At 48.6% G+C, this 112,410-nt stretch carries 117 protein-coding genes and 1 tRNA gene (2 of these 118 cut by a window edge); 57 read left to right on the forward strand and 61 right to left on the reverse strand.

Going from position 1 to position 112,410, the window contains the following annotated elements:
- The 8 genes from F569_RS0112085 to F569_RS0112120 form a co-directional block, all read right to left on the reverse strand.
- Window positions 1-19, reverse strand: partial view of a pyrimidine 5'-nucleotidase gene (locus F569_RS0112085; RefSeq protein ID WP_026942407.1) — the 5' end (the start) only. The gene continues 674 nt to the left of window position 1, outside the view; only the first 19 of its 693 coding nucleotides appear in the window; its start codon is at window positions 17-19; the stop codon falls past the left edge of the window.
- 1 nt (window position 20) lies between these two features.
- Window positions 21-1,082 (reverse strand): DUF1036 domain-containing protein, encoded by a 1,062-nt coding sequence (locus F569_RS0112090; RefSeq protein ID WP_026942408.1) that lies wholly within the window; start codon window positions 1,080-1,082, stop codon window positions 21-23.
- Window positions 1,079-1,942 (reverse strand): acetylglutamate kinase, encoded by an 864-nt coding sequence (gene argB, locus F569_RS0112095; RefSeq protein WP_026942409.1) that lies wholly within the window; start codon window positions 1,940-1,942, stop codon window positions 1,079-1,081. Before argB ends, F569_RS0112090 begins: the two co-directional genes overlap by 4 nt.
- A 104-nt stretch (window positions 1,943-2,046) precedes the next feature.
- The gene (yihA, locus tag F569_RS0112100; RefSeq protein WP_026942410.1) at window positions 2,047-2,682 is read right to left on the reverse strand and encodes a ribosome biogenesis GTP-binding protein YihA/YsxC; all 636 of its coding nucleotides are present in this window, start codon (window positions 2,680-2,682) and stop codon (window positions 2,047-2,049) included.
- 2 nt (window positions 2,683-2,684) lie between these two features.
- The gene (gene yidC / locus F569_RS0112105; protein ID WP_026942411.1) at window positions 2,685-4,442 is read right to left on the reverse strand and encodes a membrane protein insertase YidC; all 1,758 of its coding nucleotides are present in this window, start codon (window positions 4,440-4,442) and stop codon (window positions 2,685-2,687) included.
- Between the two features lie 3 nt (window positions 4,443-4,445).
- Entirely contained in the window at window positions 4,446-4,823 is a 378-nt protein-coding gene (rnpA, locus tag F569_RS17905) for a ribonuclease P protein component (RefSeq protein WP_051279848.1), read from the reverse strand.
- 25 nt (window positions 4,824-4,848) lie between these two features.
- Window positions 4,849-4,983 (reverse strand): 50S ribosomal protein L34, encoded by a 135-nt coding sequence (gene rpmH, locus F569_RS0112115; protein WP_026942412.1) that lies wholly within the window; start codon window positions 4,981-4,983, stop codon window positions 4,849-4,851.
- Between the two features lie 111 nt (window positions 4,984-5,094).
- Window positions 5,095-5,829, reverse strand: coding sequence for a pirin family protein (locus tag F569_RS0112120; protein WP_051279849.1), 735 nt, complete (start codon window positions 5,827-5,829; stop codon window positions 5,095-5,097).
- Between the two features lie 188 nt (window positions 5,830-6,017).
- Between F569_RS0112120 and F569_RS19090 the strand changes: the two genes are divergently transcribed.
- From F569_RS19090 to F569_RS0112140, 4 genes are read left to right on the forward strand one after another with little or no spacing between them, the layout of a single operon-like run.
- The gene (locus F569_RS19090; protein ID WP_051279850.1) at window positions 6,018-7,070 is read left to right on the forward strand and encodes a DUF547 domain-containing protein; all 1,053 of its coding nucleotides are present in this window, start codon (window positions 6,018-6,020) and stop codon (window positions 7,068-7,070) included.
- A 17-nt stretch (window positions 7,071-7,087) separates the two neighbouring features.
- The gene (locus F569_RS0112130; RefSeq protein WP_034388803.1) at window positions 7,088-7,837 is read left to right on the forward strand and encodes a TVP38/TMEM64 family protein; all 750 of its coding nucleotides are present in this window, start codon (window positions 7,088-7,090) and stop codon (window positions 7,835-7,837) included.
- Between the two features lie 24 nt (window positions 7,838-7,861).
- Window positions 7,862-9,301, forward strand: a complete 1,440-nt coding sequence (locus F569_RS0112135; RefSeq protein WP_026942415.1) for a dihydrolipoyl dehydrogenase family protein — start codon at window positions 7,862-7,864, stop codon at window positions 9,299-9,301.
- A 31-nt stretch (window positions 9,302-9,332) separates the two neighbouring features.
- Complete coding sequence (locus tag F569_RS0112140; protein WP_026942416.1) at window positions 9,333-10,742, forward strand: sensor histidine kinase; 1,410 nt, start codon at window positions 9,333-9,335, stop codon at window positions 10,740-10,742.
- On the opposite strand, the gene folD is transcribed toward F569_RS0112140, so the two are convergent.
- Window positions 10,739-11,626 (reverse strand): bifunctional methylenetetrahydrofolate dehydrogenase/methenyltetrahydrofolate cyclohydrolase FolD, encoded by an 888-nt coding sequence (gene folD / locus F569_RS0112145; RefSeq protein ID WP_026942417.1) that lies wholly within the window; start codon window positions 11,624-11,626, stop codon window positions 10,739-10,741. The genes F569_RS0112140 and folD overlap by 4 nt on opposite strands.
- Window positions 11,627-12,032: 406 nt before the next feature.
- Between folD and F569_RS0112150 the strand changes: the two genes are divergently transcribed.
- The 7 genes from F569_RS0112150 to F569_RS0112180 all read left to right on the forward strand — a co-directional run bounded on the left by F569_RS0112150 (window position 12,033) and on the right by F569_RS0112180 (window position 20,765).
- Window positions 12,033-13,613: a DUF1800 domain-containing protein gene (locus F569_RS0112150; RefSeq protein ID WP_162143780.1), complete on the forward strand. Its 1,581-nt coding sequence runs from the start codon at window positions 12,033-12,035 to the stop codon at window positions 13,611-13,613.
- Window positions 13,614-13,622: 9 nt separating this feature from the next.
- Window positions 13,623-15,056 (forward strand): DUF1501 domain-containing protein, encoded by a 1,434-nt coding sequence (locus tag F569_RS0112155; RefSeq protein WP_034388805.1) that lies wholly within the window; start codon window positions 13,623-13,625, stop codon window positions 15,054-15,056.
- An 86-nt stretch (window positions 15,057-15,142) separates the two neighbouring features.
- Window positions 15,143-16,738, forward strand: coding sequence for an amidase (locus tag F569_RS0112160; RefSeq protein ID WP_233353663.1), 1,596 nt, complete (start codon window positions 15,143-15,145; stop codon window positions 16,736-16,738).
- A 77-nt stretch (window positions 16,739-16,815) separates the two neighbouring features.
- Window positions 16,816-17,697 (forward strand): type II secretion system protein N, encoded by an 882-nt coding sequence (locus F569_RS0112165; protein WP_026942421.1) that lies wholly within the window; start codon window positions 16,816-16,818, stop codon window positions 17,695-17,697.
- A complete protein-coding gene (locus tag F569_RS17915; protein ID WP_034388807.1) occupies window positions 17,697-19,619 on the forward strand; it encodes a secretin N-terminal domain-containing protein in 1,923 nt (640 codons plus the stop codon). The genes F569_RS0112165 and F569_RS17915 overlap by 1 nt, the downstream gene beginning before the upstream one ends.
- Window positions 19,620-19,623: 4 nt before the next feature.
- Entirely contained in the window at window positions 19,624-20,331 is a 708-nt protein-coding gene (gene gspN / locus F569_RS0112175; RefSeq protein ID WP_026942422.1) for a type II secretion system protein N, read from the forward strand.
- Window positions 20,332-20,339: 8 nt separating this feature from the next.
- The gene (locus F569_RS0112180; protein WP_026942423.1) at window positions 20,340-20,765 is read left to right on the forward strand and encodes a hypothetical protein; all 426 of its coding nucleotides are present in this window, start codon (window positions 20,340-20,342) and stop codon (window positions 20,763-20,765) included.
- Here F569_RS0112180 and F569_RS17920 read toward each other — a convergent pair.
- Window positions 20,750-21,268: a prepilin peptidase gene (locus F569_RS17920; RefSeq protein ID WP_051279851.1), complete on the reverse strand. Its 519-nt coding sequence runs from the start codon at window positions 21,266-21,268 to the stop codon at window positions 20,750-20,752. The two genes, F569_RS0112180 and F569_RS17920, sit on opposite strands and share 16 nt — an antisense overlap.
- Before the next feature lie 41 nt (window positions 21,269-21,309).
- Between F569_RS17920 and mgtE the strand changes: the two genes are divergently transcribed.
- The 5 genes from mgtE (at window position 21,310) to F569_RS0112210 (ending at window position 26,979) form a co-directional block, all read left to right on the forward strand.
- Window positions 21,310-22,674 (forward strand): magnesium transporter, encoded by a 1,365-nt coding sequence (mgtE, locus tag F569_RS0112190; protein ID WP_026942424.1) that lies wholly within the window; start codon window positions 21,310-21,312, stop codon window positions 22,672-22,674.
- Between the two features lie 25 nt (window positions 22,675-22,699).
- On the forward strand, window positions 22,700-24,013 hold the full coding sequence (locus F569_RS0112195) for a hypothetical protein (RefSeq protein ID WP_026942425.1): 1,314 nt from the start codon (window positions 22,700-22,702) through the stop codon (window positions 24,011-24,013).
- 140 nt (window positions 24,014-24,153) lie between these two features.
- Window positions 24,154-25,473: a lysozyme gene (locus tag F569_RS19095; protein ID WP_051279852.1), complete on the forward strand. Its 1,320-nt coding sequence runs from the start codon at window positions 24,154-24,156 to the stop codon at window positions 25,471-25,473.
- An 87-nt stretch (window positions 25,474-25,560) separates the two neighbouring features.
- Complete coding sequence (locus F569_RS0112205; protein ID WP_026942426.1) at window positions 25,561-26,499, forward strand: hypothetical protein; 939 nt, start codon at window positions 25,561-25,563, stop codon at window positions 26,497-26,499.
- A 57-nt stretch (window positions 26,500-26,556) separates the two neighbouring features.
- Window positions 26,557-26,979, forward strand: coding sequence for a DUF1489 family protein (locus F569_RS0112210; RefSeq protein WP_233353664.1), 423 nt, complete (start codon window positions 26,557-26,559; stop codon window positions 26,977-26,979).
- Between the two features lie 67 nt (window positions 26,980-27,046).
- Here F569_RS0112210 and F569_RS19895 read toward each other — a convergent pair whose 3' ends face one another.
- Complete coding sequence (locus F569_RS19895) at window positions 27,047-29,896, reverse strand: TonB-dependent receptor plug domain-containing protein (protein ID WP_026942428.1); 2,850 nt, start codon at window positions 29,894-29,896, stop codon at window positions 27,047-27,049.
- Between the two features lie 216 nt (window positions 29,897-30,112).
- On the opposite strand from F569_RS19895, the gene F569_RS0112220 reads away from it, so the two are divergent.
- The gene (locus tag F569_RS0112220) at window positions 30,113-30,643 is read left to right on the forward strand and encodes a GNAT family N-acetyltransferase (RefSeq protein WP_026942429.1); all 531 of its coding nucleotides are present in this window, start codon (window positions 30,113-30,115) and stop codon (window positions 30,641-30,643) included.
- A 35-nt stretch (window positions 30,644-30,678) separates the two neighbouring features.
- On the opposite strand, the gene panC is transcribed toward F569_RS0112220, so the two are convergent.
- The 3 genes from panC to F569_RS17935 all read right to left on the reverse strand — a co-directional run bounded on the left by panC (window position 30,679) and on the right by F569_RS17935 (window position 33,473).
- Entirely contained in the window at window positions 30,679-31,548 is an 870-nt protein-coding gene (panC, locus tag F569_RS0112225; RefSeq protein ID WP_026942430.1) for a pantoate--beta-alanine ligase, read from the reverse strand.
- 11 nt (window positions 31,549-31,559) lie between these two features.
- Window positions 31,560-32,780: a D-alanyl-D-alanine carboxypeptidase gene (locus F569_RS17930; protein ID WP_051279853.1), complete on the reverse strand. Its 1,221-nt coding sequence runs from the start codon at window positions 32,778-32,780 to the stop codon at window positions 31,560-31,562.
- A gap of 105 nt (window positions 32,781-32,885) precedes the next feature.
- Window positions 32,886-33,473 (reverse strand): SH3 domain-containing protein, encoded by a 588-nt coding sequence (locus tag F569_RS17935; RefSeq protein ID WP_051279854.1) that lies wholly within the window; start codon window positions 33,471-33,473, stop codon window positions 32,886-32,888.
- 102 nt (window positions 33,474-33,575) lie between these two features.
- Between F569_RS17935 and F569_RS0112240 the strand changes: the two genes are divergently transcribed.
- From F569_RS0112240 to F569_RS0112250, 3 genes are all read left to right on the forward strand, one after another.
- A complete protein-coding gene (locus F569_RS0112240) occupies window positions 33,576-34,565 on the forward strand; it encodes a 2-hydroxyacid dehydrogenase (protein WP_034388811.1) in 990 nt (329 codons plus the stop codon).
- Between the two features lie 39 nt (window positions 34,566-34,604).
- Window positions 34,605-35,537 (forward strand): MBL fold metallo-hydrolase, encoded by a 933-nt coding sequence (locus F569_RS17940; protein WP_051279855.1) that lies wholly within the window; start codon window positions 34,605-34,607, stop codon window positions 35,535-35,537.
- A gap of 264 nt (window positions 35,538-35,801) precedes the next feature.
- The gene (locus tag F569_RS0112250; protein ID WP_051279857.1) at window positions 35,802-36,542 is read left to right on the forward strand and encodes a thermonuclease family protein; all 741 of its coding nucleotides are present in this window, start codon (window positions 35,802-35,804) and stop codon (window positions 36,540-36,542) included.
- On the opposite strand, the gene F569_RS0112255 is transcribed toward F569_RS0112250, so the two are convergent.
- The 7 genes from F569_RS0112255 to F569_RS0112285 form a co-directional block, all read right to left on the reverse strand.
- Window positions 36,525-36,920 (reverse strand): hypothetical protein, encoded by a 396-nt coding sequence (locus F569_RS0112255; RefSeq protein WP_026942433.1) that lies wholly within the window; start codon window positions 36,918-36,920, stop codon window positions 36,525-36,527. The two genes, F569_RS0112250 and F569_RS0112255, sit on opposite strands and share 18 nt — an antisense overlap.
- On the reverse strand, window positions 36,920-38,560 hold the full coding sequence (locus tag F569_RS0112260) for a S41 family peptidase (protein WP_026942434.1): 1,641 nt from the start codon (window positions 38,558-38,560) through the stop codon (window positions 36,920-36,922). The genes F569_RS0112255 and F569_RS0112260 overlap by 1 nt, the downstream gene beginning before the upstream one ends.
- A 128-nt stretch (window positions 38,561-38,688) precedes the next feature.
- Window positions 38,689-39,303 (reverse strand): CarD family transcriptional regulator, encoded by a 615-nt coding sequence (locus tag F569_RS0112265; protein WP_026942435.1) that lies wholly within the window; start codon window positions 39,301-39,303, stop codon window positions 38,689-38,691.
- A gap of 173 nt (window positions 39,304-39,476) precedes the next feature.
- On the reverse strand, window positions 39,477-39,821 hold the full coding sequence (gene fdxA, locus F569_RS0112270; protein WP_026942436.1) for a ferredoxin FdxA: 345 nt from the start codon (window positions 39,819-39,821) through the stop codon (window positions 39,477-39,479).
- 66 nt (window positions 39,822-39,887) lie between these two features.
- Window positions 39,888-40,208 (reverse strand): S4 domain-containing protein, encoded by a 321-nt coding sequence (locus F569_RS19980; RefSeq protein WP_051279858.1) that lies wholly within the window; start codon window positions 40,206-40,208, stop codon window positions 39,888-39,890.
- 1 nt (window position 40,209) lies between these two features.
- Window positions 40,210-43,098, reverse strand: coding sequence for a helicase-related protein (locus tag F569_RS0112280; RefSeq protein WP_026942438.1), 2,889 nt, complete (start codon window positions 43,096-43,098; stop codon window positions 40,210-40,212).
- 23 nt (window positions 43,099-43,121) lie between these two features.
- Window positions 43,122-44,018 carry a DUF3108 domain-containing protein gene (locus F569_RS0112285; RefSeq protein ID WP_026942439.1) on the reverse strand — a complete coding sequence of 299 codons (897 nt, stop codon included), beginning with the start codon at window positions 44,016-44,018 and terminating at the stop codon, window positions 43,122-43,124.
- Window positions 44,019-44,268: 250 nt separating this feature from the next.
- On the opposite strand from F569_RS0112285, the gene rpmB reads away from it, so the two are divergent.
- Together rpmB and F569_RS0112295 are read left to right on the forward strand one after the other, a co-directional pair.
- Window positions 44,269-44,571: a 50S ribosomal protein L28 gene (gene rpmB, locus F569_RS0112290; protein ID WP_026942440.1), complete on the forward strand. Its 303-nt coding sequence runs from the start codon at window positions 44,269-44,271 to the stop codon at window positions 44,569-44,571.
- A gap of 329 nt (window positions 44,572-44,900) precedes the next feature.
- A complete protein-coding gene (locus tag F569_RS0112295; RefSeq protein ID WP_051279859.1) occupies window positions 44,901-45,863 on the forward strand; it encodes a glycerophosphodiester phosphodiesterase family protein in 963 nt (320 codons plus the stop codon).
- Window positions 45,864-46,104: 241 nt separating this feature from the next.
- On the opposite strand, the gene folE is transcribed toward F569_RS0112295, so the two are convergent.
- Together folE and F569_RS0112305 are read right to left on the reverse strand one after the other, a co-directional pair.
- The gene (folE, locus tag F569_RS0112300) at window positions 46,105-46,725 is read right to left on the reverse strand and encodes a GTP cyclohydrolase I FolE (RefSeq protein ID WP_026942442.1); all 621 of its coding nucleotides are present in this window, start codon (window positions 46,723-46,725) and stop codon (window positions 46,105-46,107) included.
- A 70-nt stretch (window positions 46,726-46,795) separates the two neighbouring features.
- Entirely contained in the window at window positions 46,796-47,404 is a 609-nt protein-coding gene (locus F569_RS0112305; RefSeq protein ID WP_026942443.1) for a hypothetical protein, read from the reverse strand.
- A 24-nt stretch (window positions 47,405-47,428) separates the two neighbouring features.
- Here F569_RS0112305 and cysS point away from each other — a divergent pair, with 24 nt between their 5' ends.
- From cysS to F569_RS19585, 3 genes are all read left to right on the forward strand, one after another.
- Window positions 47,429-48,931 (forward strand): cysteine--tRNA ligase, encoded by a 1,503-nt coding sequence (gene cysS / locus F569_RS0112310; protein ID WP_026942444.1) that lies wholly within the window; start codon window positions 47,429-47,431, stop codon window positions 48,929-48,931.
- A gap of 161 nt (window positions 48,932-49,092) precedes the next feature.
- The gene (locus F569_RS0112315; RefSeq protein WP_026942445.1) at window positions 49,093-49,389 is read left to right on the forward strand and encodes a GIY-YIG nuclease family protein; all 297 of its coding nucleotides are present in this window, start codon (window positions 49,093-49,095) and stop codon (window positions 49,387-49,389) included.
- A 90-nt stretch (window positions 49,390-49,479) separates the two neighbouring features.
- A complete protein-coding gene (locus tag F569_RS19585) occupies window positions 49,480-49,644 on the forward strand; it encodes a hypothetical protein (protein ID WP_154813742.1) in 165 nt (54 codons plus the stop codon).
- 54 nt (window positions 49,645-49,698) lie between these two features.
- Here the strand turns inward: F569_RS19585 and F569_RS0112325 are convergent, their stop codons facing one another.
- Window positions 49,699-50,301 carry a hypothetical protein gene (locus tag F569_RS0112325; RefSeq protein ID WP_026942446.1) on the reverse strand — a complete coding sequence of 201 codons (603 nt, stop codon included), beginning with the start codon at window positions 50,299-50,301 and terminating at the stop codon, window positions 49,699-49,701.
- 232 nt (window positions 50,302-50,533) lie between these two features.
- Here F569_RS0112325 and F569_RS0112330 point away from each other — a divergent pair, with 232 nt between their 5' ends.
- The 5 genes from F569_RS0112330 to F569_RS0112350 all read left to right on the forward strand — a co-directional run bounded on the left by F569_RS0112330 (window position 50,534) and on the right by F569_RS0112350 (window position 56,322).
- Window positions 50,534-51,142 (forward strand): glutathione S-transferase family protein, encoded by a 609-nt coding sequence (locus F569_RS0112330; protein WP_026942447.1) that lies wholly within the window; start codon window positions 50,534-50,536, stop codon window positions 51,140-51,142.
- Window positions 51,143-51,197: 55 nt separating this feature from the next.
- Window positions 51,198-51,575 carry a hypothetical protein gene (locus F569_RS0112335; RefSeq protein WP_026942448.1) on the forward strand — a complete coding sequence of 126 codons (378 nt, stop codon included), beginning with the start codon at window positions 51,198-51,200 and terminating at the stop codon, window positions 51,573-51,575.
- 59 nt (window positions 51,576-51,634) lie between these two features.
- Complete coding sequence (locus F569_RS0112340) at window positions 51,635-52,231, forward strand: hypothetical protein (protein WP_026942449.1); 597 nt, start codon at window positions 51,635-51,637, stop codon at window positions 52,229-52,231.
- Window positions 52,232-52,385: 154 nt separating this feature from the next.
- Window positions 52,386-55,370 (forward strand): isoleucine--tRNA ligase, encoded by a 2,985-nt coding sequence (gene ileS, locus F569_RS0112345; RefSeq protein ID WP_026942450.1) that lies wholly within the window; start codon window positions 52,386-52,388, stop codon window positions 55,368-55,370.
- Between the two features lie 235 nt (window positions 55,371-55,605).
- On the forward strand, window positions 55,606-56,322 hold the full coding sequence (locus tag F569_RS0112350) for a thioredoxin domain-containing protein (RefSeq protein ID WP_026942451.1): 717 nt from the start codon (window positions 55,606-55,608) through the stop codon (window positions 56,320-56,322).
- A gap of 54 nt (window positions 56,323-56,376) precedes the next feature.
- Here F569_RS0112350 and F569_RS0112355 read toward each other — a convergent pair whose 3' ends face one another.
- The 4 genes from F569_RS0112355 to F569_RS17945 form a co-directional block, all read right to left on the reverse strand.
- Window positions 56,377-56,682, reverse strand: a complete 306-nt coding sequence (locus tag F569_RS0112355) for a GIY-YIG nuclease family protein (protein WP_026942452.1) — start codon at window positions 56,680-56,682, stop codon at window positions 56,377-56,379.
- A gap of 133 nt (window positions 56,683-56,815) precedes the next feature.
- Window positions 56,816-58,621 (reverse strand): translation elongation factor 4, encoded by a 1,806-nt coding sequence (lepA, locus tag F569_RS0112360; RefSeq protein WP_026942453.1) that lies wholly within the window; start codon window positions 58,619-58,621, stop codon window positions 56,816-56,818.
- 52 nt (window positions 58,622-58,673) lie between these two features.
- Window positions 58,674-59,579 carry a hydrogen peroxide-inducible genes activator gene (locus tag F569_RS0112365; RefSeq protein ID WP_026942454.1) on the reverse strand — a complete coding sequence of 302 codons (906 nt, stop codon included), beginning with the start codon at window positions 59,577-59,579 and terminating at the stop codon, window positions 58,674-58,676.
- Window positions 59,580-59,647: 68 nt separating this feature from the next.
- The gene (locus tag F569_RS17945) at window positions 59,648-60,511 is read right to left on the reverse strand and encodes a hypothetical protein (protein ID WP_051279860.1); all 864 of its coding nucleotides are present in this window, start codon (window positions 60,509-60,511) and stop codon (window positions 59,648-59,650) included.
- 34 nt (window positions 60,512-60,545) lie between these two features.
- Here F569_RS17945 and F569_RS0112375 point away from each other — a divergent pair, with 34 nt between their 5' ends.
- Together F569_RS0112375 and F569_RS0112380 are read left to right on the forward strand one after the other, a co-directional pair.
- Entirely contained in the window at window positions 60,546-61,106 is a 561-nt protein-coding gene (locus F569_RS0112375; protein ID WP_026942455.1) for a hypothetical protein, read from the forward strand.
- Window positions 61,107-61,186: 80 nt separating this feature from the next.
- Window positions 61,187-61,825: a DUF1134 domain-containing protein gene (locus tag F569_RS0112380; protein WP_051279861.1), complete on the forward strand. Its 639-nt coding sequence runs from the start codon at window positions 61,187-61,189 to the stop codon at window positions 61,823-61,825.
- Here F569_RS0112380 and F569_RS0112385 read toward each other — a convergent pair.
- The 11 genes from F569_RS0112385 to apaG form a co-directional block, all read right to left on the reverse strand.
- Complete coding sequence (locus tag F569_RS0112385) at window positions 61,812-63,485, reverse strand: SDR family oxidoreductase (RefSeq protein WP_026942457.1); 1,674 nt, start codon at window positions 63,483-63,485, stop codon at window positions 61,812-61,814. The genes F569_RS0112380 and F569_RS0112385 overlap by 14 nt on opposite strands.
- A 53-nt stretch (window positions 63,486-63,538) precedes the next feature.
- Window positions 63,539-65,926, reverse strand: coding sequence for a phenylalanine--tRNA ligase subunit beta (gene pheT, locus F569_RS0112390; protein ID WP_026942458.1), 2,388 nt, complete (start codon window positions 65,924-65,926; stop codon window positions 63,539-63,541).
- An 8-nt stretch (window positions 65,927-65,934) separates the two neighbouring features.
- Window positions 65,935-66,627 carry a hypothetical protein gene (locus tag F569_RS0112395; RefSeq protein WP_026942459.1) on the reverse strand — a complete coding sequence of 231 codons (693 nt, stop codon included), beginning with the start codon at window positions 66,625-66,627 and terminating at the stop codon, window positions 65,935-65,937.
- Window positions 66,627-67,694 carry a phenylalanine--tRNA ligase subunit alpha gene (gene pheS, locus F569_RS0112400; protein WP_026942460.1) on the reverse strand — a complete coding sequence of 356 codons (1,068 nt, stop codon included), beginning with the start codon at window positions 67,692-67,694 and terminating at the stop codon, window positions 66,627-66,629. Before pheS ends, F569_RS0112395 begins: the two co-directional genes overlap by 1 nt.
- Before the next feature lie 109 nt (window positions 67,695-67,803).
- A complete protein-coding gene (locus F569_RS0112405) occupies window positions 67,804-68,736 on the reverse strand; it encodes a CheR family methyltransferase (protein WP_026942461.1) in 933 nt (310 codons plus the stop codon).
- A complete protein-coding gene (locus tag F569_RS0112410) occupies window positions 68,736-69,107 on the reverse strand; it encodes a response regulator (protein ID WP_026942462.1) in 372 nt (123 codons plus the stop codon). The genes F569_RS0112405 and F569_RS0112410 overlap by 1 nt, the downstream gene beginning before the upstream one ends.
- Window positions 69,104-69,979, reverse strand: a complete 876-nt coding sequence (locus F569_RS0112415; RefSeq protein WP_026942463.1) for an ATP-binding protein — start codon at window positions 69,977-69,979, stop codon at window positions 69,104-69,106. The genes F569_RS0112410 and F569_RS0112415 overlap by 4 nt, the downstream gene beginning before the upstream one ends.
- Window positions 69,980-70,075: 96 nt before the next feature.
- Window positions 70,076-70,738, reverse strand: coding sequence for a histidine phosphotransferase ChpT (chpT, locus tag F569_RS0112420; protein WP_026942464.1), 663 nt, complete (start codon window positions 70,736-70,738; stop codon window positions 70,076-70,078).
- A gap of 136 nt (window positions 70,739-70,874) precedes the next feature.
- Window positions 70,875-71,264: a DUF1318 domain-containing protein gene (locus tag F569_RS17950; RefSeq protein ID WP_051279862.1), complete on the reverse strand. Its 390-nt coding sequence runs from the start codon at window positions 71,262-71,264 to the stop codon at window positions 70,875-70,877.
- A 43-nt stretch (window positions 71,265-71,307) separates the two neighbouring features.
- Complete coding sequence (locus F569_RS17955; RefSeq protein ID WP_034388818.1) at window positions 71,308-71,496, reverse strand: YnbE family lipoprotein; 189 nt, start codon at window positions 71,494-71,496, stop codon at window positions 71,308-71,310.
- A gap of 81 nt (window positions 71,497-71,577) precedes the next feature.
- Complete coding sequence (apaG, locus tag F569_RS0112435; RefSeq protein ID WP_026942465.1) at window positions 71,578-71,994, reverse strand: Co2+/Mg2+ efflux protein ApaG; 417 nt, start codon at window positions 71,992-71,994, stop codon at window positions 71,578-71,580.
- Between the two features lie 157 nt (window positions 71,995-72,151).
- On the opposite strand from apaG, the gene F569_RS0112440 reads away from it, so the two are divergent.
- Both F569_RS0112440 and F569_RS0112445 read left to right on the forward strand, forming a co-directional pair.
- Window positions 72,152-73,177, forward strand: a complete 1,026-nt coding sequence (locus F569_RS0112440; protein ID WP_026942466.1) for a 2'-deoxycytidine 5'-triphosphate deaminase — start codon at window positions 72,152-72,154, stop codon at window positions 73,175-73,177.
- A 32-nt stretch (window positions 73,178-73,209) separates the two neighbouring features.
- Entirely contained in the window at window positions 73,210-75,150 is a 1,941-nt protein-coding gene (locus tag F569_RS0112445) for an alpha/beta hydrolase family protein (RefSeq protein ID WP_026942467.1), read from the forward strand.
- A gap of 1 nt (window position 75,151) precedes the next feature.
- On the opposite strand, the gene F569_RS0112450 is transcribed toward F569_RS0112445, so the two are convergent.
- From F569_RS0112450 to purE, 3 genes are all read right to left on the reverse strand, one after another.
- Complete coding sequence (locus F569_RS0112450; RefSeq protein ID WP_026942468.1) at window positions 75,152-76,093, reverse strand: radical SAM protein; 942 nt, start codon at window positions 76,091-76,093, stop codon at window positions 75,152-75,154.
- A gap of 251 nt (window positions 76,094-76,344) precedes the next feature.
- Window positions 76,345-77,475 carry a 5-(carboxyamino)imidazole ribonucleotide synthase gene (locus F569_RS0112455; protein WP_233353666.1) on the reverse strand — a complete coding sequence of 377 codons (1,131 nt, stop codon included), beginning with the start codon at window positions 77,473-77,475 and terminating at the stop codon, window positions 76,345-76,347.
- Window positions 77,459-77,941 (reverse strand): 5-(carboxyamino)imidazole ribonucleotide mutase, encoded by a 483-nt coding sequence (gene purE / locus F569_RS0112460; RefSeq protein WP_026942470.1) that lies wholly within the window; start codon window positions 77,939-77,941, stop codon window positions 77,459-77,461. Before purE ends, F569_RS0112455 begins: the two co-directional genes overlap by 17 nt.
- A gap of 224 nt (window positions 77,942-78,165) precedes the next feature.
- Here purE and F569_RS0112465 point away from each other — a divergent pair, with 224 nt between their 5' ends.
- Window positions 78,166-78,789 (forward strand): GGDEF domain-containing protein, encoded by a 624-nt coding sequence (locus tag F569_RS0112465; protein WP_026942471.1) that lies wholly within the window; start codon window positions 78,166-78,168, stop codon window positions 78,787-78,789.
- A gap of 19 nt (window positions 78,790-78,808) precedes the next feature.
- On the opposite strand, the gene F569_RS17960 is transcribed toward F569_RS0112465, so the two are convergent.
- Window positions 78,809-79,048, reverse strand: a complete 240-nt coding sequence (locus tag F569_RS17960) for a YdcH family protein (RefSeq protein WP_051279863.1) — start codon at window positions 79,046-79,048, stop codon at window positions 78,809-78,811.
- Window positions 79,049-79,149: 101 nt separating this feature from the next.
- Here F569_RS17960 and F569_RS19420 point away from each other — a divergent pair, with 101 nt between their 5' ends.
- Together F569_RS19420 and F569_RS0112480 are read left to right on the forward strand one after the other, a co-directional pair.
- The gene (locus F569_RS19420; protein ID WP_084169012.1) at window positions 79,150-79,314 is read left to right on the forward strand and encodes a YdcH family protein; all 165 of its coding nucleotides are present in this window, start codon (window positions 79,150-79,152) and stop codon (window positions 79,312-79,314) included.
- A 73-nt stretch (window positions 79,315-79,387) separates the two neighbouring features.
- Complete coding sequence (locus tag F569_RS0112480) at window positions 79,388-80,200, forward strand: SDR family NAD(P)-dependent oxidoreductase (RefSeq protein ID WP_034388820.1); 813 nt, start codon at window positions 79,388-79,390, stop codon at window positions 80,198-80,200.
- An 11-nt stretch (window positions 80,201-80,211) separates the two neighbouring features.
- On the opposite strand, the gene F569_RS0112485 is transcribed toward F569_RS0112480, so the two are convergent.
- Window positions 80,212-80,880: a cell cycle transcriptional regulator TrcR gene (locus F569_RS0112485; RefSeq protein WP_026942473.1), complete on the reverse strand. Its 669-nt coding sequence runs from the start codon at window positions 80,878-80,880 to the stop codon at window positions 80,212-80,214.
- A gap of 128 nt (window positions 80,881-81,008) precedes the next feature.
- Between F569_RS0112485 and F569_RS0112490 the strand changes: the two genes are divergently transcribed.
- Together F569_RS0112490 and rcdA are read left to right on the forward strand one after the other, a co-directional pair.
- A complete protein-coding gene (locus F569_RS0112490) occupies window positions 81,009-81,197 on the forward strand; it encodes a DUF1192 domain-containing protein (RefSeq protein ID WP_026942474.1) in 189 nt (62 codons plus the stop codon).
- Window positions 81,198-81,298: 101 nt separating this feature from the next.
- On the forward strand, window positions 81,299-81,868 hold the full coding sequence (gene rcdA, locus F569_RS17965) for a protease adaptor protein RcdA (protein ID WP_084169013.1): 570 nt from the start codon (window positions 81,299-81,301) through the stop codon (window positions 81,866-81,868).
- A 73-nt stretch (window positions 81,869-81,941) separates the two neighbouring features.
- Here rcdA and rpmE read toward each other — a convergent pair whose 3' ends face one another.
- Window positions 81,942-82,163 carry a 50S ribosomal protein L31 gene (rpmE, locus tag F569_RS0112500; RefSeq protein WP_026942475.1) on the reverse strand — a complete coding sequence of 74 codons (222 nt, stop codon included), beginning with the start codon at window positions 82,161-82,163 and terminating at the stop codon, window positions 81,942-81,944.
- Between the two features lie 180 nt (window positions 82,164-82,343).
- Between rpmE and F569_RS0112505 the strand changes: the two genes are divergently transcribed.
- A complete protein-coding gene (locus F569_RS0112505) occupies window positions 82,344-83,603 on the forward strand; it encodes a hypothetical protein (protein WP_026942476.1) in 1,260 nt (419 codons plus the stop codon).
- On the opposite strand, the gene F569_RS0112510 is transcribed toward F569_RS0112505, so the two are convergent.
- The 4 genes from F569_RS0112510 to F569_RS0112525 form a co-directional block, all read right to left on the reverse strand.
- A complete protein-coding gene (locus tag F569_RS0112510) occupies window positions 83,600-84,439 on the reverse strand; it encodes an inositol monophosphatase family protein (protein ID WP_034388823.1) in 840 nt (279 codons plus the stop codon). The genes F569_RS0112505 and F569_RS0112510 overlap by 4 nt on opposite strands.
- Entirely contained in the window at window positions 84,436-85,002 is a 567-nt protein-coding gene (gene efp, locus F569_RS0112515; RefSeq protein ID WP_026942478.1) for an elongation factor P, read from the reverse strand. Before efp ends, F569_RS0112510 begins: the two co-directional genes overlap by 4 nt.
- Before the next feature lie 126 nt (window positions 85,003-85,128).
- Window positions 85,129-88,788 (reverse strand): hypothetical protein, encoded by a 3,660-nt coding sequence (locus F569_RS0112520; protein ID WP_034388825.1) that lies wholly within the window; start codon window positions 88,786-88,788, stop codon window positions 85,129-85,131.
- A complete protein-coding gene (locus F569_RS0112525) occupies window positions 88,778-89,674 on the reverse strand; it encodes an ABC transporter ATP-binding protein (protein WP_026942480.1) in 897 nt (298 codons plus the stop codon). The genes F569_RS0112520 and F569_RS0112525 overlap by 11 nt, the downstream gene beginning before the upstream one ends.
- A gap of 216 nt (window positions 89,675-89,890) precedes the next feature.
- Between F569_RS0112525 and gspE the strand changes: the two genes are divergently transcribed.
- Genes gspE through F569_RS0112575 form a run of 10 tightly spaced genes read left to right on the forward strand, consistent with a single transcriptional unit; the run spans window position 89,891 to window position 98,197 of the window.
- Entirely contained in the window at window positions 89,891-91,387 is a 1,497-nt protein-coding gene (gene gspE, locus F569_RS0112530) for a type II secretion system ATPase GspE (RefSeq protein WP_026942481.1), read from the forward strand.
- 6 nt (window positions 91,388-91,393) lie between these two features.
- Window positions 91,394-92,602 carry a type II secretion system inner membrane protein GspF gene (gene gspF / locus F569_RS0112535; protein WP_026942482.1) on the forward strand — a complete coding sequence of 403 codons (1,209 nt, stop codon included), beginning with the start codon at window positions 91,394-91,396 and terminating at the stop codon, window positions 92,600-92,602.
- Window positions 92,603-92,613: 11 nt separating this feature from the next.
- Complete coding sequence (gene gspG, locus F569_RS0112540; RefSeq protein ID WP_162143782.1) at window positions 92,614-93,042, forward strand: type II secretion system major pseudopilin GspG; 429 nt, start codon at window positions 92,614-92,616, stop codon at window positions 93,040-93,042.
- A 5-nt stretch (window positions 93,043-93,047) separates the two neighbouring features.
- Window positions 93,048-93,521, forward strand: a complete 474-nt coding sequence (locus F569_RS17970; RefSeq protein ID WP_034388828.1) for a prepilin-type N-terminal cleavage/methylation domain-containing protein — start codon at window positions 93,048-93,050, stop codon at window positions 93,519-93,521.
- On the forward strand, window positions 93,518-93,907 hold the full coding sequence (gene gspI, locus F569_RS17975; RefSeq protein ID WP_051279864.1) for a type II secretion system minor pseudopilin GspI: 390 nt from the start codon (window positions 93,518-93,520) through the stop codon (window positions 93,905-93,907). Before F569_RS17970 ends, gspI begins: the two co-directional genes overlap by 4 nt.
- Complete coding sequence (gene gspJ, locus F569_RS19105; RefSeq protein WP_051279865.1) at window positions 93,904-94,521, forward strand: type II secretion system minor pseudopilin GspJ; 618 nt, start codon at window positions 93,904-93,906, stop codon at window positions 94,519-94,521. The genes gspI and gspJ overlap by 4 nt, the downstream gene beginning before the upstream one ends.
- Window positions 94,518-95,528, forward strand: coding sequence for a type II secretion system minor pseudopilin GspK (gene gspK, locus F569_RS17985; RefSeq protein WP_051279866.1), 1,011 nt, complete (start codon window positions 94,518-94,520; stop codon window positions 95,526-95,528). The genes gspJ and gspK overlap by 4 nt, the downstream gene beginning before the upstream one ends.
- Complete coding sequence (gspL, locus tag F569_RS0112565) at window positions 95,525-96,577, forward strand: type II secretion system protein GspL (RefSeq protein WP_026942484.1); 1,053 nt, start codon at window positions 95,525-95,527, stop codon at window positions 96,575-96,577. The genes gspK and gspL overlap by 4 nt, the downstream gene beginning before the upstream one ends.
- Window positions 96,574-97,032 (forward strand): type II secretion system protein GspM, encoded by a 459-nt coding sequence (gene gspM, locus F569_RS0112570; RefSeq protein ID WP_026942485.1) that lies wholly within the window; start codon window positions 96,574-96,576, stop codon window positions 97,030-97,032. Before gspL ends, gspM begins: the two co-directional genes overlap by 4 nt.
- Window positions 97,033-97,090: 58 nt before the next feature.
- Window positions 97,091-98,197, forward strand: coding sequence for a DegT/DnrJ/EryC1/StrS family aminotransferase (locus F569_RS0112575; RefSeq protein ID WP_026942486.1), 1,107 nt, complete (start codon window positions 97,091-97,093; stop codon window positions 98,195-98,197).
- Here the strand turns inward: F569_RS0112575 and F569_RS17990 are convergent.
- Window positions 98,183-99,226 (reverse strand): bifunctional transcriptional activator/DNA repair enzyme AdaA, encoded by a 1,044-nt coding sequence (locus F569_RS17990; protein WP_051279867.1) that lies wholly within the window; start codon window positions 99,224-99,226, stop codon window positions 98,183-98,185. The two genes, F569_RS0112575 and F569_RS17990, sit on opposite strands and share 15 nt — an antisense overlap.
- A gap of 96 nt (window positions 99,227-99,322) precedes the next feature.
- On the opposite strand from F569_RS17990, the gene F569_RS0112585 reads away from it, so the two are divergent.
- From F569_RS0112585 to lptB, 5 genes are all read left to right on the forward strand, one after another.
- The gene (locus tag F569_RS0112585; protein WP_026942487.1) at window positions 99,323-99,952 is read left to right on the forward strand and encodes a ribonuclease D; all 630 of its coding nucleotides are present in this window, start codon (window positions 99,323-99,325) and stop codon (window positions 99,950-99,952) included.
- 91 nt (window positions 99,953-100,043) lie between these two features.
- Window positions 100,044-100,724 carry an LPS export ABC transporter periplasmic protein LptC gene (gene lptC, locus F569_RS0112590; protein ID WP_026942488.1) on the forward strand — a complete coding sequence of 227 codons (681 nt, stop codon included), beginning with the start codon at window positions 100,044-100,046 and terminating at the stop codon, window positions 100,722-100,724.
- Complete coding sequence (locus F569_RS0112595; protein ID WP_026942489.1) at window positions 100,724-101,233, forward strand: LptA/OstA family protein; 510 nt, start codon at window positions 100,724-100,726, stop codon at window positions 101,231-101,233. The genes lptC and F569_RS0112595 overlap by 1 nt, the downstream gene beginning before the upstream one ends.
- A gap of 9 nt (window positions 101,234-101,242) precedes the next feature.
- The gene (locus F569_RS0112600) at window positions 101,243-101,770 is read left to right on the forward strand and encodes an LptA/OstA family protein (protein ID WP_026942490.1); all 528 of its coding nucleotides are present in this window, start codon (window positions 101,243-101,245) and stop codon (window positions 101,768-101,770) included.
- 29 nt (window positions 101,771-101,799) lie between these two features.
- On the forward strand, window positions 101,800-102,579 hold the full coding sequence (lptB, locus tag F569_RS0112605; RefSeq protein WP_084169015.1) for an LPS export ABC transporter ATP-binding protein: 780 nt from the start codon (window positions 101,800-101,802) through the stop codon (window positions 102,577-102,579).
- Between the two features lie 181 nt (window positions 102,580-102,760).
- Here lptB and mscL read toward each other — a convergent pair whose 3' ends face one another.
- From mscL to aroA, 6 genes are all read right to left on the reverse strand, one after another.
- On the reverse strand, window positions 102,761-103,174 hold the full coding sequence (gene mscL / locus F569_RS0112610) for a large conductance mechanosensitive channel protein MscL (RefSeq protein ID WP_026942492.1): 414 nt from the start codon (window positions 103,172-103,174) through the stop codon (window positions 102,761-102,763).
- 108 nt (window positions 103,175-103,282) lie between these two features.
- Window positions 103,283-103,570, reverse strand: coding sequence for an integration host factor subunit beta (locus F569_RS0112615; RefSeq protein WP_026942493.1), 288 nt, complete (start codon window positions 103,568-103,570; stop codon window positions 103,283-103,285).
- Between the two features lie 138 nt (window positions 103,571-103,708).
- Window positions 103,709-105,415, reverse strand: a complete 1,707-nt coding sequence (gene rpsA / locus F569_RS0112620; protein ID WP_026942494.1) for a 30S ribosomal protein S1 — start codon at window positions 105,413-105,415, stop codon at window positions 103,709-103,711.
- Window positions 105,416-106,406: 991 nt separating this feature from the next.
- Window positions 106,407-107,027: a tetratricopeptide repeat protein gene (locus F569_RS0112625; protein WP_026942495.1), complete on the reverse strand. Its 621-nt coding sequence runs from the start codon at window positions 107,025-107,027 to the stop codon at window positions 106,407-106,409.
- 136 nt (window positions 107,028-107,163) lie between these two features.
- Window positions 107,164-107,796, reverse strand: coding sequence for a (d)CMP kinase (cmk, locus tag F569_RS0112630; protein WP_026942496.1), 633 nt, complete (start codon window positions 107,794-107,796; stop codon window positions 107,164-107,166).
- Window positions 107,793-109,142 carry a 3-phosphoshikimate 1-carboxyvinyltransferase gene (aroA, locus tag F569_RS17995; RefSeq protein WP_051279868.1) on the reverse strand — a complete coding sequence of 450 codons (1,350 nt, stop codon included), beginning with the start codon at window positions 109,140-109,142 and terminating at the stop codon, window positions 107,793-107,795. Before aroA ends, cmk begins: the two co-directional genes overlap by 4 nt.
- A 126-nt stretch (window positions 109,143-109,268) precedes the next feature.
- Here aroA and F569_RS0112640 point away from each other — a divergent pair, with 126 nt between their 5' ends.
- Together F569_RS0112640 and F569_RS0112645 are read left to right on the forward strand one after the other, a co-directional pair.
- Window positions 109,269-109,718: an FYDLN acid domain-containing protein gene (locus tag F569_RS0112640; protein ID WP_026942497.1), complete on the forward strand. Its 450-nt coding sequence runs from the start codon at window positions 109,269-109,271 to the stop codon at window positions 109,716-109,718.
- 56 nt (window positions 109,719-109,774) lie between these two features.
- A tRNA-Ala gene (locus F569_RS0112645) sits at window positions 109,775-109,850 on the forward strand.
- A 274-nt stretch (window positions 109,851-110,124) separates the two neighbouring features.
- Here F569_RS0112645 and F569_RS0112650 read toward each other — a convergent pair.
- From F569_RS0112650 to F569_RS0112675, 5 genes are all read right to left on the reverse strand, one after another.
- Window positions 110,125-110,439, reverse strand: coding sequence for a hypothetical protein (locus F569_RS0112650; protein ID WP_034388831.1), 315 nt, complete (start codon window positions 110,437-110,439; stop codon window positions 110,125-110,127).
- 340 nt (window positions 110,440-110,779) lie between these two features.
- Window positions 110,780-111,118: a hypothetical protein gene (locus F569_RS0112655; RefSeq protein ID WP_026942499.1), complete on the reverse strand. Its 339-nt coding sequence runs from the start codon at window positions 111,116-111,118 to the stop codon at window positions 110,780-110,782.
- 142 nt (window positions 111,119-111,260) lie between these two features.
- Window positions 111,261-111,773 carry a hypothetical protein gene (locus F569_RS0112660; protein WP_026942500.1) on the reverse strand — a complete coding sequence of 171 codons (513 nt, stop codon included), beginning with the start codon at window positions 111,771-111,773 and terminating at the stop codon, window positions 111,261-111,263.
- Window positions 111,774-112,109: 336 nt separating this feature from the next.
- The gene (locus F569_RS0112670; RefSeq protein ID WP_034388835.1) at window positions 112,110-112,292 is read right to left on the reverse strand and encodes a helix-turn-helix domain-containing protein; all 183 of its coding nucleotides are present in this window, start codon (window positions 112,290-112,292) and stop codon (window positions 112,110-112,112) included.
- Window positions 112,293-112,376: 84 nt separating this feature from the next.
- On the reverse strand, window positions 112,377-112,410 hold the final stretch of the coding sequence (locus F569_RS0112675; protein ID WP_026942502.1) for a hypothetical protein. 575 nt of this gene lie beyond the right edge of the window; the window shows 34 of its 609 coding nt (coding positions 576-609); its start codon lies off the right edge, out of view; it ends in the stop codon at window positions 112,377-112,379.

Genomic DNA, 112,410 nt, shown 5'->3' on the forward strand with positions numbered 1-112,410 from the left:
AGTCAGAATTGCGGGTCATATCATTGACGCAATCCCACGGCATTTGGCACAGCAAAATCCTGATCCGTCAGCGTGACGCGAATACCGTCCGTATCAGTTGGGAGGGGCCGGAAGTTTGCAACTGCGTAACCTGCCTCAGTGCAATAATCGCGTCCTAAAGCTGAAAACTTAGCTTCGGCGACACAAAATTGCGCCGGTGTTGTCGCGACAGATCTCAGGCGTTTATCTGGGCCGGCCTCGCGCCCGTCTACAGTTGTGATAATATTTTCGGCCAAGGCATAGTAATGTGCATCCGTGCCCTGAAGCGTTTTCGTGAGAGGCCGCAAGCACTCGCCTCGCGCAATGCTCCACCAGCCGCGAGATTTCCAATCACCGTCATCCCGCGTAGCGACAGCTGTCCATATTTTCCCGGAGCTGTTATTGCAGACCTCAAGTCCGATTTCATCTTGCCGGGCTTTAGCCGTTTTTGCCATTGTATCAATCAAGGCATTATTTTCAATATTTTTATCGAGTTTGTTGTCTTTTTTAAAATCGGCAATCGTTCTCATTGTCCGTCGTCCTGGGACACCATCAATACGGGTTATTTTATAGCCACTATCTTTGAGTAAGCGCTGCATTCCCGCTGTTGCGGCATTTTTCCCAAAATTATCGGGTTCGATAAATGTAGTTTGTGGATCGGAAGGATCAACGGCCAGATAGTTTTGGGTTTTTAGGTTCTGTAGTTGGCAGCTTTGGCTTGCATCAGCGGTAAAGCTTTTTTCGGAAATACATAGCGGCACATTCCCAGCCCATTCGCGTATTCCGCCTTGGTGGACAGAGTCGCTTTCGGCAAAAATATATCGCGGAGAATTCAATGGAACCGATTGCGCAATGCATTCACCGGGGCGTGATTTTTCCCAGCCTTTGGGGCTGATTTTTCCGCCGCGCATATAAGCTGTGGCTAAGCGGAGGATATAGCTGGTTTCATTACAGATTTCCCATTCGGATACTGCAGCCGCGGAGCTTGAACGAAGCTGAGTGTCTTGTGCCAATGCGCTAAACGGAAACGCCCAAGCGGCGGCTATAAGCAAGACGGCTCTCATCCGATAAGAGTTCCTGCGCCTTGGTCAGTGAAAAGCTCAACGAGTAAGCCGTGTGCACGGCGGCCATCCAATATAACAACGGCGCCAACCCCTGCTTCAACGGCCTCAATAGCTGTTGTGAGTTTAGGTATCATGCCGCCTTGAGCTGTGCCGTCATGGATAAGTCCTTTTGCGTCATCTGCGGACAGGTTTGTCAGAAGGTTCTTATCTTTATCCATCACACCTTCAATATCGGTCAAAAGCATAAGTCTTGAAGCTTTCAGCGCACCCGCTAATACTCCTGCCGCCGTGTCTGCATTGACGTTAAATGAGGCGCCATCGGCACCTCCGCTTATAGGTGAGACAACTGGAATGAAACCAGGATCCGCCGCCGCCAAGACATCAAGAACGGATGTGTCGGTGGATTGAGGAACTCCAGTGAAGCCAAGTTTTTTATCTTTTGCCTTGGCGGTGATCAAATTAGCGTCCCGTCCTGAAAGCCCGACGGCTCGCCCCCCCGCCTCATTGATGGCTTGGACGATGGATTTGTTAATAGCGCCAGAGAGAACCATTTCGGCAACGCCCACCGTTTCTATGTCCGACACACGCAGCCCATCGACAAATTCTGATTTGATGTTGAGTTTCTGAAGCATAGAGCCAATTTGCGGTCCGCCGCCATGCACAATGACAGGGCGCACGCCAAATTGCTTTAGCAGGACAACATCTCTGGCAAATTGAGTTGTAAGCTGAGGATCGCCCATCGCGTGGCCCCCGAACTTTATGACAATTGTTTGCCCCGCATAACGCTGAATGAAGGGCAAGGCTTCGGAGAGTGTTTGCGCACTTGTCCAACCTGTTTCATTTTTACGCCGTTTGAGCATTGTGTGTCCGTATTGTGTTTCGCGTCTTATAAGAAATAAACTGCCAAAGATAAGTTAAATTATCATAGTAAACCTATGATTATTTCTCGGAGTTTATCCTAAACCTAGGGCAAAGCCAGTGTCGCAATTTCGGCGCGTAAGTCATCCAAGCCATGCTTCTTCTCAGAGGATGTGCAGATAATCTTTGGGAAGGCGGCGGGGCGTTTCGCAATGGCCTTGAGAGTCTTAGTCAGCACTTTATCAAGTTCGCCTTTTTTCAGCTTATCAACTTTGGTCATGATAATTTGATATGTCACAGCTGTTTCGTCGAGCATACCCATCAGCTCAAGATCGCTGTCTTTGATGCCGTGGCGGCTATCAATGAGGAGGAAGACCCTCCGCAATGAGGCACGTCCAAAGAGAAATTCCCGTGTTAGCTTTGTCCAGCGGGCAATATCAGATTTCGAGGCTTTGGCGTAGCCATAACCTGGCAAATCCACGACAAATAAGCGCTCATCCACGTTAAAATAGTTCAGCTCTCTCGTGCGGCCCGGCGTATTGGAGGCGCGCGCTAAACCTTTGCGGTTTGTGAGTGCGTTAATCAGGCTCGATTTGCCCACATTGGATCGCCCTGCGAAACAAATCTCAGGTAAGCGGGCAGGAGGGAGCGTGTCCAAACTCACCGCGCTCAGCATAAATGTCACTTCGCGCGCAAATAAAAGCCGTCCGGCCTCTATCTCTTTTTTGGAAAAATCGTCCATGCTTATTCGGAGGCAGGCTCTTCCTTGCCTGTAATTTTGCGCCAGAATTTATCGACGGGCGTGTCCACTTTGAACTTACGCGTGATGTAATATTGCTGTCCAAAGGAAAGGATATTGTTCCAGACCCAGTAAAGCAGAAGGCCTGTCGCAAATGGCGCTAGAATAAACATAAAGACCCAAGGCATAAATTTGAATATTTTAGCTTGCATCGGATCTCCGGCAGGCGGTGTTAGCGTGTACATCAAGCTCATAGTGATGCCGTAGAGGATGGCCAACGGACCGATCGCCAAAAATCCTAATATAGGGATCGGGACACCATCCCACGGCAGGAGGCCGAATCCGTTTAAAATAGAGAGAGGGTCTTTTGCGGAAAGGTCGCGGATCCAGCCAAAAAACGGCTCATGGCGCAGGTCAATATTGATAAACACCGCTTTATAAAGCGAGAAGAAAACAAAAATGGTTGGAATAATCGGAAGGCAACCCGCAGCAGGATTGACGCCTTCTTTTTTATAAAGCCCCATCATCTCTTGTTGCATTTTCATGCGGTCATCTTTGTAAAGGGCTTGCAGCTTTTTGACCTTGGGCTGCACTTTTTTCATCTTGGCCTGGCTCTCATATTGTTTGTTAAAGAGCGGGAACATCAGAACTTTGATGATGAAGGTCAGAGCCAATATTCCGAGACCAAAGTTGCCCAAGAGACTACCTAATTTTGAAAGAGCCCAGTTGATAGGCTTTACAAGGATTTTAAACTTGCCCCAACCAATCGCGCTGGTCATTTGCACAATTCCAAGACCTTCTTCATATTCTGTCAACACGCCCCAATCCTTTGCGCCGACATAAATATGGCCCACTGACTCTACTGTCACGCCAGGGGTTAGGGTCACAGGGGAGAGCGCATAACTTGTTTCATAGACGCTTTTTGTATCGACAGAGCGGTAATCATATGAGGCTGTAATGTTTTGACCTTGCGGGGCAATAGCGGCGGCGAGCCAATATTTATCTGTCAGGCCGACCCACCCAGCGGGTCCGGTTTCCGTCCAGCTTTCTTTTTTGGAGAGTTTTTTATATTTCCATTCGTGATATTTATTATCGACAACTGAAATGGGGCCTTCTTGTAGGATAAAGAAATTTGTCAGATCATCAGGCAGTTGGTGTTGGCGCGATACACCTTTGCGGGTGAGGGTGCGTTCGCCGCCAGCCGTGTTAGTCAATTTATCTGTTAGGGTGATGAGATAGCGATCATCAACAGATACAGTGCGTTCAATTACAACGCCATTCACCTCAGTTTGCAGGACGACAGGGCTAGTTTCTGTAAGTGTAGTACCGGAGACTATTGACCACGCTGTGTCAAAGCCGAAATTGTCATTCATGCCGACCCAGTTATCTGTAATGTAGGCTGCGAAATCTGCGCCTTGCGGTGTTAATAAGACAACTTTGCCGTCTTCAGCATCCAAACTTTTATCGTAATTCTTCAGCAAGACATCATCGAAGCGTGTGCCAGTTGTCAAGAAAGACCCTTTTAAAGAGGCCGTCTCTATGTTGATGCGTGTTCCCTCACTGACCAAGACTTCACGCGGTTGTATAGGGGCAGGAGGATTGGCTTCAATCTCCGCGATAAGAGCATTTTCTTTTAGTGCATCAGCACGGGCTTTTTCTGCTAAAGGTTTTCCGAAAAAAAACCAATATCCCAGCAAAACAATGCCGGATAGCACCATGGCTACAATGAAGTTTTTCTGATCGTTGCTTTGGTGGTCTTGCATGGCTCAGCCGTTCTGTTTCTTATTTTTACGTGTTTTAGTCATTTGCGCGAGGCTTGAAAGCGCTTTTTGTGCATCTGCGACTAATGTTTCATATGGGGTGGAGACCGTCGAATTGCGAGCAATAAAAACGTAATCCGTTCCTTTTCGGCCTAATTCAGGGAGTGTTTCCAAAGCAATGCTTCGCATACGCCGTTTTGCGCGATTGCGAATAACGGCATTTCCGATTTTTTTGGTGGCCGTGAAGCCTACGCGAATATTCTGGCTTTCAGGATTTTCACGAGCTTGGATAACAATGCCGCCTCTGGCCTGATAACGGCCTTCCCGAACAAACAAAAACTCGGACCGCTTTTTCAGCACTCCGAGTTTTCCAAGTTTATTCATGACGCTCTACGCGCTAAGATGCTGTCTAGGCTGACAGAACCTTACGTCCTTTTGCACGGCGGCGAGCCAAGATGGCACGGCCATTCTTAGTGGCCATGCGTGAGCGGAAGCCGTGACGGCGTTTGCGAACCAATACAGAAGGTTGAAAAGTACGTTTCATTTTAGTCTCCAAAACCACTTTTTAGCGGCTGATATCTCAAGACGCGGCTATTAAGGGCGAGTCTGTGGGAAGTCAAGCGGTGCGTGGAAGGAATTTCACTCCCTTTTGAGCCTAAGCGGCGGCCTCCAAGTCAAAGAGCAGGAACTCAGCGTCGATGGCTTTTGTAAACGCCAAGCGTCCGCTTTGGCTAACAGCTAGCCCGTCACCACGGCGCAAGCTCTCGCCATTTACAAAGATACTCCCTCTCGCGACTTGCACCCAGGCTTTGTTGCCTTCGGGCATATCGAAAGTAATGCTTTGCTTGCCGTCAAGTGTTGCGGCATAGATATCGGCATCGGCGCGAATATGCATTGAGCCTTCACGTCCATCTTTTGAGAGAAAGAGCTTCAGCTTTCCGTCTTTATCTTTGGGCGCAATATCCATGGTCTCATATCGGGGGGCTTCATTTTCAATATTTGGTAAAAGCCAGATCTGCAGAAACGCCATTTCCTCAGTTTCGGATGGATTATACTCCGAATGCCGCACGCCAGACCCTGCGCTCATGTATTGAACCCCGCCTGCTTTCACGGTTGAGCCATTGCCGAGTGTGTCTTTATGAGAGAGCGCACCATCCAGCACATAGGAAAAAATTTCTGCATTTTGGTGAGGGTGCATCGGAAAGCCTTTTCCGCCCGCGACGCGGTCGTCATTAATGACTCGCAGGCTCTCAAACTGCAGATGCTCCGGGTCAAAGTAATTTCCAAAACTGAAACTATGCGCTGATTTTAACCAGCCATGATCTGCCAGGCCGCGCTCTTCTGCGGCGCGTAGACGAAAGCCTGATGCATATTTTATATTTTGGGCCATAAGGGCCTCCTTGAGCAACTACATTAGTTACGCAGGGATATGGGAATGATGTAATTTTTTAAAAGGGGAGTAGTAAACGGTGAGCAAGCTCAAGGCTTTGCTCACAGCACAGCACAGATTTGTGAGGCATTGTGTGAAGCTTTTTCAGATGTCCTGCGTTAGGTAAGCTTCAACTAAAGGAATTAAATATGTTACGTTCAGTTTTATATCTTACAATTGGCTTTACAGTTCTGCCGTCAACGGTATTTGCTCAAGGTTCAGATTGCCCTATGCATAAGCAGATGGACGCGCAGAAAGCAGCTCAAACAGCTCAAGTCACAGAAGCGGTCCTTCCCGTAAAGGTCGCCGCGGCCCCTCAAATTTCAACACCGCGTTCATTAACGGCTATCGCAGCGGCCCCCTCCCAGGCGATAGCGCTTGAGCGTGGTGTTGAAGCGCCTTACCTTGTAACAACTAATAAAGCGCCGAAGCCTTCTTCGGCCATAGTGAAAACAGCAGAAGCTCCGGCGCAGATGGCGGATAAAAATGAAGAGACAAAGACTATGACATCTTCACTGCACAGCCCATGGAATGATATTTTGCAATCCTATGTCAGCGCCCCTGATGCTGCGGGTCTTACCCATTTCGATTATGCGCGTCTTAAGGCGACGGCATCAGATATGGCAAAACTGGACGCTTATATTGAGAGCCTAGAGGATACAAATCCGGGCAACCTTTCCGATAATGAAGCCATCGCGTTTTGGGCAAACTTGTATAACGCGGTTACAATACAGGTCGTTACGGATAATTACCCGATTAAATCCATCCGCAAATTAGGGTCGTTTAATTCAGGCCCGTGGAAGAAAGATTTAGTCACAATCAACGGAACCGCTATGTCGCTTGACGATATTGAGCATGGAACTTTGCGCGAAAAATATCCCTCGCCTTATATTCACTATATGGTCAATTGCGCGTCGGTCGGCTGCCCTAATCTACTGAATGAGGCTTGGGAAGCTGACACACTAATGGCTAAACGCAAAACAGCAGCGGCGGATTATATTAATTCGCCTCGAGGCGCCGTTATAAAAGGTGACAGATTAACGGTCTCTGCCATTTATGATTGGTTTGAAGAAGACTTTGGCGGTAGCAAAGAGGGCGTACTCAAACACCTAAGCAAATATGCAGCAGGTGATCTGGCGGCTGCGATCAAAGGCGGCGCCACCATTAAAAAATATGACTATGATTGGTCGCTCAATAAATAAAATAAAAAGAGAATATTATGTCAGATGCACTTGATGTTGGGGCTGAAGTTTCGGCTCCGAAAAGTTTATTTAAGCGTTTTGCGCCAATTATTATTATCGCCTTAGCCTTGGCTGCATTTTTTGTTTTGGGAGGACCAAAATATGTGAGCCTAGAAAGCCTGAAATCTAACCGCGCCGCCTTGGCTGCATTTGTTGATAACAATTTTCTAATGGCTATAATTGGGTTCATTGCGCTTTATGCCACTCTCACTGCGATATCCTTTCCGGGCGCAAGCTTTCTGTCTATTTTTGGTGGATTTCTCTTTGGAACTTTTGTTGGCGGTAGCGCTATCACAATCGGCGCCACAATTGGCGCTGTGGGCATATTCTTGGCCGCGCGTTATGCTTTGGGAGATAGCCTAACAAAAAAAGCTGGGCCCTATATGCAAAAATTTGAGGCCGGGCTTAAAGAAAACGAAATTTCATATCTCTTTATCCTCAGGCTCATTCCAGCCTTTCCATTTTTCATCGTGAACATCGTGCCGGCTTTATTCGATGTGAAGCTCAGAAATTATGCCCTAACAACATTTCTTGGCATCATTCCAGGTTGTTTTGTCTATGCCAGTGTTGGCGCAGGCGCAGGCGCAATCTTAGATCAGGGCGGCGAGTTACGGCTTGGCGGCTTGATGACACAGCCAAAGGTTTTGCTACCTGTTTTGGGGCTCATAACCTTGGCTCTTCTTCCAGTTATTTATAAGAAGTTTTTTAAAAAATCAGCGGCTGCCTAAAGCCCGTCCTAAGAGAGAAATTCTATGTCCAAAACACATTACGATGTCGATATCTGTATTATCGGCGCAGGATCCGCGGGCTTGTCCGTCGCCTCAGGAGCCGCGCAACTCGGCCGTTCTGTTGTCCTTTTCGAAGCAGACGAAATGGGCGGGGATTGCTTAAATTATGGCTGCGTCCCGTCAAAGGCCCTTATCGCGGCGGGTAAGCATGCACATGCTTTTTCAAGTGGAGAGATATTTGGCGTCAAAGTCGAAAAGCCCACTGTGAATTTTGAAACGGTCAAAGCCCACATACAAGGTGTTATTGACCACATAGCCCCAGTGGACAGCCAAGAGCGCTTCGAAGGCTTGGGCTGTACCGTCATACGTGAGCGGGCACGTTTCAAAGGTGCCGATACGGTCGAGTCAGACACAACTGAAATTAAAGCTAAGCGCTTTGTGATTGCGGTCGGCTCACGTGCTTCTGCGCCACCTATCCCTGGACTATCTGAGACGCCTTATTTGACCAATGAGACGATATTTTCGGTTAAGACTCAGCCCAAAAAACTCTTAGTGATTGGAGCCGGGCCTATTGGTCTGGAACTGGGACAAGCCTTTAAGCGCTTGGGGTCTGAAGTAGAAATCGTTGATGTTGCCGCGCCTCTCGGACGCTCCGAGCCGGAGCATGCAAAGGTGCTGGTAAAGGCCTTAGAAGAAGAAGGCGTTGTTTTTCATACGCCTGCTAGAACGAAACTGATTCGAAAAACCAAAACAGGTGTTGCTATTGATTTTGAGGATGGCACGACCTTAACAGGGTCTCACTTGCTTGTAGCAGCAGGCCGCGCGCCTAATGTTGATGGGCTCGAGCTTGAAAATGCGGGAATTAAATATGACCGCCGCGGCATTGACGTTTCCGAGAGTCTTCGCACCTCAAATAAACGCGTTTACGCAGCGGGTGACGTGGCGAAGGGCATGGGCGGCTTGACCCATGCTGCGGGCTATCATGCCGGGCAGCTTATTCGCAATTTCTATTTCTCGCCGCCATTCATGGGGGATATGCTAGGCAAGGCTAATACAACGCGTATGCCAGCCGCCATTTATTCAGAACCTGAATTGGCGAGCATCGGGATCACTGAAGCGGAAGCCAAAGATGCGGGTCATGATGTGCGGTGTGTGTCATGGGATTTTGACGAGAATGATCGGGCCATTGCAGAACGCTATGATCATGGCGGCGTTAAGATTGTGGCGACGAAAAAAGGTAAAATTTTAGGCGCGTCTGTCGTCGGCGAAAGCGCTGGAGAAATTATTCATATGATTTCTGTGGCGATGACAAATAAAGTCAAAATATCGGGCTTAGCTCAAATTATTTCGCCTTATCCAACACGGTCTGAAGCCGTCAAACGTGCGGCCTCCAGTTGGTACACGGATGCGCTCTTCAGTGATCGAACCCGCAAAATCGCAGGATTCTTGACAAAATTCCAATAGTCATTGGGGTCGTTAAGCGGTAATTTAACTTATGATTGAGGGTTTCATCTCGCGGCGACTTTCCGGCAAATTATTGCTCATGACGATTGGGTTTGTCATGTTGGCCGAATTGGTCATTTTCGTGCCCTCGGCAGCCACTTTCCGACAAGACTGGTTAAATGACCGGGCTCAACAAGCTGGATTATTGGCGCAAGCTCTAACTGGCGTGCCGGATTATGAAGCCAGTCAAATCCTGACGGATCAATTTATGCGGGATACTGATGTCATCATGATGTCGGCGAAGCGAGACGGTATGAGCGAGTTCATGCTTGGCAGTCCGCCCGAAAGCGCAAAGCTTGAAATGATTGATCTGCGCGAGACAAGACGCCTGCCACGTTACCGGGATGCTTTTCGTACTTTTTTCGGAAGCGCTGAAGGGTGTTTAAGGGTTATGGCAGCTTCGCCTGTGGCCGGGCAAGATGCACTCGAACTACTTATACCAAAAAGCAAATTACAATGGGCTATGCGGGATTATGCAAAGCGTATTGCTGTGCTCTCTTTGGCGATTGCCATCATAACGGGACTTCTCATTTATTTGGCTATGTTGTTCATGATCATTCGGCCTATTGAAAAACTAGCATCGGGCCTCGCTGATTTCCGTGAAGACCCAGAAATAAGGCGTAGCAATCTGCCGCCTTCGGGCCGCAAAGATGAAATCGGGCAGCTCCAACGCGAATTTTACGATATGAAACAAGGTGTGCGCGCCAGCTTCAAACAAAGAGAACGCCTTGCGACTTTGGGTATGGCTGTCGCGAAAATAAATCACGATTTGCGAAACGTCTTAGCGTCGGCCTCACTCGTCTCAGACAGATTAGCGAGCGATCCTGAAGAGCGTATTTCGAAAATGGGAGCCCGCCTGACGCGGTCTATTGATCGCGGCATAAAACTCACAAGTGAAGTTTTGAATTTTAGCCTCAGCGGACAAGATGAAGCTGATTTGGATGTAGTCCGTATTTCGTTACTTGTCGGAGAGGCGGCAGGCGACACATTGGGTAGCTTTGGAACAGGTGCGAGGCGTATCAGCTTCACCAATAAAATTCCTAGCGAAATGATTGTCACGGCGGATAAAGATCACACATATCGTATTTTTCACAATCTTTTCAGAAATGCTGCTCAGGCCATGGCGAAAATGCCGGAAGATGATGCGATCAGAAACCTCACCGTGGAAGCTATTCCTGCGGGAGACCATATTTCAATTCTTGTCAAAGATACGGGTTTGGGCCTTCCTGATAAAGCCAAGGATAATCTATTCAAAGCTTTCGCGTCCGCTTCGGGGCGCGGCAGTACTGGATTGGGCCTGACCATTTCTCAAGACTTAGCGAGGGAACAAGGCGGTGACATCGTCCTTGAAAGCACATCGGAAAATGGGACTATTTTTGCCGTAAGCCTTCAAAAAGCTTAAAAGTCCAAAACTGTGGGAGCTTTCCATCCACGGCGGGAGCAAGCCGCAATTACAGTATTGCGTAAAAGACACGCAATCGTCATCGGACCCACGCCGCCTGGGACGGGCGTGATTGACCCCGCGACGGCTTTAGAAGGCAGGTAATTGACGTCACCCACAAGCCGGGTTTTTCCGGGGCGCTTTTTGCTCGGGACACGGTTGATACCGACATCTATGACGCAGGCTCCGGCTTTGATCCAATCGGCTTGAACCATTTGCGGACGACCGACAGCGGCGACAAGGATATCCGCGCTGCGGCACACATTTTCAAGGTTTTGCGTACGGGAATGAGCAATTGTTACGGTACAATTCTGCTCCAAAAATAAAAGCGCCGCAGGTTTACCGACCAGAATTGATCGTCCTAAAATCACGCAATTTTTTCCGGATAAATCACCAAGCTCATCCTTAGCCAGCATGACGCAGCCTGTTGGCGTACAAGGCCGCAAGCCAGGCTTGCCCAAAGACAGCCTTCCAGCTGAGGCTTCGGTCAAGCCATCAACATCTTTATCAGGATGTATTTCCTCAATGACGCGGTCTGAATTTAGGCCCTCTGGCAGCGGAAGTTGAACCAAAATGCCGTCCACCTCTTCATCCGCATTTAACTCGCGCACTAATGACACTACATCGTCCTCTGTCGCGTCAGCCGGTAATTTATGCTCTAATGAGCGCATACCGCACTCAACAGTGAACTTAGCTTTACTCGCTACATAAACCTGACTTGCAGGATCTTCCCCAACAAGTACAACGGCGAGGCTCGGTTGCGAGGGCAGGGCCTGAACAGCTTGTTTTACACGTTCACGCAGACCTTCTGCATAGGCACGTCCGTCAATTTTGGTGGCGATCATTTTTATCTCCAATTACATCGCAGGATTTTCGTGACAACTTCGTTAGAATAATGAGGTCGTCATTTTTTTGACATATTTCTCTCCGTTTCTATGCGTGATTTGCAACACATTGTTAAGCGCGTTGAACTATAAAAATTGCTGATAATGCCTGAGTTAGGCAAAAGGGCCGGGGGGACCAAATTGAATCAGACGGGGAGTTTCGCTGATGCTAAGCCAATATGGGATGATCCCAACTAGAAAAAGTATAATCAGGCTCACAGCTATTTCACTGACAGCTATCGCGCTTATTTCATGCGGAGGCGGAGACAGCTCAAGCCCTTCAGGTGTCACCCCGCCTGTTGTTGTTCCCCCCCCTCCACCTCCGCCCCCTCCACCCCCACCGCCTTCTGGGCAAGAGAACTTGGCTTTGGATAGTGCACAAAAAGCTGCAAGTTTTCTGTCAAAAACGGGATTCGGTGGCAATGCGGATCAAATTGAGTTCACTCAAGGCAAGTTGCCTTCAAAGCTCTTAAAAGCTGAGTTTGCAAAACCGCCCAGCTATATACTTCCGGCCATGAAAGCGAGTTTTGAGGCAGGGGAAGAGGTCGATAACCGCGCTCATGGCAGTGCGTTTTGGAACGCTATGATTGAAGCAGATGATCAGCTGCGCCAACGCATGGTCTTTGCTCTGTCCCAGATTGTTGTTGTTTCAGATAACCCCATGGGGAACAAGCCGTTGACCAATGCACAATATGTCGATGCGCTCTATAAGCATGCCTTTGGTAATTATAAAGAGCTATTGAAAGAGGTGACATATACGCCGGCTATGGCGAGATATTTGACTTATCTGCGGAACCGCAAAGGGGATGAACGCACGGGCCGTATGCCTGATGAAAATTACGCGCGTGAATTCTTGCAGCTTTTCACGACGGGTTTGGTCGAGCTTAATATGGACGGCACGCAAAAGCTCTCAGGCGGTAAAGCTATCGAGATATTTAATAATGAAGATATTGTAGGTTTGGCAAAAGTTTTTACCGGACTGAGTTATAAAGGCACTGGGTTCTGGGATGCTGATGATGACGGCGAATATTCACGCCTTGTGATGTTTCAAGACAAACACAGCCCCTTGGAAAAGTCCTTTATGGGGAAAACGATATCTGCGGGCACGGCGGGGGATGAGGCTATCGATCAAGCGATAGACCATATATTTGAACATCCTAATTTAGCGCCCTTTATTTCGCGGCAGCTTATTCAGCGCTTTACGGCAAGTCACCCTGACCCCGCTTACGTCACGCGCGTCGCAAATGCATTTGAAAGCGGGACATATATTACTGTCGATGAGACACAATTTGGCACGGGAGAACGCGGCGATTTACAAGCGACACTTGCCGCTATTTTATTAGATGAAGGCCTGTATGGAGGAAGAGTTCAGTCTCCTGAGGAGGGTAAAGTACGCGAACCCGTATTGCGCTTTGTGCATTGGGCTCGGGCCTTTGATGTCGGTAACGTTATGGCAGATAATGAATGGTACCTGCTTTATAATGCAGGGAAAAATACGCGGCTTGGACAACAACCTTTTCAGTCGCCCTCGGTTTTCAACTTTTACCGCCCCGGTTTTGTTGCCCCTGGCACAGCGTCTGGTACGGCAGGTCTTACAGCTCCGGAATTGCAGATCGTCAATGATGGTGCAGCTATAGGTTATGCGAATTTCATGCTTAACTACGTTTTTAATACATCGCCAACACGCAATGATGCCGTGGACAGCTTTGTGCCGGATTATACGGATGAAGCCGCCTTGGCTGACACTCCTGAAGCGCTTGCAGATCATTTAAACACCTTGCTGCTCGGAGGCCGCATGAGTTCGGTTACGAAAACTAGAATCGTGGATGTCCTAAACGAAATCCCCATTCGAGCTGAGCTGAGTGAGGGGGAAGAAGACAGGACCACGCGTGCGTCTCTTGCTGTCTATATGGCCGTGACATCACCAGCTTTTGCGCTGGAATTATAGGAGAGTAATATGGCTAATATTAATCGCAGACGGTTTCTTCAATCTTCCTCCGCCATGGGCTTTGCCGCCGGCACGGGTCTTTTGGCCGCAATAGGTAGTTCCCGTGCCTTTGCGGCCGATACGAGCGGGTATAAGGCCTTGGTCTGTGTCTTTTTTAAAGGTGGTATGGATAGCCTTGACCTCATATTGCCCAAGGACTCAGCGTCGCATGATGCGCTCTCAACCATTCGCCCTGGCCTGTTCGGTGCATATGGCGTTGGCAGCGGGGCTTCATCACGAGACCGCGAGAATATTTTAAAAATAAATCCATTAAATAGTTCTGATTTCGGGGGCCGTGAATTTGGGTTTGCACCCGAAATGTCAGGCTTGCAGGGATTGTTTGAAGCAGGTAATGCGGCCATTCTTGGCAATGTCGGGCCTTTGATTGAACCGACGACCCGCACTACAATGGATAATTTTTCGGCGCAAATTCCTGATCGACTTTTTTCCCATAATGACCAACAATCGACATGGATGAGTTTTGGCACGGAGGGAGCGCAGAGTGGTTGGGGCGGCCGTTTTGTTGAGGCGGCATTGAAAAATGATGCCGCGTCCAATCCGACCTTCTCTGCGATTTCAACGTCCGGAAATGATGTCTTTCTTTCAGGAAATAATGTGCGTCAATTCTCAGCCCCCAGTAATCCTGAGTCAGCAGATATTTTAAGGCAGAAATGGCGGTTGGGCTCAGGTTATCATTCAGATGCCGCCAGAGCTGTATTGCGAGATCATTTAGCCAGCTCCGATATCGCCTCGCAAAACCTATTTGGCCAAGACCTTATTGGTGTAAATGGTCGCGCCATCCAGAATGTTGAAGCTTATAAATCCGCTATTGAGGGCGGCACAGCGGTTGCAACAGAGTTCCCGGAAAATAACTTAGGAGGACAGCTTAGAACTGTCGCCAATACAATTGCTGTGCGGAACACACTTAACGTCAGGCGTCAGATTTTCTTTGTCTCAATTGGCGGTTTTGATACTCATGACAGCCAAAGAAACTCTATGCCAAGATTACAAACGGAAATATCGACCTCTGTCACAGCCTTCCAAGCCGCGATGGTTGAGTTGGGTCTGTCTGACAATGTTACCTTATTCACGGGTTCCGATTTTGGACGAACGGCCATTGATAATGGTGACGGGACTGATCATGGATGGGGTGCTCATCATCTTATTATAGGCGGCGCCGTGCAAGGGAAACGGATATATGGAAGCCTGCCCGACTATGATTTAGGCTCTCAGTCTTACACAGAAAGTCGCGGGAGGCTTATTCCGTCTGTATCTGTTGATCAATATGCGGCAACACTGGGCGGTTGGTTTGGCCTTGATCAAGGTGAGCTAAATGAGGCCTTGCCAAATTTGGACAATTTCACACAGAAAGACCTTGGTTTTCTCACCGCGAATAACAGTTAGGGGATAACTCCGACTTCGCAGTGCAAAAAGGCTTTCCCTAGCAGTTTTAATCCGCTTTAATCTCCTCAGTAATTTGGCAGGTGATTATGGCAAAAATTCAAAAAAGAGTTTTTTTAAAAGTAGGGATCGCCGCTTTATTGGTGGCGGGATGCGCCGCCGAGTCTGTTTCACTTAAGAAACCCGACCCGCTCGCTAAAGGAACAACAGAAACTGTTTTCGCGCCGACGCTGCCCAGCGCCGGAACGTCCTCAGAAACACTCGTGCGCCAAGCCTTGGCGCGTATTGATGCGATCGATCGCGCCGGACCCACTTTACAATCCGTTTTATCTGTGAACCCGGATGCCTTAGAAATTGCCAAAGCTTTGGATGCTGAACGGGCTGAGGGTAATTTAAGAGGGCCTATACACGGTATTCCCGTCTTACTGAAGGACAATATAGAGAGCAAAGATAACCTGCCCACCACGGCAGGCAGTTGGGCCTTGATTGACAATAAAAACGGACGCGACGCGCCGCTATCTGCAAGCTTACGAAAAAATGGCGCTGTGATCTTGGGTAAATCTAACTTGTCTCAATGGGCAAATTTTCGCTCTGAAGATTCTGTTAGTGGTTGGTCCTCTGTGCGCGGACAAGTGCGCAATCCGCATAGCCTAAATCGCTCGCCCTGCGGGTCCAGTTCAGGCAGTGGTGCGGCTGTTGCATCAGGTATCGTGGCAGCGGCTATTGGAACGGAAACGAACGGGTCGATCATTTGCCCTTCCGCTATGAACGGTATTGTTGGATTCAAACCCACGGTCGGCGTTATTTCCCAAGAGCTGATTGTACCGATCTCTTCCACACAAGATACGGCAGGCCCGATGACCCTAACGGTCACAGGCGCGGCCATGATGATGGATGCCCTTACAGAAAATGACGGCAGCTATGTATCTACGCTTGGCACTGTTGATCCAGGCGAAACCCGTATTGGTGTGTTGAATTTCGCCAAGGGGTCTAATCCGGGGGTTCACGCGAATTTCCAAGCAGCGCTCGATGACCTTGAGGAGAAAGGGTTCTCTTTGGTTGAAATCGAAGAGTGGGAACCCGGAGAAGGTTTCTGGAAAGCCTCTTATGATGTTTTGAAATATGAGTTTAAAGCAACGTTAAACGAATATCTTGCCTCAACGACTGGGGCCGTAAAGACACGTAGTCTCGCCGAACTCATTGAATTTAATAAAAATGACCCCCGCGAAATGGCCGTGTTTACGCAATCAATTTTTGAGGCTTCAGAAGCCTTGGGAGGCCTTACAACGGAAGAGTATAAGACAGGCCTCGCCATGGTGCTTAAAGCTACACGGGAAAACGGTATCGACAAAATGATGTCTGATAATAACGTCGATTTTCTCATGGCGCCGAGCACGGCCCCGACATTTCTGATCGATCATATCTATGGTGACAGTTATCCTGGCGGGACAGGCGCGGGGTGGGTTGCAGCAATTGCGGGCTACCCTCACATAACCGTTCCGATGGGCACACATAAGGGACTGCCAACGGGCCTCTCATTTATGAGCACAGCCGGTGCGGACAAGCAGGTCGTCGCAATGGGATATGCCTTTGAGCAAGCTAGCGGGGAATTGCGGGTTAAACCTGATTTTCGTCCATCTTTGGAACAGGCAGAAAACGGAAAAATGCTGGGCGGAAATGACTAGACTTTAAGCAAGTTTCACTTTGCAGACGCTATAACTGGTATATAGCTATAGCGGCCTGTAAGGTAAGGATAAATAATATGGCGCTCGCCAGCTCAGATAAGACCATAAATTGGCTATTACGCGCCATAGCCGCTTTTCTCTGCCTCGGGCTTATATATCTGGCCGTCAAAACCATTATTGCCTTTACCAACCCTGAAAGTGTTTGGAAGCAACCCGCTATCGTTCCTGTGACATTGCAAGGACAAAATATCCGGGTGGGGCAAAACTTCACTTTCACGACAGATCCCTTTAACCGTGCAGCGGAGACTGGGCCTGAAATGATAGCCGAAGCTGGTGAGGATGCACCTGAGACGACACTAAATCTCACCTTGACCGGCCGCACGGCTGGGACGAACGGAACAGCAATTTTGCGAACACCGGATAATAAAGAGGGTAATTACCGGATAGGCGATGAAATTATCTCTGGCGTAACACTTGAGGCCGTCAATAAAGGTTTTATTGTTTTAGATGTCGACGGGGAGATTCAGCGTCTTACTTTTGAACGCGGAGACGAGACAGGTCTCTTGGCCAGTGCTGAGACGATGGAAAAAATCGATTCAAAAGTCACTGTGACGCGCTTTGGAAATTCAAACACGGGAGGTAAGGCGTCAGCAAATGCGACTCAATCGGCTACGATTTCAGGTGACGTCAGCAGCCTGTTCCAGAATCTTTCTCTCCGCCGTATCATGAAGAACGGACAGCTCTTGGGCTATTCAGTTAAGCCAAACCGCCCAGGTGTTGATTTGACGCCATATGGTTTTACAAAAGGCGATGTGGTGACAGCAATTGGCGGAACCGACATCACGCGCGGGCGTCCTGATTTTCTGGCGCTGTTTGAACAAGCGGCGCAAAGCGGGGGCACAGAGGTGACTGTTCTTAGGAATGGTCAAGTTAAAACAATCAAGCTAGGAACACCTTAATGGGTATCAAGCACACATGTCTTACCGCTCTTACCGCTGGATTAGTATTGGCGGCCACTTTGGGCACATTATCGGCTCCGTCTTATGCGGCGGGCGATCACCTGATTACCATGCAACAGGCCGATATTCGCGCCTTTATCAATGACGTGTCTATGGTGACGGGTAAAACCTTCATTGTTGATCCACGAGTGCAAGGTAAAGTCACGATCTCGTCCGAGCAATCTTTATCAAAAGGTGAAGTCTTTGAGGTCTTCAAAGATGTTATGCGGGTGCATGGTTATACTTTGGTCCGCACAGCAACAGGTGAATACCGCATCACGCTTATCCAAGGTGCGGCACAGGACGCCCCCTTTACGGAGGGTAATGGCTTTAACGGGCGCTTTGCGACAACTGTTATTAAGCTCAACAATACGGACTCTGCTGAGGCGGCGCGGCTGATTAAACCTGTTATGCATAGCCAAGGTCAACTGACAGCCAATCCAGGCGGCAATGTTTTGGTGATCACAGACTTTCCTGAAAATCTTCGTAAAGCCCGCGAAATCGTCAAGGCGATGGATGTCAGCGATTCTATCATTGAAACAATTCGGCTGGCCAATATTTCCGCGATTGATGCCGAAGAAGCACTGAAAGCCTTGGGCGGTCCGAAACCAGACTATCGCGTGGTCGCTATTCCCGGTTCAAATAGCATCATCATCGAGGGTACTTATGCAGCTGTGAATAAGATGCGGCCAATCTTAAATTCTATGGATGTTGGCGGCTCTTCACCGCGCGGCGCGGTTAGTGTTGTCCCGTTGCGTTTTGCTGATGGCGAATCAATTATTGAACTCTTAAATACGCTGCTTCCTGCCTATGAGCGTGAGGGACAGCCTGTACCGACTGTAGCTTATGAGCCCGGCAGTAACACGCTAGTAATCAGTGCGTCTGGCGAAACGCAAGCCGCACTGGAGCAAATTATCCGGCGCTTGGATGTCCGCCGTCCTCAAGTCTTGGTCGAAGCCATTATTGTCGAAATTTCCGATACGACAGCCAAAGAGCTCGGCGTTGAATTTGCGATTGCAGGATTGAATGGGAAAAATGTTCCATTGCTGTCCTCAAACTTTTCGAGAGCGGCTCCCAATATTTTAGGTGTTGCGGCGATTGCCGCAGGTGCTCAAGATGGCTTTACCATCGAAGAGCAAGCCAACCTCGTCAATTCTCTAGTGGGTCTTGATGGCGGGATAGGCGGCATTAGCGGCGTAAGCAATGACACGCTTTACTCTGTCGTCGTCAATGCTCTGGAAACCGATGAAGACTCAAACATTCTTTCAACGCCATTTGTAACGACCCTTGACAATGTTCCTGCAACGTTTCTTGTCGGTCAGGAAATTCCGATCACGACGGGTGAAAGCTTGGGGCTTGGCACAACAAATGTGAATCCGTTTCGCACATTCGAGCGTGAGGAAGTCGGCATAAAACTCGAAGTCCTGCCGCAAATTTCAGAGGGTGATGTTATCCGCTTGGAAATCAAGCAGGAGGTCTCGTCAATTGCAGGGGCCTTGTCGTCTTTGTCATCTGATTTCGTGACCAATAAACGCGAAATAGAAACGACTGTTTTAGCCAATGACGGCGAAATAATTGTATTGGGCGGCCTACTTCAGGACGATGAACAGATTGATCTCGCGAAAGTGCCGATATTGGGCGATATTCCGGTAATTGGCCGTGCGTTTCAATCCAAGGGTAAGTCTCGTAAGAAAACAAACTTAATGGTTTTCCTACGTCCTAAAATTATTCGTACCGCGTCGGATGCCAGGCCGCTGACACAAGATTTGCTTAATAGAGCTCGTTTTGAGGATATGCAACAATCCGGTCGTCCAAGCTCAAAGATTGATGATTATGTGCCCAATTTACAAGCGCCTGTAAGCCGGACTTATAACGGGCAATAATCTGATGCGGAAACGCTTTATAGTTTTGGGGGGGCTTAGCGCCGTTGCAGCGGCTCTCATAAATCTGCCGCTAAAATGGGTCGCTCCGTATTTTGTACCCGAGGGCCTTGGGCAGGCAATTCGTTATACGGGCACCGTCTGGGACGGCCAGGTCGAAAGTCTGGATTATATCGGTACGGCTAATTTTAAACTCAGTCCCAAAGCGTTCTTGTCAGGCGGCTTACCTCTGGTATTCAGGACACAGTCCCCTGCAATGTCAATTTCGGGGCAAGCCTCCAAGAGTCAATTGAAAGACATACGCTTCGCTGGGACATTAGCGAAACTTCCAACCCGTGATGGCCGCCTGAAAGAGCTTGTCGGACAGGTCAATATTTTGCTGAGCGATATGCAAATTTATGACGGGAATTGCAGCTCCGCTAAAGGGCGGATCACAACAGATTTCCTTATGCGTAATCGCGCAAGGTGGCAGTGGCAGGGGCCTAAGCTTACAGGCCCGATAAGCTGCGAAAATGGTGAGATGATCGTGACTCTGACTGGGAAAGACAACAACCAGGCCATTCGAGCAGATTTACGCTTGTTCAAGGACGGGAGATATGCTGCGAATTTTACGGTTCAAACCTCACAGCCTGAAGCAGGTGTAGTTTTGCCCTTATACGGCTTTGAAGCAGTGGGCCGTGAATATAAGCTGACAGAGCAGGGACAATGGCGTTAAGGTCGCACATGCGTCCATATTTCTTAAGTCTAGTTCTTCTGTTATCAGCTTGCGCAACCCTATCCCCTGATATTAAAAAAACCGAAGATGCAGCTATAGTCGGTAAGACCCTGGCTCCCGGTGATTGCGGCCTTTATGTTTGGACAGCGGACGCCATCAAGACTTTTACACTTTTTGCATCCTCGACTGAAATAAGCTATTTTAAGGGGCAGGAAGAAATTATGTTGACCGAAGATAATCCTGCTAATCCGCCTTCCACCATCCGTAGCTTTACAGACACGGAAGGTAAGACGCTGAGCCTGACCTTATTGTCGCCTGAAGATATAGAAGGCGGCATACGGTATAAGGCGGGCCGCTTGACAAGCTTATCTTCTGACGGGTGGGAAAAAGTTGTGCCTATTGTTGGATTTTACGCCTGTCAGCCATTGCTCTGAACATAAATATTTGCGGCCCAAACCATAAAAATAGCCAGGGCTAAAAAAGGGCCAAAGGGGATACGGCCATTTTTAGCGGAGTTTCTGACAGAAGGTAATAAAGCTGCTGCTAGTCCCAAACCACTTGCAATAAGCACAATGAAGGGGAGTCCCACCCAACCGCACCATGCGCCTCCTGCGGCCAAAAGCTTTGCGTCCCCGCGCCCAAGCCCATCTTTTCCGCGCAGCGTTTTGAAGCCTTTTTCAATAAACACAAAAACAGCATAGCCTAGAGTTAGCCCTATCACGCGAGACGATAGATCACCTGAGAGATAACCTTCGGCTAGCCCTATGCCCATCAGAGGAAATGTATAAATATCAGGCAAACGGTAGTTCCTAATATCTGTCCAGGATAGGAGTGCTAGCCCAGTGAGGAGCAACGCGGCGAATAAAATTGTGACATGGCTAAACATCATGAGCTTTCTTTGGCCTTTCCGCTTTAATTTCACAAGCGTTGCGGTCATAAGGCCGATAAGTCACATGTAATCAGTCAGAGGAGTCCGTGATGGAAAACACATCAACATCCGACATGCGCGATCCTGACATTGACGAGAATAAAATTGCTAAAGCCCTTTTGGATGAAGAAATAGGCGCTTTGGATTTCCTTGTTAGGGATATGCATCCCGCTGATTTCTCTGACCAATTTGAAGAGCTAACGACCGAACAGCGTGAAAACCTTATTGAACGTGCCCCGGAGCTTATCACAGGTGACGTCCTTACTGAACTCGAAGATGATGTTGTAGAGGATATTCTTCCGCTGATCTCATCAGGCCAATTAGCGGATGCCATTACGGATCTGGATAATGATGAGGCCACTCAAATTATTGAGGAAATGGAAGACGCGCAGCGCGATGAGGTTATGGAGGCCCTCGCGCCAGCTGACCGCGCTTCACTTAAAGCCGCTCTCGAATTTGATGATGAGACGATTGGCCGTCTCATGCAGCGCGAGTTCGTGGCTGCTCCACCTTTTTGGACGGTTGGAGATGCCATTGACCATATGCGGACTACATCTGCGGACCTGCCCGAAGTATTCTACAATATATATATCGTTGATACGGCCTTCAAACCTGTGGGCTATATTCCCGTATCAAATGTTATGCGCCAAATGCGCGATGTCCCTCTCGAACACATAATGGAAAGTAATCTGGTTACGATTGACCTATCCATGGACCAAGAGGAAGCAGCCTATTTATTCGAAAAATACAATCTGATTTCCGCGCCTGTTATTGACGCGTCAGGGCGACTGACAGGTATGATGACCGTCGATGATATTATCGAAATTATCCAAGATGAAAACAAAGAAGACATGCTCGCTCTGGCGGGCGTTAGCGAATCCGGGCTGACAGATACGGCGCTGGACATTGTTCGCGCACGTGCGCCCTGGCTTTTCATAAATTTAATGACGGCCATTTTGGCATCAATTGTCATCGCGCAATTTGATTATGCCATAGCGGAGATTGTCGCCTTGGCTGTACTTATGCCGATTGTGGCCTCAATGGGTGGGAATGCCGGCACGCAAGCCTTAACGGTAGCTGTACGCGATTTAACTGAAAAAGACTTAAATCAACGCACGTCATGGCGATCCGTTCGCCGTGAAGGCTATGCAGCTGCGTTGATAGGCGTCATCTTTGCAGTAGCTTTGGCCCTGATCGCCTATATCTGGTTTCGCGATACGCAATTGGCCCTCGTCGCCTTTGTCGCCATGATCATAAATCATATTTTTGCCGGGCTTGCCGGTATTTTGGTGCCTTTAGGCCTTAAGAAATTTGGCGCTGACCCGGCCGTTGCGTCTTCGGTTTTTGTGACGACAGTGACGGATATTGTGGGTTTCTTTGCCTTCCTCGGATTTGCGGTTCTTATCTTGCTCTAAGCTTTGAGCGGGTTAAGATGAAGATATGAAAAACCTTCTTCTTACTTCCGCCATTATCTTAGTCGCCGCTTGCAGTCCTGCTGAGCAGGTGACGACTGAAGAGCCCGTCAAAGCCGAAGCCGTTGAATATTCATTAAATCAAGCCGGGGAAGACTTCGTTAAATTGGCCTTGCGTATGGGCCAAGTCGATAGTGACTATGTAGATGCTTATAGCGGGCCCAAAGATTGGCGGGAGGCCATAAAGGATACGCAAGTTGACCCGGCGAACCTTACAAAAGATATTGAAGACCTTCGAAGACGTATCGGAATACTGGATATTGAGCCTTCTGAAGACATACGCCGTAAAAATTTGATGAAGCTCCTTCGCGCTATGGCGGTTCGCCTAGATGTGGTGACAGGGAAGCCCGTCTCATTTGATAAAGAAGTTTCAGATATCTATGACGTAAAGCCGCCGCGTTATGATTTGTCAGACTATGATGCCGTTTTGGCCGAATTAGACGCCATTGTTCCCGGCGATGGGAGTGTTGCCGAGCAAGTGAATAACTTCCGAAATAAATTCGCAATCCCTAAGGATAAATTAAAACCTGTATTTGACCGTGCGATCGCAGAATGTCGTGCCAGAACATCTGTTTATTTTGAGTTGCCGGAGACTGAGAAATTCACAATGGAATTTGTGACGGATAAAAGTTGGTCAGGCTATAATTATTACCAAGGCAATTATGAAAGCCTTATTCAAATCAATACTGATTTTCCGATTACCATAGACCGTGCTGTCGATTTGGGTTGTCATGAGGGATATCCGGGCCATCACGTCTGGAATTTGTTCATTGAGCGCGAGCTTGTCAGAAAACGGGATTGGATTGAGTATAGTGTAAATCCGCTTTTCGGTCCTTTTGGCCCTCTCGCGGAAGGTTCAGGAAATTTTGGGATCGGACTTGCTTTTCCAGGCGAGGAGAAAATGGCTTTTGAGAAAGAGGTCTTATTTCCAATGGCGGGTCTGGACACATCTGAGGCCGAATTATTTGAGCGTGTCTTAAAATTAGAAAGCCAATTATCTCACGCCACAAATGACATTGCGCGTCGTTACTTGGACGGGGACCTCACCAAAGATGAGGCTGTGCCCCTTATTCAAAAATACTATCTGCAAAGCCGCGAGAAATCGGAGCAGCGTCTGCGTTTTATCGAAAAATATCGTGGTTATGTCATAAATTATAATATCGGACAGGATATTGTGCGCAGTTATGTGCAAGATGCTGGCGATACGCCCGAGGCGCAATGGACAGCTTTTCGTGATATGCTTACAATTCCACTGACCCCGGGTGATTTGCAGAAACGTTAATCTTCTTTAGGCTTCTTTAACCCTAACATAGTTCAGCCGACTTTATCCCCATGACGAATTACACGCGCCTATTCCCTTCTGGCGCGAGTTTTGCACTCATCCATTCCTAAGAACTAACTTTGTAATGGATTGGGACGAAAATGGGTCGTCAATTTAATATATCAGATATGGGCCTTAAGCTTATCAAGGCTTATGAAGGCTTTCGTCCTGTAGATCGCACACTTGTGTCGGGACAACGTGTCGTAGGTTATGGTCACCGCCTAATGGATGATAAAGCGGTCATGTTGTCTAAGTCAGAAGCAGAAAACATTTTGAAGGACGATCTTGCGCCCTTTATTGATATGATCAATGAAAATGTACATGCGCCGTTATCTCAGAGCCAATTTGATGCTTTAGTCTCATTTGCTTACAATATTGGACCAAAAGCCTTTTTAGAATCTGATACACTCAGAGCGCTAAATAATGGGCGCCCTTTGGATGCGGCTAATGGCTTTGATATTTGGCGCAAATCTGAAATAGAAGGCAAAACCTATGTGGTTGATGCGCTTATGCGCCGCCGTACAGCTGAGAAAGCGTTGTTTTTACGGCCCGAAGGCCGCGCTTTAAGTGCGCCAAGGGTTGATCTGCCGCCAATTGAAGATGAGGCCGTCGCACTGCTCTCAACAGAAGATGCGCTGCCCGTTTTCACAGCTGATGATGCAGCTGGCGTTGTGACGAGCGCCCCATATTCTGCATCTGAAGTTCAAAATCGCCGCCGGGATGATGGCCCTTCAGGCCTTCTGATGCTGAGCGAGATTGCCGATCAAGATGAAGGACGTGAAGACGATTATGATGCAGAAGAATTACCTTTCATTCCTGATACGACTAAAAATGTTATAGATGAAGACAAATTGGTTGAGGCTGCACGTCCGTCTCTGATTGCCGCGGAGGATGAAAAACTAAAAGACAGGTTGAATGCTTTGATCGAGGACGTAAAGTCTGATCAAAAAACAGCTGATACAGAGGACTGGCCGGATAGCCTCATCGACACTGATGCTCCCAAGAAAAATACAGATGCCAATATTATCCCATTCTCCATCGAAAAACAGGATGATGTTGTTATCACGCCCGGTCTTTTAGACGAGAGTGACGTTGAGCGGACTGAAATTGACGCGCCCGTCATTGATAGTTTCGCAGAAGACGACGCGCTGCAACTGAGAACGGATGATAGTGCAAGCCGCTATATTGATTTCAATGCACGTCCCGAAGACAATGTGACGGCGTCTACAATACCTTATATGATCATGATGTTTCTAGGCTCTATTCTTTTTGGCGGGGGCATAGCCTTATGGCTTAAAAATAAGGGCGCGATGTTCGGAGACTTTGGTCCCATGCTAACGATGTGCGGTATTTTCATTGGGACAATGATGTTGGCCGGAGCGCTATATTATGCGGCGAGGCAAAGTTTTAAGCGTTCATAAACCCTGTATTTCAAGATAATATTTAACCTATTGCGCTAAGAGTAGGACAATAATCTATGCGCATTTGCGCAAAACAAGGTGATTAAAATGACATCTATGCTTAAAGATTGGACTGAAGCTCATTCAGCCCGGTTCCAAAAAGAAATTATGGCATTCGAGCATGGCCTGAAAGATACGGGTCTGTTCACTGACGAGGCCTTAATTGAATTACTTAATAAGCATCCCAAAAATATGCTAGATGTCTGTACAATGGGAGCTGCTGATAGTGAGCTTTACCCTAATAAATTTCAGACAGGTGACTTTCGGGATGTTGACGGGAAAGTTTTATTGGAAGCGGCCAAAGCTGGTAAAGTTTGGATCAATGTGCGCCGCGGTATGAATATTCACCCTGAATACAAAACTGTGCTTGATAAAATGTATGGCGGAATTGCGGAAGAAACCGGAAATAAAGCTTATAATGCAAATGGGGGTATATTGATTTCATCCCCGATTGCAAAAGTACCGTATCATTTCGACAAGACAGAAACGATCCTATGGCATGTCAGAGGTAAGAAGCGCATGTATTTATATCCTCTAACAGAAAAGTTTATTCCTGATCGGGCTTATGAGGCGACTTTACTAAGTCACTTAGAGGACGACCTGCCTTATAAACCGGACTTTGACAAGGATGCCACGATTGTCGATTTTGCAGAAGGACAAGCTTTGACATGGCCGCTTAACATGCCGCATCGCGTTGATAATCAAACCTTTTGCGTGTCTGTAACAACAGAATATTCGACGAAAGAATCGGGCATGAAAAATGCTGCTATGATAGCAAATGCGACCTTGCGACACCGTTTTGGTATCGAGTCTAGTTACAGCAAGGCGGGCCCTGTAAATCGTCAGATAAAATCTGTTTTTGGCCGTGTTATTCGTAAAGCAGGTTTGGCTGCAAAAGCTGATACTGTGGATATGGTTACGTTTAAAGTTGACCCTGATGCGCCGAATTACGTTGTAAATGTAGAACCTTATCAACGAGATTTTTAGGCCCTAGACTGGCCTAGATCGAGGTTTAGCCCGTATGTAGAGAACATGACTCTGCATATGCAAAAGCTCTCAGTCGGTTCTGAATCCATTGCAACCTTAGCGGATTGGCAGAAACTTGTTGTGAGGCGCCGTAAGAAGCGGGGCCTGTCTCCTTATCATGAGCATGTCACGCGGATGTTTCCTAAACAGGTCGAAGCCTTATTAGATAGCGGATCTATTTATTGGGTTATTAAAGGGCTAATTCAATGCCGTAATGAGATTGTGGCGCTTGATCAGGTGCAAACGCAAGATGGCCGAAAAGCGTGTTCCATTCTCATGTCACCTAAACTCATCCCCGTTGTGCCAACGCCAAAGCGACCTTTTCAGGGGTGGCGATATTTAAAGCCTGAAGATGCGCCTGCGGACCTGGGCGAAATTGGCGGAGCAAATGATTTGCCGCCTGAGCTACGGGCCAAGCTTGCAAATCTCGGTGCTTGGTAGGCATAAAAAGCTCCACAAAAAAAGCCTCGGCGAAACCGAGGCTTTCAAACTTAAGTCTTAAGACCGCTTAGAATGTATAGCGGGCTTTGACGTAATATTGACCACCTGCAAAACCAATCGGTGAGGCTTCAGGATAAAGCTGACCAGAGCCACCTTGTCCTGGATTCTCATCAGGATAGTTATCAAACAAGTTGTTGGCACCGATCATCAGTTCAACACCTTCATAAACTTCGGCACCGATTTCAGCATCGATGAGGATTTCTGAACCGACGTCAAAGCCGTTTCCGCTGTCAAACCATGAACCATAATAGTTGGCGCGAACCATGCCATTCCACATACCTTGTGAATGCAGAAGCGTGGCAGAGCCTTTCACATTTGGCAGAAGATCTTCAAGAGCACGGATGCGTGTGTCTGAAATTGGGGTTGGAAGGACCACTTCTGTATCTGTCCAGTTTGCTGCTACGATAAAGGTTGAATCGCCTCCAGCCATTTCGAACTTATAATCACCGCGAACGTCAATACCTTGTGTTTTAGTATCAAAACTATTCGAGAAGAAGCGGAATTGGGCCAAATCGTCGAGACCCAAAAAGTCCTGACGATTAATTGTGCCGTTACCATCAAGTTCGGCAATTGCCCCGCTTATTGAGTCCGCCGTGGCGCCTGCAAACTGTAGAGCTTCAAGGAAGTCAACATTGGCACCTAGTGCGACACGGTCGTCAACCTTGATATTGAAGTAATCAACTGTCCAGTTAAATCCACCTGTATCAAAAGCTACGCCAAGTGAAATGTTACGTGCGTCTTCAGCACCAAGCGTCGGACGATCGCCCGTTGAAGCGATGAAGTCAGCCGCCAATTGTCCAGCCGCCGTGTTGAGCGGTAAGGTACCTTGGTCAACAAGAACGCCATTAACGTTCTGTGTTGTCACATTCGTAATATTGGCTTGGCCAGCTGTTGGAGCATGGAAACCAGTTGAATATGTTCCGCGAACGCGAACATTGTCGTTGATTTTATAAAGCGCTGCAAGCTTGTAGTTTAGAGTGTCTCCAAAGCTAGAGTAATCTTCGTAACGAAGAGCAGCTTGAAGCGTCAAAGCGTCAGTTACATCGCCTTCAAGGTCAATATATCCCGCATAAGAGTCTTGCGAGTTTGATGAACTATTTGGGAAGCCACCAAAGCCGTTTGAGCTTGATGAGAAGCCTTGTCCAAAAGGGAAGGCTGGTGTTGAAACAGCCAATGGCCCAAGTGCGAAAGAGTTTGAACCGCCTGCGTAGAGGTCAAATGTCTCTTTGCGATATTCAGCACCAAATCCGATGTTTAGGTCAGATGCCCATCCATCCATTGCGATGCCATATCCAAAGTCAGCATTTACAATCGTTTCTTTCTGCTTTTGCCCACCAGGGATGAAATCACGAACAACTTCTGTATTGCCTGAGCCAGCGATCGGTCCAAGAGAGGCGTTGACAGTGTTATTAATAAAGAACTGAACTTCAGAAGAACCGTGCGTAACGGAAAGGTCATAAGACAAGCCGTTCCCGAAATCGAGATCACCGCGAATACCGGCACTCAAGCCAATGTCTTCAAGGTCTCCACCAAAGCGCGGCACAAATCCGCCTGGGATGGCTTCAACAAATGAAAAACAATTGTCGTCCGCGGTTACACTAGCAAGAATAGTGTCATCAGTGATCAGGCCGTCTGTTCCTGTTAAAGGGATACCTTGGGGACACACGCGTGGGTCAAGACCGGCTACGTTACCAACACGAACGGACGGACCGAATTCACCGGCTGCCAAGTTAGTTTGTGAAGGGGTACGGTCAAAAGTTCCGTCACCATTAGGAGTATAAACAACCTCTTGCCACTCTGTTCCATCAGCATCAAAGACCCACATATTTGAGTCATTATCAAAACTCACAGTGCGTGCTTCATTACCATTGGCGTTATTAACCGTTGGTCCACGATAAACGCCGCCGCGATTTGTTGGGTTACGGTAGAAGAAACCACCAGTTGTTGTACGTTCAGCATATGTACCAAAAGCGTAAAGCTCAGCGCTCTCATTTAGCTCGATACCTGTATTAATGGCGAGTTTGAGATCGTTCTCGACATCAGGCTGACCCCAATATTGAGTAAACTCATCTGTATAGCTGTTGATCGTCCGAAAATCTGAAACGGCTGTATTACCAGCAGCAATCAAATTCGTAACGTCTGTTCTCGGAGCGGCGCGGACTGTACCGTCGGTATCGCCATATTCACCAGAGATATTCACAAAACCTGCATCACCTAGCGGAAGGCCGACGTTACCTGCGATAGAGTAGTTGTCGCCGTCACCATCATACGTAGAGCCATATTTAACTTCGAATGATCCGCCTTCTGAGGCGTCTTTCAGGTCAAATCCGATAACACCGGCAATCGCGTCAGAACCGTATTGTGAAGACGCACCGTCGCGAAGGACTTGAACCTGCTTAAGCGCAATGGATGGAATAGAAGAGACGTCAACGCCTTGTGCGCCATCTGCAATACCGCCGCCTAGGAATGAAATAACGGCGCCGCGGTGACGGCGTTTGCCGTTCACAAGAACAAGCGTGTTATCAGGTGATAGGCCGCGAAGGTTAGCTGGACGTACAATAGAGGCCGCATCAGAGATTGGCTGCGTGTTTACATTGTAGGATGGAAGCGCTGTGCGCAAAAGGTCCTGAACGTCATTGGCTGCGTTTTGCGTAAACTCAACACCTGAAATAACATCAACAGGCGCTGGCGTATCCGCTGCTGATCTTGCTTGACGGCGCGTACCAATTGAGATGATTTCATCTTCGGCATTGAAGCCGTCTGATGTTTGGGCGTGGGCCGGAGCGGCCATTGCACCAGCAAGCATTGCGGCTGAAGCCGATACTGCGAGCGCGGATTTTAATGAAAAACGTTGCATGAATTATCCTCTGAATGATTTGCAAACTGGAGATCGTTTTGATCTAACAAACCTCCTATTGTTTTGTTCGAAATCGAACAAGCTGTTTGACACGCAATCTATATTTTGTTTCTATTGTGTGTCATATTTGACACTGTTTTACGCTAGCAGCTTATAGTAAGGGCAAATTATGCTAATTTTGCGGCCTATTCGCATAAATATGGGGCATTTTATCCAGTGCTAGAGCTGAGAGCCGCAAAGACTTCTGATATTCCTGTTATCAAGACCCTCATGAACTTAGCCATTTCAGAGCTCCAAAAAGGCTTTTTAACAGACGCACAAATACAAGCGTCTTTTGGGGCTATGGGGCTTGATACACTTCTCATTGAAGATGGCACTTATTTCTGCGTGATGGACGCCCTAGAGCTTGTGGGTTGTGGGGGGTGGTCTCGACGAGCAACGCTATATGGCGGTAATCACAGTGCGGGCCGTGATGCCAAAATCCTTAATCCTGAAATTGATCGCGCTCGGATCCGCGCGATGTACACCCATCCGGCACATATAAAGCGAGGGATTGGCAGGATGATAATAGACGCCTCAGAAACTGCGGCGAGGACTGAAGGGTTCAAGGCTTTGGAAATGGCCGCAACCATGGCCGGTGTGCCGTTTTATTTAAAATGCGGCTACCATATAGAAAGTCAGTGGGAAGATACAAACGGAACTGTTCCTGTTCCATTGTGCACGATGGTAAAGAGCCTAATCCTATAATTGACAAGGCTGTGGCAATTGTCTGGAAAGACGCCTTATTTTGATTTGGCTTTAACTGGGAAATTATCAATCAACCTTACGCCCCGGCAATGGGCTGCCACTAATAATCTAGCAGGGCCGTTTAAAACGCCGCCTTCCAACACTGTAAGAGAGTTCGGACTTCTGACTTCAACATAATCAACCGAGCTGAACCCTGCCGCTAATAATGCCTTCTTTGACCTATCCACGGCCAAATCCACATTTTCACCTTTTGACATTTGCAGTGCGCAAGAGCGCATGATTTCATTGAGCCGCCTGGCAACTTTTAGCCCTTCTGTATCAAAATATTTATTGCGAGATGAGAGAGCCAGACCGTGTTCGTCTCTGGCTATTTTAGCGCCAACTATATTTATCGGCATATCGAGGTCCTCTACAAGCCGCCGAATAGTTGCGAGCTGTTGATAATCCTTTTCGCCAAAAATAGCATAATCTGGCGCGACGCGATTGAGCAGTTTTGTAACTACCAAAGCCACGCCGTCAAAAAAGGTCGGGCGGTGATCCGTCTCCAGCCCTTCGGCAACGCCGCCAACTTTGATTTTTGTGGCGTGATGAACATTATACATTGAGGATGGCTTGGGAATATAAACAACATCCGCGCCTTCGGCTTTCAGTAAGGCGACATCATGCTTTTCTGTACGGGGATAGGCGTCAAAGTCCTCGCCGGGCGCGAATTGTGTCGGGTTCACATAGATCGACGCAATAACACGGTCAGCTTTCTTTTTGGCCAAGCGAATAAGGCTCATATGTCCATCATGGAGCGCGCCCATTGTCGGTACAAATGCGGTTGTTTCGCCGTGCCCTCGATATTCCCAGACCTGGCCTCTTATACCCCGTTCAGAGCGAATGATGTTGATAGTTTCAGCCATTTGATTGCCTCTTAATTAGAGGTGATAATCAAGCATCCTGATGTTAATTTCGCAAGCGATTTACAGACCTCTTGTGCGTCTTTTATAGACAGCCCTTCAAAGCGAGCCCGGTAAAGCGTTTGTCCATTGCGCGTGAGTGGCCTGACCTTGGCTTTGGCTTTTGATAAGGCGTGTAAGCTGCCAATCGTACTAATCTGTTCATCAGCTTCTGATTTTTTCAGAAAGGCCCCGACCTGCACGCCCCAGCTATTATCTGTCTCGACCTCAGATAGGAACAAGGATTTATCATTACTGATGGTGATTGGTTTTTGATTGCGTCCGCGTAACCTCACAGCCTCTGTCACGCGCGGTGTACTCGCAACTTGCGGAGCTTTGCGAGTCGGTATGGGTTCTCGCCTGACTGTAACTGGAGGAAGAGCCTTAACGGGTTTGACACCTATGGCATCAAAACCGCGTTCAATTAAATCCTGCATATGTGAATTTCGCGACGCTCCGCTCGCTCCGCCTAAAACAACCGCTATCAGGCGCCGGTCCTCGCGTTGTGCTGACACAATAAGATTATACCCGCTATCATGGGTGTAACCTGTCTTGAAACCGTCAACGCCATCCAGCCAATGCAAAAGTTTATTCGTGTTTTTATAGGTACGCCCCGCATAGCGAAACCGCTCTTGGCCGAAAAAGTAGTAATAACGGCGATGATGCGTCAGAATGTTTGACGCGAGTTTAGCCATATCCCGCGCGGATGATTTTTGCTCAGGATGGGGCAAGCCATTGGCCGTTTTGAAGGTTGTTTTCATCATGCCAAGTTGCCGCGCTTTGGCCGTCATATGATGCGCAAAATTTTCTTCTGAGCCCGCGAGTCTTTCGGCCAAGACAACAGCGGCGTCATTCGCGCTTTTTATGGCCACCGCTTGAATCAGGTCCTCGACAGTTATTGTTTGCCCGGAGCGAAGCCCAAGCTTTGAAGGGGGCGTCCGCGCGGCATTAGCAGAAACGCGCACCGCTTCATCCAGTTTTAACGTGCCTGCATTGAGCGCATCAAAGGTCAAATATAACGTCATGACTTTGGTCAATGAAGCGGGGTAACGCAGCTCATCAATTTGCCGCGCATGAATAATTTCCAGCGTGTCAGCATCGACAACGATTGAGGCATAGCGCCGTGGTTTATCCGCTGCCAGGCTTGGGACGGTCAGAGTCACCAACAAAACTAGAGATATTAGCAGACGCAACATGTGAACAGAATAAAGCCTTGGAGGTTTAATCAGGGTTAATGAATATTAAGATGTGCTGTGATTTGTCTTTATAGGCAATCAAATTTAGCTGAGTAGTTTATCACCCTAATATAATTTTTGTGCGCCCCAGAGATTATAGCGCCGGGTCCAACCCTTAAGGCCATTCGATGATTTAACTTTACACCAATCGGCCTCATTACAATCCTCAAGCTCTAATAAAGCATTACGTTCGACCAAGGCTGTTATTCGCGCGGATGCTTTTGCTTTACTGTGAAGTGTTGTTTGTTCCAAAACGAGGACGCGCCGAATGCCTGACAGAGCGGGTTTGTGAATCCAGCTTTCATCACCTGTTACGTCGCGCACTTTTCGCCACATCTCAGTTTCCGCGACAACGATCAGAGGGAGTCCTTTGCGGCGATATTGCCATGCAATAGGGTGTTTTCGAGACGGTCCGATACGGCCGTTTACTTTGCCGACTTTCAGGCTGACATAGCGGGGTACTGGGAAGCCGCTGGGCGTTTTAGCGGCTGAGACGCGGTAGAAATTCTCAACATCGGCAGCTTGAGGCGGAATCTCTTCAACAATGCGTTTGATGGCGGGTTTTTCCGCCTTTGGAGCAATATCTTGCGCCAAGCATTGGCTTGCTGTCGTAATGCCAGCCATAAGGCCCAATATCAGTGAAAATCGATTCATGAGGCTGTTAATGCGCAAATAGCCTAAACCAAAGGTAAATTTTGTGCCGGTTGACTGCGTTTAGGCTTGAGAATCCAGTTTAAAAGTCGTCTATTGGAATTTATGAGTTTTCCTAAACATGCGCGTCCACGCGTCACTGTCACGCGCCGTCTCCCAAAGGCTGTAGAAGCGCGTATGTCGGATTTATTTGATACGAGCCTTAGGGATGAAGATCTCGCCTTGAGTCACGCTGATTTGAAAACAGCAATTGCAAGCTGTGATGTTCTGGTTCCCACAGTTACAGATGATATCAATGCGGATATTATTGCTGCAGCATCAGATAAGCTGAAACTTATTGCGAATTTCGGGGCAGGGACTGACCATATTGACGTCGCTGCCGCGCATAAGCGGGGCATTATGGTGACCAATACGCCAGGTGTTCTGACTGAGGATACGGCTGATTTAACAATGGCTTTGATACTCGCCGTCCCGCGCAGATTGGTAGAAGGCGATCGCCGCACGCGCGCTGGTAATTTCAACGGATGGTCGCCGACATTCATGCTGGGCCATCGCGTGCGCGGAAAAAAACTGGGTATCATTGGTATGGGGCGTATCGGACAGGCCGTTGCCAGACGCGCACACGCCTTTGGTCTTGATGTTCATTATCATAATCGCCATCGTTTACCAGGCGGTATAGAAGATACTTTGGATGCCACTTATTGGCCTGAACTGGACCCAATGCTGACAGCTATTGATATTTTAGCTATCACATGTCCCAGCACGCCCGAGACTTATCATCTCATAAATTCTGAACGCCTCGCGCTTCTGTCCCCGGAAAGTTATATTGTGAACACGTCGCGTGGTGAGGTGATTGATGAGGCGGCTCTCGCAAAAGCGTTATCCAAAGGTGATTTGGGCGGGGCAGGGCTTGATGTATATGAGCATGAACCCAAGGTGCATCCCGACCTGTTGGATTTACCTAATGTCATTCTCGCGCCTCATATAGGCTCCGCAACACATGAGAGCCGACTCGAAATGGGCGAGAAAGTGATGATAAATATACGGGCGTTAATGGATGGCCATGCTTTTCCGGACCGCGTCTTACCGCTTTAATATAACGGGGCCTGTTCCAGCTCTTTATGGGAGAAAATAATGTTGAAACACTTACTTTTTACTGCCGCCGTAATTGGCCTTGCAGCTTGCGGCGCAGAAACAACAGCGGAGCCTCAAGCTTCCAAAACAGATATCAAAGAAGCTGCTACGCCTAAACAAGATATCAAGACCCAAGACCTTGGGGATGGGTTTTACATGCTTTTGGGCCCGGGCGGTAATATCGGCGTCTCTGTCGGCGAGGATGGTGTCTTTGTCATAGATGATAAGTTTTCACGCTTTGCGGATCAAATTATCGGACAGATACGCGGGATAACGGATGCGCCTATTCGCTATGTTATTAATACACATTATCACGGCGATCACAGCGGGGCGAATGCCGACATGAAAGAGACAGGCGCTGTTGTTGTCGCGCATGACAATGTGCGCAAGCGCATGGGAATGAGCTTTGAGAATAAAGCTTTCGGGCGGACGGTAGATGCTGTTGATGAAACGCTTTGGCCCGATCTAACATATTCAGAAAATGCGACTTTTCATTTTAATGGCCAGACCGTTCAGGCGATTCACACGCCTAATGCGCATACAGATGGCGACTCTATTCTTTTTTTCAAAGAAGCAAACATCCTTCATATGGGCGATAATTTCTTTTTTGGTCTCTTTCCCTATATTGACGTCGATGGCGGCGGCAGCTTAGCGGGTATGATTGCCTCTCATGAAAAAGCTTTAGAGCTTGTTAATGATGAAAGTAAGATTATTCCCGGCCATGGTCCTTTAGCTGATAAAGGTGATCTCGAAAAAACTTATGAGATGTTGAAAACAATTGAAAAGCGTGTCATTGACGAAATCAAGAGGGGCGCTTCTCTCGATGACATTTTAAAGAAAGATATTTTGGCGGATTACGCTGAATACTCCTCTTTTATTGATAAGGATAACATGGTCAAAATTGCACACCGCTCTATCTTGGAAATGCAATAGAGATAGACCCTGGTTTGCGCATGAGCGAGCGTAAAGATGCGGACACCCTCCCCCAATTGGGTATCGTAGCTTTACAATCGATGGCCCTCCTTCGGCGTAAGCTGAGGGAGGGTTATTTATTTTGCACTGCTGATTTTACGTTGATTCGACTCTGGCCGCTGCTCATGCATAATAAGCCTAATGGCAAGTTGGAAACCAAACATATGCTCCAAGAATGTGATGGTCCTGATAAGTGCATTGCTGCTCTCAGTGACAGGGTTTGGCATGAGCACAGATGATTTAATCGTCGGGGAAAAAGGTACCGTAAGCTCCGTTTCCGATGGGGATACGCTCTATTTGGACAGTGGTCTCAAAGTAAGATTAGCCGCTATACAAGCGCCCAAATTACCCCTTGGCCGAGCCGGGTTCAAAGCCTGGCCTTTAGGCGAAGAGAGCAAAACGGCCCTGACGGCTTTGGTGAAAGATAAAACTCTTCAGCTTTACTATGGTGGAGAGAAAAGAGATCGTTACGGGCGAGCTTTGGCGCAAACCTTCACTTTAAATGCGAAGGGTGAACGGGATATCTGGCTCCAAGAGGAGATGGTGAGGTTGGGTATGGCCCGCGTCTATACTTGGCCCGACACCTTTCAAGATGCGAAAAAACTATATGCCGCTGAGATTGCTGCGCGAGATGCACAGCGCGGTATTTGGGGACATAATTATTACCGTGTCAGAACACCTGAGCCCAATGCTCTGGCTCAGGACGTTGACAGCTACCAGATTGTTCAAGGTATAATCACGTCTGCGGCAGATGTGCGGGGGCAAATCTATCTTAACTTTGGCGCAGATTATAAGACAGATTTTACAATTGCTATCGCCAAACGGGATAGAAAGCGCTTCGAGGCCGCCGGACTCGATCCGATCTCACTGGAGGGAGCCACAGTCCGCATTAGAGGGTGGGTTGAGCTTTCAAACGGGCCGATGGTCTGGCTAGATCATCCGGAGCGTTTAGAGGTCTTGAACTAGCGGCTTGCAATCCACCCCTTCGAGCATGATTTTTTCACCTGTTTCGCGGTTCATGACGTAACATTCCGCGCCCATCATCATAAGATCTACATGGCTTGGCCGCTCTAAGGTTCGCCCATCAATAATACGGCCATTTCGTTTATTTACCGAAGCGGGTTCAATAGTCACGCTGGGTTTTGTCATAAAACTGTCAGCTGCGAGCGTGACCTTTGAGCCAATGGCTTTAGAGACGGCTTGTGTAAGCGTATCCTGGGCGGTCTGATCCATGCGTGTCAAAAGCGCCGGACGAGGCTCCGCGCCCGCAGTTGTTTTGCAGGCTGAAATCATTGCTGTCACGAGTAAGGTAAGAAGCGCAAAATATTTTGGCGAAAAGACCATTACTGATTTCTCGGTGTGTCGAGGATGCGATTATTCTCTAATGCGAGACGCGAGCGAACGCGCTCATCATTTAGCAGAGAAGCCGCTGGGTCGCTCTCAAATCGAGGCTGCGTTTTTGCCTGAGCTGTCGCGGCTGAACTGGCAGGACATGTGCCGTTAGCGCGAAAAGAAAGAGCCGTGGAGAGCATGTTTTCTGTTTCATCCCCTAATTGGCTTGAGTAATCATCTGAGGCGACGCATCCCGTTATTTTCTCGCCAACGGCAGAGCTTGCATTATTCGGTGCAAACCCATCGGCGTAATCTCCGAAGTTCTTATTATTTACGCCGCGAAATTGAATAGTGAAATAAGTTTCGCCGCAATTATCTGTTCCGTAAAAACCATATGGTTTTCCGCAGGTTTTTGATCCAATCAAGATAACCTCGACATCAATCCCTCTAAGGCCGTTAATGACGGCTTCACTGGCACTGCAAGTGTTGTCTGTTGAGAGAATGAATATGCGGGGCAAATCAACGGTGTCTAAGTCACGGCCTTCTGGAAAGGCGTCATTAAACCCAAGGCTTTCCTTGTAGAAAGGTGTTGGCGTGATTGTCCGCCCTGTCACGGGGTTTACTGTGGGATGCTTGTCATTAAACTGGAGTGTTTCAAAGTTAGCATTAGCCGTACGCGCATCTCCAGCAGTCATGTAAGCAATCTGGCTCGCGATGGCGAGGAAGCCGCCGCCATTATAACGAAGGTCCAATACAAGATCATTGATACCTGCATTCTTCATATTCGTGTAGGCGTTTGCAATTTGCTGCTCTGCTGTGGAGACGCCAAAGGTCGTGAAGAGAATATAACCGACTTTGCCAGTCGGCGTATCAATAACTTTTGTCGTATTGACGGGCTGTTCCGCCACCACATCCGAGGTCAATGTCACGGTGCGAGTCGCTTGCGTTCCCACATCACGGACTAAGAATGTATGAGTTTCACCTGCTGCGGAGGGGAATAGCCCTGCATTTAAGACATTGGTGTTAGAGCCGTTGACGGCGTCTTCGCCGTCAATTTCAAGGATCTCGGTTCCGCGAAGTAAATTATTATTGGCAGCAGCAGGCGAGTCCGGCTGAACGAGAGCGACACGAATATCACGCGGTGGTGAAGATTCTATCAAAACAAAGTCTGCACCATAACCTGCGGATGCACCTGTTGCGACGCGCTGTTCATATTCGTCTGTAGGAATTGTGAAGTGAAATTGATCTTTATTTGTCCCCGACGCTGTTGTCGCTGAGGTTCTGAGTTTATCAAAATACGTTAAACGGTCATCACTGTTACCAGGGTTGATATCCGGAACCTCATCATACCAGAGATATGTCTCGTCGGTCCAGGACCTAAGCCAGAATTTTTCACGTGTCGTTGAACCCGCCATATCGGGATATGGATTTCCGTCAATATCATTTGTCGTACGTGGCGACGCACATTGATTTTTGAAGCTGGAGGCTGGGGCATATGTGCCAGCTGTCCATGTAGGCTCGCTTGACCCGCCCGGTGTAGGGGCGACGCCAACTGGGGCACTGCTACTACCGCCGCCACCGCATGCGGCGAGCAGTGACGCTGAAAATGTAAGAGCTGCCGTTGTAAGGAGGCGAGATGTAAATCGGGTCATGCAAAATCCTTATAAATTTCTCTTGAAGGAAGCCTAGCGCGGCGCAAAATGCGCGTAAATGCTTTATAACATTAAAAAAGCATCCTGTGATGAACAGGATGCTTCAACTTTTAGTGATTATAACTGTGTTAGGCTGCGGCAGTCTCCTCACCATTATCATTATCTTCTGCCTCTTTCGCAGCTTTTGCGGCTTGGCGCGTCCGTGCTTTTGTTAGAGTTTCGAGAACTTCTTCAAGCGCTGCGCCGCGGTCTATTTTCTTAATCGCTGCGACTTCACGCACCATGCGGTCTGTTGCGCGCTCATAGAGTTGGCGCTCTGAATAGCTTTGCTCTGGTTGTGCGTCGGTGCGGTGCAGATCTCTGACAACTTCTGAGACAAGAATAAGGTCGCCGGAATTGATTTTGGCTTCATATTCCTGTGCGCGGCGGCTCCACATGGTACGCTTGATACGTGCGCGGCCTTTAAGCGTCGTGAATGAGTCTTTCAGTATGAGTTCATTGGAAAGGGCTCGCATACCGGATGTGGCTGCTTTATCTGTCGGGACGCGCAATGTCATTTTGTCTTGCTCGAAATGAACGACATAGGTTTCAATATCAAAACCCGCTATAACGTCCTGCTCAATGCCTGTGACTTTGCCGACGCCGTGAGCCGGATAGACAATGTGTTGACCTGCTTTAAAAAGTTTCTTTTTGGATGTCGTTTTTTTCGCTGTCTTTTTGGCAGCTGTTTTTTTTGTCGCCATGTCTGGAAATGCCCTTTAATTTTTAATCCCACAAATAGGATATCAATGCCTATATAATAACAAAACGACGCGGCTTTTGAGGTCGCATCGTTCTGATTTAAACTACTATACCACAAAAAACGACAAATAGCGAGTCTGTGGTGCTTTTATATCATTTTGGCTTGAAAAAGAGCTTATTCGTCACCTGTTCCAGGTTCCGCACTGAAGTATTTTTCAAATTTTCCTGTTTCGGACTCGTATTTTTCGCGATCTTCAGGCGGATCCTTTTTAATCGTAATGACAGGCCAGATTTCTGCATATTTTGAATTAATTGCCAGCCATTTCCCGTCCGGGTCATCCTCTGTATCCGGAACAATCGCATCCACAGGGCATTCCGGTTCGCAGACGCCGCAATCAATGCATTCGTCAGGATGGATGACAAGCATGTTCTCACCCTCATAAAAGCAATCTACAGGACAGACTTCTACGCAATCCATAAATTTGCACTTCACGCATTCGTCTTTGACGATATAGGTCATTTCAGCATTCCTAGTTTCAGGGGGGCCTTACTTCAAATTGCGATGTGGCAATACAGGCTCATATTGTCAAGCGGCGGAATGGTCACGATAGAGCGATTGCGCCTCAGAGGCAGGTCCGCGGCGTGTGCCGGCACTAAGCATCTCAATCTGCATCAGAGTTTTACCGCGCATGAAAGTCACTTCTTGTCCGGGTCTTATTTGGACGCCGGGTTTGCGGATGCGTTCTGTCCGCCCGTTTCGGGTAAGCCTGATCTTGCCGCCTAATATCATTTTAGTGGCCAGACTGCGCGTTTTGAAGATACGGGTACGGTATAACCAAACATCGAGGCGGCAACCCTCATCTTGAAGGGCACCATTCTCGTCCGAAACTTGTTGGCGTCGTCCCAAACTAATCTTTCTTGTTTTTTAGCGCGGCAAGGGCCGCAAATGGAGAGTCCTCAAGCTTTCGGGCGGGTTTCGGCTTAGGCTTATACCCTTGCTCGGCGGATTTGCGTTTACCCTTAAATTTACCCTTAGCATTTCCGCCGTGACGGGAATTTTGATTGCGCGGTTTAAATTGGGGTTTTTTGCGAGGCATATACCAAAATTCAGTATTGAGAACCTCTGCGGTTGTGCCGTCCTCTTGTTCTGCGCGGTGATGATAAATGCTGAGCTCTTTATCTCGCTTATTCTTTTTAGCAGGCTGAGTTGTTACAGAAGCTGTCGTTACGCTAGTCTCAGGCGTTTCGGGGGTCGGCGCAGTTTCGGTTATTGCTTCTTTGGCTTCAGGAACATCAGATGTTGTGGCTACTGGCTTTGGCTCATCCGCAACAGGCTTATCAGTCGCATTCTCCGGGGCGGGTGGTAAGTCTTCGGCTTTTATAGTTTCTGATTGAAATCCCAAAGCTTTCAATACGCCTTGCATATCTTCATAGCCGCAGCCCATTATAGCGAGCATTTCCTGCATGATTTGAAATTTTTTACCGCGCCCCAGAGCTTCATTTTGTTTTTGCGCTTGGCGGATTTGATTGCCAAGACGGTTGAGGATATCAAAGCGCGCAATTCGCGGCCCCACAGCTTTATAACCCGCTAAGGTTAAAGCTTGTTGTGAGAAGTTTTCACTCGCAAATTCGCCTTCATTGGGAATGGATGTAACACCGGCAAAAGGGATGAAGGGTTTGCGGTCACCGCCCGCACCGTAAGCCGATAAAACACTTAAAAGCCGCGCGGCTTTGGGCTTAATCAGGTCACGGATGTAAATATTGTATTGGCCAAATTGCACATTGGCTTCGCGCAATTGGGCCCGCGCTTTTTGATCCAAATCGCGAAGGGTCTTCCAGTGGTCTTGTCGCTCAACTGTCCCGAAATTCTCATAGAGCGTGTAAGCAAAGCCTTTGGCCTCGGGCAGCGTTGTCTCGCGGGCTTGAATTTCCTGAAGTTCGAGCAAAGGCTTAAAATAATTGGCCGCTTCGGCGCGTAGGTGATCGCGCATACGTGAGATCGCCAGATTCTTGAGCGTCTCATTACCGAGTTCGCCGCCAACAAGTTCAGCGTCAGGGTTCATAGGCGTTCCGCCAGAGCCGACTTTGCCGACAATTTTTCCGCCCCATAAAATCTCGCCGCGATCAGAGAGGGTGAATATGCTGTGGACACCGCCGCATAGACTCGTCAGCCTTCGATCAACTTCGGGAGCAACGGCTTTTTCCGCGGCAGAATTAAGCGCTTTGGCCTCGAGCTCTGAGTGACTTTGTGCGGGCGTGAATTTCAAGCCCTCTAAATGACCTATAATTTGGTCATCTACCAAGACGTCACCATTGTCTTTTACTGTTGCATTCATATAGCTCTCTGATCCGATGCCTTTTAAAAGCCTGTTCGTTCTGCGATCAACAAAACGAGCCATGAGAGCTTCGTGTAGCGCATCCGATAGTCTGTCTTCAACCTCGCGTGCACGATTTACCCAATTATTTTCATGCCCCATCCAAGAGGCCTTATTCGCGCAATAGGTCCATGTCCGAATATTTGCGAGCCGTGAGGAGAGGATATCAACATCCCCCAATGTCTCATCCAAGCGTAAGATGTGCTTTTCCATAAAGCTATCAGGAATTTTGCCGCCATTGGCGTAGAGTAATCTGTAAATATCCTGCAAAAGGCGCACATGGGCATCAATCGTCAGGTTGCGAAAGTCAGGAATTTGGCAAACATCCCAGAGCTGTTTGACTTGTGCGGGAACTTTAATCCCATTTGAGACCTCATCTATAGCGACCATGCGCTCAAAGGCGGCTTCATCGTCCGCGCCTCTAATACGGCGTAAGCGGCGGTGCGGCTTGGGCGCGTGAAGGCTTTCCGAAAGCGCAGCTAAAGAGCTGAAATCCAAAGCCGTATTGCGCCATTCGGCGGAATGCAGAGGTTCAAAATCGTGATCCTCAATACGCTTAACCAACTCTTCATCCATCGGGAGGCAATCCGCCGTGGTGCCGAATGTGCCATTATTGCGAAATCGTCCTGCACGTCCTGCGATTTGTCCTGCCTCCATAGGCGTAAGATAGCGTCTGCGCCGCCCGTCATATTTTGATAGACTCGCAAAAGCGACATGATCTGTATCCAGATTTAGGCCCATGCCAACAGCATCGGTTGCCACGAGAAAATCAACATCACCATTCTGAAACATCTCGGCTTGAGAATTGCGTGTGCGCGGAGATAATCCGCCCATTACAACCGCCGCCCCGCCCCGATAGCGCCTGATGAGCTCAGCGATGGCATAAACCTCAGCAGTCGAAAAAGCGACAATAACAGAGCGTTTAGGCAGCCGCGTTAATTTTGCGGCTCCGGCAAATGAGAGCTCAGAAAAGCGCTCACGATATTCAAACCTTATCTTAGGGAGTAGAGCCTTTAAGACGGGCCGTGCCGTTTCCGCGCCTAGTAATAAGGTTTCCTCCGTCCCGCGTGCGTGTAAAACTCTATCCGTGAAAATATGACCGCGCTCATGATTAGCTATAAGCTGAACCTCATCAACGGCTAGAAATGCAAAACGCTTTTCGACAGGCATGGCCTCGACCGTGCAGACATAATAGCGGGCATGGGGCGGAATGATCTTTTCTTCGCCCGTGATCAGTGCACATTGCGCGGCGCCTTTTTTTGCGACGATGCGGTCGTAAATTTCGCGGGCCAATAACCGTAAAGGCAACCCGATGATGCCTGATTGGCGGCCCAACATACGCTCAACGGCGTAGTGGGTTTTGCCCGTATTGGTCGGGCCCAAGATCGCCGTCAGGGTAGAAGGGTTTAAGGGGGAGGCCATGCCTCCTTATCTGTGATTTCACTCTAATCCGCAATAACTTCAGCGGCTCCGCCCGGCTTTTTTATGACCATTTCATCAAGCTTAATAACAGCTTTGATGGAGCTTATTCTATAGGTGAACCTTACGGGGACATAGAGCCCCAATTCCGGGAATGCCTTCATGTGCATCACAATAGGTGTCCCGCCTTCCTCGGCGTCAGGCAGATCTTCGGGATCAAAGCCGGAAATGGGCTCATAATATATATGGCATAAAACTGTATCGACTTTGTCGCCTTCAAATTTAGCCCGGCCTGCGCCTTGGTTTTCCATGCGCAGATTATAGTGCTGTTTTGAATCAAAGACACGCACGCCGCCAGAACAGACAGAGCCGTCAATTTTTTGGCCGCGCATCATCATATTCAGCACAGCCGAAATTGTATCATCAGCACTGTAACGCTCGGCAGGTGTTGCGGCAGGGATGCCTTGGCTGCCAATGGGCGGGTCAATCGCAACGTGAATATAGCCGCGATTATTATTGTAATTCATTTCAACGCGGCGGTTCTTATTGTCCATATTCTGTTGAATGTGAAAATCAGGTGTTAAGCCAGAGCGCGTGTAAGTGCCCGCTGTGACGGCCCAGATTTCTAATTTTTTCAAAAGCGCCCCAAGACCGGATGTTTTGAGATCAGAATAAACGGCATAATCACGCTCGCCATACCAACCCGTATAATTGGCCGTAATCATCTTAAATCCAAAGACATAGCCTTTTAGCTTGAAATCAAATTCAGTGGCGTCAGGGCCCGCCGCGGGAACCGTGTAGGTTTTGGCCATAATGTTACCGTCATTGAGGGCAGCCATATTGCGGCTTTGATCAATAAATGCGGCACTTGCCGCGCCTGATACAGCGAGGCCTAGCAGAGCCGTGGTAATTATGCGTTTCATGTTCAAATCCTATTCAGGCATTGATAACTGTCTTATCATGACATAACTAGCGTAAAGCTGAACAAAAGCGCCACTACGCATGAAAAAATGGTTATATTCAGTCTTCAGATCGAGCGGGCAATTTATCTTAAAACCAGATGGCATATCGCTGTAAAAAGGGTTGACGCGCGGCGATTCACCCTCTAATTCGCCCCAACTGTCCAGAGCCCACCTATGTGTGGGCCTTTTATATTTAAACTAGGTGCGAAAAATGTCACGTCGCTGCGATCTTCTCGATACAGGCCCAATGTCCGGTCACAACGTATCCCACGCCAAAAACAGAACGAACCGTCGTTTTAACGTTAATCTGTGTAATGTAACGCTCCCTTCAGAAACGCTTGGCCAAAAGTATAAAATGCGTATTTCTGCTGCAACGCTTCGCACAGTCGATTTCAAAGGTGGTCTTGACGGCTTCCTGATGGGCACAAAAAATCACAAGCTCACTGACAAAGCCAAAAAGATCAAAAAGCAGATCGTAAAGGCTAAAGCAGACCTCGAAGCGGCTAACGCTTAAAAATCTGGCATATTTTCGAAGAACCGCTCTGCGTTTGTGAACGCAAGTGCGGTTTTTTTATGCGGTGATATTGATTGGTAAGGCACAGAATTTATTCAATTTCGCGAATTACCGCCTCTCTCTTCAACGCTCTATGTCATTGCGGGCTCGATTCAACGCTTATGATTGAAACATTTATGCCGCAATGCTTATTAAACTTAAGCATCTTTTCTTTCCCCGATGCGACAAACTCTATGCCCGGGCCTCGTCCCGGGCTTTTTTGTGCAAGTTTGCATATTTAGCCTCAATACTGCCTCACTTGAATTAGACTGTGTCTTTGAGGGAGTGTCATGAGGAAAAGAACAGTTTTCGGCTTTGGTTTCACCTCTGCGATGGTGTGCATTTATCTTATGAATGCGTCATGGATTGTGGGTATGCCGGATGGCGATTTCAGTCTTCTCGCCCATCCCGGCGTACACCAAACTTATCATCGTGAGGGCCTTACAAATGCGACATGCACAGCAGAGCGCATTGATCCACCTGCTCACGGTTTCATTGAAAATACTATTTCCTCTATGCGGGCCGCTATAGAAGCAGGTGCGGATATTATTGAGCTTGATGTAAAACTCACAACAGATGGCGAAATCGTCGTCTTCCATGATGCGACATTGGATTGCCGCACTAATGGCAGCGGCAAGACACACCACCATAGCCTATCCGAGTTGCAAGCATTAGATATTGGATATGGCTACACGCCGGATGGTGGTCAGACTTATCCATTCCGAGGTGAATTTATTGGAATCATGCCAACATTACGTGAAGTTTTGACAGTTTTTCCTGAAACAAATTTCATGGTCAATCTGAAACATAGTAAAGCCTCCGAGGGCGAAGTTTATCGGAATTATATCACTGCCACAGATGCCGAGCGTCTTGGACTTGTCGCGCCGAATAGAGCAGCGGCCCCTATAATCGCTGCTTACCCCGATATGATCCTTCAAACACGGCAGAATGTGAAAGCCTGTTTAAGGGGATATACGCTGACGGGTTGGTATGGTGGCATGCCGGAAAGCTGTAAAAACACATATGTCTCTGTGCCGTCTAATTTACGTTATTTCATTTGGGGGTGGCCACATCGTTTTGAAAAACGTCTTCAGGCTGTTGGGAGCCGCTCTATGCTGTTAGGGCCTTATGAGGGTAACGGAAGCGTTGGAATTGATACCCCGAAAGACCTTAACGTTATCCCAAAGAATTATACAGGCATCGTCTTTACCAACAAAATTGAAGTCATTGGCCCGCAAATCTCCCCAAATTAACGATTTGCTAACCACGTTTCATACAAGCTTTACCCAGGCGTCATTGGGATGTCATAAAACGCCTGTCCTTATGGCGCTGTTGTTAAAACTTACAGCGAAGGACATTTATGCGCTGCACTTACGGGAACCATGCCTTCAGGCCGCCCAGCCGCAATAGCCGATCTATCAAAGGAAGTGTGCTGCAAAAGCTACGCTTAATGTGTGTCAAATCCGAGCGGCGGATGAAACGGAACGACGCGGCTTAAGTCGGTTTAATCAAGCGTAGGAAACGCTCTTGCAGGGCCGGGTTAGTTTTAAATTCGCCTGTGAACTGTGTCGTGATGGTACTCACATTGGGATGATGCACGCCGCGAGTGCTCATACATTGGTGAACGGCGTCGATCATCACGGCTGATCCGCGAGGTTTAAGCGCTTCGTCAATTGCGTCGGCAATTTGCGCCGTCATCGTTTCTTGGGTCTGGAGACGCTTAGCGAATATCTCGACAACTTTAACCAGTTTTGAAATGCCGACAACTTTATCCGTCGGCAGATAGGCAACATAGGCTGTGCCGAGGAAGGGCGCCATATGGTGCTCGCAATGGCTCTCCACATCAATATCGCGCAAGATAACCATATCATCATAGCCTGAGACATCTTCAAAAACGCGGGACAACTCTGCGGCTGGGTCAAGGTCATAGCCCCGATACCATTCGGAATAAGCATTCACGACGCGTTTAGGCGTATCAATTAGGCCTTCACGGTCAGGATTGTCTCCCGCCCATGCGATAAGCGTGCGCACGGCGGCCATCGCCTCTTCTTTAGACGGACGAGGGGTTTTGGCCACGGCTTTAAGGACAGTCTTTTTGGGTGTGTCTTTACTCATGGCAAGGCCTATAGCGTATATACAATGCAGATTGCCAGTGACAAAAGCGCATAGGGTTTATGTCAATACGTTAGCCGCACTCCAATGGTTCCGTCGTGAGGCCGAACCTATTGATATCTTCAACGCTCATATAGTGAATGTCTTCGGGCTCGGCGGCGGCGCGGGTATAGGCGTAAAAGGCAGGATCGATGCCCATATCGGTCAGGAATTTTTCGTGATATTTTTGGCTGCGGTCATACCCCATATCTTTGGGGGAGATACGGATGTGATCCATGCGGCCTGTAATCGACCAGCTATGCACGCCAATCAGAGCCCCGCATTCCATTGTGCGGGTTTCGCCCGCCAGGAACAAATCCACCGCGCCAGAAGCAATGATGCTGTTTTTTTCAAGATGTGTATCGAGGCGATTTTTGCGGATATCTCTCGCGATCAGGATATTACGCGCACTGTCCCGCGTACCAGACATTCGTTTTAGCACAATCGTATCGACCTCTGGATGCTCTTTCACAAGCTCTTTGACGATGCCAACAGACCGGTCATCCGTATAACCATTACCATAGGCGCGGCCATCTTTAACGGTAAATTCCAACAGACCTAGATCAGGCTGCATGGCTCTGCCAATTGCGACAGCCGCGCCAAAAGCGAGTAAAACAGCCGTGATGATTTGTTGCGTTTTCATATCAATTCATTAGATGGGGACACTATGACTGAAAAGCCACAATTGACGCTGTATAATTCGCTGACGCGCCAGAAAAAAGTCTTCACGCCACAAGACCCAAAGCGCGTGACGATGTATAATTGCGGGCCAACGGTCTATAGCTATGCCCATATTGGCAATGCCCGCGCGGCGGTGGTGGCGGATGTGCTGTTCCGTGTGCTCCGCCATATTTACGGCGAAGAGCATGTTATCTATGCGCGGAATATTACAGATGTGGATGATAAGATTATCGAGAGTGCCAAAGAGCAAGGCGTCGATATATCGGTGATTACCGAGAAATATGCTAATATATATAATGAAGACTTAGCCGCGATTGGATGTTTGCCGCCAACTGAGCAGCCGAAAGCAACTGAAAGCATCGACGAAATGCAGGATATTATTGTCGAGTTGATGGACAAGAACATAGCCTATTTTTCCGAGGGGCATATTCTCTTTGATGTCACGCGCATGGATGAATATGCCAAAGAAAAAAAAATGGATACGCGCTATGGGAAATTATCTGGGCGAAAGCTTGAAGATAATCTCGCAGGGGCGCGTGTCGAAGTCGCCAGTTATAAACGAAATGCCGGTGACTTCGTTTTATGGAAGCCCGCGAAAGACGACGAACCTGGATGGGATTTTAAAAATTATGGTCGAGGCCGCCCAGGCTGGCATATTGAATGCTCGGCTATGATTAGAGATGTGCTCGGTGAAACCATAGATATTCATTGCGGCGGAATAGACTTGAAATTCCCTCATCACGAAAATGAAATCGCCCAAAGTCATTGCGCTAATGACAAACCGCTAGCTAATTTCTGGGTGCATAATGAATTCCTCAACATGGGGAAGGACAAGATGTCCAAGAGCTTAGGCAATGTGAAATTAATTCACGACTTGCTGAAAGATTGGGATGGTGAAGTTATTCGCTTGGCTCTTCTCACAGCCCATTATCGTAGTGAGCTCATTTGGACCGAGAAATTACTAGAAGATAGTAAAGCCCAATTAGATCGTTGGTATAGGTCTGCTCAAAAATTGAACGTAAATTTCTCTGAAATAGAACCTATTCCTCCTACGGAAGATTTTGGGCATCCTTTTGCGGACAATGTATTCGATGATTTAAACGCTATGTTTGGATGGATGTATTATTACAATATTATTGACTACGTCATTGAGAATAAAGACCCCTCAATGGTAGTCTCTTCGCCGCGACCTAATATTGATGAACGCAAAAAACAGAAATGGATTAGTAGGTTGTCAACAATGATGAACCTCCTAGGCCTCCTCCAAAAAGACCCAGAAGAGTGGTTCAAGGGCGGGCTCGATTACGATGCCTTGGTAGAAGAATATGACTCCGTCCGCGCACAAGCTCTCGCGGCGAAAGAGGCGGGCGATAAGGCCAAAATGGGCGAAATGTTCAAACGCTCCGACGAAATCCGCGATCAGTTTAAAGCTGAGGGCGTTGTGATTGAATCGGGCTCAGAAGGGAAAAGCAGTTGGCGTAAGGGGTAGGGGCTTCCCCTCCACCCGTTCACTCCAGCGAAAGCTGGGACCCAGTATCCCAGATAGTTAGACTAGCTTGATGGTATTTAGTCATTATCTATGGACTATCTTCCCAAACTTATCCCGAAAATTTCATACTTTGTTCACATTTTTGTTCCACTTATGTTCTCATGTCAGAACATATCGTTTATATCCTATCCGGCGCGCAGCCGGGTCCTGTCTTTATCAACTCAACGCCAGACTTATTGCGGCGTATGGCGCAACATAGGTCTGGGCGGATAAAGCAGTCCCAATTTCGTATTGATCGCTTGGTCTATGTCGAGAGCTATGATTGTGCGTTTAAGGCGGATGCGCGGGTTAGGGCGCTTAAGTCTGCCTCACGTGAATGGCTAGATGCGTTGATTACCTCGCGAAATGAAAATTGGGAAGATTTGTTGCCTCTGAAAGCCTCGCAAATCGCTGCTTAATCCGCGGCCTAATCCGAACAAAGGGAACTAAATAGCCTTTGCAGTGTTCTTTTCCAGCAGTCATGAGACTGTGCAATAAAGGGAAAGAGAATGGCTAATAATTCAGGAAATGGCGGCAAAGGTCTTTATATGATTGTCGGCGCACTCATCGTGGTTGTTTTGGGTCTCGGATATATGGTGATGCAAGGACAGGCTGATAAGCCTGATCTCGCGATTGAGTTTTCAGATGACGGTATCGATATTGACAGTAATTAAATAAAAAGCCCCGCAATATAGCGGGGCTTTTTTTGAGGGTCTATAAGTCGCCTGTTATGATGTCGGCGCGTAATTACCTGTGACAAGACATGTCATATCGGGCTGGGCCGTCGTACCCACCGGGCATGAGACGGTGGTTAAAATATCCGAATTGATCGCCGGGACGGCGATCGCATTATTTGCCGCGCGGTTGTCACTATCTTTAATAATAAGCTTTGATTTTGTCATTTGCTTACCATTTGACATTAACAACTTGCGGTCCGTTTCGGGGTCTGCGTCGCCATCAGCTTGCAGTATTTCACCTGCGGTGTCATTACGCAACATCTTCTCGGCATTCTGATAATTTGTCGGTGATTCCTTCATCTGAGAAGCGTCTGCGGACATCATTTTCATAATCTTTTTGTCCATCCACATCCGTTGTTTATCTTCCGAATATGTCGCCCATTTAGCTTGCTTCTCGGCGCTCATATTAGCTTTTATCTTTGTTTCCCAAGCCGTGCGTTCTGAGGGTGTTAAATCCGCAATCGCGCTGTGCGTGGCTGTTACATGAGTCTTTTTCATGTGGTCTTTGTGCGTCTTGTCACCCGCGAGTGCAGGTGAAGCGGTGAAAGCCAATGAAGCGGCTGAAACAATAAGTATTTGACGTAAATAAGTCATAGTAAACTCCTTAAAATTATAAGGTGAAATGAAATTACGAACGCGAGCCAAAGCCTAATGCTTTGTCATCAAAGCGTTCAACAACGCCACTGATATAGTCTCATGGCGTTGGTATGTAAAAAAAGCGTTTGTAACTGTAAAAAGTTCCAACAAAGTCAAACTTATTCTCTAAAGAGAATCGAAAATACTACAGTAAAGGCATTATCCGAACAGGATTTTTGAGGGGGCACCGATGAAACTCTATGATTATTTACCATCTGGCAACAGTTACAAGGTTCGCCTGCTATTGTCTTATTTGAAGATCTCTTATGAGTGGGAAAATTTGGACATTATTAAAGGCGAGACGCAAACAGACGCCTTTAAAGCCAAGAACCCATCTGGGCAGATACCTTTGCTTGAGCTCACGGGGGGCCGCAGAATTGCTGAGAGTAATGCCATTCTGTTCTTCCTCGCAGAAGGCACACCCTACTGGCCCCGTAACGCTTATGACCAAGCCAAATGTCTGCAATGGATGTTTTTTGAGCAATATAAGCACGAACCTAATGTAGCCGTGGCGCGTTTCGTTCATCACTATGCAATGGAGCAGCGGGAAAATGAACTGCCTGCCTTACATAAAAAGGGCTATGCAGCCCTTGATGTGATGGAAGCACATTTGGCGGATAATCTTTGGTTTGTCGGCAGCGGCCCGACCATTGCTGACATTGCGCTCTATGCTTACACCCATGTTGCAGGCGAGGGCGGTTTTGAAATGACCCGTTATCCAAATATCATGGCATGGTGTGATCGGGTTAGCGACCATCCAAAGCACATTCGCATTACGGATACGCCCGCCGCCTCATAAAGCCGACCCATAAAAATGCATCGTCTACGCCCTTGCAGGCGTATATAACGATGTTATGACACCGGAACTTCTTGAACGGGATTGGCTTTCTTTGCGCTATTGGCTGCAGACATGTGTCCTGCCGAGCGCTGTTTTTCTAATCATCGCCTTAGGCCTTATTCGAATATTTGATCCCGACGCTATAAGCCTCAATCATAAAGCGGTGATTATTGGGTTTTTTGCCTTTTATTTTATCATTGTGCGGGGCGGGCATATTCTCATGATCCGCTCTATGCATTTTGATATGAAGCGGCGCTACAAAGAGGCTTACCGCGACAGGCTCGCCTATCTTCCGATTGGCCAGATGAAGCGCCGAAATATCGGTTTCACCCTCGCTAAAATAAAACGCGAATTAATCGACCTTAATCAGCAAAAGCCCGGTAATCCGCGTTAAGCCTTTCCTAAAGCTTGACAAAGTCTTGACACCTCTAACGGGATTAGAGATGGAAATATATGGCTGAACAAGACTATAATATCGAAGATATTTGGGACCAATTGGCGAAAGAGTTTCGCAACTGGAACGGCGTAAAGCCAAGGCGGCAATGGTTTAAAACAGGCTTGTCTGAACGCTCGGGGTATAACCGTCTGCGTATTTTAGAAGGCGGTAAGCAAGCAAAGCGCTATTTCTCGCTCACGAAAAACCTATCGCGTAAAGATCTTAGCTATCTCTATCGCCGCGCCGAAGTCAATTATGAGCAAGCCGTTGCGGCGGCCCGTGTGGCGACAATTCTAAACCTGACAATTTTGGTGGGCGCTTTAATGCTGTTTAATCAAATTTTCCCTGGACTTATTGCCAAATATGCAACTGCGTTTTTTCAGACAGGTAATGGATATGACCTTCTTTTTGGTCTCTTTATCGCTCTTTTATTCTTTGGTGTGATTACGGGCGTTTTATCCTATAGTCATGGCGGTACAACGCAGGCGCGTGATCTTAAGCATTTGCTCGATTTATCCTTGGCGCGGCGTGATCTTGGCGAGCGTAAATTGACGGCGGAGGACAGCGCAGATGTCGGCGCCGATCTGCGCGAAAATTATATCTCAGATATCTAACCTCTATTATCTAAACTCTGGACGCTTCGTGCCGCCTATGTTACGCCGCGCCTATGTTGAACAGAGCCATAGTCATACGAATTATAAGCTCGGTAGGCTAACGGCTTACCGAGATAATGACGCCTGACTATCAACACCCATTTCCGAGATTAAAATGACATCTGAAAAACGCGATTATCGCGACACGCTCTTCCTCCCAAAGACCGATTTCCCTATGCGGGCTGGCCTGCCCAAGAAAGAGCCGGAATGGCTCGCGCACTGGAACAAAATCGGATTATTTGAACGCCTGCGCGAGCAATCCAAAGGCCGCAAGCAATATATCCTGCATGACGGCCCGCCCTATGCCAATGGCCATATCCATATGGGGACAGCGCTGAATAAAATTCTCAAAGACATCGTCAATCGTTCCCATCAAATGTTGGGCTATGATGCGCATTATGTGCCGGGCTGGGATTGCCATGGCCTGCCGATTGAATGGAAAGTCGAAGAAGAATTTCGCGGTAAAGGCCGCAGCAAGGATGAAGTCAGCGGCCCGGAATTTCGTACGCGCTGCCGCGAATATGCGAGCGAATGGCTCGATGTGCAGCGCGAAGAATTTAAACGCCTCGGCGTCGTCGGTGAATGGGATAATCCCTATAAGACGATGAACTTCCAATCCGAGGCCGATATCTGCGGAGAGCTCCTGAAAATCGCGAAGACAGGGCAGCTCTATCGCGGCTCAAAACCCATCATGTGGAGCCCCGTCGAGCAGACAGCCCTCGCCGAAGCCGAGGTGGAATATGCGGATAGAAAGGCCACGCAGATTTATGTGAAGTTTCCTGTTCGGCCAATGACAGGCACAAAAAGCTTATTACCAGTAACAGCTGATGGGGCGCCAAATATAGTTGATATGACAATGTTTGACGGAGCTTCCGTAGTCATTTGGACTACAACACCTTGGACTATTCCTGCTAACCGCGCTGTAAGTTACGCCTTGAATATCAGATGCGGACTTTATGAAGTCACGGAATTGGAAGAAAGTGACTTCAGCCCGTGGTCGAAAGTTGGAGATAAACTAATTGTAGCGGATAATCTTTGGGAGAATGTTGCTAAAGCTGGTCTGATTAAATCTGCTAAAAGACTGAGGACGGTAAGTTCATATTTTTATGAAGATGCACTTTTAGATCACCCTCTTAAGAGTATGGAGGGCGCTGAAGGGAAATATGACTACCCAGTGCCGATGCTCTGTGGCGACCACGTTACCGCTGATGCGGGTACGGGGTTTGTCCATACCGCGCCGAGCCATGGTGAGGATGACTATGTGGTTTGGATTTCCAATCAGAAAAAGCTCGAAGCGTTGGGCATTGCTCCCGTCGTGCCTATGACGCTCGACGATGCGGGCTGTTATACCGAGGTGATGCCGACCCGTTTCCAAGGGCTGGATGTTATCCGCACGAGCGGTAAGAAACGCGGGCAAGACGGTAAGGCCAATCCCGAAGTCCTCAAAGCGCTTGTCGAATGCGGTAACCTTTTGGCGCGCGGCATGCTCACCCTACGGGATGCTCACTCTTGGCGTTCTAAAGCCCCCGTCATTCGCCGCGCCACGCCGCAATGGTTTATCTCTATGTCCAAAGGCGGACTGCGCGATAAGGCTGTGGCCGAGATTGAAAAGACGAAATTCTGGCCGGATCGCGGACGTAACCGTATCGGCACAATGGTTGCCGACCGTCCCGACTGGCTCATCAGCCGTCAGCGCAATTGGGGCGTGCCTATCACGCTGATGGTTGGCCCCAATGGAGAGCTACACACAGAACGCGACGATGCCGACGCGATTAATACGCGTATCCTCGCCGCCGTTGAAAAGGTAGGCGTCGATGGCTGGTTTGAAACCCCGCTTGAAGACTTTATGCCTGATAGCAATGACGGTTGGAGCAAGGTCACAGATATCCTCGATGTCTGGTTTGACTCGGGCTCGACCCATGCCTTTTGCCTCAAGCGCCGTGACGATTTAAAAGACCGTGCCGACCTCTATCTCGAAGGCTCCGACCAACATCGCGGTTGGTTCCAAAGCTCGCTCCTCGAGAGTTGCGCGGTTTACGGCGAAGCGCCTTATGATGGCGTGCTGACCCACGGCTTCGTTGTCGATGAGAAGGGGCTGAAAATGTCCAAATCGCTCGGCAACACCATGAGCCCCGAAGACATTTCCAAACAATATGGCGCAGAAATCATGCGTATCTGGACGGCCAGTTCCGATTGGGCGAATGACCTAAAAATCGGCCGTGAGATTATCCAAACTAATGTCGATGCTTATCGCAAGCTTCGCAATACGCTGCGCTATATGATTGGCGCGCTAGACGGATATGACGAAGCGGACGCGGTGGACTATAACGATATGCCGGCGCTCGAAAAGTGGGTGCTGCACCGCCTCGCGGAAATCACCACTGAACATGAAGCCGCCGTGCGCAATCACGACCACAAGAAGATTTTCAGCACGCTGTTTAATTTCTGCACCGTGGATCTCTCGGCTTTCTATTTCGATATCCGCAAGGACGCGCTCTATTGCGATCCGCTGAACTCCACACGTCGCCGCGCCTGCCGCACGGTCATCGATGAAGTGTTCCAACGCCTGACAACATGGCTCGCCCCCATCATGTGCTTCACCATGGAAGAAGTCTGGCAAGCGCGCCATCCGAGCGAGGATGGCTCTGTGCATATGGAATTGTTCAGGGACGCGCCAGACGGGTGGCTGAATGCCGACATCGCTGCGAAGATGGAAACGGTACGCGATTTCCGCACCCAAGCCTCAGAAGCGATTGAACCGCTGCGCAAGGACAAGGTTATTAAATCAAGCCTCGAGGCCAGCGTCACTGCGCCCGCTACTGAGGCTCTGACCTCCGCCCTATCGGCCCTCGGCATCACCCGCCAAGAGACTTACGCAAATCCTGCCGACCCGAGTGACACGCTCGCGGATTATCTGATTGTAAGCGAATGTACTCTCTCTGAGAAAGCCGCTGATGTGAGCGTAGCTGACTTGAAAGAAGCAGGATGGACAAAATGCGAACGCAGCTGGAAATATTTCAAACCAAATGCAGCAGTGGGCGAAGGCGAGATCACGCCGAGAGATGCGGCGGCTGTCAAAGCGTTTGAGTCTGGAGCGTAACTCACTTTCTTCGTCATTCCGTCTCACGACAAAGTCGTGGCGGAACCCATGCCTTAACATTTCGTATATCGGCGGATTTGCACTTAGGCGCACCATCAAGTCATGGGTCCACCACTTTTAGCACGCTAAAAAAGTGATACGGAATGACAAATTAAAATAGGGCTTAACTCGCAAAAACGTTATTGTCATTTAATCCCGTTTGTGGCTAACCGCAGATCAAAAGAGGGACTTTCATATGCGTATTCGATTTATCCTTATAATTATAATTGCGCTGCTGCTGACGGCGTGTGGGTCAAAAGATCCCGCGACTCCTGCAAGTACGGCGGCGCTAAAAACTGAATTGGCCGCCTTTGAGAAAGCGCCGCTTTTCAAAACAGCGATTGATTATAATGCCATTCCCCGCGTGAAGGGCTGTGAAGACGAAGTGCCTCGTGATATGAAATATCATAATTGCCGCGATTCTAAACTCATCTATACCCGCGCTCTGGGCACTGCTAATGCCATGAATAAGCCGCTCATGGTCATTTTCGGATTTAATAAATGCCCTTATTGCATCAAGCTCGAGTCAGAAATTATGGACCCGCGTAACCCCTTGCGCAGTCATGATGTAGCGCAATATTTCTCTAAGGCTCAGTTCGATAAATACCAAACCGAAGAAGATTCAGTCAAAATACCCTTTGTCCGTCTCCATGCGCGCTCCGATCACGGCCTCGCTTTGGCCGATGAACTCGGCATAACAGAGATGGCGGAAGAGGCCGGCTGGCACCGCGTCTGGTCACCCTTTGTCGTTTTCGTAAATCCAAAGACAGGCGAGATGACGTCAGAGAGTGAGTGGGAAGCTAAAGAGATTTACTGTGACTGGGCGGCAGGTGTGGCCGTGTCGCTGGAGAAGATTGGTATGGCGGAGGTGGGGGAGCCTGTGACAGAGAGGAAGCGATGTCCTAAAACTTAACTCTCTCTCCCGTCATCCTCGGGCTTGACCCGAGGACCCATCAAACTACTTTAACTATTCATCATATATAAACTCTCCACTCTCGGCATCCAATCTATGCCAATGCGGGTTCGCTTTCTCGATGAGTTCTATCTTCCAAGCGCGCAGCCATTTTTTCATCGTTTTCTCACGCCTGATAGCGGTTGCCATATCCTCATACTCTTCAAAGCAAACGAGCCGAATGACGTTATATCTCGCCGTGAAGCCTGAGAAATGTTTGTTTTCGTGCTGTTCGAGACGACCGGGCAGGTCTGATGTTACGCCAATATAGAGCGTGCCATGAATGCCGGAGGCGAGTATGTATACGCAAGGTCTTATCATAGCTCAGTTTCGCAGGATGGGTCCTCGGGTCAAGCCCGAGGATGACGAGAGCTAGGGAGCACCACCCGGCGCGGCGTAGCCGCTTCGGCCATTCCTTATTTTTTAATTCCGCGGATTAAAAATTCCTAACGGATCACGAGTCGTCCATTTTCAAAGCCGCAATAAACGCTTCCTGCGGAATTTCGACCTTACCGAATTGGCGCATCCGCTTCTTACCTTTTTTCTGCTTATCCAGCAGTTTGCGTTTTCTTGACGCATCGCCGCCATAGCACTTCGCGGTCACGTCTTTGCGCATCGCGGCGATGGTTTCGCGGGCAATGATGCGTCCTCCAATAGCGGCTTGGACAGGGATTTTGAACATGTGTCTTGGGATAAGGTCTTTTAGGCGCTCGCACATTTGGCGGCCGCGAGATTCGGCGTTATTACGGTGGACGAGCATTGAGAGCGCGTCGACGGGATCGCCATTGACGAGGATACTCATCTTGACCAGGTCGCCTTCTTTCAGACCGATGCTTTGATAATCGAAACTGGCATAGCCTTTGGAGACGGATTTTAGGCGGTCATAGAAATCAAAGACGACTTCATTGAGCGGCAATTCATATTCCACCATGGCGCGGGAGCCGACATAAGACAGGCCCGTCTGCACGCCGCGGCGATCTTGGCAGAGTTTTAAGATGCCGCCGAGATAATCATCCGGCGTCATGATGGTGGCTTTAATCCACGGCTCTTTAATGTGCTCAATCTGCATCACGTCAGGCATATCGGCGGGATTGTGAAGCTGTTGCGACTCACCATTGCGCATGTCCAGTGTATAGACAACGGAGGGCGCTGTGGTGATAAGGTCGAGGTCAAATTCTCGTTCCAGACGCTCTTGGATAATTTCCAAATGGAGCAGCCCTAAAAAGCCGCAACGGAAGCCAAAGCCTAGCGCGGCAGAGGTTTCCATCTCATAGCTGAAGCTCGCATCATTGAGGCGCAGACGGCCCATAGCGGCGCGTAAATCTTCGAAATCGGCCGCATCGACTGGGAAGATACCACAAAAGACGACGGGCTGTGCGGGCTTAAAGCCGTCCAGCGCGGTCTCAGTCGGGCGCTTATCTTCGGTAATTGTATCGCCCACAGCGGCGTCGGCGACTTCCTTGATAGAGGCCGTGAGGAAACCCACTTCGCCGGGGCCGATGGAATCTGTGTCGGTCGGTTTAGGTAGGAAATAACCCACCTTATCGACGGTGTAATTCGCGCCGGTATTCATGGTACGGATGCGCATGCCTTTTTTGACAGTGCCTTCGATCACGCGGAAGAGCACCACAACGCCCATATATTGATCATACCACGCATCGACGAGCATGGCTTTTAAGGGCTTAGAGGGGTCGCCTTCTGTGGGAGCGGGGAGCTTGTCGCAAATCGCCTCCAATACCTCTTGAATGCCGATGCCGGATTTGGCGGAGCACTCTATGGCTTCACTGGCATCAATACCGATGACTTCTTCAATTTGAGCGCGCACACGGTCAGGTTCAGCCGCGGGAAGGTCGATTTTATTCAGGACAGGCACGATTTCATGGTCGTGCTCAATCGCTTGATAGACATTGGCGAGCGTTTGTGCTTCCACGCCTTGCGACGCATCCACGACAAGGATCGACCCTTCGCAAGCCGAAAGACTTCGCGACACTTCATAAGCAAAGTCCACATGACCCGGCGTGTCCATCAGGTTTAGAACATAATCTTCGCCGTCTTTGGCTTTATATTCGAGACGCACCGTCTGTGCCTTAATTGTAATGCCGCGCTCTTTTTCAATATCCATATTGTCGAGCACTTGCTCTGACATCTCGCGGTCAGATAGCCCTCCCGTAAAGGAAATCAGCCGGTCGGCTAAAGTCGATTTCCCGTGATCAATATGCGCCACGATGGAAAAGTTACGGATATTTTTTTGCACTGTCATAGCGCTTATTTAAGGGGGATTGCAGGATTAGCAAGCGTGGTTTGCTGCCGCACTAGGCGGCCTTCACGCTTTCCGGCAGACCCTCTTGAATAAGCGCTGCCAAAGCCTTTACTGCTTTGATGCGGGGAAAGCGTTTGCGGTAGGTCAGATAGATTTGGCGTTCGGCTCCCTCATCGGTCAGCTCATGGCTGGACAGGCCGAGTTCTTTGCTCCATCCGCCGCGCATGGCAAGGGCTGGGACAAGGGTGACGCCTTGGCCTGAGGCCACAAGATTTATCAGTGTTTCAAGACTTGTGGCGCGAAGTGACTGACGGCGGCGTTTTTGAACGGGCCGACAAATTGAGAGAGCTTGATCACGGAAACAATGCCCCTCAGTCAATAGCAAGACATCGTCTTCTTTTACGTCTTTCATGCTGGCCTCTTCAAGCTTCCGTAATTCATGACCTTCTGGAAAGAGAAGCCAAAACGGTTCGCTGTAAAGCTCTATTGCGCAGAGGTTATTGTCTTCGGGCGGCGTCGCGAGGATGGCAGCATCAAGCTCTCCTTTAAGTAGGGCCTCATTTAAGCGGTCAGTAATATCCTCGCGATAAGCGACAGATAAATTTGGCATTGCAGTTTGTATTCTGGCGACAAATAAGGGGATGAGATAAGGCGCGATGGTCGGGATAAGGCCGAGCGATAAAGTCCCTGCTAGTGGGTCTTGCGCAGCTGCGGCTGCGGCTTTGATACGCTGCGCAGCATCACGGGCTTCGCGAGCGATTGAAATAATATCCTCGCCAATATCCGTCACCCTTATGCCTTTATGGCTGCGCTCAAACAGGGTCACGCCAAGCTGTTCTTCCAATTTTTTTATTTGCCCTGACAGAGTCGGCTGACTCACATGACACCTCTCCGCCGCCCGCCCAAAATGCTTCAGGTCAGCCACAGCACATATATAATCTAGGTCACGTAAGTTCATTGGAGGAGTCTATGTTTATTATATCATGTATAGATATTGTTTATGCGCTAGGTGGTGCTTTAGCAATGCTACGGCCTACCAATTATCCAACCTTCCTCGTTTAAGACATCTCGTTCTTCGGCCTCTGACAGGTTTTCAGGTCTCATTTTCGAGGCTAACAAACCGTTATTATCCCAGTTTTTAAAGTCCTGACACACCTTCGCGACTTGCTGGGCATCAGGGATGTCATGAGGCATATCTTTCCAACCCTCATGTGAGGAGGGATAAATTTCTGCAAAGACAACGGATTTGTTTAAGTCCTCGGCAAAGCATGTTTGGAAAGGCCAGATTGCGATATGCTTCCCGACATCTGGGTCACGGCGTAGGGTCTCAAGCGCTGCTATGCCCAAAAGTGTTTGGCTTCCGACGGCGCCATTATAAGCGAGTTGCCAAACAGATTTTGCACCTGCAGCGCGTTTTTCGATGAGCCTATATTCTTTTGGCAATTCATAGTCCTGCTTGGGTTTTTTAGGTGATAGATTTTTATAACTGTGTTGATGGGGGTGTCCCCAAAATGGACCCTCTGCTTGTCCTATTCGTTTATTAAATTCATCCGCAACGTGGAACCTATTGCTTCGATTTTTCGGATCGTCCTTAACAAGCTCATGAATGGTCCTCCAAACATCTGCCCAATTTTCTCCTCCAAGAGTTCGCGCTGTTTGCGCTGGATACCCAAACGCAAAGTCAAAACCAATAAGCAAGCGTTCATTCGATTCGAGAGTGGCTGTTATGTGATCCTTGATTACAGAGATAGTTTCAGAACGGGTTGTAATGTTGAAGGGTGGGATATTATAAGTACCAGAGCACCCGCTCACCCATATCGAGTCTTTACCGCGTTTTGGAGAATTTGTTGCTGACCAATCCACAGCCATATATCTGTTAAATAAAGTCATTGGGAAATACTCCGTTAAGGACTAATATTAGTCCATGAATAACACCCCGTCATCACCCTTTCACCGCTTCCAAGGGCGGCGTTTTATTGTTCTTATTGCTGTTTTTGCAGTCTATACATCTTGGTATGTGGGGCCGGGTTTTTTTGGAGATATGCTGCGTATTCCGGGTCATATTTCGCTACAGGAAAAAGGGTTTTACTCCGGAGCTGAGGCGGTTGAAATATTGTCCCGCTTAGATTCAGAGGGTCGAAAGACCAAATTTCTCGCGCTGATTTTTGATGTGCCTTATATGATCCTGCAAGCCTTGGTCTTTGAGGCGGCCATAGCTTTTGGGCTCCGGCATATGGCGCTAAAAAACCCGAAATGGAATCTGCTTTTTATTTTGCCTATAGCTTTTCTTTTGACGGATTTTGCAGAAGACAGCTTTATTGCGCTTACGCTGACAACGGGGTCAACGGTTCTGGGCGCGATTGCCGGCGTTATGACGGCGCTAAAATTTGCTACATTTATTCCCGCAGTTATTGTCTCTTTGATTATGTTGTCGAGCGGCATCTGGGCGTGGTTGCGAGAGACAAAGCGCATTAAAACACAGTAAGGCTAGGCGAATTTTTGTCTTTTATTAACCCTAATTTATGACAGTGTTTTGGGCTTGAACTTTGCATACAAGGACAACACATGCCGCTGACAGTATTAAAACAACTTCCGAAGACCTTTCGTACTATAGGGCTCGGCGCATCCATCGTTGCGCTTTCTGCTTGTGCTACACCTGCTAATAACCCGAACAGTAATAGCGATATTCGCAGCGCGCAAAATCAAAGTCAGTCCAAAGCAAAATCTTATAATGAGAGCGAGCTTGTCTATGCGATCTCGACCCATTTGGGCGTAACGTCAGAGTCGGCCGCCACAGCGATTGAACGCCTTTTCAGAGAGCGCGGCCGTCCTGTTGGCTATATTACAGGCCAAGAAGGCAGCGGCGCAATGATCGTCGGGGCGCGTTACGGTCAAGGCACGCTTTGGATGAAAGATGGCACGACGAAAAAAGTCTATTGGCAAGGTCCGTCTGTAGGTTTTGACGGAGGCGCGGATGTGTCAAAGGTTTTCACCCTTGTTTACGGCCTTGATAATCCCGATTACATTTATCAGCGCTTTCCGGGTGTTGATGGTTCGGCTTATTTGGTTGCGGGTATGGCGATCAATTATCAACGGGCCAATGGCATTACGCTTGCACCTGTGCGTTCCGGTGTCGGCGTTCGCCTCGGCGCAAATGTGAACTACATTTCCATTACCCGTAAACGTTCACTTATTCCGCTTTAGTTTCGGAAATATGCTCAAGCCACCCTTCATATTTTACGAGCCGTCCAAAAACAGGCGCGACCAAATCCACGTGGAAACAAAAGCGTCCGTCCTGAGCGTGCTCAAAAACTTCGCCGCCGGGCGTCAGCGCTTTTGGAAGTGGAATACCAAAAAGGGACCACCCTGTCGTTTTTAGGATCTGCTTTCCATCTTCGACTAATATCGCCAGATAGACCGCAATAGGGCCGAAGCGTTCAATGACGAGGCGACTTTGTTTTCCACGCCCGGCTTCTTGTGTACTGACCATACGCCGTCCATCAAAAAAACGCTCCCAGATTTCTTTTTGACCCTTTTTTGTCAAAACGACCCGCACGGGAATATCTGGTGAAGCTTTGGGAAAGCGCAGAAGTGTAGCGACGATATGGGATAGCGGATTCGCCCCGCGCGTGACCTTGCAGCGCCCTTCAAAGTGTTTTCCTGCGCCAATGCGGTGAAGAGTTTGCAGCGGTTCTGACATGTCATTATAAGCCGGCCCTAATATTTCTTCATAGAGATTTCCCGCTTTGGGGATGTCGTCATGGATGCCATGGGTGATATTTAGGTTTGTGAACTCGCTGTCGTAATCCGCAAGACTTATATCCGTTATTGCCGTTCGTGCGCCTGACGGGATTCCCTCATTGCGGAGCCATTTACGCACCATGATGGCGGCAGGAATGGACGGAATACGCGGCCCGTCATCGCATTCGGCAATCATGTGCCAGCTGCGAGATTGCGTTCTATTAGAGGCGCGGACGAACATGCCGCCGCGATGTTCTCCTGTAGAAACGAGGCTTTGGGTTTTGTGAAACAATCCTGTCAGCCATGCGATATTGGGTAAAAGCTTCAAACGAACCAACCACGCCAAGCCAATCAGAGTGCGGTGCAGAAATTCAGGGCGTGGCCCTGCACTCATCCAGATATTTTGTAAGCTTTCAAAATGGCGCGGGAGCTCTTGCGGGTCAGGGCCTTCAACGACTGAGAAAAGTATATTGGGCAAAGGTTTATGCCCCGGCACACAGATGGTTTCGCGGTGCGTTTCTGTCAGGCCGTGAGTTTTTGTGAATGTGCCACCGCGCAATACGCCAACTCGTTTCTGCCCCGCATATGCCGCGACCGCCGCAATGACGTTGCGCCCCATTACCGCTCGGGGCGAAGGCGCGATACCTGCGCGAATATCGGTAATGCCGTCCATCTTTTTGCTCAGCTCTTTTAAAGCCGCCGCCGTCAAAACGGGATAGGTTGATAGGCCCGACAGGAGTGTAAGACCCCTTTCTTTAGCGGCTTCATCAAAGCTTCGGATATCGGCGACAAAGTTTAAATCATCGGCGAGGTCAAGATAGTGACACCCCTTTGCCAAGGCATATTCAATAACATTGTCACGCTTACCATAATCGTAATTTTGAAAAGGGCCGGACGCGTCAATGATTATGTCGGGTGGCGTATCTATCTGCGCAGCAAGGTCCCCATTGCGGTCGAGCTTTAATGCTTTGAATTTGGCTTTACCTGAGAGGGTGCGGCACGCAGCTTTGGCTTTATCAAAACTCCGTCCCGCTAGGGTGATAATCAATTCGGCTTCATCAGATAATAAATCGGCTATACCGTAACCAAAGGTTCCATAACCGCCTATGATGAGCACATTCATGATTTATATTTAGGAGGCTATACGCGGAATGTAACCCGGCAAATTTGCAAGACTTAACTCCGCAAACGTCCGCCCACTTTCATAACGCTCGCAATAATCTTATCACTTACGGTTTCGATGTCTTTATCGGTTAGTGTCGCGTCTTTCGGGGATAGCGTCACGTCAATCGCGAGTGATTTCTGACCCTCTTCAACGCCTTTGCCCTGATAGACATCGAAGAGCGAGACGTCAGAGATAAGCTGCTTATCCGCGCCTTGGGCCGCTTTTAAAATCGTACCCGCTTGAATATCTTCCGCCACAATAAAAGCGAAATCACGATGGACGGGCATAAAGTCTGAAAGTACGAGGGCCGACTTGGCTTTGCTGGCCTTTTTCTTTTTCGGCGCAGGGATATTTTCAGGCCAGACTTCAAAGGCGACAACGCGGTCTTCAATGCCAAGGGCTTTAAGCACGCGCGGGTGCAACTCACCAAAATCCGCGAGAATGTTCTTAGGCCCCATTTGCAAGCGGCCTGAGCGTCCCGGATGCCAATAGTCCCCTGTGGGTTTTGACATTTGCAGATTCGATATATTCGCGCCCATGGCCTCAAGCGCAGCGAGGGCGTCAGCTTTAGCGCTTAGCGCATCAACGGGACATTCTCCCGCCCAATGGCGCTCAGTCTCTGTGCGGCGCATCCCTGCTAAGGCAAGCGCTTGGTCATTCGGCTCGGTGCCGCGATAGATAGGGCCGAGTTCAAATTGCGCTGCGCGAGGATAACCCTTATCCGCATTTCGTTGACCCGCCAATATCAGGTGGATGAGCGCCGTCGGGCGCATGCAATTCAAATCTGAACTAATCGGATTATCGAGCAGCATTTTATCTTCGCCGCCGCCGAACAGTTTCGCGTGGTCTTGCAGGACAAATGACCACGTGATGGCTTCGGATAATCCGCGCGACGCCAAAGCCCGCCGCGCAAGGCGCGTGCGGTTTTGGGTTAAGGTCGCGGTGGGTTCGCGCCGCCCGGGTAGAGGCGGGAGGCTTACTGCTTCGAGATTATGATAGCCGTGGATACGGGCAATCTCTTCGACAAGGTCTGCACCCTCTGTACAATCGCGCCGCCATGTCGGTACGCCCACTGTCCAAAGCGGGCCATGCTCAACTGTGAAGCCGAGCGCTTCTAATATGCGCGACATTTCATCATCGCCGAGTTTTAGGCTCGTGAGCCGAACGACTTGCATCGGGTCAAATTCGATGGCGGCTGGCGGTGCCGGAATATCGCCTGCCACGACAACTTCGCTGGGCTCACCGCCGCAAATATCTAGGACCATCTTTGTCGCCAAATCCATCCCGCCCAAAAGAAAGCCTGTGTCCACACCACGTTCAAATCTGTATTTGGCATCTGAGTTCACACTAAGGCGTTTGGCCGTGCGGCGAATAGTGAGTGGATCGAAATAAGCGCACTCGATGAGTATATCGGTCGTAACGTCGTCGCAGCCCGTGCTCTCGCCGCCGACAATGCCGCCGAGGCCGAGAATTCCGCTTTCATTGCATATCGCGACGTCATCCGAGGCGGCTTTGTAAGACTTATCATCCAGAGCTTCAAATTCTTCATCTTGTCCCATACGCACCGTAATGCCGCCCTTAAGCTTGGCCACGTCATAAAAATGCAGAGGTCGCGCACGGTCATAAGTGATGAAATTGGTAATATCGACGAGGGCTGATATGGGGCGCAGGCCAATGGCTTTTAATTGGTCTTGCAGCCATTGCGGAGAAGGTCCGTTTTTCACGCCCTTAATGACGCGCCCAATAAAAGCGGGGCAAGCCTCTGGAACGTCTGTTTTAATCTCGACAGGGCAGGAGAAGTTGCCTTTGATGTTTTTAATCGGTTTTGTGATAACTTTACCTAAGCCTACAGCCGCAAGGTCACGGGCGATACTATCTACGCCGAGCCAATCGGGGCGATTAGGCGTCACTTCAAAATCAATCACAGGGTCGTTGAGGCCCAATGCATCAGCCAGCGGCGTGCCCATTTCGAGCGCGCTATCCAAATCCATAATCCCATCAGAATCCTCGCCAAGGTCAAGTTCACTGCCAGAGCACATCATGCCGGAGGACTCCACGCCGCGAATTTTACGGGGTTTTTTATCCAAGCTAAAATCCGCGCCTGGAATATAAGCGCCCATCGGCGCATAGGCGACGGTCATATCCGCCCGCGCATTGGGTGCGCCGCAGACAATTGTTTTCACACCGTCGCGCGTTTCCACGGTGCAGAGTTTTAATTTGTCCGCATCAGGATGTTTTTCAGCGGTCAGGACTTTGGCAACAGAAAAAGCAGCCAATTTCTCAGCTGGGTTTTCGACCTCTTCAACTTCGAGCCCCGCAAGCGTCATGGCTTCGACAACCTCGTCAATGGTAGCTTCAGTCTCGAGGTGGGTTTTAAGCCATGAGAGTGTGAACTTCATATCAGTCTCTAATTACTTTTTTGGCGGGCCGCAGCGCGCTGGTCTATATAAGTTTGAAAGTTGTCTTTTGGAATATCTGTAATACCGCAATCTTTGGCAGGTTGCGGCGCTTTCTTATCCAAAAATTTGACGGTCCAGCAATCATCAAAGACGCTGCAATAACAGACCGACACATCGACCCCGTCCATGGGTGTGCCCCATTGACCACGCAGATATGCCGTAAGCTCAGACCCCGGTGATCCCATGCTGAAAGATATGGGCGTTACGCTATCTCCCGCACGTAAATATCCTGCAGCCGGCTTTTCTGTAAGCCTTGCCCAACCCCGCAAGCGCGGCGTCATGATGGCATCTTCAAAGGCTTTATAACCCGTTACGGGCTCACCTTTTTGCAAGACGGACACGCTTTGGATATTTGCAAGGCCAGTCCCGAAGTTATTCAACGTTATTTCAAAATGGGGCTGCACATCCCCGCGGGCGGTGGCTTTGGTTAAGTACCCTAAATCAATATCAATAATCGGTAAAACCCGCGCCTTTTGCGTTTCCTGATTCATCTTAAACGTCGCGCGAGAGGTGAGTATGCCCACAAAAGAAATTAAAAGCGCACAAAGACCCGTCATCAAGCCAATATCAATCCGCTTGAGAAGCGATTTTGAAGGTGATGACATTTGATTATCATCCGTAGCTCCGGGTGGTACAGCCATTAGCTTAGACCTGTCGCCAAATTCGCCTGCAAGAGCGGATTAAATCCGTAATGCGCTAACCACCGACTATCCCCTGCAAACATATCGCGCAGGTCTGGCATGCCGTATTTTAACATAGCTAATCTGTCCACGCCCATGCCAAAGGCGAAGCCTTGATACTGCTCTGGGTCAACACCGCAGGCGCGAAGAACATTGGGATGCACCATTCCGCAGCCCAGTATTTCCATCCATTTTTCGCCTTCGCCAATTTTTATGGACGCGCCGTCTCGTTCATAGCGCACATCCATTTCGGCTGAGGGTTCTGTAAAGGGGAAGTGATGCGGCCGAAATTGCACGTCCACCTCAGTCTCGAAAAAGGCGCTGACAAAATCCATGAGCACACCTTTGAGGTGACCCATATGGATGCCCTTATCAATGACGAGACCTTCGACCTGATGGAACATAGGTGTGTGGGTTTGGTCAGAGTCACAGCGGTAAGTCCGGCCCGGCGCAATGATACGAATAGGCGGCTTTTCATTGATCATCGTGCGAATTTGCACAGGCGATGTGTGGGTGCGCAGAACCTTTTTCTCTTCACCTTCAGGCGCTGTCATGAAGAACGTATCGTGCATATCACGTGCAGGGTGTCCGGGCGGGAAGTTCAAAGCTGTGAAATTATGGAAATCGTCCTCAATATCAGGGCCTTCAGCGACGGAAAATCCCATATCGGAGAAGATAACAGCCATTTCTTCCATGACTTGCTGCACAGGATGAAGTGTGCCAGCAGGTGCACCAACAGGAAGCGACATATCCATAGTCTCGCTAGCCAAGGCCGCGTCAAGCGCAGCATTTTCGAGGTTCTCTTTTTTAGCCTCGATCATAGCAGCTATGTCTTTTTTTAGGCCGTTAAGCGCGGGACCCATGACTTTTTTCTCGTCAATGGACATCTTGCCAAGGCCTTGCATCATCTTGCCAATTTCACCCTTTTTCCCAAGGGCGGCAACACGGATATCATCAAGCGTACGGAGATCGTTCGTCGAGTCAATCTGGGCGGCATATTTATCTTTGACAGCGGAAATATCGCTCATGGAAGTGTCCCGTAAAGAGGCGTTAAATTTTCACGTCTTTTACGCCTCTTTTGCGGGGCGTCAACAGGGCGTCAGCAAGGGGCGCGTATAGGACAGTTGGGCGCTAGGTTTAGGCTCGCATATCACTGATATCTTTGAGGCGGCGTTTTGCCTTTTCAAAAGTCTTACGGTCCGAAGGCTTTTTAATATTCGGATCCTCAATAATTTGTACTTTCGCTTCACGTCTTATGAAAATGTGGGGCTCTTTGGGGAGGGGGTCAAAGCCGAAATTAATATGATTGAGTGTCTCATGAGTGCCCAGCAGCAAATAGCTTAAAGGCTTTACGAGAGTTGAAAGACCTCGAAGCACGCGTACTTGGGCTGGAGAACTGTAATGTGGTAGAGCATTTCTGAAAACCACGATGTCAAATTGTCCAAGCGTATCGAGCTTTGAGAGTAGATGCGCCTCCTCGAAACGAACCATTTTTCGGATATGATCTTTGACCACCCAATCTTCGGCCTGGCGGTCAAAATATGTGATCAAGTCGCGAATGGGCAGTCCGCGCTGCGCCTCGAAATGCGTGTAGCGTCCGGCTCGGGCACGGTCGAGTGCTGTTGACGGATAATCAACACCAATGACTTCAAAGGTGGTGTCAGGGAACTTATCTTTGGCTTTGTCTAGGGCCATTGCAATACAATAGGCCTCTTGGCCGCTGGAACACCCAAAAGAGAGAATTTGAATTTTACCACCTTTTCGGATCGGATATAGAGCGGGAAGAATGACATTTTCAATTTTGTCCAAGCTCTCTCGATCTGTGTAAAAATGTGTGTCGCGCTCAAGTAGGCTCGAGACGATTTTTACGGCTAGGTTGCTTTGTCCTGATTTAAAAAGCTCCTCGACCATTTCATCTAAGGATTTGAAACCCTCTTTGCGTGACAGGGATGAGAGGCGTGTTTCGATCAAAAAAGCATGGTCGCTCCCCAGATTTACACCGGCAAGTTCTAAGGTTAAGCGCTTAAGCGCCTCATAATATGTGGGGTTTAGTGAGAGCACTGCGCTCATCAGATGAGCCCGGCCTGATAAAATTTGGATTCGATAATATCAGAATCAAACGGTTTCATGACATATTCATCAGCCCCCGCATCCAAGGCTTGTGATATCTTAAGAACATCACGTTCAGCCGTACAGAATACGACAACAGGCTTATCGCCTGAGGGCTCTTTGCGTAGTTCTTTGAGGAAATCCAAGCCGTCCATGACCGGCATATTCCAATCCAGCAAGATGGCATCGGGCATATTTACGCGGCAGCGATCAATTGCTTCTTGACCGTTCTCGGCTTCTTTAGTTGCAAATTTAAGGTCTTTGAGAATTCGGCTCGCGACTCGGCGAATCATTTTGCTGTCATCCACGACAAGACAAGTTTTGGTTCTCATAAGCTGACCTCCGCAGGCATATCAGTCATGAGCTGGTCAGCATTGGGTAAGATTTCCGAAGCTGTCGCAGGAGAAATATTTACGGTCTCGCCGTCGCATTTTACCTGAATGTCGAGTCCTTCGGGCAATTGCGCAGCTGATATATCAATGTGTCCACCGCGAGAGAGTCCTTTGGCAAGGCGTGCCTCCGGCTTTGCGATATGAGTCTGCACTAAATGCATTACGATATCTTCTAATTGTCCGCGTACGGCCTCAACTTGGCTGTCAGCCAATGACAATCCATCAGCCGCATAAGAAACGCTAACGGATTTTTGCTGTGACCGCGCCGTGCGTAGCGCGATATCGGTTATGCTTGGCATTAAGTTTTCAAAGCTGACTTGGGGCTCAGAGGTCTTTATAGGAATATCCATTTTCAGCTTAGCCAGACGCTGCAATGCAGGGGCGCTGCCCCCTGAAAATTTTATCAGCGGGATAAGCGTTTCGCGCGCGGCATCATATTGGGCCTCAGCGCTTATAATAGGCGTGATCTCTATGTGGCTTTCATCAAGGTTAGAGTGAATAGGCGGTAACGTTACCTCGGGCGCGATTTCATCGAGTCCTTCAGCATATTGAAGCGTCAGCTTATAAAGAGACATCAGCCGTCCATCAATTTTTGGCTGGCTGCACCCTTCCTCATAGCCGTCCAAAACAGATTGAGCTGTGCGCGCAATGCTTTTGGCAGAGAGTGTGCGTGCATCAAGGAGGATATCTTTCAAAGAAGATATCGCGAGCTTGTGATCCAGGCGAGCACCACCCAATAGGCCGTCCAAGGCTGACATCGTGCTGTTCACGAAATCACGGGCATCTGTTAAATCGTCACCGATAGGAAGCATAAGACTGTTTCAACTCATTCGTTAAGTTAAAACAAAATGCCCAAAAAGGGTTAAGAGCCCCTAAAGTTTAAGTGAATTTATCTGCTATAGGGCGATTTAGGTCGCATCGTTTTGGGGGATATGGGCTGAGAACTTAACTGTATCACCCTCAACTGAAGCAGATACGCTCCCGCCCAACTCACGTGCTATCATCCCGGCGTAGAAAGGCTGAATTGTGCGTCCGTCAAACCCATCTTCAGGGGCTTTCCCGCTAAGTGCTTTTTCAATCGCCGCGTCTAAACGAGATTTAGCCCCTGTTGCGTCCAGCGATAAAGTCACATTTCCGGATGAATCCGTCGCGGAAATCGTCACATCCCCGCCTCGCGGAACAGATTGTACGGCGAGCATTGCAAGGTTAAGCAAGAGCCGTGCTGTATTTTTTTCAAGGGCATCAACGCTTTGTCCCCAGTTTATCGCCGCTTTTCCGCCTTCATACATATCGGCAATTAAGGCTTTTAGCTCATCAACAGCTATCACGCCGGGGCGGGAGCCCCCGGATCCGAAGGCAAGGCGCAGAAATCTTAATTTTGCGCCGGCTTGCTTCGAGGATAGCCGCACAAGGCCCATCGCGTCCTCATGCATTTCCGTGTTGCTCTCATCATCCAAAACTTCAAGCGCGGTTCCCAATGCGCCTATGGGGCTGATCAGGTCATGACAAATACGGGCAGATAACAGGGCTGCGAGGCTTGAGGGCGTAAGTTTCGTGACAGTAGCAGACATAAGCGGGCTCGCGGTATAGGTGATTTGGTTTAAACTTAGTGATTTTCGCCCTAGCGTATAGGGGTTTCATAAAAAAAGCCGCTGAAGCGAGTCAGCGGCTTAGGAAGAGAGGCTCAAGATTCGAACGAGCTTAACTTTATTTCGTGCGCCAGGCGCCTGAAGAGTCCATAACTTTTTCGCCTGAAGCGGCCTTAGCGATTTGCTTTTCACCGAAAATGGCCGCAACGACCTCGACTTGCAGGTTTTCGGCACGTGCTTTTTTCGTATAAATTGACTTACGTCCGATATTGATTTCATTCATCGCTGCGCGTTCTGCCGCAGATAATGCTCCGTTACCTGTTTCAGCAAGATAGCCTGCAACAGTCTCTCCAATAATGCCTTTTGTTTTGGCATTGTCTGCGATGGCTTTAGCTGATTGCGCTTGCGCCGTAGCCTCTGTGCCGCCAAGCGTGCTTATTACCATCGTTCCGCCGGCTAGTAAGGCGAAGGCGGAGATCGCCGTAAAAAATGTTTTCTTCAATGTCATTATCCTCTCCTTAGAAAAGGCCCAGTCTAATTGTTCATAGATCCTAGAATAGATCTGGATTATTCGCGATCAAGTCTTCAACATCCTTATCCAATCGGACGCGGACTTCTTGATCAATTTTGACGTTAAGATTGATAACAATGGGCTTGTCCGAAGGCTCAATTTTCACCGTAGGTGCGCACGCCATTAGGCTAAAAACTGTAAAAGCTATTGCCAGTCGTCTTAATATCATAAGGAAACCTACTCTTTTGACCCTGAACCTGCCATTAACATCGGGTTATATCAAGTTCAGACACGTTAGAGGAAATAAGGCTTAATTCAGCACTAGGCCTTCATGCGGGCTGTCGAGCACAAAGGCTGGTATATCGACGTCATAGGACTCGCCCGTATTCGCGCCTTGAACTGTGTAGGTGCCCCGCATCATGCCTGAGGGTGCTGTCAATGGCGCGCCGCTTGTATAACGAAAAATTTCGCCGGGTTTGACGACAGGTTTTTCGCCAACAACGCCTTTGCCGCGTACTTCTTGGACTTGACCGCGCGAGTCAGCAATTTGCCAAAACCGTTCTGTAACGGTTAGGTCTTCTGCGCCTTGATTATCGATTTCTACAGTATAGGCCCAGATGAAACGCGAGTCTGAGGGGCTCGATTGTTCCGCGAGATATTCAGGTTCTACGCGGACCACAACATCTTTAGTGCGCTGTTCAAATAATGGTTGCTGTAAATCTTGCACGGATTACCCTCACTTGCTTCTGTTTCGCCCGAAGCATTTTCTCTCTTATAGCAGTTGTGACGCTTAACACGGAGTGCCGCAACCCCTTAACCCATTCTATAACCAAAAAATACAGTTCAGACTTGTTTCAAGCGAGTGGGATGGTAATCGCTATCTTATGAATATGGGGATTTTACCACAGCAAACGATCGAAACTCTTATTAAGGACGGAAGCATTATTGCGCCGCCTATAAGTGAGGACGGACAGCCGACTCAGTTGCAGCCTGCCTCACTTGATTTGCGCTTAGGCCATAAGGCTTATCGGCTTAGGGCGAGTTTTCTTCCCGGCGAAGGACGCACTGTTAAAGACTGCCTCCCAGATGTGCATATGCACGAAATCGACTTGAGAGCCGGCGCAGTATTGGAAACGGGCTGCGTTTATTTGGTGCCGCTCCAAGAAGCCTTAAATCTCCCGCAGGAGCTGAGCGCAGCGGCCAACCCCAAAAGCTCGACAGGACGGCTTGATGTCTTTACCCGCGTTATTTGTGACGGCGCACATAGCTTTGACGCTGTTGATGCGGGATATGAAGGCCCACTCTATGTCGAAATCGCGCCCCGCACCTTTTCAGTGCTCGTGCGCCCTGGAGACCGTCTGGTTCAAATGCGGTTTCGCAAAGGCTCGGTAAATGAGCTGAATACGCAAACGGTCAGCATCGACCTTGAAGGTTTTGACAAAGAGGGTGTTGTGGGCTGGCGGGCTCGCCGTCACGCCGGACTTGTCGATGTCTCTGCTGTAGGAGGACATGCTGCCAGAGATTATTGGCAGCCGCTTTATGCCGAGAAAAAACAACTTATACTCGACCCTGATGAATTTTATATTCTGGCCTCGAAAGAGGCCGTCAGCATACCCCAAAATCAAGCCGCAGAAATGGCGCCTATTGCGCCTGAAATCGGTGAGTTTCGTGCCCATTACGCAGGGTTTTTTGACCCCGGTTTCGGTATGGCCGCAGCAGGAGGGGAAGGCTCCCGCGCCGTTCTCGAGGTTCGAGGAAGAGATGTGCCCTTCTTACTTCGTCACGGTCAACCTGTGGCTAAACTCGTTTTTGAAGCCATGAGCGAAATCCCAGCCTCTCTATATGGAGAAAAGGGATCACACTACCAAGCGCAAAGCTTAAGGTTGTCTAAACACTTTAGGGATGTATAATACGTCAATATGTCTAACGCTATAGAGGTTTTATGCGTTTAAAAACAAAATTATTTTTAGCTTTTCTGTTATCAGTTTTTGCTTCAGCTCTTCCTATTCAACCCGCAAATGCAGCACCGCCAGCTAAAGCTTTTGGTGAACTACCAGTAGGTTATGACGCAGCAATTTCCCCTGACGGAAAAGAACTGGCCATAATCATAAATGTTAAAGGGACTTATGGTGTCATTACGCAAAAAGTTGACGGTTCATCTGAAAAGCCTTTCTATATTACTTTAGGTGAAGAAATAAAACCTAACTATGTTAAATGGGTCAATAATGAAAGATTTGTCGTTTCTGTAAGTAAATCAGAAAAGTTTAGAAGCACACCTTTCACAGTTGGCTATCTTTACACAGCGAATATAAATACCAAAAAAACGCGATTGGTTGTGAAGCCTAAAGGTATGTTTCGTCAATTCAATAATAGGGTTGTTGATTGGCTCGAAGATGATCCAGAGCATATTTTAATGGCTTATTCTGATGAGGAATGGGATTCATATCCAGATATTAGGAAAGTAAATGTTACGACGAGCCGTGATAAGCTTATAAAACGTGGACAGCCTGGAATTGAATATTGGGATACAGACGACAATGGTGTTCCGCGTATAGGCACAGGGCAAACTGACGGCGGTAATAAGCGGCGCGTCATATATAACACTACCACAGATAAATGGGACTCAACAGATGAGTTTCCGGGACTAGATGCTGAGACACCAATTTTTGGAATTCTAAATGATGGCACTGAATTAGTGATTGGTGATTATCGTGGCAAAGATACACTGGGTCTCTATGTTTATAATCTAAATCAAAAGCAAATCACGCGTTCCCTCTTTCATAATGATAATTATGACGCTTCAGGAGTCGTTCTGAGTAAAGATGGCGAAACGGTTATTGGTGCAAAATATACGGCGGAAAGTGACAGGACAGAACTTTTGGGAGAATACGGAACATTACTTGATACGTTGAGGGCTAAATTTAACGGTTATGATGTCGACTTTCTTGACCAGACCCAAGATGGCCGAACAGTTTTAGTAAAAATGTCCTCTCCCTATGACCCAGGCGGCGTGTTTAGTTATACGTCTGGAGACGCAGACCCAAGATTGCTAACTAAAATGTATAGCGAAATTAGCGATAATGACACGGGTGATGTTGTTGCTGTTAAGTACACAGCAAGAGACGGGCAAAAAATTCCAGCTTTTGCAACACTTCCTCCAGGGGTTAAATCACCAAAGAATTTACCCTTTATTGTCCTCCCGCATGGCGGTCCATACGCGCGTGACTCCAAGCGTTTTGACTATCTAGCTCAGTTTTTTGCAACGCGTGGTTATGGCGTCTTGCAAATGAACTTTAGGGGTTCAGAAGGTTACGGAAAATCATTTGCGGATGCGGGGCGTAATAATTGGGTTGTGATGCAACAAGACGTCGAAGATGCGACGCGCTATCTTTATAGAAAAGGGTACGCGGATCAAAGTCGCACCTGCATCGCAGGGTGGTCTTACGGTGGCTATGCCGCGTTAATGGGGGTCTCCACAGACCCTGATCTCTATAAATGCGCCATTGCGATGGCGGCTCTAACGGACATAAATGATGCTAAGAATGATCTTAAGAAGTATCGTGGGGGCAAGCATGTAGCCAAAGAATTTTTTGGGGAAGCCATGCAAGACAAAGAAGTGCGTAGAGCAAACTCACCTGTACACGTCGCGGGCAATATAAAAGTGCCCGTCTTTTTGGCGCATGGAGATTTAGATGAGAATGTTCAGTTTGATCAATTTATACGTATGAAAAGGGCTTTGAAAAAAGCTGGGGTTAAAGCGACATATATGAAATTTGAGGACGAGGATCATTTTCTCTCACGTCAACACAATAGAGAGAAGTTTTTCATTGGAATTGATAAATTCCTTCAGGACGTAAATGGAACAAGTGAATATATGAAATAGTCTAAGCTGAACAGCTTGCGCCGCCGAGTACGCAGAATTTTGCACAATGCGGGTGGTTAAGCTTTACGGGGCCGAGGCTTTCTTTCAGGGTTTTACCTGTTTCAAATTGAGGGTCATCCCATAAGAGAGTGCAGGCGAGTACACTAGCGCGGTCCTCGTCTTTGCGGCGCACCACCATGCGCGATGTGGCGCACATCATGCTGTCGGGATGAATGTCCAAGATTCCCCAACACGCAACAGTAATTTCAGGCACGTCCACATTTTCATCCATTTCGGGAAAGAGGATTGTGACGGCAGGGTCTTGGGCGTCGATGTTCCAGCCTTGCACTTTGCAAAGATGTGCATAGCCTTGGCGAGCCGCAATTTCACTTTCAGAGAACATAGAGCGCCCGGCAATGTTCAAAGTGAAATTATGTTCCGTCAGCCATGCCATACCTTTAAGCGCGATATCAAAACTGCCTTCGCCGCGTTCTTGATCGTGTCCTTCTTGACTAAAATGATCCAGGCTGACCCGCAGCGTCATCTTACCGGGAAAACGCGCCTGCAAATCTAACAAGCCTTTTTGCACACGGGGCCGCATCATGGGCTTCATTGCATTGGTCAGGATAAGAAGTTCATGGCCACGCTCCAACGCCATTTCCGACAGGCGTATCATGTGCGGGTTGAGGTAAGGCTCGCCGCCTGTAAAAGCAATTTCGATCTTATGGGCATACATTTCGTCAATTTCGTCCAAATAAGGCGCCATATCTTCGGGCGTTAAATAGATGAAGTGATCCGCTGTCGGGCTGCTTTGAATATAGCAATTAGCGCATTCAATATTGCAAAGAGAGCCCGAGTTAAACCAGAGCGTTTTCAGCTCTTTAAAAAAGACAGAAGCCCGTTTCTCGCCTTTGGCGGTGGTCACGGGGTTTTGAAATTTACGGGGATCTATAGGAGCATTCATAAGGGTGCCTCTAATATGAATCCCGCTCCCTGTCATACACAATCGCGTGAGACCTGCAGAATTTAGCGGTGCTGAATTGGTCTTTTGCGTGGATTTGGCGGTGAAGCTTTGTGCGCGATTTAATAATGAGCTGGGCGTTTAAAGAGTTCACTTCCTTATGCCGGACTTAATTCACATAATATTTTTATTAGTAACGCTCACATGGAGAGAGATAATGTTCATTACTTATGTGCTTTTATCCGGCCTAATATTTAACCGATAATACGGTTTACATGACCCATTTTGCGGCCCGGCTTTATGTCGCGTTTACCGTAGAGGTGCAGGAATGTTTTGGGCTCTTGTGCGAGACTTTCCCAATGGCTGATATCTTCGCCGATCAAGTTGGTCATTTCCATTTTGGATTTGGGTGATGTGTCGCCGAGTGGCCAGCCGCAAATTGCGCGAATATGAAGCTCGAATTGATCAATACAGCCGGCATCTTGTGTCCAATGACCTGAATTGTGAACGCGCGGCGCAATCTCGTTGACGAGCAATGTTCCGTCCTCAAGTTCGAAAAACTCAGTCGCCATGACGCCGACATAATCAAGCGCGCTCATGATTTGTACAGCGAGGCCTTGTGCCCGCCCGTCATCATTTTCAGCCGGGGCCAAACTTTTATGCAGAATGTGGTTCTGATGAACATTCTCAATTAAGGGATAAGCTGCTGTCTCGCCAGTAAAGCTACGGGCAGCGATAACAGAGACTTCGCGCTTAAAAGGAATGAAGGCTTCTAGAATAGCCGGTGCCCCCTTCATCACGTCCCAAGCCACCGGAATATCATTTTCTGACTTTATGATAGATTGCCCTTTACCGTCATATCCAAATCGCCGCGTCTTCAGCACGGCTGGAAGACCAAGTTTCTTTGTCGCACGCTTTAGATCGTGGACGGAATTTACGGGTTCAAAGGCGGCTACAGGCACTTTGGCCTTGTCCCGAATAAATGTTTTTTCAGAAAAGCGGTCTTGCGCGATATTCAGTACATTCGCATTCGGATGAAGCGAGCGTGCATTCGCGGCAGTTTTGGCCGTTAGACTCGGAACATTCTCAAACTCATAAGTTACGACATCGCAGGCTTGTGCGAAGCTGAGTACAGCCTCGATATTCTCATATGACGTGTTGCTTTCAAATCTTGAGACCTTGGCTGCAGGTCCCGCCCATTCAGGGTCATAGATATGGCATTGAAACCCCAAGCGCGACGCAGCTAAGCTGAGCATACGGCCTAATTGCCCACCTCCAAGAATGCCGATAGTACTTCCGGGTGGAAGGGGTTTTTGTATCGCACTGACCATAAGTTTACTCTTGGTGAGGTGTTTTCGGCTTTTTGGATTAGCTTCTTGGATCATGTGCGACGGCTGCCGTCTGGGCCTCGCGCCAAGCTTCAAGATTCTCGCTGATACGCTCATCAGATAAGGCCAGAATTGCGGCGGCCAAAAGTCCGGCATTTTTAGCGCCGGCTTTTCCAATGGCGAGCGTGCCAACGGGAATCCCGCCGGGCATTTGCGCAATTGATAAAAGACTATCCATTCCGGACAGAGCCTTGGACTCCACAGGCACGCCTAAGACGGGCAAGCAGGTCATGGAGGCCGCCATACCGGGAAGATGTGCGGCGCCACCCGCACCTGCGATTATCACTTGATACCCCTCATCAGAGGCTGATTTCGAAAACTCGACAAGCCTGTCAGGTGTGCGGTGAGCAGAGATAACTTTTGCGTCGTACTTTATACTCAAAGCATCCAAGATTAGGGCAGCATGTTCCATGGTCGGCCAGTCGGATGTAGACCCCATAATAATTGCAATAGGCGCTGTCATGATAGCTTTCTCAAAATGTGTCCTTAGAAAGCGCTAAACAATAACCGATGCTATGTCCTGGTCAAATAGAAAAATAGATAAACGGTCCTACTGTAAATTCAGTATCAGCCGCGCATTGGCGCTCTAATTTCGTAATATATTAACTGTCCTGATTTGAGCTTTCTTAACGCCATTCTGCCTATAGTGAAACGGTAAGAAATTTAATGGGGGCATTGAGGATAATTATGACCGCTTCACGCGTCACGACTATATTACAAACCGGCGCGCTTAGAGTTTTAGAGCGCGGCAATGCCGTGGAGTCTGAATTGGTTTCTGAAAATCAATCCTTGTTATCCGAAGTCGCGCGCTTGCGGTTAAGAGTCCTTGAATTAGAACGCGCCGCGGATACGGACCCGCTTGTACCGGTTTACAATCGCCGGGCTTTCATGCGCGAGGTTTCGCGGGCGCAGACAGTTATGGTCAGATATGATTTACTGTCATCCATTATATTTTTTGATCTGAATGGCTTTAAATCTATAAATGATCGTTTCGGCCATGGGATCGGTGATGAGCTTTTGAAGAAAACAGGAAAAGTGCTACTAAGCGGCGTTCGGGATTGTGATATGGTTGCGCGGCTCGGCGGTGATGAATTTGGCATTTTGCTATTTAAAACGGATCCGCATTTGGCCAAAGCCAAAGCTTCCACACTTGCGTGCCGCATTGCTGAACAGCATGTAGAGCTTCCCACTGGCAATGTAGGTGTAACAGCGGCATGGGGGGCAGCGCCTTGTGAGCCCCGTGATACACCAGAACAAATCCTGGCCCGTGCAGACCGTGCGATGTATATGGCCAAGAGGGCGGCCGGCTAAATCGCCATTAAGAACAAGACTAAGCAATAATGTCGGGCGTGATTTGATTTTCTAAAAATGTAATCTGATCTTTAATCGACAATTTTATTTTTTTCATGCGGCTAATCTTTAGCATGTCTGTAACGCCGATTTCTTGAAGCGCTTTGATCTCTGTATCGATGCGGCGATGTTCTAGCTTAAGATTGCTCAGAATCTCCTCTAACTCCTCCTCAGAGGGGGCGTCTGTCTTAGCAGTTTCAGAGTCTAAGTCACCGTTCATAATATGGCTATTACGTTACCTTTAACCAAGCCGCAAGTTAGGGACATGACTCTTCGTAATTTTTGTGTTATTAGAGTACCATCACAAATATGGAGGTGTGAATGGCAGTATCAGCCCGTTTAGAACAACTCTCGAACAAGCACTCAACGCTTGATATGCAAATCCGACAGGAAATGCGAAGTCCTATCCCTGATACTTTGCGAATAGCACAGCTTAAAAAGCAAAAACTCCAAATTAAAGATACTCTAGAAAACGCCAAAGACTAGACTCTACGGGTTTTAACAACTTGACCTTCTCCGTTTAACGACGTTTATTCCGTCCTTAACCAGAGGGATTGCCATGTCTGAACGCGTGTTTATTGTTACAGGTGCTGCAAAAGGTATAGGCTATGCCTGTGCTCGGCGGCTTATAGCCGATGGCTATAAAGTGGCTTTGGCAGACATAGATCAGGCGGACGGTAAGAAAGCTCTGGATCAGCTGAATGCTGGCAAAGATAAAGCCATCTTCATCGAATGCGATGTGTCCGAAAAACTTGAGGTGCATAATCTGGTTGCAGAGACGCTCTCTGCATTTGGACGTATTGACGGCCTGATTAATAATGCCGGTATAGCGCTGAAAGGCGGCGCCTTGGATTTAGAAGAAAGCGACTTTGACCGAGTTTTAGCGGTCAATTTGCGCGGCGCATTTCTGGTATCCAAAGCGGTTGCTAAATATATGGTCGAAGAGATTGAGGGACGCGAAGATCGTTCGCGCCTGACAGAGCGCCCCTATTCGATTATAAATATGTCTTCGATAAATGATACGGTCGCTTTGCCTGATTATTTGGCTTACACCGTCTCCAAAGGTGGTTTGTTGCAAATGACGCGGTCTATGGCGCTTGAGTTAGCGCCCTTTGGCATTCGCGTTAATGCGATTGGGCCGGGATCGGTAAAGACAGATATGTTATCAGGCGTTGCTGGCGATGCGCTGGAAAAGATACATTCGCGCACGCCATTGGGGCGGGTAGCTCTGCCGGACGAGATCGCGGGCGTGGCCTCGTTCCTCGCAGGAGAAGACAGTAGCTATATTACGGGGCAATGTATCTATGTCGATGGTGGGCGACTCGCTTTGAATTATACGATGTCGCCGCGCACAGTTATAGAAGATATATAAGCGGGAAGGGCCTAACCTTCAGATGGCTTAAAGAGGCTTTCAAGCGTGTGCTCGACTTTCGGGGCCTCTGGTGCGGGGGCAGGCGCCGTCTCTTCGACGGCTTTTAAGCTTTCGCCTTCTTCCTTGGCAAGCTTGGCATCCTCTTTGGCTTTCTTGTCGGCCGCTTTTTTCACAAGGGCATCGAGATCAATCTGACTGCAAAGCCCCAAAGACACAGGGTCGGTCGGATTGATTGTATTAATTTTCCAATGTGTGCGCTCGCGAATAGCATTGATTGTGGGTTTCGTGGTGCCGATTAATTTTGAAATCTGCGCGTCAGTGACTTCAGGATGGTTACGTACAATCCAGGCAATAGCATCGGGGCGATCTTGGCGGCGTGATAAAGGTGTATAGCGAGGACCTTTCTTCTTGCCTTTTTTAGGTTGCAATGTGTCGCTGTCAAACGTGTTGGGCTTCATCGCGTAATTAGAGTCTTTTTCAGCCTTTTCAATTTCTTCGCGGCTGACTTGACCATTAGCAATCGGATCCGCCCCGCGAATACCTGCGGCGACATCGCCGTCTGCAATACCTTCAACTTCGAGGATATGAAGGGCGCAAAATTCGCTGATCTGCTGAAATGTCATACCCGTGTTATCAATGAGCCAAACAGCTGTCGCTTTGGGCATTAAAATCTGTGTCATATCGGCCTCCAAGATTAGCCATTAAAAAAACCCCGCTCGGCGGGGTCATTTTCGTTTGAAAACCCTCGTTCTCAACGCGATATGCGTGATATAAGAGAATTATAGAGCTTTAGCAAGAGGAGTCTGAGGTGGAAGAAAATACGCGTCAAAGCGAAACACTGTTTCAAATAGGGGACGATCTGTACGGTATCTCTGTGGACGAGCTTAAGAGCCGGATTGAAACCCTCAAAGCGGAAATAAGCCGCATAGAGGTTGAATTGACCAAAAAATCCAAGGAATTATCGGCTGCCGACCTGCTTTTTAAGCCAAAGAGCTGAGTTGTTTCGCGACGCCTCTCTTTGGCGCGGCTCTTGCAAACCTTAACATCAATGTTAAACAGGATGGTTATTGGGGACTGTCCAAACCGGAAAAATATTAAATGAGCGCTACACATAATACAGACGCCGCAACGGTTGCGATTCTTGATACTCTCACACCACAAGCCGAAGCCCGATTGCTGGAATTTACAAAATCTGAGCTTTTTTCGAAAACCTTTCGTGAAGGCATGGATATGGTCGAAGAAACGGCCGCTTATTTAGACGGCCCTGGTCGCCAAGACAGTAAAAAATTAGGACGTAATGATGCTCTAACTTATGCCAGTCAATCCATGCGCTTGACGACCCGCCTGATGCAGGTGGCCAGTTGGCTGCTCGTACAGCGTGCCCTGAAAGAAGGCGAAATGAAATCCTCCGAGGCCCGCCAAGATAAGTACCGCCTTGTGCCTGAAACGAAATCAGAGGACGGCCTCAGCTTTTCAGATATTGCCAAGGATGCCTATGCTTTACCTGCAAGATTACTTGATTTACTCGCGCGATCTGAGTCTCTTTATGAGCGTATAATGCGCCTTGATCGTTCGCTTTACGGCTCTATTGCCGCGCAAAGAGGAAACACAGTGGCCGATCAAATCAGCCGTTTAGAGGCGGCTTTTGGTCGTGTTGCCAACGGATAAGTCATTTCCAATACAATGATAATAAAAAAGGCGGCTCAAAGGGCCGCCTTTTTTGTAAAATCTGTTGAAAGACCTAAACGCCGAAACCAGCAAATTTGTCTTTGAAACGAGAGACGCGTCCGCCGCGATCCATCATTTTGCCTTCGCCGCCTGTCCAGGCCGGGTGGGTCTTTGAGTCAATATCGAGGACGAGTGTATCGCCTTCTTTGCCATATGTTGAACGTGTCTGATATGTTGACCCGTCCACCATTTGCACGGTGATCATGTGATAATCTGGATGTATATCTTTTTTCATTTTATGGCTCCTCAGCCTCTAGTCACGGGTTTACTTTAAACGGTCCCCCGCTCGGATGGCGCGATATAGGACAGGGCCGCGAAGGGGTCAAGTGGGCTTTGTATCTGCGATGTTTTGATTAACCAAGATTTCACCATAGGCTTTAAACGCGTAAAGAGAATTCTTACATATAACAAGTGGATGGCAACGCTTGCACATAGTGATGAACATGGCCTCTGGATGCATTTCGCACGCTTTGAAGGCCCTAAGGTGGGTTCGCCTGATGTAATCCTCATCCCGATGATTCATGTTGCGAATAGAGATTTTCTTCAAGAGGCATATGAAGAAACATGGCGCTATGATTTCGCGCTATATGAGGGCGCATATGTCCCGATGACCTCTGTATTTCGGCATATCTACCCAGTTCTCGCAAAGGTATTAGGGCTAACGCCACAGGGTTCAGGAAAAATTAGTCTCGAGCGTCAGGGGTGGAAGCGCCAGAGTGATGAGGCCGCGCGTGAGCGTATTATGGTCAAAACTTTCAACAGGTCAGACCTGCAATTGTCTCGTCGCCAAAAACAAATCATTGCCGATATGGATAAAAAGGGGTTTTCGGAGTCCGTAAAGGATATGCCGTTAAGTGCTAAGCTGGCTTTCCCTTTTTTGTTGGTAGGGTTTCTTTTTGCGGCGCCCTTTACTTTTAAACGCGAAGACTTTTTCACATTATCTGAAGACACTCCAGATGTCGAAAGCTCCAACTTTTTTGAACGGTGTTTCGGACATTATTTCAAATACATCTTGGAAGACAGAGATGAGTTTTTAAAACTAACGTTTAGGAACCAATTTGAAATATGCCACGGGCATGATCTGTCGATATGTGTTCAATACGGACAGCGCCATATGAAAGCTTTGGTAGATTTTCTGCAAGACGAGATGGGCTATAGACTTGCGGAAAAGCGCGAGGTCTTAGCCGTTTCGAAAACAAAGAAAATGTCTTTGAAAGGTCTTCAAACGGGTTATGGGCAAGCCTTTGCGGCTTACAAGTTTCTGCCTTCTAATATGTCTGAGGAGCATCAGAAATATGACCGCAAGATGACATCTGTGGAAAGCAGAAAGGCCGCTTTAGATAAGATGTCCGCTAGGCGGGTGGCTAGGGAAAGTGTGCGTTTGGCACAGTCTTCCTATGCGTTTTCTAAAGATGATATCATGAATGCGTGGACCGCGTGCGCCAGTGGTGGTGCAATGGGGTATAATTTGCTTGTGGGAAGAAAAAAGTTAGTGAGCGATGAAGACTTACAACTGGATAACCTTAATGATGTAGAAGGCTATTCCCTAGATGTGAAATATTCTAAGCCTAGCTATTCTATAAGAAATTCTAAGCCAGGCTCTTCGCCTGAATATCTTATAAAAATTGATGATAGTTTGGTCTTTGTCGTTAAGCCTAATAAGGATGCCGCCTAACCCACCCGCTCCATAAGCGGCTCATATAACGCCTCATTCGTCACAATAATATCACCCGTCTCAAGCACGTCACCGCCCGTCAGGCTCTCGACTTTTAGTCCTGCCTCTTGGGCAATCAAAACTCCCGCTGCGATGTCCCAAACGGCTAGGCCGCGTTCCCAGAAGCCGTCATAGCGGCCTGCCGCTGTCCAAGCGAGGTCTAGGGCTGCTGAACCCATGCGCCTTACGCCCGAACTATGTCCCATAACTTGGTGTAGTTCTTTTAAGAACTTGGCGTGGCCCGGGCGACCCAGAAAAGGGATGCCTGTTGCAAAGAGGCTGTCAGCGAAAATCTCGCGTTTACCGGGACGCAAGCGCCTGTCGCCGCCGCCGCGCGTACCATCATTGAGGAATGCGCCTTTACCTTTTTCAGCAAAGAACATTTCATCCGTGATTGGATTATAAATCAATCCCGCGACAAGCTCTTTAGGGTTGCCGTCAATTTCCCGTTCCAATGCAATGGAAATAGCAAAATGCGGAATGCCGTGAAGGAAATTTGTTGTGCCGTCGAGCGGGTCGATGATGAAACGGTGTGTCTTATCAGAGCCCGTAATTTCGCCGCCTTCTTCGGCCAGAACGCTATAGCCGGGACGATCGCGCAGCAGATTTTCTATGATGGTTTCTTCGGATTTTTTATCAGCTTTGGATACGAAATCAGCGGGCCCTTTACGGGCCACTTGAAGGTGTTCGACTTCGCCAAAGTCCCGCAGCAAGTTACGAGACGCCTTGCGCGCCGCAAATTGCATCACCCGCATAATTGGCGAGAGATGACTTGTGGTGTCTGTAATATTGCTCATTTATCAGCGCGCTTCACATAAGAGCCGTCTTCCGTAAGAATGACGAGGCTTTCGCCTACGCCCACAAATGGCGGGACGTTTGTGCGAACGCCATTGGACAGCGTTGCGGGCTTGAAAGAGTTCGCGGCTGTCTGCCCTTTGACAACAGGTTCCGTATCGGCGACTTCTAAAATAACTTTTTCAGGCAGGACGATAGAGATAGGGCGATCTTCATAAAATTCGACATCCACGGCCATGCCGTCCGATAAAAACACGGCCTGTTCCCCGACGAATTCAGACTGCAAATTGATCTGTTCGTAATTTTCAGAATTCATAAAGACCAGCATGTCGCCTTCGGCATAAAGGTAAGTGTGAGGTTTTTGCTCAAGGCGCACGCGTTCTACGGTTTCAGCCGCGCGAAAACGCTCATTAAGCTTACGGCCATCCAGAATGTTTTTAAGCTCGACTTGATTAAATGCGCCGCCTTTGCCGGGCTTAACGGCATTGCATTTAACAGCGACCCAGAGCGTATCTTGATGCTTGATAATATTACCTTGGCGGATTTCATTGCCGTTCATTTTCATAAGTCAGTCTCGTGTCTGGCGTGGAATTTGGCGGTCTGTAACGCACAAAAGAAAACGGAGCAAGCGTTGTAACCGCGCTGCTCCGTCAAGTCATATGCGCCATGAGGGCACATCGTTGGAAGTCTGTTATTCGGCTGAGGTCAATTTCTTCGGAGCGGCCTTGGTATTGTCATTGATATTCCGCTCAATCAGTAAGCGTTTGGGATCAAGCACAATATGGGTTGGATTTTTATCCAGTGTAAAGCTTTGCTCCGTCTCCACTTCAGTCAACCGTACCCTGCGGATCGCAAAGGGGCTGGCGCCCAGATCATCCTTCGGATCTTCGGTGTAAAACCCGATTTCAACCCATTCATTGAGTTCAGCTCCGTCAATTTCTGTCACGGATGTTTCTTTACCATCTTCTTCGGAGGCATATTTCTTATCCACTTTTATGGGAAGCGTGACGTCAAAGACATCGCCCTTTGCCGCGACCTTTATTTCATCCGTAAAGGAGAGGTCCCAAAAGGTGATTTTGTTCCAGTAGTCCTCAATAAGTAGATGATATTTGGGGTCAGTCTCTTCTTTTAAGATATCAATCAGCTCCAAGGTCGTTGGATAGGGAGCTCCCTTCGTGCCGTGATATTCCTCTAGGAAGCGCTTAACCGCTGTTTGTATAATATCATTACCAATGGTGTGACGCATGCCCCAGAACACCCAACTGGTTTTGTTATAATTGAGGTAAAGCTGATTTTCGGCTTTAGCCAAAACCGGTTCGTCGTCACGTTCAAACGTTCTCTGCGTCAAATATTGCAAGGTCGAGCGTTCTTCATGCATGCGGCGAGCCTTGGCAAAATCATAAATTTCTTCATAGGCTAGCATTGTTGCATTTTCAGTCAGGCCTTCTGACAGCAGGTTAGACCCTTTTGCAAAGGCTCCTATGAGCTGATGAGCAAACCATTGGTGACCAATTTCATGCATAGTGACATAGGTCGCAAAATCAACTCGCTCAGGGTCTTCTGCATCGCCCGGGTCTTGTACAAAGCCTATATTTTCAGAAAAGGGAACTGTCCCGGCAAAGGCTTGCGCAAAGCTTGCGAATGGAAATTCCATAATACGTAATTGCGCATATTGATACGGACTGAAGGTTTCAGTGTATGTATCCATGGATTGACGCATGGCATCAAACATTAGATCGATATTAAAATCATGCGCAGGATGGAAATAGATCTCAAGATCGACATCATCGCCATTAGGATTGTTCCAAACCTCTTTGCGAACTTCATACTCGGCCGTCAGGAAAGAAAAGAAGTTATGGATCGGATTAATGGATTTATACATCCGGCAGCGGCGGCCATCTTTAACGGTCTCGCCTTCAAACTTACCGGGGGCTACAGGAATTTGGCTCTCAACAGTGCAGATGCGCGCGTCAAAATCAACGTAATCCGAATAGCCTGAGAAACTCGTCAGTAAATTATAACGCCGTGCGTCTTCATCATCACGCTCCGGCCACTGAACGCGTTCGCCCAGATCATATTTCCGGCGCGTATCGGGATTGCTTAGGAAGCCAGCCTCTAAGTTGCCAAAGACTAAGAGGGCGTCTGCATTATTTACAAATGTTCCATTGCGGGCAATGTCAGAGCTTTGTGTCAAAGTCGCACTCGCAAATTTGGTTGAGAAATTGACATTGCGGCTCTCGCCCGGCGCAAGCGGTGGGTCGAATTTTACCTGCAGTACTTGATGGTCTTCCCGCAGCGTATCAGAGAGCTCATCCCCTTCTAGAATACGCGCGCCCTCTATATTCAGGGTCGTAATATTATCAGGGCCGACGCCTGAAAACACTGTCGTGAGTGTAATGGGTTCGTCATGCGGATTATCTATAATATAGCTTCCGGAAAATTCTGCCGTTTGCTTATCGGGATAAAACTCCGCTTCTACGCTGACTTTCGTTATGCGTGGTTCAGGATTTTCCCAAATATCGGCAACTAACTTTTCAAAGGCCGCACTATTGGCCTCTGTCTTGTCTGAGTTCATATAGCCTTGGTCTTGATAGCTCTGAAGACCTGCATAGCCAAAGCCTGCGAAAGCCAGAAAACCGACTAAGGCTGTCGCAACAGATGGTAGGCTCAAGCGTTTCTTGATGTTTTTCAAGCGCGTTTTGAGGCCGACTTGATAGCCGCGTCTCCACACCCAAATTGAGAGGGCGCCTAGGATAAGGATTAAGCCCATCCAATAGGCAAATTCCCACCAGAATGACTTCGGATTAGAGAACCCTGCCATTTCGGAATATCCACCCGCGCCAACATCTCCGAAATTCATAAGCGGATGATAGAAGGGCAATTGTCCGATAAAGAAAATAAGCCCGATTAGGAGTGCTCCGCTGACGAGCATGCCGATAATCCGCCCCGGCATGAAGTTTTGGATAAACATCACCAGCATGCCTTGGAAGAAAAAGCCGACAAAGAAACTTACGATACCCATAGCTAGGAATGTCGCAGGAACGACAGGAACGCGGTCCCACCCAAATATTAGCTGGGCGATCATTCCCGCGATTAGTAATCCAAGAACCAAGGTTAAAAGTAGTAACGCCAAGGCGCCCCATTTTGCAAAAAGAAGTGAAACGTCTTTGACTGGTGTCGCGTCAAGAATGCCGTGAAGGTTAGCCGTCCTGTCCCGCCACATGATATCTGATCCGAAGAATATCATAATAATCAACATTGGGAAGAGTAGTGAACCTAAGGCGACTTGTGTCATGAACCTTGAGGTAGGGAGTAACGTGCTTGCGCCCATAAAAACGGCGACCAGAAGTGAAACCACAAAGAGCGCCAGCGCGATTCCAACCAGGATTACAAAGGCAGTGCTGCGAACCGTTGATAAATATTCGAACTTGATGCGTGTCCAGAAGGCTTGCAGCGTAAACCCTGAACCCAAATTAGGTTGGATAGGTTTGACATGCGTTGGAGCTGCGCCAGTCGGGGCATCGTCCATACGTCTTTTACCGCGACGGGTCGGAATGCCGCGCGAGGAAAAAACAAAGGCCAAGCCAAATAAAGCGAGGCCGATGGCGCCGTATACTAATCTGTTAATGCCGACCCAACCTGTGAAGGGAGCCATATTTTCATTCTGCTCAGCCGCAGGCCAATATTGTGTTTCAAGGGCCAATGAAGTCGAACCAAAAGGATCAACCAAGGCCGCAATCCATTCATCTGGGCGTTCCCCCGCGATCACACCGCCAATCAGGTAAAGAACTAAAAGACCCACAGCACTGACATAAACAAGCGCGCGGTTTCGCGTGGTGACAGCAATAGCCGTGTAAATGCCCGAAACAATCAACGCGTTTATGATAATAAAGAGGAAGAAGGGTTGCAGATAATGTATGAGGTTGAAACTTTGGAAGGTTTCAGCATCTCCCCATGGCATAAATGGTCCCGCTATGGTTCCGATGACCAAGCCTGATAAGCTGAGCACTGTGGCTATCCAGACACCCAACATACGCGCAATCAACATATCACGTGTTTTAACGGGCGTGGCGTGTACAATCTCAACAGATTTATGCGTATCGTCCCGCATAACGCCGGTGACAACAAAGACTGCCGCAAAAAATATAGAGAATAAACTGAAGGCGGATATCGTGAGGGCAATCGGAATCGCGCCATTGACTTTAACCCGCTCACCACCAGCAACACCGATCGCAAAGTCTTCATGTGATGAAAATAATACGCCAACGGCAATCATAACGATTAAAGCTAGCCAAAACCCTATCTGCCGTGTGTGCAGCGCGAGTTCGAAACTTAGGAGCTTACGCAGCATGACGGGTTTCTCCTGCGCTCATAAAGCCGTTGAGATAGGCGAAATAGGCATCTTCGAGGAGTACGTCGCGTGGCTCCCAATCACCGCCGGGGGATGTTGGCGAGAGAACAGAGACAACTGTGGCGCCGCGAAGTCTGCGCGTTGAGAGAACCTGCATTTCTGATTTCAACCGATCAACGGTGTCGTCGCTTTCAAAACGTTGCGTCCAGACTTGACCATCAATTCGAGCGACCAAATCTTCAGGGGCTCCGCGTACAATCAATTCTCCGTTGCCCATCACGCCCATATCTGTACAGAGATCCCGCACATCCTCGATAATATGTGTCGAGAGTATAATGATTTTGTCATCCCCTGCGCGAGACAAAATGTCGAGAAAGCGTTGACGCTCTAGCGGGTCAAGTCCGGCTGTCGGTTCATCAACAATAATAAGGTGCGGGTCTCCCAACAGGGCTTGCGCCACGCCAAAGCGTTGCCGCATACCACCGGAAAATGTGGCGACAGAAGCGGATTTATGCGTCCAAAGATTTACCATTTGAAGGAGCGTCTCGACTTGCTCTTTACGCTCGGCTTTATTTGTGATGCCTTTCAGAACAGCAATGTGATCAAGTAAGGCGAGGGCACTCATGCGAGGATAAACGCCAAAATCCTGCGGGAGATAGCCGAGCGTGGCGCGAATGACGTCAGGATCTTTTGTAATATCCGTCCCATTATAAGTGATAGTCCCTTCATCGGGGTTTTGAAGGGTCGCCAATGTCCGCATCAAAGTTGATTTTCCGGCACCGTTTGGTCCGAGTAAACCAAAAAGGCCGGGCGCGAGGTCGAGATTAATATTATTCATCGCATGGACATCGCCAAAGCGCTTATGGACATTTTTTATAGATAGCATGGTATTCCCCAAATTGGACTTCTCTCACGCTTTCATAGACGATATTTATCGAAAAACAACAATTATTTTCGATTAACGATAAACGTAGCGCCCGAATTTGCTCCAGTGGAGCAAATTCAGCGGTGTTCCGAAACCGCTAGTCGTTTTCGGCGAGGGCTGTGCTTTCTAACCAAATCACAACGTGACTTAAGCGCATTGCCCCGTTAGATTGCTCCTATGAATGACACGCCCCCAGCAACTCGCCCTCCGCTCAACTATGCCTTCGCCCGCGCGCAAGGCGTTTTGGCGCTAATGCAAGACGGCGAAATGGTGATTGCGCGCCGCCCAGGCGCAAGCCTTGAAGCTCTACTCGAAGCCCGCCGCGCGGTTGGACAGCCCGCAAGGTTATTGGATGTTACGACTGGCGAGTTTGAAAGTCATGCCGCGCGTATTTATGCCCAAGCTGATTTAGCTGGCTCTGCTGAAGATGCGATTGAGACGCCGGGGGATTTACACGCGCTAGCGAGCGGCTTGCCGCGGACCTCGGACTTGCTCGACAGCACAGATGACGCGCCTGTTATCCGTCTCATTAACGGTATTCTTCAAGAAGCTATTCGTAGCCGCGCCTCGGACATACATATTGAACCTTATGAGCAGCGGCTCTCAGTCCGCTTTCGAATTGACGGTTCATTGCGGGAGATGCTGAGCCTTCCTGCGCGCCTAGCTTCGGTTTTGGTGTCTCGTGTCAAAGTTATGGCACAGCTCGATATTGCGAAAAAACGTGTGCCGCAGGATGGCCGTTTTTCCTTAAACCTTGGCGAACGCGCCATTGATGTGCGGGTCTCCACCTTGCCGTCCCGTCATGGTGAGCGCCTTGTGATGCGAATACTAGAACAAGACAGCTCCCGTCTTGGATTGCCGGAACTTGGTATGGAAGCGGATATTCTGGCAGCTTTTGAAGGTGCTCTGGAACGGCCAAATGGGATTATTCTCGTTACCGGCCCGACGGGGTCAGGTAAAACAACCACGCTCTATGCGGGGCTGTCGCAACTTAATGATGGCTCGCGCAATATTCTTACTGTCGAAGATCCGGTTGAATATGCGTTGGACGGGATAGGGCAGACTCAAGTTAATTCCCAGGTCGGCATGACATTTGCGGCGGGCCTTCGGGCTATTCTTCGCCAAGATCCGGATGTGGTCATGGTCGGCGAAATCCGCGATCCCGAAACAGCGGAAATTGCTGTGCAGGCCTCGCTCACGGGGCATCTTGTTCTATCCACTGTGCACACGAATTCCGCTGTTGCTGCTATTGCCCGTTTGCGCGATATGGGCGTAGAGCCTTTTCTGTTATCCTCCACCATCACGGCGTTGGTCGCACAGCGTCTGGTGCGCCGCCTCTGTCCAAGTTGCAAAACACCTTATAAACCCTCAGTCACAGAACAAGCAGAGCTCGGCATTCGTAAGACAGGCGCAACATTCTATAAAGCCGCGGGTTGTGCAGAGTGCCAAGATATTGGCTATACGGGCCGCCTCGGCATATATGAGATTGTGACTCTGGATGATAAGCTTCGCGCTATGATTCATGATGGGGCAAGTGAATCAGATATGTCCAAATACGCATTTGCCAATCGTCAGACTTTATTAGGAAGCGGTGCAGATAAGGTGCTAGCAGGCGAGACCTCTGCTGAGGAAGTTTTGCGGGTATGTAAATCCAACACAGCTGAGGAGGTTTAAGGCCTAATGGAAGCCTTTGACTACGCAGCGCTGGACGCAGGCGGAAAGCGCAAAAAAGGCACGGTCATGGCCTCTTCTGCGCGGGATGCGCGCGACATATTACGGGCCCGTGCCCTCATGCCGCTCGAACTCGCGCCGAGTAAGTCCAAGAAAAAGCAAGAGACGGGCGGGACAGCGTCTGGCGTCAAACATAAACATTTAACCCAAGCCACGCGGCAACTCGCGATATTGATTGATGCAGCCACGCCCATCGAAGAGGCGCTGAAAATAACGGCTTTGCAGTTTGAGCGCTCCCCGATGAAGGCGGCGCTGCTCTCAATTCGCGCTCAAGTCATGGAAGGTCTCAGGCTTTCTGACGCGCTTCGCGGACAGCCCAGAGTTTTTCCGCCGCTTTACACTGCCATGGTGGCATCAGGAGAAACGTCGGGACGTTTGCCCGCAGTTCTTGAACGCCTCGCGGATGATTTGGAAGCGGCGCAGAAGATTCGCCGTAAAATTATGGGGGCAACAGCTTATCCTGTCGTTTTATCGATCGTCGCCTTGCTAGTTGTTGTTATTTTGATGATTGCCGTTGTGCCCAAGGTCGTTGATCAGTTTGACAGCTTTGGACAAGATCTCCCAACGCTCACCAATATTGTTATTGCTCTTTCCGCATGGATGCAGAAATGGGGCCTCGTCACATTAGGAGTGTTTGTCATCGCTATCTTCGCGTTACGCCAAGCGCTCAAAGCTAAAGCTTTTAGATATCGGTGGGACGGTATGATGCTCGGGTTGCCGCTATTGGGAAAGATCATTCGCAATATGAATGCTGCGCGCTTTGCCAGAACAATGGCCGGACTCGTTGATAGTGATACACCTGCTTTGGTCGCCTTGGAAACCGCGCAGCACACATTGCAAAATTCAGTTATGCGCGATGCTGTATCTGAAGCGGCTGTTAAAGTCCGAGAAGGCTCGGCCATGAGCACGGCTTTGCGCGGCACAGCGGTGTTCCCGCCATTGGTCGTTCAGATGGTCGCAGGCGGAGAGGCTAGCGGAGATATGGGGAAGATGTTCGCGAAATCAGCTGAATATCTTGAGGATGAATTTGACAGTTCAACGACTGTGTTTTTGACGCTTCTTGAACCTTTAATTATTATTTTTCTGGCGGGGATTGTGTTATTGATTATTGCCGCGATCTTCCTGCCGATATTACAATTAAATACGCTCGCCTTTTAAAGGATATGGATATGGAAAAAAGACGTAAAAACGAAGATGGCTTTACGCTTGTCGAAGTCATGGTGACTCTGGTTATTATTGGTCTGCTGACAACCTTTGTTGTGATCAATGTTCTGCCGGCGCAGGATAAAGCTTTGGTTCAAAAAGCCAAAGGGGATATTCGTATTTTGGAACAGGCTCTGGAAATGTACCGCCTTGATATGTTTGATTATCCTGAACAGGATGCAGGTCTGGATGCGTTAAAAGAAGTGCCAAACGGTGCTGATGAAGCCCGTTATCGCAAAGGCGGTTACATTAAACTTCTCCCGAATGATCCCTGGGGCCGGCCTTATATTTACCGCTACCCCGGCGAGAACGGCGTCTATGATATTCTCTCATATGGCTCTGACGGTGAGCCGGGCGGAGAAGATCAAGCGGCTGATATCGTGAGTTGGGAATAAATCCAATGCGCGGTCGCACAGCGAAAGACTCGGGCTTCACATTGGTTGAAATACTGTGCGTCCTTGTTGTGATCGGCCTTATGTCTTCTGTTGTTGTGCTCTCCATACCGCAGCCCAAATCTGAATTGGAAAAACAAGCGGCTTTGCTTTCAGGCCAATTAAATGCGCTAGCGCAGGACGGTATGATTAGCGGCTCTGTCACGGCTGCCGGATTTTCCGAGGACGGCTATGCGCTTTACGCTTTTGAAAATAGCGAATGGACTGAAAAAGCGGCGGGTGAGTGGCAAGACAGTTACCGCCTGACGCTTAGCCGCGCATCCGCCAAGCTTGACATGCCCAAAACAACAGAGCCGATAATTCTGTTTCAACCTACGGGCCTCTCCACGCCCTTTGAATTGACGTTGTCTGACCGTGAAACAAAATACGCTTTGCTGACAGCGGGTGATGGCCGTGTTGACTTGATAAAGTCGGTGCCATGAGAAACGCGGCCATGAGAAACTCGGCCAAAAGAGAGGCAGGCTTCACGCTCGTCGAAGTCCTTGCTGCATTGTTAATTTTCAGTTTTGCTATTATAGGCCTGACGCGTTCCGGAACAGAGTCTGTCAGAGCGGTCAGCGTGCTACAGGATAAATCCTATGCGGGGGTGGTGGCAGATAATCAGCTTATACGCGCCCGCATCAAACCTCTCGAAATTGGCGCTCAGACCGGAGAAGAATCAGTGAAAGGCAAGCTCTATGACTGGCGGGTCGAAACATCTGAAACTGAAAGTGATGGTTTTTACCGGCTGATTGTCACAGTCTCTGCAGCTGAATCTGAGCAACTCATTATCACGCGCACCGCATTCCGTACTGATAAAACCCTATGAGCACTAAACCGCATAAAGAGGCCGGCTTCACCCTTGTTGAAGTCCTCATATCTCTTTTTATTTTCGCCATAATTACGGCGGGCACCATGACGGCTTTGACGCAAAGCCTCAGAGGGAAAGACCGTTTGTCAGCGTCCATGGAAACGCTGAACCAATTTAATGCGGCGCGTTCGATTTTACGTTCGGATATATCCGCTTTAACCCTACGACCAAGCCGAGATGAGCTTGGCGGCATGAACCCTTATGTGCTGACGACGGACGGCGAAGCCCTGCTGTCCTTTACGCGACGGGGCACACAAAACCCAAGCGGGTTGGAGCAGCGCGGGGATTTGGAACGCGTAGAGTATCACTTTGAAGACGGGGCGCTTCTCCGCCGCTCTTATGCTCATGAAAACCCAGCGCAGCTCGCGGCCAGTTTTGACCGTGTTCTGTTAGATAATTTGGAAGACGTCAAACTTTGGGCCGTGATTTATCAATTCAACAGCTTTGCAAAAATTGAAGGAGTACGCTTGGCCGCTAATGGCTCTGCGAGTCTGAAACCCAATGCCATTCTATTTGAGGTTACCGATGATTTTGGTGAGGTGACGGAACATCTCTTTGAGATTGGCGCATGAGACATCAAGATAAAGAACGCGGAACAGTCTTGCTAACGACATTGCTGATTATGGCGGTGATGGCAGCTGTCTCTGTTGCGATCATGGATGACATCCGTTTCGCCGTAAAACGCACCATCAATGTCGGTGATTATGCCCAAGCGGATTGGTACGTGAAAGGCGCAGAAGATTTCGCGGAAAGCTATATCTCAAGCCAGCTCGGCCCGATGCAGCCGGCCGTCAAGAATGAGCTCTTTAAAACCCCTCAAACCTTCACTTTCCCCTATGATGGCGGGATGATGATATTGGATGTAAGGGACGGCACAGACTGCTTTGCGCTGGGCAGCTTAGTGAACTCTAGCGGAGCCGCGAATGTTGTTGGGGGACGTCAATTTACCAATCTATTAATTGCTTTGGGGTGGCCTGATAATGATGCGCGGAGTCTCACAGCAGCGCTCACGGATTGGATTGACAGTGATAGTCAGCGCAGCTCAAATGGCGCTGAAGACGGGGATTATCTACGCCGCGACCCACCGCACCGCACGGCCAACACGGCCTTAACCTCCGTGATGGAACTGCGAAGTTTGGAAGGGATGACGGAGGAGCTTTACCAATCTATTCGTCCGTTTTTATGTGCCCGGAAGTCGGGCGAAACGGCTAAGCTTAATATTGATACAGCGGAGCCTATTGATGCTTTTCTTTTATCAACCATTCTAGGCGGGCCTGAACATTATCAAGCGGCGCTACAATTAATTACCGAGCGCCCGGCGGGCGGTTACGGCACATTGGAAACACTCCAAGCCACGTCGGCTTTGCAGAATTTTACAGGTAAAGAGGCGGCTTTTGACCAAATCGTCTATGCGCCTGAATATCTTTGGGTCGAAGTCAGGGTTGATTACCTTAACGCCTCTCGGCTAGTCACCTATGAGTATGATGTGTCCGCCCCCGATGCGGAGCTGACATATCGTGGATGGGGCAGCGAAAGCTACCGCCCAACATTGGAACAGGAAGAGCGACAGCCGCAATGACAGAGCGCTTAATCATAGTGATGCCAAGTCACGCGAACGGACTGGGCCTATGGGGGCTTGTGGATGGTGACAATGTTCTCCGTCATGGCCGCGATACGCCGACAGCTATGAACGCCAAAGAGGTTGTTGCCATTTTGCCGGGGCAGTCCGTTCGGATCTACGCCCATGAGCTTCCGGTGACCTCCAAGAGAGACCGTCTTCGTGCAGCAGGCTTTTCGATTGAGGATAAAATTGCTGTGCCCTTGGATAAGGTCCATATCGCGCTGTCAGATGACCGTATCGCGGTCATAGATAAGGATACTTTCACAGAAAGTCTTGCGCAGTTAAAAGATGTCGGTATTTCGCCGAGCCGGACTATTGCGGATTTTGAGGCCTTGTCGGAATTGGATGGCAATATAACTTTACTGGACCGCGCCGTTACGACTGGTCCGCTTGGTCATGCGGTCGATATGAGCTGGGAAGAGCGCAGCGCAGCACATCCTGATAAGACGCTTCTCTCGGCTATTGGCGCAAGACTTGAGCAAGGCGAGACGCTTAACTTGTTGCAAAATGCATTTTCGCCCAAAAGCGGGTTTAATTTCGGATGGCGTCAATTTGCGCCGCTGGGCGGCATCGCGGCGGCTTTGGGGATAATGGCGCTTGTCTTTCACGGGGTCGAAGCTCGGGCCTTAAAACTCCAAGCAGCGGATTTAAAAACCCAGACTGCACAGCTTTTCACGCAAGCCACAGGACAAGCCGCTCCGAATAATCCGGCATTAGCCGCAACCCGCGCGATGAAATCGGGCGGGGAGGATAATCTTGATTTTCTGCGCCTCTCTCAGACCCTTTTCGCCGGGGTTGAGCAAATTGAAGGCCTCACCGTAGAGCAGCTGCGCTATCAAGAGAGTAAGACAGAGCTTCAGCTAAGACTGATTTATCCAAGTTTTGAAAGTGCGGGACAGTTTGAAAATGCTATTCGTAGCTTGGGCGGGCAGCTCATAACGGGCGGTGTAAGAGAACAATCGGGCCGATTTGTCGGTGAGGCTACGCTACGCGGAGGCGCGTCATGATGGGCCTACTGAAATGGGATGAACGTGAGCTTTATGAAAAAGTCATTATGGCCGGACTCGGCGCGGCCATTATTTTGGCGCTCCTATTTCTTATAGTCGTAAAACCCGTCATGGACGCGCATAAAACGGCAGAAACTGAGGCGGCCAAATCTTTGCGGGATTATGAAATTGTCTCCCGCGCCATGCCGCAACTTAGCCAAGGCCCTGCCTCAATGGGCGCGCCTTTTTCCCGCGCAGCGCTCATTACAGCTGCCCAGCGACAAGATATTCGCCTGTCTCGTATCAATCCTGATGCCTCGTCCCTTACGGTCTGGATTGATGATGTGGAGACGGCTAAGCTCTATAAATTGATGAATACGCTTATCGTTGAAAATGGGGCTGAGTTGTCCCGCGCCTCCATTACGGCTGACAATAACGGATTGCTCTCAGCCCAACTTACCCTGAAAACGAATTGATATAATCTGTTACAGAGTTTGTCTGTGGCATTTGAGTTATTTGAGTTAGTGCGCTTTCATGAAATTCCAATTTATAGATTTACAGGTACAGCGTGCAGTTATTGCTGATAATGTAGAGGCTGCGTTGAAGCGCGTGCTTGAACATGGTCAATTTATTCTGGGCCCTGAAGTGACGCAGTTTGAAGAGCAGCTTGCCACTTATGAGGGCGGGGGACATGCCGTATCCTGTGCCAATGGAACAGATGCGATAATCCTACCGCTCAAAGCTTGGGGTGTCGGGCCGGGGGACACGGTTTTTTGTCCGAGCTGGACTTACGCCGCAACAGCAGAAGCCATCGCTATCATTGGGGCAAAGCCTTATTTTGTTGATGTTGAGCCTGACACTTATAATATATGTCTTAGATCTCTGCGGGCCGCGATTACTGCCAGTAAAAACGCTAAAGCCATTATCGCGGTGGACCTTTTTGGGCAGCCCGCAAATTATCCAGAGCTCCGAAAGATTGCTGATGAGTTCGATCTTAAGTTGATGGCGGATTCGGCTCAGGGTATGGGGTGCCGTCTGAACGGAAAAGCCCCGATAGAATTGGCCGATGTCGTGACAACAAGCTTCTTTCCGGCCAAGCCGCTGGGCTGTTATGGGGATGGCGGCGCGATGCTGACGCGAGATGAAGAGCTGAAAGAAGCTCTGTTAAGTCTTCGGTTTCATGGACGTGGAACAATCCCCGGCGACCATGCACAAATTGGACTTAACTCTCGTTTGGACACAATGCAGGCGGCTATTCTGATTGAGAAACTAAACATATTCAGCAAAGAAATTAAGGCCCGCAACCGTATCGCAGATCGGTATACGGATGCGCTCAAATCAAATATTCTCAGAACGCCAAAGGTTATTGAGGGCGGACTGTCCACATGGGCGCAATATGCGATTGAGGTCCCAAATCGCGACGCTGTTATGGCAGGGATGAGAGCAGCTGAAATACCAGTGGCGGCTTATTACCCGCTGCCAACTCATATGCAGACGGCTTATAAAAATTACCCCATTTCGCCTGATAGATTACCCAATACAATGGCGGCCAAAGATGTGATTATGGCTCTGCCCATGCATGCTTATCTTAAGCCAGAGGATCAGGATTTGGTCATTGAAACTTTGTTAGGGCTTGTTTGATTTTTCATGATTTAATAGCCACTCTTTCTTTTCCAAGCCGCCAGCATAGCCGCCAAGGCCGCCATCTTTGGCGATTACGCGGTGGCAGGGAATAATCAGGGCCAAACCATTATTGGCATTGGAACTTGCGACAGCGCGAACGGCTTTTTCATTCCCAACAGAAATAGCCAAGTCGCTGTAAGCACAGCTCTCGCCATAAGGAATATCTTGCAACGCCTTCCAGACTCGGTTTTGAAACTCTGTTCCTGTGGGAAAAAGCGGGGTTTTAAATCTTGTAAGATTACCTTCAAAGTAAGCTTCTAATTCCGCTTCAATTTGGTCAGTTATCGCTGTGCGGCCGGGGATAACAGCGCGCTTATGAACTTTGCGTAGTTTTTCAAAGCCGCGCTCTATATTCTTACGCGTTGTAAATTCGAGCATGTAAAGATGGGTCTCGTCGCAGACCGTAAAGAGCGGGCCAAGAGGTGTTGACATCCATTCGATAAATAGCGGCGTCTGGCTTGCATTCGCAGGAGCGCTACCGAAACTATCCGCGAAGGCTTTGCGAAATCCGGAGGCGCTTTCATAGCCTGCATTTAATTGGGCATTTATCACACTCTCTCCTTTCGCGAGGTTTTGGGCTGCTGCGCCCAACCGTCTAGCTCTTGCATATTGCGCAAAGGTCAAGCCGAAACGTTTCTTAAATTGCCGCCTTGCAGTGGACGGGTCAATGCCTGCGGCTTTAATATCAGTTTCTGTCCAGCGTTTATCCGGCGCGTTTTCAATAAGGGTGATAAGTTTTTTAACGGTGCTAGAAGCTTCCCCTGCATGGCTGGATGGATGGCACCGCTTACAAGCCCGAAATCCTGCGGAGAGGGCTTGTTCAGCTGTGTCATAAAACATGCAATTATCACGCTTGGGAAGCCGCGCCGGGCAGCCAATACGGCAGAAGATTCCCGTGCTTTTAACGCCGACGAAAAACTCATCGGAAAAGCTATGGGGCCGCGCCTCTAAAACGGCGTATCGGTCATCATCAGTTATAGTTCTCATAAAGCCTTCATAACAAATATTTACCCCTTTACCGCCGAAAAACAGGCATTGTTATCTTTAAGTCATATCTGTAAGCCTGTTCAAAAAGGAAAAATCATGACAGTTACGCTTCATAGAGGTGATCTGCCCGCAGGACTGGATTTCGGAACGGCTGTTGCAGTGGATACGGAAACGCAAGGGCTTTCATTAGTGCGTGATAAATTATGCCTTGTGCAGCTTTCTGCGGGTGATGGGAATGCTCACATCGTGCAGATGAACCGCGATACCTATGATGCGCCTAATCTGAAAGCGCTTTTAGGCAATCCAAAAATTGAGAAAATTTTTCATTTTGCGCGTTTTGATGTGGCCATATTGGGCCGGGATTTGGGCGTGGATTTAAACCCGATTTTTTGCACCAAAATCGCGTCGGGATTAGTTCGGACTTACACGGACCGTCATGGCCTAAAAGACCTTACTAAAGAACTGATCAATGTTGATCTTTCTAAACAGCAACAAAGCTCGGATTGGGCGTCGGACGAGCTGACCAAAGCGCAGTTGGATTATGCAGCGTCAGATGTGCTTTACCTGCATCAACTTCGCAATATTCTCATGGCCAGATTGCTTCGCGAAAACCGCCTTGATATGGCCCGCAATTGTTTTGATTTTATTCCGACGCGGTGTCAGCTTGATCTGAATGGCTGGGACGGTGTGGACATTTTCAGTCATAAAATGCGCCGTCCAGATTAAGACTAAAGCTTTAGTAATGTTACCTTACTATCTCTTCATCTGGTGAAATTTACTATCGTAATGTTCAGCCCCTTATCCTATAGCTAAGCCCATGAATTCAGCGGTTATATCCTCAGGCGACAGATCTGCCAGCGATGCGCTCGGTTTGTGGGAGCCAAAGCGTACGCTTACGCTTGAAGCCGCACGTAAACATTCCGCGCGAATTAAATTTATGCGACGCGCTCTCTTGGGCATTTGTGCTCTCTTGGCCGCCGCTTTGATTTACCAATTTGCAACACAATCCAGTACAATCATTCTCGAAGACAACCCGACGGAGTCGGTTAAGATGGTCAACCCTCGCTATAGTGGACGTACGACGGACGGATTACCTTTCTATCTTACAGCGGACACCGCCACGCGTACACTCGCTAATCGGAGCGAAGTTGCGCTCATTAAACCCGTTCTCGAATTTATCCGAGAGGATGGTGCCGAGGCATCAATGGTCGTTGCAGAGACTGGGACTTATGATGACGTCAAAAAGATTTTGAACTTGCGTACCGCCGTCGATCTCAACACAGATGATGGCTATAATTGCCAAACAACACATGCGCGTATCTTTGCCAAAGAGAAACGCATTGAGGGTGATGAGCGCATTGAATGCAATGGCAGCTTCGGTATCGTCAATGGCAATAGCTACGAGATAAATGATAATTACAGAGTTTTTGTCTTCAAAGATGGGATGGATGCCATCATTGAACAGGGTCAGGAACTTGGTCTTGAGGGGAATGAATAATGCGTTTGACCGGCTTCGCGCTCATAGCTCTATTGTCTTTAAGTGTATCTTCGTTGTCAGCCCATGCTCAAATTTTTGGGGGTGACGCGCCGATTAACGTGCTTGCAGAGAAAGCGACATATGAGGGCGGCCTTACAGTGCTCGTCGGGAATGTGGATGTAACGCAAGGAATCGCGCGTATTCAATCTGACACAATGAATATTTATCGCTCTGAAGCCGAACCCGACTCCGCGGGAAGTCTTAAACTTGGTGCGGTGAACCGTATTGATGCCCGCGGGAATTTCCGTTACACAACGCCTGATAATAATGTGACGGGGGATCGGGGTGTTTATGAGCGTGATAAAGGCATCATTACCGTCACTGGAAATGTTAAGGTCCGTCAGCCTGGGGGAAATACGGCTTCGACAGATAAATTGATCTATAATGTGAACACGGAAACAATTCGTTTTTCAGGCCAGTGCCAAGGTTCAGACTGCTCGGGACGCCCCACAATCAGAATTGGAAATTAGGATAGAGTTATGAAATCTGTTATGAAGTTGAGCGCTGTAGCTCTTTTAATGGCTGCTATGCCGCTTACAGCAAATGCCCAATTCGCGCGTAACAATAATGCGCCCATCGATGCGACGGCTGATGATATTGTAAATTCTGGAGGGACGACCACTCTAACAGGGCAAGTCGATGTACGCCAAGGCGGTACACGTATCCTCGCGGATAAGATGAAAATCTTCGGCGGTGTTGCGGGCGCTACCAGCAATGGTGCTGCGAGTGATATTTCCCGTATCGAAGCCACTGGTAATTTTTACTACATCACCCCTGAGCAAGAAGTGCGCGGGAATAACGGCGTTTATGTTCAAGCCACAGATAGCTTTACAGTCACCGGAGATGTAATCTTGCTTCAAGGTGAAAATGTTGTGACGGGTCATACGCTGATTTATAACCTCACTACCGAAGAAGCCCGCGTTGTGGGAACCTGCAAAGGTCGTCGTTGTGGCTCCAAGGGCCGCGTCAAAATTTTACTAAAAAATACAGGCGGAAGCCAGTCTTAAGCAGTTAAGCTGAGACTAAAGGAACACAGATGGCTGACGCTGATCCTAAAGTAAATTCGCAAAATACGGCTACTGATTTTGTGCCGCCGCCTAAAGGCCTGGCTGCTAATAATATCGGCAAAGCTTATCGCGGGCGCGTTGTTGTTAAAGACATTACGCTAACAGTTCAGCGCGGCGAAGTTGTTGCGCTTATGGGGCCGAACGGTGCGGGCAAAACCACCAGTTTTTATATGATTATGGGCCTCATTGAAGCTGACCGCGGAATGATCACGCTTGATGGCCAAGATATTACCGGGTTGCCTATGTATCAACGCGCCCGTCTTGGTGTCGGATATTTACCGCAAGAGCAATCTATTTTTCGCGGGTTGACCGTGGAAGAAAATATCAAAGCTGTTGTGCAGTTGACCGAACGTGACCGTTCTAAATGGGATGATAACGTGGAAGCGCTTTTGGACGAGCTAAATATTGGACACATCAAGAAAAGTCCGGCCCTTGCCTTGTCCGGGGGTGAGCGCCGGCGTGTTGAGATCGCCCGCGCACTTGCCTCTCGTCCAAGCTTTATCTTACTTGACGAGCCTTTCACAGGGATTGACCCGATTGCGATTGCCGATATTTCAGAGCTTGTGCTTTATCTTAAAAAGCGCGGCATTGGGATTTTGATTACAGATCACCGTGTTCGCGAAACTCTCGATATTGTAGACCGCGCCTCGATTTTATTCCAAGGTGAAGCCCTTTTCGAAGGAACACCAGATGAAATCCGCGCCAATAAAGATGTGCGCCGAGTCTATTTGGGTGATAAATACGCGTAGCGTTTACGTTGCAAACGCCGATAAGGGCCGCAAATATACACACTCTTAGTGTGTATTTGTGCACCGCAAAACATCCGTTCTTTTGAATGTCATTGTTTATATTGGTTCAATTTCGAATCTCTTTATCCCAATAAAAAACCCGCTTCTGTTGAGGCGGGTCTCTTTTCAGTTTTAGGCAAACTTACTTTTTCGCAAGTAAGTCGCGAATTTCAGCAAGCAAAACTTCGTTTGCTGGCGGAGCTGCAGGGGCTTCTTCTTCAGCCTTTTTCGCTTTGTTCATGCCCTTGATAATCATAAACAATACCCATGCCAAGATTGCAAATGCGATCATAGCATTGATGAATGAGCCATAGCTAATCGCTGCACCTGTGCCTTCGATGACAGCCCCAGTTGCGTCTAACTCAGCTGGAGATAAAACTATTTTCTTAGCCCCAAAATCAATGCCGCCGCTGAAATGGCCAACAACCGGCATGATAACGTCTTCGATAAGTGATTTGATGACAGTCCCAAATGCACCGCCCATGATAATTCCAACAGCCATGTCGAGCATACTGCCCTTCATAGCAAACTCTTTAAATTCAGAAATCATTCCCATGATATTCCCCCTTAGTTACGACCAGAATCGGTCAGATGCGGGGCTTTTGCACAAAAAGATATATTGCGTCAATCTGTCAGTTACACATGCTTGTCGCCCTACAAAGCGTTATTTACGCGTAGAGTCGATCCGTGCGCGTAGATCTTTACCTGTGCGGAAGAACGGAACATGTTTTTCCGGTACAAAAACTGAGCCGCCTGTACGCGGGTTCCGGCCCGAGCGTGACTTGCGGTGACGCACAGAAAACGCTCCAAAACCGCGAAGCTCAACACGTGCGCCTTTTTCAAGCGTTTGCGTGATGGATTCTAAAACCACAGCCACAACACGTTCTGTGTCCGCCCGTGTGAGATGTGGGTTCTCTTCGTGGAGTGTGTCGATAAGTTCTGATCTAAGCATAATATCTTAAAGCAAATGCGCTCTGCCCCCGTCAATAGTTATTCATATGCACGCATGAAAAAGGCCCTGAAACCGTAATGATTTCAGAGCCTTTTATAGTTAATGCCGCCTTAACGGCGGCAAAATCATAATTAGGGCTTAGTCGTCGCCCTTCAAAGCCGCGCCGAGAATGTCGCCTAAAGACGCCCCTGAATCGGCGCTGCCGTATTGCTCGACAGCTTCTTTTTCTTCAGCGATTTCGAGCGCCTTGATAGAGAGTGAGTATTGACCTTTGGCCACACGTGTCACCATCGCGTCGACTTTGTCGCCAACAGCAAAGCGTTCTGGGCGCTGCTCTGAGCGCTCACGGGACAGATCACCCTTGCGGATAAAGGCTACGATGTCGTTGTCTTCGCCAATTGTGACGTCAAGACCGGCTTGCTGCACATTCGTAACTGTACATGTGACAGTCTTACCGCGCAAAATGCCTTTGCCGCCGCCGGTTGGACCTGTATCTTTCACAAGCTGCTTCACGCCGAGAGAGATGCGCTCTTTCTCAATATCGACTTCAAGAATTTTGGCTTCAACAGTGTCGCCTTTCTTATAGTCTTGCAGGGCTTCCTCGCCAGATTTGTCCCAAGACAGATCAGAGAGATGCGCCATGCCGTCAATATCGCCGTCCAGACCAATGAAGAGACCGAACTCAGTGACAGAGCGAACTTCGCCTGAAATTGTTGATCCCACAGGGAAGCGGTCTGTAAAGCTGTCCCAAGGATTGTCTTGGACTTGCTTGATACCGAGTGAAATGCGGCGCTTTTCCTGATCCACTTCGAGAACTTCGACATCGACTTCTTGTGACGTCGAGACGATTTTACCTGGGTGGATGTTTTTCTTCGTCCAAGACATCTCAGACACGTGAACAAGACCTTCAACGCCTTCTTCCAGCTCGATGAATGCACCGTAATCGGCAATATTCGTGACAGTCCCTGTGTGGCGCGTGCCAACCGTATATTTCGCGGCAGCTGCTAGCCATGGATCTTCCTGAAGCTGCTTCATGCCGAGGCTGATGCGCTGTGTCTCTGGGTTGATGCGGATGATTTTAACCGCAACTGTATCACCAACTGCAAGCACTTGGCTTGGATGGCTCACGCGGCGCCAACTCATATCCGTCACGTGGAGGAGACCGTCAATGCCGCCAAGGTCAACGAACGCACCGTAATCGGTGATATTCTTGACAACGCCTTCGCGTGTTTCGCCTTCGGCGAGCTGGCCGACAAGTTCTGCACGTTGTTCAGCGCGGCTTTCCTCAAGGATAGCGCGGCGCGAGACAACGATGTTGCCGCGTGTGCGGTCCATCTTGAGGATCATGAAAGGCTGCTCTTGGTTCATAAGCGGGCCAATGTCGCGAACCGGACGGATATCAACTTGTGAGCCTGGAAGGAAAGCATTGATACCGCCAAGATCGACCGTAAAGCCGCCTTTGACGCGTCCAACGATAGCGCCAGGTACCGGCTCTTCTTTTTCGTGGAATGCTGCCATCTTGATCCAGCTTTCTTCGCGGCGGGCTTTGTCGCGCGAGAGAATAGCATCGCCAAGAGCATTTTCGATACGTTCCAAATAAATATCAACATCGTCGCCGACTTTGACTTTATCTTCGTCCGCTTGTCCTGGAACATAAAATTCGCGAAGCGGGACGCGGCCTTCTGTTTTGAGGCCCACGTCGATCACGACAATATCTTTTTCAATGGCCGTTACGCGGCCTTTAACAACACTGCCTTCTTTCATCGAGTTGGACTCGACGGAGGCCTCAAACATGGAGGCAAAATCATCAGTGGTGGGGGTCATGGAGTCTTGAGCTGTGCTCATAGCAATAGTCCTTTTAATACTGGTTCCGGCCGACGGGTTGTGTCCCGCGGTCTGGCCCCGCCAATCGGGGCCTTTAAAAAACAAAGCGGCATGAAGGAAACATGCCGCGAAGATTGCGCGCCCTATAGGGGATAGATGATAAAGGTGCAATAGCGGATATAGAGGCGCAAATAAGTGCCCATGCGCTTTTTGCGGCTGCCCATCGAGTGGCAGCTTAGAGTTTGCTCACCAAACTCATCCTGCCCGAAGGGCTTGCGGATTGGGTTGGTTCGTTGAATTTTTCTTAGGAAAAAATCAACATAGGCAATCCGCCACTAAAAGTGGACGTCCGCGGGGGCGATGCCCTGAGGCACACCTGGGAAACTAATAAACACAGGGATGACCCCCGCGGCGGTGTTTTTATCTGCGCGTTAAACGCCCGCAGAGACCCGGCCTTTTCGTGCTCGTTTAGCACGCTGCCTTGGCCACACCGTCTCGCAGGGCAGTAAGTAACGTCTTACCTGTCCAATGTGTCTTTTGTAGAAACAAATTACACAAACCCTGCGAAAACATATTTCAGATCAAGCCATAAGGCGCCTTTTGTCAAAAACATCAGGGCCTATCCCTGACCTGTGTAAATTTGGGAGAACGTCTTTCCCCGCATTTACAAGATTGAATATAGGGGCAGGTGAGGGGACCAAGGATACGATTGTTGGGGAGTGCAGCAAGGCTTGAGATTTTGGGCTGATTTCGTGAGGATTGAGGGCGCTGCGAAGCGGGAAAGAGGGAACGGAATATGGGGGAGCGTCGCTTTGCAATAACTAGGCTTGGTGCCACATATCCACCTTCTATTACGCGCTTTCTACCTGTGTTTGCAAGCACACGCAAGGGCAGCTTTATCAGGGAGCGCTGAGACATCAGTCTGTGATTACACTCTAGCTAGATTCATAATTCTCTAGGTTATGTGTTCATGACAGGAGGTATTCATTTTTGAAGAGACCTCCCCAGAAAATTACCCCTTAGCAATCCTGGCTTTGCTTAGGCCATTTCTTGCGTCCTGATAATTCGGATGGCTTTGTAGGACAGTTTCGAAGATGCGTTGGGCTTGGCTATGTTGGTTTTGGTAGAGTTTTAGGTATCCGTAGGACACTAATATATCTGCGTTTTGCGGATAGGCGGCTCTGAGAACTTGGAATTTATCTTCTGCCTCATCGTGTTGCCCTGACCAAGACAGCACTCTCGCAAAGAGGAACTGCACATCATATCTGTCTTTATCCACGCCTTGGATGCGGTTTAGCGTTTGTATGGCTTGGTCAAATTTTTGCGCCGCAATTAGGGCATTAGCATGGGCGATCAATCCTGCTGTATCTGTGTTGGGTATAGCCCGGTCAAAGTTATCCTCAGTGAGGGAGAGGCTTGCGACTTCGATTATAGTGTCCTTTGTCATGTCATCTGATGTTACGTCATCTGAACTCAGCGCCGTATCAGACACCACCAATTTTGCAGGGCGGGGATCGGGTTGTGCATGGGCGGATTGAATGCCGTCATTTGGCAAGAGCAACATAGCTGGTACAAGGATAAGCGCAAAGACGAACATTAGCGCTGCAAATTTTGTAAAAACTGAATTGATCATAACCCGTCACTCCCAGATGTATTAACAGAAGATTAACGCATTATGTTAATATTCTATTAACCTTTATGGTTAACGCGACATTAATTTCAAAAAATTTTTCAAACCCATCAATTTGAGACGCAAAGCTTGGAGCAGATTATGTCGCTTTAAGATCCAACACAGCATCGGTAATCCGCACAGCCGTCTCAAAAACCTCATCAATCCCCATAATGCTAGTCTCTATGAGGTGCGCATCTTCTGCCGCTTTTAACGGGGCCTCTTTGCGGGTTTTGTCTCGGTTATCGCGTTCTATTAATTGCGCAAGGACGGTCTCAAAAGTAATGTCTTCACCATATCCCATAAGTTCTGTATGGCGGCGTTGGGCCCGTATTTCGGCTTTGGCATCGACATAAAATTTCACATCGGCGTCGGGGCAGATAACGGTGCCGATATCGCGCCCATCAAGCACCGCGCCCTTGCTTGCAAAATCTCTTTGGAATTGGAAGAGGGCTTGACGCACCTCGGGATGGACTGCGACTTTGGAAGCATTGACGGCCACTTCGCCGCTTTTGAGGATGGGGTTATCAAGCTCTTGGCCTGTCAGGTCTTTCGCGGCTTTTGTGGCGTGCTCTGCATTTTCGGGGTCGCCGCTGGCTTTCATGACGGCATAACCCACAGCGCGGTAAAGCTTTCCCGTGTCCAGATAAGAGAGCCCGTAATGCGCGGCGAGGCGCTTGCCAAGCGTACCTTTACCGCTGGCAAAGGTGCCGTCTATGGCGATTACAATCATGCGGCGGGGGTGTCCGTTTGCGCGCCTTCAGTTCTAGCTTCTTTTATATTCGCGCCAAGCCCGTTCATAAGCTCGAAAAATGTTGGGAAGCTTGTGGCAATCATTTCACCATCATCAATGCTGACGGGCTGGGTCGCATTAAGGCCCAAAATAAGCGCAGACATAGCAATACGATGATCATGATGCGTGATAACGGTTCCGCCCCCCGCGACAGTCCCGCCTTTAACGGCAAAGCCGTCTTCATATTCGCTCGTTTCGACGCCATTAGCGGTTAGCAATGCAGTAGTCGCGCTGATGCGGTCGCTTTCTTTGACGCGCATTTCGCCAATGCCGCGCATAATCGTCGTGCCATTGGCATGGGCCGCCGCAATGGCAAGGATGGGATATTCATCGATCATGGATGGGGCGCGATTTTCCGGCACTGTCACGCCGTGCAGCTTGGAATGCTTCACATGAATATCGGCGATAATTTCGCCTCCTGAGGTACGAAAATTATCAGAGCGTAAATAGCCGCCCATTTCCGTCAATGTTTCAAACAGGCCAATGCGCGTCGGGTTCATCATAACGTTCTCGACAATTATATCAGAACCTGGCGTGGTCAACGCTGCGACAATCGGGAAAGCGGCTGAGGATGGATCGCCCGGCACATTCACATGCGCCGCTTTAAGCGTGACAGGGCCTTTGACGCTGACTTTGGCTCCGTCGCCTTGGGACTTGACGGTGACGTCCGCGCCGAAAGCCTTAAGCATGTTTTCCGTATGATCGCGCGATAATGTCGGCTCATTGACGGTTGTGATACCATTTGTATTAAGGCCTGCCAAAAGAATGGCTGATTTAACCTGTGCGCTGGCATGAGGCGGTGTGTAATCCAGCGGAGAAAGGTTGCCATTAGATGTAAGTGTCGCAGGAAGGCGGCCACCCTCTTGAGCGTCATATGTCACACCCATCTCAGAGAGAGGATCCAAGACACGGCCCATAGGACGCGCAGAAAGCGAGGCGTCGCCCGTAAATGTTACTGATAAATCATAACCTGCCGCCGCGCCCATAATCAGGCGCACGCCTGTTCCAGCATTGCCGCAATCTACATGGCCCGCCGGAGACGTAAAGCCTGTATCCCCGCAGCCCGTAATGCTCCAATCGCCATTGGCTTTACGCACTGCGCGTGCGCCAAAGTCCTGAACCGCCACGGCCGTGGCCAGAATATCTGCGCCTTCGAGCAAGCCGGACACAGTGGTTGTGCCCTCTGCCATCGCGCCCAAAATCAATGCGCGGTGCGATATGGATTTATCGCCGGGGGCGCGGACTGTTCCGCTAAGCGCCGCTGCGCGGTGGGAGGTAACTGACATCTATCTTCTTTCCGTCTTTATTGTCTGTTGACTCACCGCCCCTAAACGGTAAGACGCGCTTTTAGCGCTCAAAACAGATGGCGCAAGTGGCATATGTCACATGAAGAAGATTATAAGAGGTCCCTCATGGCAAAGAAGGCTGAACTTGGCGAAAAACGCGTCTGTCCTGAATGCGAAGCCAAATTTTATGATTTAACCCGCAATCCGGCGACATGTCCGATGTGCCAGCATAGCTTTGATCCGGCGGAGCTTGAGCCCAAGCCGATCATGCCGCTTGAGCCGCTCGCGCCCGAAAAAGATGACGACGAAGATGATGAAGGCGTGGAAAAGGCCGAAGTCGATGAAGACGATATCGATGAGGATGAAGAAGCCGCCAAAGAGCTTGAACTGGATGGCGATGATGTCGCTGTCATTGGCGGGACATCAGATGATGAAGATAAGCCTGAATTTGACGGTTTCCAAACGGATGAAGACGAAGATGAAGATGCAGCTCTTGTGGATGATGAGGATGAGAATGTCATGCCTCCGCCGGATGATGCTGATGATGATGACGACATCGAAGAAGTTGAAATCTAGTATAAATCATATTGACCAGCGCGCTGTGTAAGCTTACACAGCGCGAACCTTTTAAAGGGGCCTTAGCTCAGCTGGTAGAGCGCTTCGCTGGCAGCGAAGAGGTCAGGGGTTCGACTCCCCTAGGCTCCACCAATGCATACATATAAGTAATTGATATTGTTAGATATTTAACAGAAATATCAATTCTACCCTATAGTCTACCATACAAAGTATGGTTTGCTGATGGCATTCCATTGTCAATTCGCTTTCAGAATTTTCATCCGCCGTATCAATTTCTGTAAGTGACTACACCCCCTATGGGCCAATAAGATACCTAAACCGCGTATGGCCTATGTATATACGTCCTTCTCTCACGTTCGCCATATTTTTTTGGATAGTTTTTCGGTAGAAATTTTGAGGTGAACTTTTAGTCATCCCCAAGGTTTGATAGAAAGAAATAAGCTGGTGAAATAACTGCAATAATCAGAGCTCCACCATCATTAATCATCCACTTCGATACTGCATTACCTCCAAAGTATTCCATTGCTTGAGCGAAACTGAACCAGCCCATAGCTCCCGCAATCAGTAAGATTGTTAAAATAAACCAGTCATTGCTAACATTTTTATTCGTTGTCTTTCGATCAATGTCATCAAAAAATAGATGAGCGAATGGCATGAACCACAAAAACAAGCCCCCAAAAAGCATGAATACATATGCAATGGCTATTGAAGAATGATCCATTTTATAATCCCGATATGAAGTTATATTCATAGGTAATAGGTTCATTAAAGGGAAATCATATAAGGAATTGAGCTGAAACTGCACTATTATGCACCATACAGCCGTAATTTACTTCGAAAGACGTCCTCACTGGCCATAAGCGCCGCTATAAAAACACCTTAAAAACTAGGCATAGCTTTATGTTCTTGCTGGTGAATGGCTTCTTTAGAGCGGATTGACGCTCAAAACTTATATGCGGTGGTAATCCCAAGGAGATACGCAATTCAATCACCACACTATCTATGCAGGCTACACTCCTTAGAATTGATTTAAATGAGCAGTCCTTGGTTCAAGACTGCTTCTAGGTTTGATCAAACGGATGAAATACTCCTGCATTGTATATTCCATCGCCCTTAAAATCAGCCCGACTAATTTTTTCGTTTAACTTAGAACCAGGTGAAATCAATTTTGTTAGCTTAATGCCGATACCATTGATTTCATCTGTGACGTCCGCCTCACCTTCAGGCAACATAGCCTCAACACGAGAAGATATTTCAAACAAACGCTCACAAAGTTCTTGGCCAGAGGCAAACCGGTCACCTTGTTTTTTTAATATCTTATCCTGTTTATCAAAAGACTTGTAGAAATTAACAGCCAAAAAGATTACCAGTATTAACAGTAATATATGTAATTCATCCATACCAACTCCAAACAACTTTATAAAAAGCGATAACATTTAGCCTAGCATTAAAACACGCTGAATTTAAAGCCTCGCTAAAAGGGTATGGTAATTACATGTGTATAGTTGGCGAGACTGTGAAGATTGCCCATAGTTTAACAGGCTAATCTGTATTGCGCTTTTTTGGCCGATTTGAGCCTGATGGTTTCATAGGTGATACTGGCCTTTTCACCAGTGGAACTACGTTTTGTTTTTGCTTGCCGTTCAGATGAAGCAATATGACCTTCAATTCTTTCTCAGAGAGCTTTCTAAAGTCTCTTGTGCCAACAGGAAGTCGATCACCTTTAAGAGCGGGTTTCATTGATAAAGCTGTGAGCTCGTATTCTCTAGCAAGGCGTTTTTGAGCAAAGGTGCTTTCTTGCCTGACTTTGATGAAACCTAACGCAATAAGTTCCCGAAGGGCTCTGGCCCCTGTTGCATTAGACTTTCGAATTATAGCCCCAGCGTCCCGCGTTGCCATAGCTATTTGGCCATTGTTGCGGCCATTGTAGAGCGTTCTCATGTGAAAATATACAGATCTCGCATTTGGCGAGAGGGCCTTGTAAGCGAGGCATTTATATTCCCAATCTTCTATCCTTAGATAGCGGGGCTTGTTTTCTTTCTTATTATTACGCATGTTTGTTTAAATCCTTTTCAATAGGGGTTTCAGAAGCCTCGGATTGTTTGAACGCGACCGGGGCTTCATCTTTGTTTTGTGAATGTTTAGATTGAGCGTGAAAGGGATTTCTACCCATCCGCATTGGCCAGAGTGGGCAGTCGGTTAAATGACACTTGTTGACTTCGCTTATCACGCCGTTGCTGCATCCCACACAATGCGCCCTTATAGCCTTCAGTGGGTTCTTTGGGTGTCCTAGGGCCTCTAGCTGCTGATAGGATAAATTTTGAGGGGCTACCCCAATGTTTTCACCCCTATCGGCGATGATAGGACTGGGCCTTACATACGGGTTTTCCATCATGCCGCCTCATCGGTTGGAAGGTTTGTGAGGTAGCTTTCAAGCTCGCTTACGAGAATGAGCGTGCGCTTGCCACATTTCCTCGGTGTAAGGTCACCTGATTTGAATAGTTTGTAGAGGGTTGAGCGTCCTAGTCCTGATAGCTCGCAAGCTTCAGGGATTGTTACTGATATTTTTGCCATATTTGTCTCCAATGGTGCATGTGAACATCTGGAGATAGTCACGGATAAAAGACAAAACACTTGGCAAAAAATGTTTTTTTCGTGCTAATAGAAGGGAGGTGGAGTTGAAAGAAATATT

This window comes from Hellea balneolensis DSM 19091 (assembly GCF_000428525.1).
Taxonomy (GTDB): domain Bacteria; phylum Pseudomonadota; class Alphaproteobacteria; order Caulobacterales; family Maricaulaceae; genus Hellea; species Hellea balneolensis.

Excerpts from the sequence above, each read along its gene's own strand:
- chpT (WP_026942464.1), bottom strand. The coding sequence starts at position 70,738 with ATGTCTGCTACTGTCACGAAACTTACGCCCTCAAGCCTCGCAGCCCTG.
- rpmH (WP_026942412.1), bottom strand. The coding sequence starts at position 4,983 with ATGAAACGTACTTTTCAACCTTCTGTATTGGTTCGCAAACGCCGTCAC.
- F569_RS0112505 (WP_026942476.1), top strand. The coding sequence starts at position 82,344 with ATGGCAACGCTTGCACATAGTGATGAACATGGCCTCTGGATGCATTTC.
- F569_RS0112305 (WP_026942443.1), bottom strand. The coding sequence starts at position 47,404 with ATGAAAACGCAACAAATCATCACGGCTGTTTTACTCGCTTTTGGCGCG.
- F569_RS19895 (WP_026942428.1), bottom strand. The coding sequence starts at position 29,896 with ATGCAACGTTTTTCATTAAAATCCGCGCTCGCAGTATCGGCTTCAGCC.
- F569_RS0112240 (WP_034388811.1), top strand. The coding sequence starts at position 33,576 with ATGAGTTTTCCTAAACATGCGCGTCCACGCGTCACTGTCACGCGCCGT.
- gspN (WP_026942422.1), top strand. The coding sequence starts at position 19,624 with ATGCGGAAACGCTTTATAGTTTTGGGGGGGCTTAGCGCCGTTGCAGCG.
- folE (WP_026942442.1), bottom strand. The coding sequence starts at position 46,725 with ATGAGTAAAGACACACCCAAAAAGACTGTCCTTAAAGCCGTGGCCAAA.
- F569_RS0112625 (WP_026942495.1), bottom strand. The coding sequence starts at position 107,027 with ATGATCAATTCAGTTTTTACAAAATTTGCAGCGCTAATGTTCGTCTTT.
- F569_RS0112405 (WP_026942461.1), bottom strand. The coding sequence starts at position 68,736 with ATGAGCGCAGTGCTCTCACTAAACCCCACATATTATGAGGCGCTTAAG.
- gspM (WP_026942485.1), top strand. The coding sequence starts at position 96,574 with ATGATGGGCCTACTGAAATGGGATGAACGTGAGCTTTATGAAAAAGTC.
- F569_RS0112205 (WP_026942426.1), top strand. The coding sequence starts at position 25,561 with ATGACATCTATGCTTAAAGATTGGACTGAAGCTCATTCAGCCCGGTTC.
- rpsA (WP_026942494.1), bottom strand. The coding sequence starts at position 105,415 with ATGAGCACAGCTCAAGACTCCATGACCCCCACCACTGATGATTTTGCC.
- F569_RS17990 (WP_051279867.1), bottom strand. The coding sequence starts at position 99,226 with ATGAGAACTATAACTGATGATGACCGATACGCCGTTTTAGAGGCGCGG.
- F569_RS0112415 (WP_026942463.1), bottom strand. The coding sequence starts at position 69,979 with ATGCTTCCTATCGGTGACGATTTAACAGATGCCCGTGATTTCGTGAAC.
- F569_RS17955 (WP_034388818.1), bottom strand. The coding sequence starts at position 71,496 with ATGATATTAAGACGACTGGCAATAGCTTTTACAGTTTTTAGCCTAATG.
- F569_RS17950 (WP_051279862.1), bottom strand. The coding sequence starts at position 71,264 with ATGACATTGAAGAAAACATTTTTTACGGCGATCTCCGCCTTCGCCTTA.
- F569_RS0112130 (WP_034388803.1), top strand. The coding sequence starts at position 7,088 with ATGTCAGATGCACTTGATGTTGGGGCTGAAGTTTCGGCTCCGAAAAGT.
- purE (WP_026942470.1), bottom strand. The coding sequence starts at position 77,941 with ATGACAGCGCCTATTGCAATTATTATGGGGTCTACATCCGACTGGCCG.
- F569_RS0112140 (WP_026942416.1), top strand. The coding sequence starts at position 9,333 with ATGATTGAGGGTTTCATCTCGCGGCGACTTTCCGGCAAATTATTGCTC.
- F569_RS0112330 (WP_026942447.1), top strand. The coding sequence starts at position 50,534 with ATGAAACTCTATGATTATTTACCATCTGGCAACAGTTACAAGGTTCGC.
- cysS (WP_026942444.1), top strand. The coding sequence starts at position 47,429 with ATGACTGAAAAGCCACAATTGACGCTGTATAATTCGCTGACGCGCCAG.
- F569_RS0112285 (WP_026942439.1), bottom strand. The coding sequence starts at position 44,018 with ATGAAACGCATAATTACCACGGCTCTGCTAGGCCTCGCTGTATCAGGC.
- argB (WP_026942409.1), bottom strand. The coding sequence starts at position 1,942 with ATGCTCAAACGGCGTAAAAATGAAACAGGTTGGACAAGTGCGCAAACA.
- F569_RS17930 (WP_051279853.1), bottom strand. The coding sequence starts at position 32,780 with ATGTTGCGTCTGCTAATATCTCTAGTTTTGTTGGTGACTCTGACCGTC.
- F569_RS17940 (WP_051279855.1), top strand. The coding sequence starts at position 34,605 with ATGTTGAAACACTTACTTTTTACTGCCGCCGTAATTGGCCTTGCAGCT.
- F569_RS0112155 (WP_034388805.1), top strand. The coding sequence starts at position 13,623 with ATGGCTAATATTAATCGCAGACGGTTTCTTCAATCTTCCTCCGCCATG.
- F569_RS0112600 (WP_026942490.1), top strand. The coding sequence starts at position 101,243 with ATGAAATCTGTTATGAAGTTGAGCGCTGTAGCTCTTTTAATGGCTGCT.
- F569_RS0112485 (WP_026942473.1), bottom strand. The coding sequence starts at position 80,880 with ATGACACAGATTTTAATGCCCAAAGCGACAGCTGTTTGGCTCATTGAT.
- yihA (WP_026942410.1), bottom strand. The coding sequence starts at position 2,682 with ATGGACGATTTTTCCAAAAAAGAGATAGAGGCCGGACGGCTTTTATTT.
- F569_RS0112315 (WP_026942445.1), top strand. The coding sequence starts at position 49,093 with ATGTCAGAACATATCGTTTATATCCTATCCGGCGCGCAGCCGGGTCCT.
- gspI (WP_051279864.1), top strand. The coding sequence starts at position 93,518 with ATGAGAAACGCGGCCATGAGAAACTCGGCCAAAAGAGAGGCAGGCTTC.
- F569_RS0112615 (WP_026942493.1), bottom strand. The coding sequence starts at position 103,570 with ATGCTTAGATCAGAACTTATCGACACACTCCACGAAGAGAACCCACAT.
- gspL (WP_026942484.1), top strand. The coding sequence starts at position 95,525 with ATGACAGAGCGCTTAATCATAGTGATGCCAAGTCACGCGAACGGACTG.
- F569_RS0112465 (WP_026942471.1), top strand. The coding sequence starts at position 78,166 with ATGACCGCTTCACGCGTCACGACTATATTACAAACCGGCGCGCTTAGA.
- F569_RS0112395 (WP_026942459.1), bottom strand. The coding sequence starts at position 66,627 with ATGGCTGTACCACCCGGAGCTACGGATGATAATCAAATGTCATCACCT.
- lptB (WP_084169015.1), top strand. The coding sequence starts at position 101,800 with ATGGCTGACGCTGATCCTAAAGTAAATTCGCAAAATACGGCTACTGAT.
- F569_RS0112385 (WP_026942457.1), bottom strand. The coding sequence starts at position 63,485 with ATGAATGTGCTCATCATAGGCGGTTATGGAACCTTTGGTTACGGTATA.
- rcdA (WP_084169013.1), top strand. The coding sequence starts at position 81,299 with ATGAGCGCTACACATAATACAGACGCCGCAACGGTTGCGATTCTTGAT.
- F569_RS0112365 (WP_026942454.1), bottom strand. The coding sequence starts at position 59,579 with ATGAACTTACGTGACCTAGATTATATATGTGCTGTGGCTGACCTGAAG.
- F569_RS0112575 (WP_026942486.1), top strand. The coding sequence starts at position 97,091 with ATGAAATTCCAATTTATAGATTTACAGGTACAGCGTGCAGTTATTGCT.
- F569_RS0112595 (WP_026942489.1), top strand. The coding sequence starts at position 100,724 with ATGCGTTTGACCGGCTTCGCGCTCATAGCTCTATTGTCTTTAAGTGTA.
- F569_RS0112660 (WP_026942500.1), bottom strand. The coding sequence starts at position 111,773 with ATGCGTAATAATAAGAAAGAAAACAAGCCCCGCTATCTAAGGATAGAA.
- F569_RS0112255 (WP_026942433.1), bottom strand. The coding sequence starts at position 36,920 with ATGGTCTTTTCGCCAAAATATTTTGCGCTTCTTACCTTACTCGTGACA.
- gspG (WP_162143782.1), top strand. The coding sequence starts at position 92,614 with ATGGAAAAAAGACGTAAAAACGAAGATGGCTTTACGCTTGTCGAAGTC.
- F569_RS0112250 (WP_051279857.1), top strand. The coding sequence starts at position 35,802 with ATGAGCACAGATGATTTAATCGTCGGGGAAAAAGGTACCGTAAGCTCC.
- ileS (WP_026942450.1), top strand. The coding sequence starts at position 52,386 with ATGACATCTGAAAAACGCGATTATCGCGACACGCTCTTCCTCCCAAAG.
- F569_RS0112655 (WP_026942499.1), bottom strand. The coding sequence starts at position 111,118 with ATGGATGAATTACATATATTACTGTTAATACTGGTAATCTTTTTGGCT.
- F569_RS0112350 (WP_026942451.1), top strand. The coding sequence starts at position 55,606 with ATGCGTATTCGATTTATCCTTATAATTATAATTGCGCTGCTGCTGACG.
- F569_RS0112380 (WP_051279861.1), top strand. The coding sequence starts at position 61,187 with ATGCCGCTGACAGTATTAAAACAACTTCCGAAGACCTTTCGTACTATA.
- F569_RS0112585 (WP_026942487.1), top strand. The coding sequence starts at position 99,323 with ATGACAGTTACGCTTCATAGAGGTGATCTGCCCGCAGGACTGGATTTC.
- F569_RS0112280 (WP_026942438.1), bottom strand. The coding sequence starts at position 43,098 with ATGGCCTCCCCCTTAAACCCTTCTACCCTGACGGCGATCTTGGGCCCG.
- F569_RS19095 (WP_051279852.1), top strand. The coding sequence starts at position 24,154 with ATGGGTCGTCAATTTAATATATCAGATATGGGCCTTAAGCTTATCAAG.
- pheT (WP_026942458.1), bottom strand. The coding sequence starts at position 65,926 with ATGAAGTTCACACTCTCATGGCTTAAAACCCACCTCGAGACTGAAGCT.
- lptC (WP_026942488.1), top strand. The coding sequence starts at position 100,044 with ATGAATTCAGCGGTTATATCCTCAGGCGACAGATCTGCCAGCGATGCG.
- F569_RS0112160 (WP_233353663.1), top strand. The coding sequence starts at position 15,143 with ATGGCAAAAATTCAAAAAAGAGTTTTTTTAAAAGTAGGGATCGCCGCT.
- F569_RS0112340 (WP_026942449.1), top strand. The coding sequence starts at position 51,635 with ATGGCTGAACAAGACTATAATATCGAAGATATTTGGGACCAATTGGCG.
- F569_RS0112445 (WP_026942467.1), top strand. The coding sequence starts at position 73,210 with ATGCGTTTAAAAACAAAATTATTTTTAGCTTTTCTGTTATCAGTTTTT.
- F569_RS0112195 (WP_026942425.1), top strand. The coding sequence starts at position 22,700 with ATGAAAAACCTTCTTCTTACTTCCGCCATTATCTTAGTCGCCGCTTGC.
- folD (WP_026942417.1), bottom strand. The coding sequence starts at position 11,626 with ATGATCGCCACCAAAATTGACGGACGTGCCTATGCAGAAGGTCTGCGT.
- F569_RS0112455 (WP_233353666.1), bottom strand. The coding sequence starts at position 77,475 with ATGATCCAAGAAGCTAATCCAAAAAGCCGAAAACACCTCACCAAGAGT.
- F569_RS0112520 (WP_034388825.1), bottom strand. The coding sequence starts at position 88,788 with ATGCTGCGTAAGCTCCTAAGTTTCGAACTCGCGCTGCACACACGGCAG.
- F569_RS0112090 (WP_026942408.1), bottom strand. The coding sequence starts at position 1,082 with ATGAGAGCCGTCTTGCTTATAGCCGCCGCTTGGGCGTTTCCGTTTAGC.
- panC (WP_026942430.1), bottom strand. The coding sequence starts at position 31,548 with ATGGCTGAAACTATCAACATCATTCGCTCTGAACGGGGTATAAGAGGC.
- rpmB (WP_026942440.1), top strand. The coding sequence starts at position 44,269 with ATGTCACGTCGCTGCGATCTTCTCGATACAGGCCCAATGTCCGGTCAC.
- F569_RS0112325 (WP_026942446.1), bottom strand. The coding sequence starts at position 50,301 with ATGACTTATTTACGTCAAATACTTATTGTTTCAGCCGCTTCATTGGCT.
- F569_RS0112265 (WP_026942435.1), bottom strand. The coding sequence starts at position 39,303 with ATGGCGACAAAAAAAACAGCTGCCAAAAAGACAGCGAAAAAAACGACA.
- F569_RS19420 (WP_084169012.1), top strand. The coding sequence starts at position 79,150 with ATGGCAGTATCAGCCCGTTTAGAACAACTCTCGAACAAGCACTCAACG.
- F569_RS0112135 (WP_026942415.1), top strand. The coding sequence starts at position 7,862 with ATGTCCAAAACACATTACGATGTCGATATCTGTATTATCGGCGCAGGA.
- F569_RS0112650 (WP_034388831.1), bottom strand. The coding sequence starts at position 110,439 with ATGGATCATTCTTCAATAGCCATTGCATATGTATTCATGCTTTTTGGG.
- efp (WP_026942478.1), bottom strand. The coding sequence starts at position 85,002 with ATGAAAATGAACGGCAATGAAATCCGCCAAGGTAATATTATCAAGCAT.
- gspJ (WP_051279865.1), top strand. The coding sequence starts at position 93,904 with ATGAGCACTAAACCGCATAAAGAGGCCGGCTTCACCCTTGTTGAAGTC.
- F569_RS0112180 (WP_026942423.1), top strand. The coding sequence starts at position 20,340 with ATGCGTCCATATTTCTTAAGTCTAGTTCTTCTGTTATCAGCTTGCGCA.
- F569_RS0112210 (WP_233353664.1), top strand. The coding sequence starts at position 26,557 with ATGCAAAAGCTCTCAGTCGGTTCTGAATCCATTGCAACCTTAGCGGAT.
- gspE (WP_026942481.1), top strand. The coding sequence starts at position 89,891 with ATGAATGACACGCCCCCAGCAACTCGCCCTCCGCTCAACTATGCCTTC.
- F569_RS0112450 (WP_026942468.1), bottom strand. The coding sequence starts at position 76,093 with ATGAATGCTCCTATAGATCCCCGTAAATTTCAAAACCCCGTGACCACC.
- F569_RS19585 (WP_154813742.1), top strand. The coding sequence starts at position 49,480 with ATGGCTAATAATTCAGGAAATGGCGGCAAAGGTCTTTATATGATTGTC.
- yidC (WP_026942411.1), bottom strand. The coding sequence starts at position 4,442 with ATGCAAGACCACCAAAGCAACGATCAGAAAAACTTCATTGTAGCCATG.
- F569_RS0112355 (WP_026942452.1), bottom strand. The coding sequence starts at position 56,682 with ATGATAAGACCTTGCGTATACATACTCGCCTCCGGCATTCATGGCACG.
- F569_RS0112120 (WP_051279849.1), bottom strand. The coding sequence starts at position 5,829 with ATGGCCCAAAATATAAAATATGCATCAGGCTTTCGTCTACGCGCCGCA.
- F569_RS17915 (WP_034388807.1), top strand. The coding sequence starts at position 17,697 with ATGGGTATCAAGCACACATGTCTTACCGCTCTTACCGCTGGATTAGTA.
- F569_RS0112510 (WP_034388823.1), bottom strand. The coding sequence starts at position 84,439 with ATGAGCAATATTACAGACACCACAAGTCATCTCTCGCCAATTATGCGG.
- aroA (WP_051279868.1), bottom strand. The coding sequence starts at position 109,142 with ATGTCAGTTACCTCCCACCGCGCAGCGGCGCTTAGCGGAACAGTCCGC.
- F569_RS17945 (WP_051279860.1), bottom strand. The coding sequence starts at position 60,511 with ATGACTTTATTTAACAGATATATGGCTGTGGATTGGTCAGCAACAAAT.
- F569_RS0112480 (WP_034388820.1), top strand. The coding sequence starts at position 79,388 with ATGTCTGAACGCGTGTTTATTGTTACAGGTGCTGCAAAAGGTATAGGC.
- rnpA (WP_051279848.1), bottom strand. The coding sequence starts at position 4,823 with ATGAATAAACTTGGAAAACTCGGAGTGCTGAAAAAGCGGTCCGAGTTT.
- F569_RS0112335 (WP_026942448.1), top strand. The coding sequence starts at position 51,198 with ATGACACCGGAACTTCTTGAACGGGATTGGCTTTCTTTGCGCTATTGG.
- cmk (WP_026942496.1), bottom strand. The coding sequence starts at position 107,796 with ATGATTGTAATCGCCATAGACGGCACCTTTGCCAGCGGTAAAGGTACG.
- fdxA (WP_026942436.1), bottom strand. The coding sequence starts at position 39,821 with ATGACCTATATCGTCAAAGACGAATGCGTGAAGTGCAAATTTATGGAT.
- rpmE (WP_026942475.1), bottom strand. The coding sequence starts at position 82,163 with ATGAAAAAAGATATACATCCAGATTATCACATGATCACCGTGCAAATG.
- F569_RS0112165 (WP_026942421.1), top strand. The coding sequence starts at position 16,816 with ATGGCGCTCGCCAGCTCAGATAAGACCATAAATTGGCTATTACGCGCC.
- gspK (WP_051279866.1), top strand. The coding sequence starts at position 94,518 with ATGAGACATCAAGATAAAGAACGCGGAACAGTCTTGCTAACGACATTG.
- F569_RS0112375 (WP_026942455.1), top strand. The coding sequence starts at position 60,546 with ATGAATAACACCCCGTCATCACCCTTTCACCGCTTCCAAGGGCGGCGT.
- F569_RS0112640 (WP_026942497.1), top strand. The coding sequence starts at position 109,269 with ATGGCAAAGAAGGCTGAACTTGGCGAAAAACGCGTCTGTCCTGAATGC.
- F569_RS17935 (WP_051279854.1), bottom strand. The coding sequence starts at position 33,473 with ATGAATCGATTTTCACTGATATTGGGCCTTATGGCTGGCATTACGACA.
- F569_RS0112260 (WP_026942434.1), bottom strand. The coding sequence starts at position 38,560 with ATGACCCGATTTACATCTCGCCTCCTTACAACGGCAGCTCTTACATTT.
- lepA (WP_026942453.1), bottom strand. The coding sequence starts at position 58,621 with ATGACAGTGCAAAAAAATATCCGTAACTTTTCCATCGTGGCGCATATT.
- mgtE (WP_026942424.1), top strand. The coding sequence starts at position 21,310 with ATGGAAAACACATCAACATCCGACATGCGCGATCCTGACATTGACGAG.
- F569_RS19090 (WP_051279850.1), top strand. The coding sequence starts at position 6,018 with ATGTTACGTTCAGTTTTATATCTTACAATTGGCTTTACAGTTCTGCCG.
- mscL (WP_026942492.1), bottom strand. The coding sequence starts at position 103,174 with ATGGGAATGATTTCTGAATTTAAAGAGTTTGCTATGAAGGGCAGTATG.
- F569_RS17920 (WP_051279851.1), bottom strand. The coding sequence starts at position 21,268 with ATGACCGCAACGCTTGTGAAATTAAAGCGGAAAGGCCAAAGAAAGCTC.
- F569_RS0112670 (WP_034388835.1), bottom strand. The coding sequence starts at position 112,292 with ATGGCAAAAATATCAGTAACAATCCCTGAAGCTTGCGAGCTATCAGGA.
- F569_RS0112440 (WP_026942466.1), top strand. The coding sequence starts at position 72,152 with ATGAATATGGGGATTTTACCACAGCAAACGATCGAAACTCTTATTAAG.
- F569_RS17970 (WP_034388828.1), top strand. The coding sequence starts at position 93,048 with ATGCGCGGTCGCACAGCGAAAGACTCGGGCTTCACATTGGTTGAAATA.
- F569_RS0112410 (WP_026942462.1), bottom strand. The coding sequence starts at position 69,107 with ATGAGAACCAAAACTTGTCTTGTCGTGGATGACAGCAAAATGATTCGC.
- gspF (WP_026942482.1), top strand. The coding sequence starts at position 91,394 with ATGGAAGCCTTTGACTACGCAGCGCTGGACGCAGGCGGAAAGCGCAAA.
- F569_RS0112525 (WP_026942480.1), bottom strand. The coding sequence starts at position 89,674 with ATGCTATCTATAAAAAATGTCCATAAGCGCTTTGGCGATGTCCATGCG.
- F569_RS0112295 (WP_051279859.1), top strand. The coding sequence starts at position 44,901 with ATGAGGAAAAGAACAGTTTTCGGCTTTGGTTTCACCTCTGCGATGGTG.
- F569_RS17960 (WP_051279863.1), bottom strand. The coding sequence starts at position 79,048 with ATGAACGGTGACTTAGACTCTGAAACTGCTAAGACAGACGCCCCCTCT.
- pheS (WP_026942460.1), bottom strand. The coding sequence starts at position 67,694 with ATGAGCGATATTTCCGCTGTCAAAGATAAATATGCCGCCCAGATTGAC.